Below are 115,343 nucleotides of genomic sequence, written 5' to 3'. Positions count from 1 at the left end.
ATTCACATTTCTGAAGCGAACTTGGAGTGGTGTTCCCTGTAAGCTCGGTTCATCCACCTCATAACTATGATTTTGAGAACTCATATACACCTTTTTCGTTTTCAAATCGACCACGGGCTGGTTCGCACCGCGATGTCCAAACAGCATTTTTTTTGTATTTCCCCCAAAGGCAAGGGCCGTTAATTGATGACCGAGGCAGATGCCCATCGTTGGGAAATTCGTAATGACCTTTTTTATATTACCTAAAAGATATTCCAGCTGTTTTGGATCCCCAGGCCCATTTGAAAGCAAAATACCATCGGGCTTCAATTCCTTGATTTGTTCAAATTCAGTATCGAATGGCACGACAGTGACCCGGCAGCCCTGCTCAACCAATGAATCCAATATGGATTTTTTATAACCAAAATCCATCATCACAACGTGTTTGGAACCTTCCCCGAAGCTTTCAATCTCTTTAGTGGAAACTGAGGCTACATGCGCTTCTAGACCATTCAGAGAGGCTTCGAACGTGAATGCAGTTTCTGCAGTGATGGCTGCCTGCATGGAGCCTTCCTGTCTTATATTCTTTACGACCGCTCTTGTATCCACATGACTCAATAGAGGAATATTCCATTTGTCTAAATATTCACCAAGGGAATATTTAGCTTGGTAATGAGAATGGCTCATTTTTCCTTCATATACAATAACACCGGCAACATGCGGCTTCTTACTTTCAAAATCATATTCATTAATTCCGTAATTTCCGATTAAAGGATATGTGAAAATGACAATTTGATCTTTATATGAAGGATCCGTCAATACTTCCTGATATCCTGTCATTCCTGTAAAAAAAACAATCTCTCCAGTGATTGCTTTTTCAGTCGATTTAGTCAGCAGTTCCCCTTCAAAAACGGAACCATTCTCTAAATGTAGATAGTTTTTCATGTTTTCACCTCTGTAGATGACGTATATTTATATATAGAATAGCATAATTATTCATTTTGTTCTATAAAAATTCAATAAATTTAGATTGTTTGTTTTATTGCCAATATTTTTTTAATTTTCCCAATCGCTGTATCGATGTCTGCTTCCGTAACTGTCAGGGGTGGGAGTAAACGAAGTACTTTAGGTCCTGCACTCAATACAAGCAACCCCTCTTCTTGAAGTTCCATTAAAAACCCTTGAACATCTTGTTTACATTCAATTCCGACCATCATCCCAAGCCCGCGAATCTCTTTCACTTCTTCCGTATCCTTCAGTGCGTTTGTCAATGCACTCTTAAGATATTCAGCCTTTTTCACAGTTTCTTTTAAAAACCCTGATTGGAAGATTTCATTTAAAACCGCTTCCGCAGCCGAGACACTAACCGGGTTACCGCCAAAAGTGGAACCATGACTTCCAGGGTTAAAGTACTCCGCTAGGTTGTCCTTTCCAATCATTGCCCCTATAGGCAGGCCATTTCCAAGCCCTTTTGCCGAAGTGATGATATCCGGTTGGAGATTAAAATGCTGGAATGCAAAAGGTTTCCCTGTCCGTCCTATCCCAGTCTGAATTTCATCAATGATAAGTAGGGCTCCATGTTTTTCGCATTGAGTTTGAATCGCGTCTAAATACGATTGCTGTACAACATGGATGCCACCCTCTCCTTGAACTATTTCAATCATGACAGCCGCCGTATTTTCATCTATGGCTACATTCACGGCATCATTGTCATTAAATGGAACATATTCAAATGAAGCTAGCATTGGTCCAAAACCAGTCTTGATTTTTTCCTGCCCTGTTGCTGCCATCGTTGCAAACGTACGCCCGTGGAAAGACTGTAGGCACGTGACAATTTTACTTTTCCCAGTAGCTTTACGCGCTAGTTTGATAGCTGCCTCATTCGCCTCGGCACCACTGTTAGCAAAAAACACCTGACTTAAACCGGAGGCATCCGCCAGCATTTTGGCTGTACGTTCCTGTATGGAACTTTGAAACATGTTCGATACATGCCAATATTTATTAAGCTGTTCCGTGACAGCCATTTTTACCTTCTGATGACAATGGCCAAGATTCAAAACCCCGATTCCTGATGTGAAATCCAGATACTCTTTACCTGTTGTACTCGTAATCTTCATTCCTATCGCTGAGTCTGGCTCAATGTTCCACCTTGCATATGTCGGAAATAAAGAACTCATTGAAATACCCCTTCTTCCTGCAAAAATTTTGTACCGATGAATTGTCCGCCTTCATAAAATGGATCTTTTCCACTCACGATCATCACTTCTTCAACACCTTTATTCAGCACGGACAACGCTGTAGTGACTTTTGGAATCATTCCTCCATGAATGCTTCCATCCATGATTAAATCCTTCGTTTCCGTTTCAGTCAATTTCTCAATGATCCGCTCATTCTTTAAGACCCCTTTAACATCGGTGACAAATAAACACATATCCGCCGATAGTGCCTTCGCCACGGAACCTGCAGCCATATCAGCATTCACATTTAATTTTGTACCTTCTTCGGTAGTGGCTATTGGCGTCAATACCGGACAATACCCTTTTTCAAATAGCATGCCAATTAACTCCGTATCGACTTGTTGTATCTCACCAACTGCCCCAAGTTTCTGTTCATCAATATACTCACCTATCAGGATTCCGCCGTCAGAACCATTTAAACCCACTGACTTAATGCCGTGTGCTTCCAATTTATGAACGAGACTGCGGTTCGATTTGCCTGCAAGCATAAGTTCCACGATTTCCATCACTTCAGTGGTCGTTTTTCTTAAACCATTTTCAAAGACTGGTTCAATTTCATATTTTTCAAGCATCGAATTGATATCAGGGCCGCCTCCATGAACAAAGACAATTTGGCAGCCGCCTTTTTGCAACTCTTTAACACTATTGAAAAATGACTCCGTTAACTCATTAATGATGCTGCCTCCGCACTTTATGACCAATATGTTCACTTTTCAACACCCCTTATGAACGATAGCTTCCGTTTATTTTCACATAATCATAAGTTAGATCGCAGCCCCATGCCGTCCCTGTTTCATTACCATCTTTCAAATAAACATGAATGATGATACTTTCATTTTCCAAGTATGCTTTGGCATCTTCCTCAGAAAACTGGATTGGCTCACCTTCTTTAAGAACGACGATATCTCCAAACATAATCGTTGTTTGATCCGGATGGAAACCAACTCCGCTTCTCCCCATCGCAGCAATGATTCGTCCCCAATTTGCATCCGCTCCAAAAGCTGCCGTTTTCACTAAATTTGATCCAACGATCGTCTTCGCCATCATCTGTGAATCTTGCTTCGTATGCATGCCATGAACATTCACTTCTATCAGTTTCGTTGCACCTTCTCCGTCTTTCGCGATTTGTTTGGCCAGATTTTCGGAAGTTTGTTTTAATAATTCCAAGAAGACAGACCATTCTGGATGGTTAGGTGTCAAAGGTTCATTGTTCGCTTCTCCATTCGCTAGCACTAACACCATATCATTCGTTGAACAATCACCATCAACCGTGATTTGATTGAATGTATCATTGGTTATCGAAGATAATGCTTGCTGTAAATCATTCGGTTCAATGACAGCATCCGTCGTAATGAAACCTAGCATGGTGGCCATGTTTGGATGAATCATCCCCGAACCCTTCGCAGCTCCGCCCATTTTCACGGTTTTACCGTCAATACTTGTTTCATAACCACAACTCTTCGTTACGATATCCGTTGTTAAAATGGAGGTACCAAAATCCTTTGCTGCTTCAGGTGTATTTTCCGGTTGCAATGACTCTATGCCTTTTTTAACTTTTTCCATTTCCATATATTCCCCGATGACTCCCGTTGATGCCACTGCAAATGAATGATCTTCCATGCCGAACTTTTGAGCGGCAAGTTTCCTCATTTCCTTGGCATCTTTTAAACCCTGCTCTCCTGTACAAGCATTCGCACAAGCACTATTCACTACAACTCCGTGAAGTTTTCCAGTAACGGCAATGCTATCCTTCGTTATATTGATAGGAGCGGCTTGAACTACATTTTGTGTATAAACCGCCGCGGCTGATGCTGGGACCTCCGTAAAAATAATACCAACATCTTTTTTGGAGTAGCGCAATCCTGCATGCACTCCTGATGCCTTAAACCCTTGAGGCATTAAAATATTTCCTTCTTGAACTTGTTTGATTTCTTCAACTGGCTGTAGTGTTTTCATATTTCCCTCCAAATTTTTTACGGATATAGTGGACTGTTCCATAGTCCTGCCGTTTCTTCTAAACCCATTAATATATTTGCATTTTGAATGGCCTGCCCTGCAGCACCCTTCACTAAATTATCAATAACGGAAACAACCGTTACCTTACCTGTTCTTTGATCATATGAGACACCAATATCGCAAAAGTTCGATCCATATACCTGTTTCGTGGATGGAAAGCGATCGAGCGGCTGCACCCGGACAAATGGATGGTTTTCGTATACTGTTTCGTATAAATCCTTTAATTCAGCATTTGAGGTTTCCCGATTTACCTTGATATACATCGTTGCCATGATTCCTCTAGTCATTGGAACTAGATGGGTATTGAAGGTAATCGGCTGTAAATCTGATGACCACCGTCCAAGCTGTTGTTCGATTTCCGGTATGTGCTGATGTTGATTCACCTTATAAATTTTAAAGTTCTCATTCATTTCACTAAAATGTGTTACGGCCGAAAGTGATTTACCCGCCCCGGAAACCCCGGATTTTGCATCGATGATCACCTCTGCGGATGCACCAGCCAATCCTTCAGTGAATAAAGGGGCAAGACCTAAAAGTGAAGCTGTTGGGTAGCACCCTGGATTTGCAACAATCTTTGCTTTCTTTATTGATTTTTCATTCCATTCAGTCAATCCATATACAGCTTTTTCAACAATATGCTGTGGTGCGGCTGGTTTTTTATACCAATGTTCGTATTCTCCTGGGGTTTGAAGCCTGAGATCTCCTGATAGGTCGATTACTTTAATATCAAGGTCTGAAAATTCCGAAATTAATTGTGAGGAAATCCCCGAAGGAGTTGCAAGAAATACAATATCAGAGTTTTTTGCAATCACTTCCGGATCAATTTCTTCTAATTTATCATTCATATGCATTAAATGTGCATTTTCTTCATATAAACTTCGACCGGATTGAGATGAAGTATGTAATGATTTTATTTTTAATTGCGGATGGTTATTCAATAATCTTATTAGTTCCACCCCTCCATAACCTGTTGCACCTACTATTGATACGTTCATTAAACCATCTCCTATAATTTTAAGTCCCTGTCATTCTTTGATTCTATTATTATAAGACTGAATAAAAATAAAATCAAATGTATTTTTATAAAATTTTAAACTTAGCATTTTATCGGGAAACTCCCACTAAAACTTCTATATTTATCCAAAAATGTTGACTACTAGTGATTTTTCCGTTTAAATCAAAGATAGTAATTGTGTAATAACGGTAACTGAAAGGTGGTCATATACATGAATGAATTTTCGTTTTCTAATCGGATGCATACACTTTTAGATAATAATCAGCACGTTAAACATATAGAAAAAGGGCGCTTCCTTTTTCAGGAGAGCACCCTAGCCAGTGATTTATATTACATTTTAAAAGGCAAAGTAGAAGTGAGCAAGGTTGTTCCGGACGGCCGGGAATTAACTATGCGCATTTGTTCGGAGAATGATTTGGTTGGGGAAACAGTCCTTTTTTCTCAGAATCCGAAATATATGATGAATGCAAAAATGTTGGAAGATGGAACTGTAGCGGTTATTTCCAAAGAATCATTAGAAGGGAAAATCGCTTCCGATAGCCATCTTGCTGTTGATATGATGACATGGCTATCCGCTCTAAACCGTAAAAATCATGCTAAATTCCGCGATATGTTCCTACACGGTAAGAAAGGTGCATTTTACTCCACTCTCATCCGTTTATCCAATAGCTATGGCACAGTAGTTGAAGACGGCAAAGTTATCAATCTTCCCTTTACAAACCAAGAACTCGCCAATTTTTGCGGCACATCTCGTGAGGTCGTCAATCGTTTGCTCGCTCATTTAAGGAAAAACAATATCGTCTCCATCAACAAGGGACACATCACGATTCTTGACGTTGACTATTTAAAACAGGAAATCGACTGTGAAAACTGTCCAATTGAAATCTGTACCATCGATTAAAAACTCCACAATAAAAGTGAGAATACATAATTCCATACTTATCTTAAAATGATCGGATTATTTTTCAGGCTCATTCATCCCTGGGACCATCGAATAATTTTCATGACTGATAAAATGCATAAAAAAAGTATAAAAGAAATCATTTCAACTATCTACAGGCGTCCACGGTCTATACAAATATGCATATTGAATTTTATTGAATCAAGGGATGGCGAAGTGCCATCCCTTGATTTTTTCATATTCCAGGAGTTTGAGAACTTATTGTTTGTCACCCGCCAATGAATGACATTTCGATTTTCCCCTGTTTTTTCACCGTTCCCGCTGCCCGCTCATCTGAATAACGGTCGTCCCTCTGGTTCCAAAGTGAAATGATGAAGTCAGTCAATTCTTCATCTGCCATGTCAGAACGGAGCAATGACTTCAAATCATGTCCCTTTCCATTAAATAGACATGTATATAAACTTCCGTTGGCAGAAAGACGTGCACGAGTACAGCTGGAACAAAAAGACTCGGATACGGATGTTATGAACCCCACTTCGGCAGTAGATCCTTTATACCTAAAGCGTTTTGCCACTTCTCCATAATAATCTTCTTCAACTGGTTCAAGATCGAATTCAGCCTGGAGTATCTCGAGCAACTCTTTTTTCGTAATGACATTCTTCAACTGCCAGCCATTTGTATGTCCGACATCCATGAATTCTATATAACGTAATGGAATGCCCTCTTCTTTACAAAAACGGGCCATCGGCAGGATTTGAGATTCATTGGCTTCTTTTTTCACTACCATATTCACTTTTACTCCAAGACCGGCTTCTCTTGCAGCAGCTATGCCTTCAAGAACCGGCTTTATCCCGATACCCCTGCCGTTCATTTTCTTAAAAAGTTCCTCATCGAGGCTGTCTAAACTGATATTCACCCTCTGTAAACCAGCTGCCTTTAAATTCGCGGCATGTTTTTTCAGAAACACACCGTTTGTGGTCAACCCAATATCTTCTATACCTTCAATTTTAATGAGCTCTGAAATCAGTGTTGTAAGTTCTTTCCGCAGTAGAGGCTCCCCGCCTGTCAATCTTAGTTTTTTAACGCCCAAGCTTGCAAATATTTTAGAAAGCCTTACGAGTTCCTCATAAGACAAGAGCTCACTTTTAGGCAAAAATTGAAATTTTTCATGAAAAATTTCAGCCGGCATGCAATATTGACAGCGAAAGTTACACCGGTCTATGACGGAAATTCTTAAATCCCTAAGTGGTCTGTGCAAGGAATCTTTAATATGACGGATCAATTAACCACTCCTATCCGAAAGTATTAGAAAAAACCAGTTCATAAACAGTGGCACCACATATTCGGGTCACAGTTTTTTGACTGGCTTTAAGTTCTATTACGTGGTAATTATTTAATTCCTAATGCTATTTTAGCATATCTGGACATTTTATCTTTCGACCATGGCGGACTCCAGACAATCTTCACATCTGTTTCCTTGACCTCTGGAATATCTTCCAGAACCAGTTTCACTTGATCGACAATCGTCCCAGCAAGTGGACATCCCATAGAGGTCAATGTCATTGATACTGTAGTCAGGCCTGCTTCATCCATATCCACATCATACACCAAACCTAAATTCACGATATCTATACCAAGCTCCGGGTCAATGACCTGCTCCAAAGCTCCTAAAATAATGTCTTTTGTATCTTGATCCACTTCAATCACTCCTTTTATGAGAAATCTCTCGTTTTAGATATAGTCGGTTTCATCATTATTTGTCCAATTTAGACTTTACACTATGTCCGTATTAGAATCATAACAGATTTCGAGTGAGTACTTAAGCTTTTTGCACAGTTGGCTGTAAATGTTTCTCGAACCAGTCTGCTGTCATAAGCACACCTTCTCTACTGACCTTATGACCAGCTTTAGGGTCCAGGATAAAATCAATTTTTTCATCTGCTTCATTATACCCTGCTTTTACTCCCTCATAAAAGCTGTATGCATGTTGATAAGGTACAACGGGATCTTTAGCACCATGCCAAAAAAGTAACGGGCGGTTAGAAAGCCTATCCTGGTTAAGACTCAAATCAAATGGCTTGAGCTGTTCAATCACCTTGGCTACTTCCTCATCAGTAGCAGGGAATTTCACTTTCCTTTTCTTAATCTCTTCCATTTGGAGTTCTGCATACGCGACATATGAAGGATTCCCCATTAAACTGACGCCGGCCGTTATCCAGTCATATGCTGCCAGGGCCCCGTTAGTCACAATTCCACCCATCGAGGTGCCCGCTACACCAATTCTGTCAGGATCGATTAATTTTCTGGACAAAAAATCCTCCTTCATAAATGATATATCCTTGATGGTCTGTAAAACCATTTCCCAAAAACGGGGCATCATTTGAGAATCACTTAAACCAGCTTCCCTTTCGCCATGATGAATCACATCGGGAAGTAGCACACGAAACCCCTTTTCAGCCATTAAATATGCATAGTGAAGATTGTGTTCTTTTGCACTTTGAAAACCATGTATAAAAATAATTAGCGGCAATTCCTGATGGTAAGTGGTCTGCTCACTTATGTGTAAAACAGGAATAGTTCCAATTTGTTCTTTTTCAATTATGATCAAGATAACCCCTCCGAATAGTTTGTTCCGGTTTTCACCTAAAGGTTTTTTTCAAATGCCCTCTCATAAGAACTTTGATTATGCTCCTATTTCCATTCCTTTAGATCTGTACTTCACTTTTACGTATTATCATCCAGCGTATAGTAATATCATACAGGAATGCATAAAGAATGAAAAAGATTTACATTTACTTTAAAATAGTCTTAACAATATTTGCATATAATGAAATCAAAAAGAACAGAAGGTGTACACATGGCTGAGAAACATTTAATCGTATTGGATCTTGATGGTACTTTACTTACCGATAAAAAAACAATTTCCCCAAGGACTAAAAAAACACTACTGAAACTAAAAGAAGATGGACACGAAGTTATGATTGCTACCGGGCGTCCCTTTCGCTCAAGTGAACTTTATTACCGGGAATTGGGGTTAACTACACCAATCGTTAATTTCAATGGCGCTTTCGTCCATCACCCATTACAGACAAGCTGGGGGGTATACCACTCTCCACTGGATATAAGTGTTGCGAAAGATATTGTTGAAGCATGTGATCAGTTTCAATATCACAACATCATCGCAGAGGTCCGGGATGAGGTTTATGTCCATTACCATGATGATAAATTGATGAACATGTTCAATGTAGGAAATCCGATCATGAAGACGGGTGACTTACGCAATTACCTTCAGGATTCCCCAACTTCTATGCTAATTCATACAGATAGTGAATATGTGGGACAGATTCGTCAGCATTTATCCGATGTCCATGCAGAATTGGTCGATCATCGACGCTGGGCAGAGCCTTTTCATATCATCGAAATCATTAAGAGCGGGCTAAGTAAAGCTGTGGGTCTACAACGGGTATCCAACTATTTGGAAATCCCCCAAAACAGGATTATCGCTTTCGGAGATGAAGATAATGATTTGGAAATGCTTGATTACGCGGGAACGGGCGTTGCTATGGGAAATGCCATCTCACCTGTAAAAACGGTGGCAAATACGACAACATTGACGAATGAAGAAGATGGTATTGCCGTCTTCCTCGAAGAAAAATTTAATATAAAATCCTGATACGTCAATTTTTACCTTCATAAAATCTCTCTTTGTAGCCAAACTAATATGGACAACAGCTTCCTTTCTGTTGTCAACAACGCTCAGAATCGGAGGAGATAAGCATGGGTAAAAGCAGTAAATCTAAACGATTTGTACAGCAGGGCAAAGATAGTGTTGCCAGGCATGCAGAAAAAATCCCTTATCACACTACGTTTGAAGAGGCTGAAAAAGACAGGTTGAGAATTATGTCTGAACAAAGCTATGGTGGCTTCTGATGGGAAACAAATTATTTCAAAAAGCTAGAGAATTTGTTGAAGAAGCTCTCCACTCTGAGCATGACGGTGACCAGCAAAAGACAGAGGATATCGCTAAAAATGCGCTTTCATCGGCTTTTGCCAACACGTCCGAGGCCGAAAAAGAACAACTGCGAGAATTACAAGAAGAGCTGGAAAACCACTCGAAATAAAGCGAAAGCCTCCAGGAAATCCTGGAGGCTTTCACTTTGTTGACTAGCTATTTCGTACCTTTCCGCCTTTTTCACCAATCTCTTTATAAAAACCTTTCCCATGCGTTTCGGAAGTTGCCTCTCCGCCTTTTTGTCCAATTTCTTGATAGAAATCCTTATCATGTTTTTCCGATGTCGCCTCTCCGCCCTTTTGTCCAATTTCCCGGTAAAAATCCTTGTCGTGATTTCTTGAAGTGGCTTCCCCGCCTTTACGTCCTGCTTCTTGTCTGCTCATTTTTTCGTCGTTAGCCATTTTCATCACTCCTCATAAGATTTTATATTGGCGCTACACTATAAGAATTAGCCGTTTTGTTCCAGCAATAAACTTAAAACGCCGAAATATCCCCATTTGTCATCGAAGTGTAATGGCCTTAATTTCCTGTTAATATCACTCCCTGCGAAAGGTACCGACAATCCCTGAAGTTTCTATGATGTTTGTGAACGCGTGCGGATCAACTTCTTTGATGATCCGTTCAAGGTCATACAATTCATACCTAGTAATGACAATCAACAACATTTCCTTATTTTCATTAGTAAACGCACCTTTTGCGGGTACCCTTGTAATTCCGCGAACTAACTTTGCATGGATTGCCTGTTTAAGTTCTTCGCTTTGCTTTGTAATGATCATGGCTGTAAGCTTCTCATGACGCGTATGTATTGCGTCCACAACACGTGTCGATGTGTATAGGGTAACAAGAGTATACAAAGCTTTTTCCGGTCCATATACTGCACCTGCCGTAACAATGATCACACCATTCAGCAGAAATAAATAAGTACCTACAGGTTTATCCTTCTTCTTTGATAGAAGCATGGCGATGATATCCATCCCACCAGTCGATGCACCATACTTCAAGGTGATCCCCACACCTACTGCCGCGATGACCCCGCCAAACACTGCATTCAATAATATGTCAGGTGACCAGCGCGTTATGGGGATGAATTCCATGAAAAGGGACATCAAGACAACGCTCAGAAAACTATAAAAGGTAAAGGACTTTCCGACTTTCCGCCAAGCAATGATCGTTACTGGAATGTTCAATAAAAGCAATAGAATACCTGTCGATACATTAAAAGGGGCAAAAGAACCTATCATCCTTGATAGAAGCTGTGCCACTCCTGTAAAGCCGCTTGCATAAACATTTGCCGGTATTAGAAAAAAGTTCATTGCAATTGCATTCAGCAACGCCCCGACCACAACTATGATAATTTTCTTAATTTCACCACTATACATCCTAAAAACCTCCATTTCACCCTTATCCTATTATCTTTTTACCGTTGATTATTTATTCTATTTACGTAGAGATTGAATTTTTACCGTTACGTGCTACACTAAAAAGAAGAGTGACTACTCATTTTCTAAAAATTGTAAAAAAGAAAGCAGGTGTATTATGGCTATCACAATTCTTGCAGATAGTGCGTGTGATTTGCCATTGTCTTTCTATAAGGAAAACAATGTATCATTGATCCCTTTACAAGTTCATCTTGATGGGAAAAATTATGAAGATTTACTTACCATTAATTCTCATGAAGTCTTTCAGGCGATGATTGACGGAAAATCTCCGAAAACATCGCAAACTTCTCCAGAATACCTCATAGATCTTTTCACACAGTTTGCCTTGGAGAAAAAACAAGGGATTTATATAGCCTTCTCCTCCGAGTTATCCGGAACGTATCAAACGGCAGTGATGATTCATAATCAGGTGAAAGAAGAGTACCCAGACCTTGACATTGAAATCGTCAATACGAAATGCGCTTCAATGGGTGTCGGTTTAATCGTAAAGAAAGCAGCAGAACTAGCAGCAAACGGTGCCTCTAAAGAAGAAATTCTTGCTGACATCGATTTTTACACTAAGCATATGGAGCATTTATTCACTGTAGATAATCTTGAATATTTAGCTCGTGGCGGCCGCATCTCCAAAACTTCTGCCCTTGTTGGCGGATTATTAAACATTAAACCGTTATTACATGTAGAAGATGGGAAGCTTGTGCCACTTGAAAAGATACGTGGTAAAAAGAAATTGATTAAACGTGTAATCGAATTAATGCATGAAAGAGGCAAAAATTTAACAACCCAAACGATTGCCATCAGTCATGGAGATGATGAAGAAACGGCATTGGAGTGGAAAGAAGCCATCCAAAATGAATTCGGGACAACGGATTTCATCATCCATACTATCGGCTCGGTCATCGGTGCACATGCCGGTCCTGGTACAATTGCCCTCTTCTTCCTAAACGATACCCCTGAGAAATCATAAACATACATACTCCCTTCCATAATTGTGAACAATACATATTGATCATGATTTTGGAAGGGAGTTTTTATTATGTCAAAAACAAAAGATAACAATAAAAGACCAAAAGATAACCAAGCGATAAATGCTGAAAAAAATATCGCTTATCAGGAAAACCTCGCTGCAGGTAAACACTCCTATTCGAAGAAAACGGATCATCAATGAAGCTTGGGGCTTGCCCCCTTGCTTGTTTAATAGGCAGTCCCCGATTTAACATAAGGCCTATATGGTTGTCTTCCTTTCACACTTTCTCTATAATAAAGGAAATAAAACCTGCTGGAGGTAAGTGATGGCAAAGGAAAATTCATTTGATATTGTATCCAAAGTAGACTTCTCAGAAGTAACGAATGCAGTTACGATGGCTATGAAGGAAATTCAGACCCGCTATGATTTTAAAGGGAGCATAAGCAGCATCACCATTGAAAAGGAAGACCTCATTTTAGTATCTGACGATGAATATAAGCTCGAGCAGTTGAAGGATGTTCTCATCAGCAAACTCATTAAACGGGACGTACCAATCAAGAATCTGGACTATGGTAAATTAGAAGGAGCTTCTGGCGGAACCGTCCGCCAACGGGCAAAGCTAATTCAAGGCATTGATAAAGAACAAGCAAAAAAAATAAATACCATCATTAAAAATAGTGGTCTTAAAGTGAAAAGCCAAATTCAAGATGATCAAATCCGTGTTACCGGAAAAAACCGCGATGATTTGCAAGGAATCATATCCGCAATCCGTGGCGCAGACCTTTCCATTGATGTACAATTCTTAAATTACCGCTAAGTAAGAAGGCCTCACCTGCTTTGGGTGGGCCTTTTTTATATGTAGTTGCAGCTACGGCATTACCTTCTTACCTCAAATGAATCTCCTTCATCGAACATGGTAAGACTATTCATGTTCCCTCAATTAATCATTCGAAATTTTCTCAAAGAAGGTTAATTTTCCCATGTTTTCATTTACCAAAAAGAAGGAATAGAAAAAGCGTAGATAATTAAACAGGAGGCGTTTTAATCTTGACTACTCAAAACCAAAACCAGAACAAACAAGGTTTTCCACCTCAACATCAACAGCATCAACCTGGAGTGGAAACAAAAATGGAACCGAACCCTGATTCAGTTAAAGCAACCTACAAAGGAAGTGGCAAACTAAAAGGTAAAACGGCAATCATAACAGGAGGAGATAGCGGAATCGGTAAATCGGTTGCGATTTATTACGCAAAAGAAGGAGCGAATGTGACAGTTGCTTACTTGGATGAACACGAGGATGCCAAAGCGACAAAAGAATTGATTGAAAAAGAAGGCCAGAAATGTTTACTCATTTCCGGGGATATCGGTAATGAAGCCTTCTGTCAGGATGTCGTCAAAAAAACGGTTGATGAATTCGGCGGGTTGGACATTCTAGTCAACAACGCCGGAGAACAGCATGTACAGACAAGTATCCTTGACATTTCAGCTGAACAATTGGAAAAAACGTTCCGCACGAATATTTTTTCGATGTTCCACTTAACCAAAGCTGCATTGAAGCACCTTAAAAAAGGAAGCAGCATCATTAATACAACCTCTATCACAGCCTATCAGGGCAACCCGAAACTAATCGATTACTCTTCAACAAAAGGAGCAATACTGGCATTTACGAGAGCTCTTTCAAACTCCATTTCAAAAGATGGAATCAGAGTGAACGGTGTTGCGCCAGGCCCAATCTGGACACCATTGATTCCTGCCTCATTCGGCGAAGAGGATGTTGCCAAATTCGGACAAAATACTCCAATGGGCCGCGCAGGGCAGCCAGAGGAATTAGCACCGGCCTATGTTTATTTGGCAAGTGATGATTCATCCTATGTCAGTGGACAAGTCATCCATGTAAATGGCGGTACCGTTGTAAACGGATAAAAATGAACGAAAAAAGCAGTGGATTTCGAATATTGAAATCCACTGCTTTTCTTTTTCTATTGACGGTTAACACGGAAATATAATAAGAAGTATGGTAAGGGGTGCAGGCCTCGAACGAATGATTCTCATTCAAAAGATTCAGACTACAATTCCAGCAAAAAATCATTACTTTTCATGCAATGCCCTTTCGATTAATAAGACATGGCCATCGACCCTTGCTTGATGGATCTGCAAGAATGTCTTTCCACGAAATGATGCGGAATGATTGACCCAGAAGGAGTATCCCCAGTTTGCAGCATCTGAATGATTCCCTTAGCGGCCTGATATCCTAAATCGAAGATATTAATATCAACTGAAGTCAGGGCAGGTAATGATAGTTCAGAGAAAAGAACATTATTGAAGCTGACGATGGACATTTCTTCGGGAGTGCGTACACCCATTTCGCGAAGAGAATGCACGATGCCAAGAGCCATAAGATCATCACTGACCACCAATGCGGTTGGTGGTTCATCGATGGTTAGTAATCTTTTCGCAGCTGCTTGTCCGCCTTCATGCAGAAGGTCTTCGTGCAAGATGTATTCACTTCTAGGAGCGATTCCTACCCTTTTTAATGCACGTTCGAATCCTAATAAGCGATCAAGTGTCATAACAAGGGTTACATCGCCGCCGATGAATCCAATCCTTTCGTGCCCTAGCTGAATGAGGTAATCCGTTGCTTGTTCGGCTGCCAGAACATTATCATTATCGACATATGTTATCTCCTCGATAAAATCATAGGGTTTTCCAATGATGACAAAAGGAAAATCCCTTGCTCTCAAATAGGTAAGAATTTGATCGTTCATCCTTGAATACATCAGGATTATGCCATCAACCATCCCCCCCTGCACCATATTGACGACCCCTTCGTAGATTTCATCTTCTGTTTTTCCCGTGCCCAGCAATAGTGAATAGTGGTTTTCCTGAGCCCCTTCACTAAGACCTTGGAGAATTGTAGGAAAAAAAGGATTTTGATAATAATCATTTGACGAACTTGGAAGAACCAAGCCAATGATCCTTGTTGACTGATTAGCAAGACTGCGTGCGATGAAATTCGGGTGGTAACCTAATTTTTCCATAGCCTTACGCACTCGTACCTTTGTTTTTTCACTTATCCGAGGATTATTTGCAATCACTCGAGAAACTGTCGAAGGAGCAACTTTCGCCAGCTGTGCCACATCTTTTATCGTGATGGCCATGCACTTCCCCTCTCCCTTCTTTAGCCTTTATTGACTTCATTCATAATAAAGTGAATACCAATAAACACTTCTCTAATAAATTTTATATTTATACATTTGTACGTATTCATAATACACTCAGTTCAATAGTTATATCCATACTTTTTTTAATGTTTGTTGAATTTTTCAGAAAATACATACTTTTCCGTTTTTTTGTCTCTTTTTTTTAAAATCAAAAAGAAGCTGATGTTGGATCAGCTTCTAAAAAAACGGAAGGTCTATTGGGAATAAAGAAGTCAGACGACTAACTACATAGGTTTTTCGCTAATTTCCAATCAAATCCATAGAAGTGGTTTACAGATCAATAACGATAAATCCTCGTTTCATATGGACGTAAATCAATAAGGGAGCCCTCAGGACACTCCTTATAATTCGCTAGCAAAAGTTCCATTCCCCCCCAATAGGAAAGGTCGATTTGGTGGTGATTCACACTAAAGTTACACACTACCATCACTGAATTTTCATTCATATTTCTTGTATAAATATAAAGTTCAGGGTGATCTTCCCATAATAATTCATATTCCCCATATACAAGGACCTGATGTTTTTTTCGAAGTTCAATCATCTTTTTATAAAAATGATAAATGGATGACGGGTCATTCTTCTGCTGTTCAACATTAATGGCCCGGTAATTGGAATTAACCTTCATCCAAGGCGTTCCGTTTGTGAATCCACTATTTTCCTTTTCATTCCATTGCATGGGTGTTCGTGAATTATCACGGCCGCTATGCCATATTATGTGCATAATCTCATCATGTGGACGACCTTTGGAAGTCTCAATCCGGTAAAAGTTTTTCATTCCAACATCATCATAATCATCAATTGAATCAAATTGGACATTCGTCATACCTATTTCCTGACCTTGATAAATAAAAGGTGTCCCTTGCATGAAAAAATATAAAGCCCCAATCATTTTTGCGCTTTCCAACCAATATTGATGATCATTTCCCCAGGTGGATACACTTCTCGGCTGGTCATGATTTTCAAAAAACAAAGCATTCCACCCTTTGTTTTTCAGTCCCTTTTGCCATTTGGTCATTGTGCGCTTTAACCCCTGAACATCAACATCGTGATTCTGTCCCCTATTCCAAAGCCCAAGATGTTCAAATTGAAATATCATATTGAACTTCCCATTCGTTTCCCCGACCCATTCTTCCGCCTGCTCAATCCGGACGCCATTGGCCTCACCGACCGTCATGATATCATACTTAGAGAAAGTCTCTTCTTTTAATTCCTGAAGGTAATCCAGAATCCCATCCTGATTGGTGTGCATTTCAAACGCAGGTACATACTGATGCCAATAAGGATTGGGCATATCCGGCAGGCCTTCACGCTTATGAATATGCGTGATCGCATCAATCCGGAAGCCATCGATTCCCTTATCGAGCCACCAATTGACCATTTCATATAATGCCTGTCGCACATCAGTATTTTTCCAGTTTAAGTCTGGCTGCTTTTCGGCAAATAAATGTAAATAGGATTGATTGGTCCTTTCATCGAATTTCCAGGCACTTCCGGAAAAGATACTTTCCCAATTATTAGGCTCACGACCGTCCTGCCCATCCCTCCATATATACCAATCCCGTTTCGGATTATCGCGGGACGAACGTGACTCGACGAACCAGGGGTGCTCATCACTTGTATGATTCAGAACAAGATCGAGTATCACCTTCATCCCACGTCCGTGAACATCCTTCAATAACAGATCAATATCTTCGATCGAACCGAATTCATCTGAAACTGCTTGATAATCACTAATGTCATAGCCATTATCAGCATTGGGTGACTTATAAAATGGACAAATCCAAATAACGTCTATCCCTAAATCCTGCAGATAGTCAAGCTTTGAAATCAATCCTTTTATATCCCCAACTCCATCACCATTACTATCCATGAAGCTGCGCGGGTATATTTGATAGCAAACCGCTTCTTTCCACCAGGTCTTATTCATGCTATAACCTCCCGATCCTGTTTTCCACAAAGCCTTAGGGACAATGTTTGGCGGCTACCGACAATCGAGAGGTATATGATTATTTTGGTTGGTTCCGTTTGGAACGCTTAATAACCAAAGCAATGAATATACCAAAAATAAGAAGAACCAATCCTATAACTAACAGGTAAGGAATATTAATAATCGACTTAGGTGACAGCGTGTAGACTTCTGTCGTCTCCCTGTCGATTACGATAGAGTAGCTGTTGTCCTTACTGCGGACCAGATCTCCATTCAGCATACCTCTCAACTCTTTATTCTTTTCAAGTTCTTTATCAGTAAGATTAATCGTTTGGGTTTCAGTCGTATTGTTCATCGTGACGACAATCGTTTCATCACCATAAACACGCTTGAATACCGAAGTTCCGCCTTTCTCATATAAAAGCTCCACATCCCCTTTTGTCAAAGCTGGGTACATGTCTCTAAGATCTGAGAGCTTTGTAATATATTCCACCAATTCCTGTTCTGTCTTAAAATTCATCAATTTATGATTATCCGGGGCAATGTCGCCATTTAATGCAATTTCCGATCCATAAAATACGATTGGCACTCCCGGCATCGTATAAAGATATGACAACGCCATCTTCCATCTGGAACCTGGGTTTTCATTATGATCGGCTGCATCCTTTGTAAAACGGGGCATACCTTGAGTGTCCATGAACAATGCCTGAGGAGTACTTCCTCCAAATTCATCTTCACTCTTCGTAAACGCTTTAAAAACTGGCTTCAATTCTTTATCGGGAGCAGCAAACGCTTTCCGTAACTCCACATTTTGTGGATAAGCCATAAATGCACCGATCCCTGTCTCCTTGTAGCTTGATATCAATTCGGCATCCCCTTGAACATCGCCTATTGTATAAAAATTTGATTTTTCAGATTTGACTGCATCCACGAATTCCTTCCAAAAATCTTTTGCTACGTATTGGACTTTATTTAAACGGTATCCATCAATATTCGTTTCAGTTATCCACCATTTGGCAGCATCAAGTATATATGCCCGGGTTTCCTCATTGTCTTGATTCAAATCCGGAAGTCCATCGACCCAGCCTGTTTCCAAATCCTTTTGATTAGCGTCCTTGGAAATCTTTTTTTCTTCATGGAACCAATTCTCTTTATCATGATCGTTCAGCCAAGATGAATTAGGTCCCACATTATTGGCTTGAAAATCAATGATCACTTTCATATCGCGATTATGTGCCTCTTTCACGAGTTTTTTAAATTCTTTAATCGTGCCATAGTGTTTATCTGTCTTATAAAAATCGGTCACCCAATCCCCATGATAGCCATTATCTTCATTTGCAAAAATCGGTGAAAGGATGATAGCGGTATAACCCATATCTTTTAAATAATCTAGTTTCTTCGTGACACCTTCAAAATCCCCACCATTAAACGCAGAAGGGTCATTCACATCCGCGTCTCCATTATTGTGTATATTGCCATCGAAAAATCGGTCGACCAATAATGAATATACGATTTCGTCCTTCCAAGTTCGTTGTTCTTTTTCAGCTGCTCCTACTGGAATGGCGTAAAAAAGAAGCAACGGAATTAAAGCGAGTGATAACACTCTTTTTCTCATATCCGCTCTCCTCCTAGCTATCTCTTTACGCCTTTAAGATTAGCCTTTTGCCCCCTTAAGGTCAAATCCAAATTATAAAAAACTTTACACTAAAGGGACAAATTGGAGATATCGGTGGCCGTTAATGAAATGGAAAAAACAAAACGCGATTAAAGATCTTTTTTTATCGTCTTCACCGCTTTATCCAATGCCCTTTTCGGGTTTGCTTTTTCAGTGGAGATCTCATCCATGGCAGAATTCATCGGTCCCCATACTTTATTCATTTCCGGAATATTCGGCACTGGTTCAGCGTATTGTAATTGTATGCTTAGGGCTTGTGCATTTTCATTTTCATTGAAGGCTGCATTGTGTTTGATTGATTTATTTGGAGGGATTTCCCCTGTTTTTTCATAGCGCTGCATAGCATGATCGTCGTTTGTCATATATTCCACTAACTTGGTGGACCAGTATGGGTGTTTTGTGAACGCTGTTACATGCCAGCCTTTGATTTCCAGTAACGTTTTCATCGGCTGACCATTAGATAATTCAGGCAGTGGGGCAATTCCTATATCCGTTCTCTCGGAAAACGAGTTACCGTCACTTAAGAAAGAAGCCAAATTCCCTTGACTAAACATCTTTTCGATCGCTGACTTGTCGCCTGTTGGAATCAAATCCGCTTGATACCATTTTTGGATGTACGTTGCCCCTTTTATTGCACTCTCATTATTTAAACCAATGTCCGAAGGGTCTAGATTTCCATTCTTATCTCTAAATATATAACCTCCCATTCCAGCCATGACTCCATAAGCATCATGAAAATCATTCCATTTGGCATAGTAACCATACATTTTTCCTTTTCTTAATTTCTTTGCCATTTCATAAAGATCATTCATAGTTTCAGGAGCTTTAGCCATTAACTTTTTATTGTAGATAAAAACGGATGTGTTTACGGATTTCGGCAATCCAAATACCTTATCTTGATACATTTCCCCCCTGATTGAGGATTCACTGAAGGCATTTAATACATCATCATTCACCTTCACTTCCTGAATCAGACCTTCTTTCACGATTTGCCCAACTTTTTCATGAGAAAAAGTTACGACATCCGGGGCCTTTCCGTTTCCGATTGGTCCATCCCGACGAAGTCGATCATACATCTCGTTAGCTAATTCTAACTCTTCATACTCGACTTTGATTCCATATTTTTTTTCAAATGATTCAATCACAGGTTTAAGGGCCTCTGCTTTACCTTTTTCCTCCCAAATGATTAATTTTTCCGGCTTCGCTTCATGGCTAGCTTCATTGTCGACTTTCTTATTTTCCTTTACGACTTTATTTTCCAAATCCGAACTGGATCCACAAGCACTTACAATAATAATCAGGAACATGGACATGAACAAATGAAAAATCAGCTTCTTCACTTTCATTCTCCTTTTTAAAATGTTTATTCTATCATGTCCAAAAGCAGTAAATTGTTTTCAATACTGTTTGTCAGTTCAGGAAAACAAATAAATCCGCATTCATGAAAGCGATACCAAAGCTATTGTTATCATTATATGAGCGCCTTTGGTTTTTACAACATTTTCCTCAACGTATTTATTTCCTTGTAGTGAGGAATACTTTTTGTTATTTTTTAGTTAATAGGTGCTTCCTTCAATAAGAATTGGGTATATAACCATATTGAAAAAAACAGTTAATCCAGGCTAATTTCAACTACATAGAGAACTCTCCCCAAAAAACAGCCTGAAGTTCCCTTTTTCAATTTCACTTCCCCAAAATACACTTATAGAATTGGAGTGGTTTTTAATGGAATTTTCATCCATACACCATAGACCTAATGACAATTACGCCTATACCATCAACAACGAAACCCTACATATCAGACTTCGCACGAAAAAACAAGATATCTCATCAGCCGGATTGATTTTTGGGGATCCATACATATCAGATAATGGACAATGGCAGTATGAGGAACAACCGATGAGTTTATCCGGCAGTGATATCCATTATGATTATTGGCATATTTATGTGAAGCCTCCCTACCGAAGAATTCGATATGGGTTCAAAGTCATTTCAGAAAATGAAAGTGCCATTTACACGGAAAAAGGCTTTTTTAAAGAACCTCCAAGAGATCCCGGGAGCTATTTCGCCATCCCTTATCTTCATCAAAACGAAGTATTCGGAGCACCCGAATGGGTCAAAGATACAATTTGGTATCAAATTTTTCCCGAACGATTTGCGAATGGGAACCCTGACAACGATCCAGAAGGTACAAAACCTTGGGGTAGTGAAGAACCGACCGTAGATAATTTTTTTGGCGGGGACTTCGAAGGAATCATTGAACATTTAGATTATTTAGAAGGGCTTGGCATTAACGGGATCTATTTTACGCCAATCTTCCATGCTTACTCTAACCACAAATACGATACGATTGATTATCGGGAAATTGATCCGCAATTCGGGTCAAAGGAAACATTGAAAGCACTAATAAATGAATGCCATAAACGGAATATCCGCGTCATGCTGGATGCCGTATTTAACCATAGCGGCTTCTATTTCCCCCCTTTTCAGGATTTACTCGAAAAAGGAGAGAATTCGAAATATAAGGATTGGTTCCATCCACACAGCTTTCCTCTAAAAGGAGGGGAAAGGCCAAATTATGAAACATTCGGTTTCTTTGAATCGATGCCAAAATTGAATACAGCAAATCCAGAGGTGAAGGAATATCTGCTCGAAGTCTCAGCCTATTGGATCAAGGAGTTCGATATAGATGCCTGGCGATTGGATGTGGCCAATGAAGTCGACCAACCATTCTGGCGTGAATTTAGAACGACGGTTAAAAACTTAAAGCCTGATCTTTATATTCTTGGTGAAATTTGGCATGATTCTATGACATGGCTTCGCGGCGATCAGTTTGATGCCGTCATGAATTATCCTTTTACCAACCAAGTATTTCGCCTGGTCGCTTCACAAACCATTAATGCCCGCACGTTTATCGAAGAAATGACAGCCATTTACCAAAGTTACCCGACTAATGTTTTTGACGTGACGTTCAACCTTCTCGGAAGCCATGATACCCCCCGGATTTTCACGGATTGTGGGGAAGATCTAGCTCGGGCCAAGCTCATCCATGCAATCCTCTTGACTTTCAATGGCAGTCCCTGTATTTACTATGGAGATGAAATCGGCTTGACCGGAGGCATGGATCCAGGGTGCCGAAAATGCATGGTCTGGGCTGAAGAAAAACAAAATACCGAGCTTTTCAATGAAATTAAAGCATTGATCACATTACGAAAAGAAGAACGATTACTTGCAAATGACGGCAAGTTCAAATTCCTTGATACAGCCGGAAACGAAAGTATCGTTGCCTACCAAAAATATAATGGAGAACGATCTGTCGTGATCCTGATTAATCCGACGGATGTCAAGCAATCCTTCACCCTCCCTTTTGACTTGAAAGGGCGTACACTGACGGATTTAAGAACAAAGGAAACAACGCAGGAAGGCCAATTTGAATTGGATGGCTACCAATATAAAATTATCGCATTCAATCATTGAGAAAAGGAAAACGGGGCAAAGATTTTATCCTGCCCCGTTTTTTTCAATCTATTATCTGGATATCATATTCTTTGAACCACACATGGGTTTGTGCCAAGTTAGCCAGTAACTGAGGACCCGACATCAATTGCCCGAACCACGGCACTTTAAAGGCGGCACCTTTGGAATCAACAATATCCGTTAGCTTCTGTTTATCGAAAAACTCATGCAGGACCGAATTTTTGTCCGTCAGTAAGTCTTTCAACCATCCCTGCACACGGTCTGTATATATAGGGTTATGAGTTTTGGGATATGGACTTTTTTTCCTATACAATACCTCATCCGGTAACAACCCCTCCAACGCTTTCCTCAGTATGCCCTTTTCACGATTGCCCTCCATTTTCATTTCCCAAGGTATGTTCCACGCATATTCCACAAGGCGATGATCGGCAAATGGCACACGGACCTCTAAACTGGCCCCCATACTCATCCGGTCCTTCCGGTCAAGAAGCGTAGTCATGAACCATAATAAATTCACGTAGAAAAGCTCCCGGCGTTTAGCTGCTACACCGTTTTCGCCTTCCAACTTAGGCGTTTCTGCGAGGGTTGTCAAATAGGCTTCCTGCGCGTATTCTTCCAACTTCAATTTCTCACGCCACCCAGATTTCAATAAAGATACCCGCTCCTGGGTCGATCTCATCCAAGGAAACCCAGCACGATTCAAATCATCTTCCCGATGAAACCATGGATAACCGCCGAAAATTTCGTCGGCACACTCACCGGATAGGCCCACGACAAAATCCTGCTTGATTTCCTTACAAAACCAAAGTAATGAAGAGTCGACATCCGCCATGCCGGGGAGGTCTCTGACAAGAACAGCTTCTGTTAAATAATCCGTTAATTGTTCTTGAGTGATAATTGATGAATGGTGTACCGTGTTAAAGGTATCCGACATCTTTTTAATCCAATGCCCATCAGAGTTAGGCTGAAAATCATTTGCCTTAAAATAACGCTCATTGTCTTCATAATCAATCGAATACGTATGAAGCCGCCCTTTCCCTTCTTTTTGATACGCGTTTGCAGCAATGGCCGTAATCGCGCTTGAGTCAAGCCCTCCTGACAAGAAGGTACAGAGAGGAACATCTGATACAAGTTGCCGCGTCACTGCATCTTCGACAAGGAAGCGTACCTTCTCGGCGGTTTCATCAAGGGTATCATGATGTTCTTCACTTTTTACATTCCAATATCTCCAGATTCGGAGGCCTTTCCTTGATAAGGTAAGTGCATGGGCTGGCCTTAATTCCTGGACATTATGAAATACACCTGAACCAGGCTTTCGGGATGGACCAACACCAAAAACTTCAGACAGCCCTTCACGATCAATCTCCGTTTTAACATCCGGATGGGCTAGAATCGACTTCAATTCCGATCCAAAAATGAACCCGCCGTCCCTTTCCGCGTAAAAGAATGGCTTTACGCCCATCCGATCCCTTCCAACGAATAATTTCTGCTCCTTTTCATCCCAAATCGCAAACGCAAAAATCCCATTTAACAGGTCTACGCATTTTTCTTTCCATTCTATATAAGAAGTTAGTAAAACTTCTGTATCAGAATGACCGTTAAAGGAATATCCTTTTAATAATAGCTGTTTACGAATATCCTCGGTGTTATATAGCTCTCCATTATAACAAAGTGTATATCTGCCGTTTTTGTGATTTTTCGTCATCGGCTGTTTTCCGCCTTCCGCATCGACAACCGTTAACCGTTTATGACCAAAGGCAACATGGGCTTCGCTCCAAACATTATCTTCGTCTGGACCCCGCTTTGCCAACGTTTTCGTCATGTTTTCTAGTGTTTTCGTTTCTGCCCGTAAATCTTTTTGAAAATGCACCCAGCCTGTTATCCCACACATTTTACACTTCATCCTTTCTATCGGGACTATTAAAAAAATTGGCTCCCTGTCTTAAAAAGATTTACCGTCCCTCATTTCTAATTCGAAGACCATTGCAAAAAAAAAGTTAAGTATTGATCAGTATCATTCCGTAAGAACCCCTGCCCATCAGCGCCCGACGTTGATAATGAATTGTTGAGCAAAGAATCCCGTGTTAAACATAGCCTATGCAAAGACGGAAAGATGGTTATTTGTCCATAATATTTTAAAATATACAGTTATATTTTCATTGTATTTTGACTAAAAAGTAGGTGAGGATTCCACTATTGGAGGTATATGTATGAGTCAGCAACAACGAACCAAGTTAATGAATAGACAAACGAGAGCTTTTACCGAAGGAACAGTGGAAAATATCAATCAACAATGGATTTTTTTCGATGATGAAACCGATGAGGCATGCTCCATTGAAGACCATGTTGATGGCATCATTGAAATTTATAGGGGTGGGCGCTGGCAGCAAGGAGTAGTAGAAGAAGAGGGAAAAATCCTGCTTCACCGGGAAATCACCTTCTTAAGGGAAAATGAGCCCATTCGGATCCGCAAAAAACTGCTCTACTCTTTTGAACGATTATTGGAAGAATTGAACGACGATTCCTTTTTCCAATTTGTAACGACCTTGAATTCGCTTGATTTTTCTATTTATGATTGTATATATAGCTATAACCAGCTCACTTTTTTAAGAGCCGTCCCCAATCAGTCCGGCGTGAACTTCTTCACCTTTGATAACGAGAACCAAATATGTCTCGTTCAGCACCATTTTTCTTATGGAAAAAAGGATCACGATCGTTTTGAATTCACCCTGAACACTGGAAAAAGGATCGTCATTGAAAAAGTGAATTCACAATAGCCTATTGAAAAAGCGGGTAAATGAGATATCCTCATTTACCCGCTTTTCATTTCTTTATTTAAAAATGTACAATCCCTGTGGCAGGGATAATCCTAAATAAAGGACGAATACAAACGCAACGATGAACAATATCCACATGGCACTTGTGCTTTTTCCTTTTTTCGTACGGACCAACACCATTTCCATCGCGGCAATCACGATGATACCAACAATCATTTTTACTGCGTAAGCACCAAAATCCGTAATCAGCATTCCGCCAGTAATGAAAATCAATAGATAGAATAAGCGCGTTATCATATGTAGTATTTTCGCTTTTGGATTTCCACTTTTAAGCATCGAATATGTGACAAAGAAAAGAATGATTCCGATAACCCAAACTGTAATATGCAAGTGTGTAGTCATTTATTTGCCCCCTCGTTCAGTTTCCCTCTCATCATATCATAGGCTTTTACAAAAAAACAAAACTAAGGTGTATCCTCTTAAGGTAAAATCAACAATTTAATGAACACCATTTACATTTCTTCTCAACTAGTCCTCACCTTCGCATATCTGGCTTTTTACCATATGTAACAAAACGCCATACATATTCAATCGGTCCGTATTTATATACGCTCAGCCACAATAAGGAAAGCAGAACTTGCAGGCAAAACAAAGCAATAAGGAATACAAACCCTGACGTGTAAGAGACTGATCCATATAATCCAAGTCCATATGAGTAAAAAATGGACGTACATATAATGGATTGGAATAAGTAATTACTCATCGACATCCTTCCAATACACGAAAGGGGTTGGAACAGACCGAAAGCTCCAGTCTTTTCAGTCAGAAGGGTAATGGCCGTAATATAAAACATCGTCAGTAATGGTCCGCCAAAATAATCCTGAACGAATATGGTGCCAAAATGGTAGACTGTCACATATGGAAGAATCTTGAACGACAAGCCAAATAGCAAGCTTACGATCATTACCGCTTTCATTTGACGCTTATACTGAATTGGATTTTGGAGAAATCCTTGCTTTGCAACGCCAGCCCCAATTAAAAAAAACGGAAAAATCGATAAAAAAAGGATGATGCCATTAAAGGGATTATTCACCATATACCAATCTATCGCTCTTTGATTCATTATTTCCGTAAATGTACCAGATTGATAAATTTCCAACGACTGTTTCATCATCTTCGAATCAGTCGTTATCGCCACCCCTTCGCTATCAAAAATGCCCATTATAAGAAATAGTGAACCCAATATTGCAAAAGGCAGGACATAACAAAATGAGCCTAGAAGAATTAAATTCCTACCCTTCATCTTATAAAACAACAAGAATGCAAACCCAAATATAGCATAATTAATAAGGATGTCCCCATGCCAGATGAAAAAAGCATGAATGCATCCAATTACCAGTAAAAAACTTAACCTTTTCGTAAACAGTAAAGGAAATGAAATGCCCTTTTCCTCACTCCTTACAGCTAATATGATGGCACCAAAACCGAACAGAAACGCAAATAACGGATAAAAACTGGCTTGTGCAACAACATCACTGACTCTGAACAAAACCCTGTCCCACCCTCCAGACCAGCGTTCTGCACCGTCTATATACAAGAGCGGAGAGTGGAAAGAAGGCATATTCACTAAAAAAATTCCTAAAATGGCTATTCCCCGTAAAACATCGATGCTTACAATCCGTTTACTTTCCTGCAACGGTGCCATCGTGACTTTCATCGGTTCACCTGCTTTCATCCATATTAACGCCGCATTTATACCCTCATGGCATCATCTTTAACCACTGAAGCCGCTTTTTGCTTTTTTATTAGTATGACAAACAAGCTGCCCAATAAGCAAAAGATTCCTGCAAGGAAGAACGCCCATGTATAGGAGTTGAATAGTTTAAAGGTAAGCCCTCCACCGTACGCCGCCACAGCTGCACCCGCCTGATGGGCCGCGAATATCCAACCGTATACAATCCCGCTTTTCTCCACACCAAAAACTTGCCTTGAAATGCTAATGGTTGGAGGCACAGTTGCTATCCAATCCAATCCGTAAAATACAGAGAAGATGATCAATAGGGTGATTGAGCCCTCATTTAGCGCAAAAGGAAGTAAAACGAGGGAAGCCCCTCTTAGTCCGTAATACCAAAACAACAACCAACGGTTATCAAACCGATCGGATAGCCACCCTGATACAGTCGTACCAATCAGATCAAAGATCCCCATGAAAGATAGCAGTGATGCTGCCGTTACAACAGGCAATCCAAAGCTAATGCAGTAAGAAATGAAATGGGTCCCGATCAACCCGCTCGTTGAAAGTCCGCATATAAAAAAGCTTCCTGCCAATAACCAGAATTCTTTTACTCTCACTGCTTCAATTAATGATTGAAAAGCCATGGTAATGGGGTTCTTCTTTTGGACTGTAACAGCCTCCTGACTTTCCTCTTCTAATCCATATGGAAGAGTGCCAACTTCTTTCGGATTATTTTTCATGAATAATAGGATGATGGCCAACATGATCAAGCTAAGGACCAAAATTAATCCAATCGCCCATCGCCACGAGTGATTCTCAATGATGATGGCTAAAACCGGAAGTAAAATGAGCTGACCTGTGGCCGTACTTGCCGTCAGTATCCCGACCGCCAGCCCCCTCCTCTTCTCGAACCAACGATTTGCCACATATGGGCTCAATACCGTTAAAAACACTCCAGAACCCAATCCAATGATAATTCCCCAAATTAGAATGAGCTGCCACTCATGCTCCATGAAAAAAGTGAGGAAAATCCCTGCCAATAAAGTTGACATGCCCAATACCATCATTTTCTTTAATCCAAGCACTTCAATTAGAGCTGCCATGAATGGACCGGATAATCCATAAAGAAAAAGGCTTATAGCGAAGGCTAAAGAAATGACGGACCGGTCCCACTCGAACTCATTTTCAAACGGTACGATGAATACTCCTGATGATGACCTAACGATCCCGGCTACAATGATCGAGAAAAATGTAATGATTAATATGACCCAGCTATAATGAAAACGTCTCAATGTCCTTCCCCACCATCCTAATATAAGAAAATATAAATTATAATAATTCAAAATATTTTATAATAGTAACACTTTATCGTTAAACAGGAAGCTTTTTATCGAAAGTATTTTCCTGTAATCATCAAAAAAAGTAAGAATGAATGATCATATCAGCTTCTTATTATTCAGTGATATTCATCACTGGTTATATGACAATATATGATAGGCAGATGAATCACATCAATCATGAGTCCACATACAATACATTAAAACTCCCTTTTGTAGGCCCACCGCCTGTTATCAAAGGGAAAAGCAGAATAAAAAAAGGGTGATTTACTTGCCGGCCATCGTAGGAATCGTTCAAGTCATTGCCGTCGGTAGCAGTGGAACTGTCCATATTGGTGACGTTTTTAAACTTAGTCCATATTCCACTTCTAAAACTTTTGCAGGTGCTGGATCGTTCAATACAGGTGAATCCATATCACTTTATAATGCCTATAGCACCACAAATACAAATGATACAGATGGTGTTGACCAGCCAATGGTCTTAAATCTCTAATGCTTTTCAGAAAGGAGTCAGCATGATCTTCAATATTCACCAGACCATACAAATCAATATGATAAAAATTGAAAGCATCGCCAATTCATCCGTTTTTCAAATAGGAAGTGCCGGAGTGATTAAACCATATTCCACATTAGCCAATACCGGTGGTTTCACTGAACCAGCACCTGCCATTGAAGCTGATGTGATCCCATCATCCAGTTTTGTCCCATTCACAGCTCGTAGTTCATAGGCATTCACCTACACCCAAACTTTTTCATATACTGTCATATATGAAATTATCTTATGGTGAAGGCGAGGTGTTGAGTCGTGAATCAGGATCTATATTCATATTCCATACAAATGCAGCATTTTCTAGAAGCCCAAGATAAGCGGATCATGAAACTTGAACACGAAATCAAACGCCTGACAGATGAACTTGCCGAGCTGAAAAATAAACCGCCAATCCACGTTGATAAAATTGAATATAAATTCGATCAATTAAAAGTCGAATCTCTTGATGGAACGTTGAATATCGGTTTAAATCCCAATGATTTAAATAACATTGATGAATTTGCCGTCAACAAACAACCCGTTCAACCTGCACCAAACCTATTTAAAGGACGGGAAATCGTCGTCCAGGAAATACACAACGATATTCTTTCAGACTTGGAAATTATGATCCATGATACCGAAACACAACTGAAAATATCATTGGAACCTTCTTATCACGACTTCATTAAACAGGACGTAGAACGCCAGCTTCATCAACGAATCATTTTGTATTTCGATACTCTTTCTGCCGCCGAACGTGTACCTCAGCAGCTTGATAACGTCAAGGAAAAGATCAAGGAACAGGTAAAATCCGATATTCAAGCTGCATTGATTCAATTCATTACTCATTCACAAGCCGAGACAGGAGGAAATCCAAATGGAGTTTAATGTAACCAATCACCAGCTTTGTGTAGGTGATATTCATATTACCGGTGTAGCGAGCTCTGCTTTATTTCTCATTGGTGATGTCCAAACGGTCCAACTATCATCTGCATTCGATACCCCGCCGGAATCCCTAATCATCGGGCCATTCGTACCCCTTACTCCAAAAGGATAAAGAAGAACATGTTCTCTAGAATATCAAAAGTAAAATCATTATTATCCGATACGGTCTCATTCAGCTCCACCCTGCAAATAGGGGATACTTCTTATATAGACGGAATTTCCCTTGCATTAGCCGTTCAGAAGAAAAGTGAAACATTCCATTCCGTGGACATTCAATTCGACGACTATGATATCTTTAAGAAACCATTTTATATTCCAAGATTGAATGAACCAGTTCTAACAAGTTTTTCAAATCCGAATCCCTTCATACGTGTCGGCAATATCAATATTATCGGGATATCATCCTCATCCGTGGTTGGTGTGGGAAACGTTGGGCATGCACGTATGGAATCAAGGGTGAAACATATTCGGGAGGTTCCTAAAAGAGACACCGATTGAGGATTCAACCAACAACGATTAATTTTAAAAGGAGGAGATCATATGCCAGCCATTATTGGCCCAATTCAAATATTTAATGTAGGAGAAGGAAACCTGTTATTCGGTGATTGCGCCGTCATTTCCCCTAAGTCTTCCTCCAAATCAGTCTCCGGTTCAGGTTCAGGGAACACAGCTGCGATCGTGTTTACAGCCAGCGGTCTGAATGGAAGCAATGTCATTGATGTCAATGGGGTCGATCAACCCATTGCAGGGAATAATTAAAACAAAGAAAAGGCCTCCCACTTCATCCCAGGGAGGCTTTTTTCTTTGTCCTATTTTACTAGCATGATAAATACTTGGGCAAAAAAAGTCTCTTACACTTCCAATAAATGCGATCCGTCAAAGAAAAATAAATAACGGCTGGTTACTTTCTTATTCAATATCCCTTCGACAGCCCTCGTATAAAGCTGGAGCTGCACCCGGTATCGATCGGCAAGAATCTCTTTAGCCCCATCATAACCGCTAGCAAAACGGCCGGTAATTGTATCCGTTTTATAATCCAGAAGCACAAGACCTTGTTCATCCTCAAAAATACAATCAATCACACCCTGGATAAGGATTTCCTCTTCGCCAGTTGTCCAATCGCTGTAAGCTTCGTTTGCTGGCAACGACATCGTAAATGGCACTTCACGGCGAATACTCAGGGCCTTTTGCATTCTTTGGCCGATTTCACTTTCAAAGAAATCGACGATCGTTTCCGGATTCACAGCTTCTTTCTGTTCCTCCGTCAACAACTCACGCTGAATCAAGTCAACCATCAACGTCTGAATCGATTGAATGGAAATAACTTTGGATAGATCGATATGCTGCATGACTAGATGTGTAATCGTACCCCTTTCAGCAGGAGTTAGTGATTTTTCTTGCATGAATGTTGGACGCTTCGTAATAGGACGCTTGAATTTACGTAACAACTCTGTGGAACTTTGCTCGTCCCTGAGTTCATATTGACGTTTTAGTTCAGAAACGGATTGCTTGGACCGATGCATGGACGCCTCATGTTCAGGATACTCCCATTCGAGCTGTTCTTTAATATCATCATAAAATTCGGAGACCATTTCGATCTTCTCTGATTTCTGGACATGCTCAAGTATTTGCTCCTGTAATTCTGTCTCTTCCACATCCAGAACGGCAAGCTCTTCACTTGGAATGACAGAAATGGACCAATTCGATGGATGCGACTCCATTTCCAAGCCAAGACCTGCAGCACCAAGAGAATCCCGATGACGTACAAGGGATGGACCAATCCAATCAAGATAGCTTTTTGCACCCGCCCGTACATAGTCCTTTAAAAGCCACTCTCCATGTGCCGCATTACTTGCCCAGTTCTGCTGCGTTTTTTCTGCATCATTGATGCTGGCGATTAAGTAAAGCTTTTCCTTAGCCCTTGTAAGCGCCACGTAGAGGACACGCATCTCTTCCGCGATTAGTTCAAGCTGCTTTTTTTTCTTAAAAGCCAATTGTGGGAGGGATGGATAGGTTATCCGTAATTCGGAATTCACGTACTTGGCAGCAAATCCATAATCCTTATCCAGTAAATATGGCTTTCGTAAATCCATCATATTGAATTGCTTGGAAAGACCGGCAATAAACACGATCGGGAACTCAAGGCCTTTTGATGAGTGAATCGTCATCAGGCGGACTACATCTTCCTGTTCCCCTAATGCCCGAGCTGCTCCTAAATCATCTCCACGTTCCTGCATCCTTTCTATGAAACGCAAGAAACGGAATAGACCTCGGAAGGAACTTGCTTCATATTGCCTTGCCCTGTCATACAACGCTCTTAAATTGGCCTGACGCTGTTTGCCCCCCGGCATCCCTCCTGCAAAATCATAGAACTGCGTTTCACGATATAGAAGCCAGATCAAATCGGATAATGCTTCCTGCCTGGCAAGCTTCCTCCACTTTACTAGTTTTTTATAAAAAGCCGACGCTTTTTCATAAAGCCCTGGATGTTCTTCCGAATCACTCTTTCTATAAAAATCAGCTAATGCTTCGTAATAGCTGCCTGTATGGAATAAACGCACCTGTGACATTTCTTCTTCATCCATCCCGACGATAGGTGAACGGAGAACGGATGCCAAAGGGATATCCTGTTGAGGATTATCAATCACCTTCAATAAGGAAATCATGATCGCCACTTCGGTTGCTTCAAAATACCCTGTCGACAAGTTGGCGTAGACTGGAATCCCCTGCTTTTTAAATTCCTCCATGATTTGCGGTGCCCATGGCATCGAACGAAGAAGAATGACCATATCACGATAAGTGGCAGATCGGTACTTTTGAGTTTTCATATCATATATTCGATGCTTTTCGCTTATAGCCTTTTTAATGAGCTTGGCCATCTGCCTAGCCTCGAGTTGCGCTTTTTCAAGTTCCTCGGCCTCAAACCCGCTATCCGCCCCTTCCGATTCCGAAGTTGCTTCAGGATCGGCTGTTCCATCAATTAAATGGAGCTCGATAGGGTTTGGTTCATCTTCGGGATATGGCGCACCTTTTTTCAATTGGGCGTCTTCATCATAATCAATCTCCCCGACTGTAATCCCCATCAACTGTTGAAACAAGAAATTCGTCCCATCGAGAACTTCCTTACGGCTCCGGAAATTCCGGTTTAAATCAATCTTTAGGCCGGATTCAATCCCATCACGGGTAAAGCGTGTGTACTTTCCAAGGAAGAGATTCGGTTCTGCAAGCCTGAATCGGTAAATGGACTGCTTGACATCGCCCACCATAAAAAGATTCCCACTATATTCGCCATCTGCCGTCACCAGTTTTAAAATGGATTCCTGAACCAGATTCGTATCCTGATACTCATCTACCAGGACCTCTTTGAATTGGTTTCTGTATTCGATAGCAGCAGCTGATGGTTTTCTTTCACCATCCAAGGTTTCCCCTGTCAAAATTTGAAGACAATAATGTTCCAAATCGGCGAAATCCACCAAGTTCTTTTCTGCTTTTGCAGCGAAGAAACGATGATCAAATTGTTTAACAAGCCTTACAAGTGTATCGACATACCCCTTGAGCTCCCTAATATCGCGCAGATAACTTTCCGGTTTACGAGAAAATAACTCTTCCTGCAGCGATTTAATGATTTTCTTTGCCTTATCACGATACTTCGTAGCCTCATCCGCTACTTCTTTAATGAAATCGGCACCAGTAAGGCGTTTCGCCGTTCCAAACTTCACGTTTTGGATTTCTTCATAAAGATCGTTCCAGGAGCGGTCTTTCACTTCCGACAGTTTGGCGACAAGGGCAAGATCAGCTAAATAGTTCTCTGCCCTTGGTGCCGGCCCCCCAGGGACTTTAGTCAAAGTCAGCGAGCGTTCCAATAAATCCCGGGCGGTGTCCAATTGTAAACCAATATCAAATTTCAATGAATCGATAAACGAAAGATCATCAATCCCATCATCATCCGCCAACTCATACATGCTGGCGGCACCATTGAGCCATTGATCCGGATCAGGGTTCGATTGCGAAAAATCATGCAGCGACCGAACAATATTCTGAAGTGCATCATCGTTTCGATCGCTTGTGAAAGCATCAACCAAATTAAAGAACTCTTCATTATCACTTTGACCATACTGTTCCTCAAAAAGTTCCTCCATTACTTCATCACGGAGCAACTGGACCTCTGTAGAATCTGCAATCCGAAAGCCTGGGTCGATTTCCGTCAAATAATAATACTTCCTGATCACCTCTAAACAAAAGGAATGAAGTGTGGATATTGAGGCGCGGTTAATCAGGCTCAACTGCTTGCGCAGATGCTGTGAATGCGGATTATCGCTAATCGCTTTTTCTAATGCCTCACTTATCCTATGGCGCATCTCGGCTGCCGAAGCATTGGTGAATGTAACGACAAGCAGTTCATCCACATCAATTGGCTCTTCTTCTGAAATGACTTTTTGAATGATCCGATTGACCAGCACCGCAGTTTTCCCGGAACCAGCCGCGGCAGCAACCAAAATGTCCTGATCTTTAGCCCATATCGCCTTCCATTGATCTTCCGTCCATGTCACGTCTCCTGGCAGAACAGGAATTTTCGTTTTACTCATCGCTCTCCCCCTCCCCTCTTAATAGATCAAGAACATCATTTTGCTTCTTCTGTGCCAAATTCCTAAATTGATTCTCCTCCAGTGACTGGTCGAATTGGCACACTGATTTAAAGGAACAAAAAGTACACGGCGTTCTTTCCTTTAATTTATACGGCGTTATGTTCACATCGCCATCGACCATTCGATCACCTGCCTCCTGATAAACCCGGCGAACGTGATGATTCAGTAGCGAAAATTCTTCCCTGCTGGCAACTTTGGAAGCCGCTAGAAGCGATCCATCCTTTTTAAAACCAGCTGGAATGATATCCGACTTACCCGAATTTTCAATATCAAGCGAGTTATCCATCATCTGGATGACATTTGAATGATCAAGTACAAGTCCATTCATTTTAAAACTCTTATAAATTTCTTCCTCAATTTTATCCAAACTGAGCATTCCCTTGGATTTGACAACAGGATTATGCACATGAAAATATAAAACACCGGCTGGAATGGCTTCTTTCCCTATTAGCGACTTGGAATGGGTAACGACGATATCAAGGTATGTCAACATTTGCAGCGCAAGTCCATAATACACTTCACTCATGTTCAGTTCCTTTTCACTCGACTTATAATCGAGCACGCGCAAATAGACACCCTCCCCTTCTTCCGCTTTATCCACACGGTCTATCCGTCCGATCAATTCCATCTTCGTACCATTTTTCAATGTGAACGAAAGTGGCGGCAGCTCTCCATTTTTTCCGAAACCGAGTTCTAACCCAACTGGAGCAAAACCGCTCACCTTTGCATGTTCACTCAATACGATTGATGCCCGGCCAATTACATGTTCCAATTTCCTGCGCAAATAGTGATGGCGGTTCGTACTTAATAAAATTTGATTTTGAAGTTTAGGAGCAAGTCTTTCCACGGCAACTCTAGCCAACTCCAAGCATTGTTCCTTTGTCAATGTAGACCAAGGAATATCATGTTCATTTAAATAGTCCGAAATCATTTTCAACGCTCCATGGAACATCTCACCAATATCCGGTGCATCCAATCGGAAAATTTGCCTTTCCCTCAATTTCAAACCATGAGCGGCATAATGGGAAAACGGGCAGCTATTGAACATTTCCATTCTCGAGACACTTGTAAGAATACTCTCGCCATATAATTGCTTACTTGTTTCTTCTGATAATTTCTTCGCTCTATTTTGGTAAAAAAGACTTGATAATACCTTAGTTGCAAAAGGACCGACCACTTCATCCCCTATAATGGCATTATATACATCCCACCATAGTGTATGGATTGGGTAGTTCCTTTTTTTCAGCTGCAATTGGGCAGCCAAATACGATAGGGCCACATCGTAATTGGCCGCGTATTTCACCTGTTCCTCAGCAGACAGATCAGATGGATCGTTCATATAATACACTTCGGAAACGTTAGGCAGTACATCCCTTACCCGTTTTAGGTAGGATGAAGGTAAAAGCGCCTTTCCCTCCTCATCGGCAAGCGGATATGATAAATAAAGCCTCTCAGCAGGTGTAGTAAAAGCTTTGTACGCCGTAAACTCCTCATCAAGGAGGCGCACCTTTGAACTTGGAGCAACATCAAGTCCACCGGCTAACAGCACTTCACGATCACTATCGGAAAAAATACCGTCAGATAAAGCTTTTCCTGGCAAGACCCCCTCATTCAAGCCGATAACAAAAGCTGTCTTCACATCATCAAGTCGGGATAAATCGAGATTAGCGACAAGGACTTGGTCAATTGCCGGCGGTACCAAAGAAAATTCAAGAGACTCCAAACCAGCTTCAATGATTACCGCAAACTGTTTCATGGAAAGCTCTTCTTCGCTTAGCAGTTCAACGAATTGGTCTAACAGATCGACAACCGCATTCCACGTTTGTTCGTGCTCTCTTGCCGAAACCAAATCACCTGCTTCTTCGGCCTCCTGCTTCAGCTTTTCCAATTTTTCCGGTACATGTAATTCTTCAAGATATAGATAAAGGGCTTCGCACAATTCCCTCCCATTATCAGCCTTTTTAACACGTTTTGATAGCTTCAAGATGGGCTCGGTAAATAATTGCTTCATCTCATTCAACTCTTGCTCAAGCTTCATTTCCTTATCGGTTTGGTTCCGTTCCTCCAGTTCCAGCCCTCGGAAGCGCCGGTACGTCCAACGATCTTTGGAAGTCCACCTGCTCCCTTTAATTCCACGGGCCAGCACATAGTTTTCGAGCTTATCCACTTGCTCCCGCATCCTATCGTGATTTTTTTGCAGCGGAAATAAAAGCTCCGTCTTGATTGCTCGAAATACCGGTTCATACCGCCAATAACCATTGATGATCTCCAAAGTGGAACGAATCAGTTCTATCAGAGGATGATTAAGCATGGTCCGTTTGGAATCGACGAACAAGGGAATTTTATAATCCCGAAAAACGGTTTGTAAAATATCAGCGTACGCTTCACCATTACGAACTAAAATCGCTATATCACGGAAACGGTGCTGCTTCTGCCTGACAAGTGTCAAGATATCCCGGGCAACGCCTTCAATTTCAGCTCTGCGATTAACTGCCTGGGCAATCGTTACATCAGGTGACTGCTCAAACGTCCGTGCAGGACGAATGGCAAAATAAGTTTCCAGATGATTCAGCCCCGGACTCGTTACAAACCTTTCCGTTCCTTTTAAAATGCGATCCTCTGAAATTGGGATATCATTTCTCAATCCAGCTTGATAAAGGTGATGATACAGGTTTCCCGTCTGCCTGAACAATTGCAAATCATCCGGGGCATATTGTCTGTAGGGCTGATCTAATGTCAGCGAAACCGTTACACTCTTGCACAGCTTCATCATTTCTTCCACAATCAATAATTCCTGTGGTGTCAAACTATAAAAACCATCGATATAAATATCGGCATTCCTTATATATGAAGACTCTGACATTTTTTCAATAAGTAATGTGAAATAGTCTTCAGAATCTAAATATTTGCCAACCATTTCATCCTCAAAAGCCTGATAGACCAATTCAAGGTCATGCAGTTTATCCTGAATTCCGCTGCCTGCCTCTGAAGTATCGGTCAAATAGTTTTGAATGTCATCCGGTTGGATGCAATACTGCTTGAACTCAGCCAGCATTAGTTCCATCTGTGCAATGAATCCCTGCTTATCAGCAGATCGACGAAACATCTTTAGCTCATCTTTTTTATCATCCATTATTTTCCTTATCAGCATATTGACGCCGACGCTGTCCAAATGTAGCCGGCTCATTCCCCCAGTTTCCTGAAGAACTCGCCAAGCCAGCCTGCTAAAACTGAAAACCTGCGTCCGGATCATTCCCGCAAGACCTGGTGTTTTAACTAATTTATATTCAGATAGAAACGTCATTTGATCAGGAACGAGGTAAATAATTGGATTGCCTTCGGGATCATCTGCCAATTTTGAACGAATTCCGTCCAATATATTCGAAGTTTTCCCTGCACCCGATCTTCCCAGTAAAAAACGGAGTGACATCTCTTTTCCCCCTTATACAACATAATATCTAGATCTATCATACCAGAAATACTTTCGTCTTTTTGACTAGGTTTCTGTTTCCAATTAAGATTTACTTTCTATTATTTTACCGTTTCCCATTAAAAAATACCAATCGTACGTTCGCTTTTTTTCCAAAAGAAAAAGCCCTCAAATTTTCCGGGCTTTTGCAATCATTCACCTGTAAATCTATAAGTGAATTCTTTGATTGGCCAATATCGAACATCGACTTTACCGACAACATTTCCAACTGGTATATAGCCAAAGTGACGGCTGTCCGCACTTTCAAGACGGTTATCACCCATGACAAAAAGCTTGCCCTCGGGGACGGTGGTCATGTCCGTCAATTCTTTTAATGTGAAGTCACCTGTAAAATTTTGCCCAGGGAAACCCTCCTTGACTTCTTCTAGATAAGGCTCTTCCACTTTCTCACCATTTACGTAAAGCCAATCATCCTTATAACGAATGCGGTCACCTGCAATCCCTATAACTCGTTTAACATAATCTTCATGTGAATTGGCATGAAAAACAATAATGTCAAAACGGTTGATATCTTGAATCTGGTAATTGATTTTATTCACAACAAGTTTATCGCCATCTTCAAGGGTCGGCTGCATCGATTTCCCTTCAACATCATAGCTTGAAAACAAAAATGTACGGATTAAGATGTAAATAACAAAAGCTATCATGGTGGCTTTTATCCAATCGGATAAAGAATTCTTGTTTGTTTTTCCCATCTCGTTCAACCCCTACTACATTTATATTCTAACTTATTGTCCTTCTTCTCTCTTCATGCTTTTATTTAACCGGAATTCCAGTCTTTTTCCCACATACCAGAGGATAAAAATGACAATCCCGATAATGATCGTACGCATGGGCTTATGTATTAAGGATACTAAATCATAGCCGACGAAGCTAATCGTAAAAATCATCACCGCTTTTCCACCTACAACTGCCAGTCCATATTGCAAGGGACTGACTTTTGAAAGACCTGCCACAATATTCACGATGGCCGATGGTGTAAAAGGGAAGCAGAGCAGGATGAACAAAGGTCCGAATCCATGGCTTTCCACCCAAACCATCAACCTCTGTACCTGCTTATGTTTTTGCAAAAATCGAAAAAACCTCATTTGACCATATTTTCTAATAACTAAAAAGATTAAAAAAGACCCCGCTACCGCTCCAATCCATGAAAATAAAAATCCCCACCAGAGACCAAAAGCCGTTGCATTAGCCAGTACGAACACCACTAAGGGTAAAAAGGGCAAAAATGCTTCCAGCATCGGCAGTAAGATTCCAGGAATTGGACCGAATGAGCGATATTGCTGAATAAGCGCTGATATATTATCAAGTGTAAACCACTCACGTATAGTCTCCAAGTCCATAATTATCTCCCTCGACATGCTGCCATCAAAGCAACATAAACTTATTAAAAAGCTGTTTATTTTAGATATAACACTTTCCCCTGAAATTGCAAGAATTATTATCCATACATCTTCATACTTTCCCTAACTCGGGAAAACATAATCTTAATAACAAATATTTCACTATTATCAAAACTTCTTGCATATCGATTGAAAATACATTAGGATAAAAAACAGAACAAACGTTCTTATTTTCACAAAATATACATATTCTTATTAAAAATGCGCTTTTTTAGAAAGGAGCGGTCAGATGACCCGCATTCCAGAAGGTGACCGAAATATGATTGAAAAAGCCATCTACCTCCCTATGGTGATTACAGTCTTAAACCGGGATCTCAAGGTCATCGAAATTAGTCCGTTTAAATTAAAAAGGCCCTATTCGGAACTAATTGAACATATTTTAAAAGCCGTTCAGGATGACCTTGCCGAGGTACGGAGATATTTGCGAAAGGAGAATATTAAGGTAAGTGAAATCCAACGCGATGAATCCTTCACGATGTATTGTTTTTTATATAAAGGATACGAGGAACATCACAATTATTTCAATCCCCGCCTCCGCAACAAAACCGAAGACTTGTTATGCTATTACTTTTTCGAAAGAAGTCACCGCTCAAGGGATAGGGGACCTGCCTAACATATACACGATGTTTATGGATGTTTGGAGCCTTTCTTTCGGGGGTGAGGTAACAGATGCCTAAGGATTTGTATGGAGGATGTAACCATTAGGTGTCTCTTTTTTTCCTGCTTCTTAAAGATAAGTGGATTCAATTTATCACGATCAAAATCGATAGGACTCACTTATCTCCATCCACACCTGTTTAATGGTTCAAATTCATGACCAATACTATATTAATAGTTCCATGGGTATACTGCCATGCAACATCACTTTTCTATCAAGGTATAACCTATGTAATCAAGAACAAACTGAATATCCTGAAACTAAATGCCGAATCAGTTCTATTGGCGACGCCTATACACACATACTAGAGGATATCAAAAAGGTTGGATAAAATATTAATCTTTTTAATTGCAGCACAGTAAATATTATAGAAACCATATATAGCAATGTATGATTGTATTACACGAACTTGTGTGATGTTTTGGCAACTTGCAGTTTCACCAAGTTAAAAGTGTTAATTCTTAGAATAGGATTTTGAATTTTCCCGAGAAGAAAAGGGATTGAAAATTCAAGGTGGGGACATGAAGGTTACCTTAAAATCGCTCTTCCCAAGGGAGTAAAAGCAGGAGTTATGCTGAAATCGATGGTGATAATAGCACATTTTCCAAAGAAAGCTATGAAAATCAAGAAATTATATGAAGATAGCCCTTCTTTAAAAAAGAAGGGCATTAATAAACTAGTTTGCTTGCATCTCTTACACTTACATTCCATTTAATCTCATTCTAACGTGGTATATACTTTGACATTCCCTCTGAAGCTTTGACTCCTTTTGCTTCGGTGAACAGATAAAATGATTTTCTTTTTGTTTCCTCTATCCTTTGGATCAGTTTCGTTTTTAAAAAGGATGTCCGGTGCAGCTGGTTTTCGAAAGAACTGCATGATACATCGATATCGATGGTTTGTTTATTACTGAATGTGACGGTTGTATGTCTGGAATCTTTGCGAACATATGATACTACATGCTCATGTGATAACCAGATGCATTGAGGACGCAACGGAGATGTAGTTGGAAAGAAGAAAATCGAACTGGTTGGATCAATCGCGATCGGTGCTTTATGTGTGATGTTTATGAGTTGTTTTGTTCCTTGTTTGCGGCCTTCATAACTTGATCCGAAGAACTCACAACTTTTCTTGATAATCTCCATAGGTTTAAACGGGGAAATGAACTCGTCCTCCATTTCAACGATACGGGCATATATTTTACTGCCATAATTGATTGGCGTAACCATTAGTGTGTAGGGCGTGATTTCATATTCCTCAATGATTCCCTGGCTGTTTTCCTTCAATTTTAATCCACCTCTTCCTCGTCATAGTAAAAAATAATAATTGTTATCACTGTTGTAGTTTACCAAAGCATATACCCTTACAAAAAAGGTGCAGGGAGTTAGTCAATATATGTTAAATTCCCCCCAATAATAGCACAACCAGTAAAGATAAAAAGGGAGTTCACAAAAAGTTAAAAATTCTTTTATAAAGTGGCCATTTCGTCATCTAAAAGACATATCCCCTATTAAAAATTGAATTTTTTAAATTTTCAGTTGATTTTATCTGTTCAAATCCATATACTAATAAAAAGGGTCAGGGGTGGTAACTTTGAAAAATGAAAAATCTTATTCAGAGTCAGTGAAGTCCTTATCAATGAGCCAAATGAAAAACGATGCCGTCGTTCAGGAAATGTTAATTGATATGATTATTCTGGAATCCGTCCTTACTACCAAAAAGAATATCCTTGAGAAACAAATTGATGAAGCCTTGGATACGAAAAACAAACCTTTATTCCTAAAGCTTAGTTCTGAAATGAACGTTTTACTAAAACAGTTTGGAAATTAAAATGGATGATTAAAAAACAGCCTAATGATCAGAAAAGCCTCCCATAACGTTGGGAGGCTTTTCTATTTATCATCACTCTTTATGAAACATACCCATGACCTCGGCTGTTTCGGTTATATTGACAAAAGCATTTGGATCCACTTCTTTTATCATCGTTTTTACATCGGTTAATTGGTAACGGGTAATGACTGTCATCATCACTTTACTCTTTTCTCCAGAGTATGCACCTTCTCCGTCCATGACAGTAATGCCCCGATAAAAGTTAGTCAGGAGCTTCGTTTTCATTTCGTCACTCTTCTTGGTAACGATCATTAATGTTAATTTAATGTGATTGGAATGAATCGTATCAATCACTTTTCCTGCTGCATATATGGAAATCAATGTATATAATGCCGCATCCCAACCAAAGATGAAACCTGAGATAACCACCACAACAGCATTCATCACCGATAGCAATGAACCAAGTGGGAAGTCGCTCTTCTTAGCCAAAAGCATGGCGATGATATCAAACCCGCCTGAAGAACCTGAAGCACGAAAGATGATGCCTATACCGAATCCGGAAATGATCCCGCCAAATAAAGAAGATAAAATCGGTTCAGTGGATATCCCATGCACTGGAATGAGATATAAACTGACCGATATTACGATAACTGATAATATCGTATAGGTGATGAAGCGTCTCCCCAATTTCAAGTATCCAAGAATTAACAATGGGAGGTTCAACAGAAAGTTCAATATCCCTGTGTTGACTGGGGTAATGATTCCCAACATAATCGCAATTCCACTGAGTCCGCTGCTTAAAATTAAATGAGGTATCAAAAATAAGTTGTAGGCAACGGCAATAAGCACTGAGCCTATAGTAATTAAAAATACATTAAACATTAACCGATCTCCTTAAAACAAACTGGGAATTTAATTTATTATAGTGGAGAACCAAAGATATATAAAATAATAGTTTTTTCTGAAAATACATATTCCTGTCCACTTTCTTCGATATAAAAATCAGAAAAAAGCCAGCTGTATACAGCTGGCTTTCAATCACCCTTTGTATCTGTATTTTCAATCGTGGAAATCCGCTCGAGCATGGTTGGATGTGAATATCGCAGCCATTTAACTAAGAATGGAGGATTCACCTGACTCAGTCCCGACCTGGTGAGTTCCTGGAATGTGGTGATTGCTGATTCTTTATCCCTGGTCATTTCAATGGCATAACGGTCTGCCCTTGTTTCTTCATATCTGGACACGTAATTGGATAGCGGACTCAAAGCAAACAGCAGCACAGCCGTTATTAAAAGAAATAATGGAAGTGAAGAGATACTGTCAACCGAACGCACCTTTAACAAATGGCCCCAGCGCCTAATGATATAATTCATGATTTTCGATGTCAGCCACAAACCGATTAGGGTCATCCCCAAATAACCTGCAATTCCTATATATATGTGTTTTTCTACATAATGAGCCATTTCATGTGCCATGATAAAAAGGATTTCATCTTCCTTCAGTTTGTTAAGGGTCGTATCCCAAAGGACTATTCTTGAGTTGGAACCTATCCCTGTCACATATGCATTCAAGGCATTTGTCTTTTCGGCCATGTTTACTTCATATACGTGTTCAGCCGGAATTTCAGCCTGTGAGGCCAATGCCAATATTTCTGTTTCCAGCTCTTTATTCTTGAGTGGATAGAATTCATTATACAGGGGATCAATCAATACAGGCTGAACAAACATCAAGAACAGAGTAAATGGAATGGACAACATCCAAGCATAGAGCCACCACTTCTTCACACTTTTCTTCATTAACCAATATAGAACGGAAACGATGATGAACATCATCCCAAAGTTCACCCAGAATTCGATGACTCCATCCTTCATCCACGAGGTGAAACTTTGTGTACTGATATGGTAACTTTTACTCATCCGATAACCAATGAATCTGATTGGGAATAGTGCCAGATAAGAAATCAAAGAAAGCCAGAATAAGTAAATGCCTGTTTGGATCACTTTCCGTCTCGTGATGGTCAAAGATGACTTTTCAAATGCTTTTGAAAACCCAAATAATAAAATGAAAAAGTACAGCAGCCATTCATATGGAGTAGAAACAAAAAAAATAAAATTCCTCAGCCCTGAATACTCTTCACTAAGCTTTAATTCCCTTGCATTCAGAAATGTTGCAGGATCCGCTGCAGTCCCCCGCAATGCTTGTGGAATGGAGGTATCTGCTCCATAAAAAATATACCAATACATCACCGCTGCATAAAGTATATATAGTACAATTGCTCTTCCAGCCCATTTTCTAACCATGATGCCCCTCCTTAAATGAACGCCCTCTTAATAGTTTAATCCAAAATGGACAGGTTAGAACCGCATTTACCTCCTATATTACTTTTTCCTAAAACGTTTACCTCCTTTCAACTATAAAATCAATAAAAAATCACGAACAAATAAAATGGAGTGTGGGGAGACATTTCGAGGTATGACTGAAGATACTAAAAGGTGGCAATTTCTTAATTTACTCTTTCGAAATCAGGGCAGGAGAATTTATCCATAAAATCACAAGTCATTTAAAAGAAGTGAAGAGGACTCTACTTGGATAGTCATCCCTTCATGCTGCTATTTTTGAAAACGATACAAAAGTGCCATAAGCTCGGGGCGATTACGAACATTGAGTTTTTTGTAAAGCCGGCTGACATAGTTTTTCACCGTTCCAATGGAAAGAAATAACCTTTTGGAAATTTGCTGATTCGTTTGTCCTTCGGTGAGAAGAATAAGCAGTTCATACTCCCTTTTAGAGAATGCCCCTAACTTTTCTATAACCTCATCCACGGGTACAGATGATTTTTCCTCATCGTCTTGTTGAAGCTTCTTCATAAGTAAAGATTTAAAAGAGGCAGGATAGACAATCTGCCCGTTGGCGCATTGATGGATTGCCATCACCAATTGTTTCATTCCACTGCTCTGTAGCACATAACCTGCCACACCATGACACATCGCTTCAATAAGGTAGTGATCCTCTGGACAGGCGGTAAAAATGACGACGGGGATGGTGGGATGTGTTTCCTTTAGGATCGGCATTACTACTTGTCCATGCTTCCCTGATGATTGGGCATCAAGAAGAATGACATCAGGCATGGCTGATGCGGTATTAACAAGGTTAAGTAATTCCATTTCCTTTTCAGTTGTTCTGATGACCACAATGTCTTCTTCTCTTTCGATGATTCCCTTAAGCCTCCCTTGACCACCATATATCATTAGCTTAATCGACTTCATAACTTCACCTGTTCTTTTCATTATTTGTTAATTATCCACAATTTTATAATTAGGTATCATGAAATAGTTCTATTGGTCTATATTTTACATCATTAGTTCTCTTGATAACAATATAAGTGAAATACATGCAAAATCAAAATTTAAACTGTAATAATATTTTGAAAAAAGAAGATTTCCTGACAATAAAAAAGCTATCAGCCTGTTTGCATTCAGGATGATAGCCTTTTTCTTTGTTCCTCATCAATGAGTTTATCCAGATTCATGATGCTTTCCTTTGCCCGTTGAATATCAATTTTGCGGTAATGGTGTTTTCCACCCTCTTCTTCATCTTTTTCGTCCGCCCATTTGACGACCTGCTGAAGAGGTGTACGAATAATATCATTTGAAGGTAAAAACGAATCGGTGTGAAATAAAATGGCGAGGGAAATAGTCTTTGCCTTTATCGGATTTTCTCCTAATCGGATTAACAGTTTATGTGCTCTTTCTGCACCTTTAATAGGATGGATATCATTTTGTTTGTATAGATCATAATCCCACTTTCCATTGCGATACCAGGTGAAATGACCCATATCATGCAATAGTCCAGCTTTGGCTGCAATATCTGGATCTATTTTATATTCGTTTGCTAGGTGAAACGAATGGTATGCTACCGCAATCGCGTGTGCCATACCTGAACGGTTCAAGTATTTTTGAGCAATGGGATGTGAAAAAATATCTAAAAGCTTTACATCTCTCATCTAACCCCTCCTTACAATTATGTGGAAATTTTTAATGACAATCATAACTCTTTTCGAAACAAGAATCAAGGCTTTATGCTTCCCTGATATATTTTATGCAGCGCGATACACTTTGGTTGTACAAAAAGGGGACCAATGCTCATTAATGGCAATTGTCCCCTTTTGATTAAAACTATTTAGTTTTGTATTACATGTTTTTTTAAAGAACGCCGTAAAATCTTACCCGTTGTGTTTTTTGGAAGTTCATCCAAAAACTCGATTTTTGCCGGTACCTTATATTTAGCCAAGTGCTCCAAGCAATAGGCAAGTAATTCTTCCTCGGTCAATTCATTGTTTTTCTTAACCACGAAGCAATGAACTACTTCTCCCTGATTTGGATCCGGCACACCTATAGCTGCCGCCTCAACTACTTCGGGATGGGCATACAGAATCTCCTCCACTTCACGTGGATAGACATTATAGCCACCAACAATGATTAGTTCCTTCTTACGGTCTACAATGAAAAAATATCCTTCATCATCCATCCGGGCTAAATCGCCTGTATATAACCAGCCATCTTTCAAGACAGCAGCCGTTTCTTCAGGCATTTTATAATACCCCTTCATTACATTCTGACCTCTGACAATCAATTCTCCTACCCCACTGATTGGCACTTCTTCACCAAGCTCGTTGACGACTTTGTTTTCCACCCTAAGGATGGATGTTCCGATGGATCCCGCCTTCCTTGGACGGTCCAAAGGATTGAAGCAGGTAACAGGGGATGCTTCGGATAAGCCGTACCCTTCCGACACCCTTACTTTAAATTTCCGCTCGAATGATTCAAGCAGTGATACTGGCAAGGCGGATCCACCTGAAATGCATATACGCAATGACTTCAAATCGTCTTCCTTCGCATCTGGATATTGGAAAAGAAAATTATACATCGTTGGCACTCCAGCAAAAACGGTCGCCTCATATTTTTTGATTTGCCTGAATATTTCTTTTGGACTGAATTGCGGGACAATTAAAAGCGTACCTCCGCTCAACAACGGGGCATTCACTACTACTGTTAAACTGAAAACATGGAACATTGGCAATGTCGTAATGACACGGTCACTTTCCGTGATTTTTAAATATTCACCAACATCATGTGCATTGGAGAATATATTCGTATGCGTGAGCATGGCCCCCTTTGGTTTTCCTGTTGTCCCGGAAGTATAGAGTATGATTGCCGTATCTTCAGGGTCCAGCTCTGGGCCTTTGAAGCCGGCATCTCCCTTTTCAACCATCTTTGTAAACGATTTCATTTTTGGGCAGATGCTCAATTTGCTACTATCACCATTATCCGGCTGCGTTTCACAAATTACATATGAATCTACACTTGAGAGGATCGGGTTCATTTTTTCTAATAAGGGTAAAAGCTTATCTAATGCCACGACGACCTTTACATCGCCGTTATTCAGGATGTATCCAATCTCATCAGGTGTGTAAATCGGATTTACGGGAATGACGGTCGCACCTGCTCGTAAAGCCCCATACAATGAAATGATGAAGTGTGGAGAATTGCCTAAAACCAGCGCAACATTATCACCTTTTGAAACACCAAGCTTATGTAGTTCGTCTGCAAACTTAGTAACGGCTTGATCCAATTCCCCATATGAAGTGGATTGATCCATAAAATAATAAGCTGGCTTATCGACCTTTCCTAAAGCCGTTTGATGAAGCTGTTCGGATAAATTCATCGTTCTCCCTCCCCTGCAATCAGCATGAATGAATCGCCATTCATTTTTAGAGTAAACTAAATACTTTTTTATTATATTAAAAGAAAATGATTACAGCAACAATTTTATCCATATTCAAGCAATAACTGTCATTGTTAGCCACAAAAAAAGCGCCCTAGTAAGTCAGGACGGCTTTTCAGGCTTAATAGATTAAAGCCAATATTTCTTCTTTCGTTACATTGCCAAAATAATGTCGAACATTTATCTCATCTAATACACTGCTGATAGCATCCTTTTCATAGCGCGTTCCAGTAAGCTTTTGTTCTATATCCGTTACTTCTCCAACCCCAAAGAAATCACCGTAGATTTTACAGTTCTCAATGACACCCCTACTCACTTCAAGACGGATATCAACAGACCCTACAGGGAACCTATGAGAATTTTGCAAGTTGAATTTAGGTGATTTTCCATAGTTCCACTCCCAGTTTTGATATCTTTCTTCCGAGATCTTGTGTATCTTCTCCCAATCTGCCTCGGTTAAAACATACTCTGTAACCTCACCGCTATCTTGGAAAATATTTTGCAGCAGGAATGAACGGAATTCTTCAACAGACATTGGTTCTTTTAAGAAATCGGCGATATTTCCGACGCGGCTCCTTATCGATTTAATCCCTTTGGACTCGATTTTATCTTTTTTCACTTTTAAAGCGGATACAATATGATCCATTTCTGATTGAAACAACAAAGTACCATGACTGAACATCCTGCCCTTCGTTGAAAACATCGCATTGCCAGAGATTTTCTTTCCTTCAGCAAGGATATCATTCCGTCCGCTTAATTCAGCTTGTATTCCGAGTTTCTCGAGTGTTTCCACGACAGGCTGGGTGAACTTCTTGAAATTATGGAAGCTATCTCCGTCATCTTTCGTAATGAAACTAAAATTGAGATTTCCCAAGTCATGATAAACCGCTCCGCCCCCTGAAAGACGGCGAACAACAGTAATGCCATTTCCCTCTACATAATCGGCATTGATTTCTTCAATAGTATTTTGATTCCTTCCTATGATGATTGAAGGGCGATTAATATAAAAAAGAAGATAGGTTTCGTCTATATTTAAATGTTTAAGCGCATATTCTTCTATGGCCAGATTTATTCTCGGGTCCGTTATTCCCTTATTATCAATAAAAAGCACAGTTGTTCCTCCTTCTAGACTTCATTCATACTTCATTTATAATTGGAATTCGAGATTGGTTTTCGCTATAGCTATCTCCCTTTTGAATACCTCGGATGCTTCTTTTTTCAGTTGATTATGATCTCCAAAATGCGGGAGATGAGTTAACAGCAAAAGCTGGACGTCTGCCTTTTCGGCTAGCATGCCCGCTTCTCTAGCCGTCATATGCCCCGCTTTTGAACCATCCATATCACTGTAAAAATTACTTTCACATAATAAAACATTGGCATCTTTAGCGAAATCCGCAAGCTCATCCATATAGGAGCTGTCACCTGTGTAAACAATCGAATGATTTTCTGCCTCAATCCTCATTGCATAACAAGGGACAGGATGTTTTGTTTTCATGAACGTAAATTTGCACGGTCCAATTGTTAACGGTTCATCAACAGAGTAGGCTATCCCCTTTGTCACGTCTTTATAAGTTAACTTTCTAAATTCAGCTTCATCTAAAGCATGCCCATAAATAGGAATGGTCCTTTTGTTGCTGCCCAATATCTGCTGTATGAGCGCAGCGTGTTGCAGGACACCGACATCCGCTACATGATCCGGATGATAGTGCGATAATACAACAGCACCAAGATCCTCCGGCTTCATATGATTTTGCAACTGTGATAGAACACCGCTGCCACAATCAAGCAGAATGCGAAAATCTTCATATTCAAGCAAATAACCAGAGCTTGCCTCATTTTTAGCTGGATATCCGCCCCAGCAGCCAATTACGGTGATTTTCATGCTTAGGCACTCCTTTTTTTCTCTCAATGACTTCCCCATTAATATAAACTATTCTTGCCCTTATTTCACCTTTTTTACTTATGTTATAAAACATTGGTTGACATGCACAATCTGTTATAATACAATAAAGCCATAGTAAAGAGAATAACAATAAAAATCAGGAGATGATGTTCATGATTCAAAGTAGTGTTGAGTTCTTTAAAAACCTGCCTCCTAAACAATGCACGGATTGCGGAAAAAAAATTGAAGAACAGCACGAATGTTATGGAAACCACTGTGATCATTGCCTTTCTGGAGAGTAATAATGATGTGTTTCACCATCTGCTTCCCAATTAGTGGATGATCCCATATAAAGTTCAGTTTCGCAGCTGAAAAATATCCCCAAATAGAAAGAAGAGATACCAATGTTCGGTATCTCTTCTTTCTATTTTTTCGCTTTTTGGCAAAAAAATAGAATTATCACGGAGCGGATAATCCTTTGAATAAATATATTTTGAATAGTTCAGCAATTTCCTCTTTCTCTAATGGGGCATGATTCCTCTCCCAATCATAAATAAGGGCAAGGTACATCTTTAGCATCAGGAAAGCAGTTATCTCTGGATCACAAGGCTGTATATAGCCCTTAAAAATCGCTATTTTAAGCTTTTCCTTAATGTAAGATACAATGGCTTCTTCCATTTCATTAACCATGTCCTGAACGGCCGGGGTACCAATTTCCCGCTCTTCCTGAAGAAGTTTTAAAGATAATTGATGCTCCTGCCTAAACTCCAGAATTCGATACACAGCCCGATGTAGATTTTCAAAAAAGTGGAGTTGATCATCCAAAGATTGTTCAGCCTCATATTTCATTTCCTCTATCAACCGCTGAACGATCTCTTTAAACAGCTCTTCTTTATTTTTATAAAAGGTATAAATGGTCCCTTTTCCAACATTGGCAATTTTAGCGACTTGATCCATCGTCGTTGCTTTGTATCCAAAAAGTGAAAACGACTTGGTCGCGGCTTCTAAAATTAATTTTTTACGATCAACAGACATTTCCCACCTCGATTCTGACCAGACGGACAAAACAGTCAATAAGTTCAATAATATCTTACCAAAAATATTCAGTCTTTTCAATCAAATATTTATCTCCTAGAGAAACAATGGCTATCCTCATTTCCGGACAGCCACTGAAGACAGATTATTTAATTTACGCAATCGTTTCCAAGCTTGCATTCCCATCCATACCAAAAGTTTAGTCCTGATTTAGAGCATGGTTCAACTTCATTTTAATATGTAGCCACTCGCAATCATGGATAATGGGAATATCCCCTATTAACTAATCATTTTTCCTGTAATCTGTTTAAGATGATTGTGGCCAATGAATCGATGAATGCCGGTTTAACATTAGGCATATCCGGCCGGTAGTAACCTGCACCAATCTCTTCCGTCACAACCTTACATTCATAATCGTTATCATAAAGAACTTCAAGATGCTCGGCAACGAATCCTACAGGGATGTAAATGAAAGCTTTATAACCTTTTTCTTGATGAAGATCTCTGGTTAAATCCTGCACATCCGGTCCTAGCCATGGTTCAGGTGTTTGTCCAGCGCTTTGCCAGCCTACTGCATAGTTGATGACCCCTGCTCCTTTTGCAATCATGTCCGCAGTTTCTTGCAATTGATTTGGATATGGATCCCCTAATTGCAATATCTTTTCAGGGAGACTATGTGCAGACACAATCAAAGCATAATTATCACGCTCATCCGAAGTCATTTTCCCTATTACTTCTTTTACTTGGTCCACCCAATATTGAATGAATTTCGGCTCGTCATACCAGCTCTCAACAGATGTGATGGTAAGGTCACCCAATTTAGCGGCTTCATCCTGAGCACGTCCATTATATGACTTCACACTGAATGTTGAGAAATGCGGCGCCAATACAATACTGACCGCTTCTTTGATACCGTCATCATGCATTTGTTTCACGGCGTCTTCAACAAAAGGTTCAATATGTTTCAGTCCTAAATAGGCCTTGAATTCGATATCTTCCTGAATGGAATTCAATTGCTTTTCAAGGGCCTCAGCTTGTCCTGCTGTTATTTTCGCGAGCGGGGACAATCCACCGATCGCTTCATATCTACCTTTTAGATCGGCAATCAATTCGTCACTGGGTCTTCTTCCATGGCGAATATGTGTATAATATCTTTCAATATCCTCTTCTGTGTATGGGGTACCATAAGCCATAACCAGAAGGCCCATTCTTTTTCTTGACATGAAACTACACCTCTTTTAAAAATTTCGTTCTTTTATTGTGCATCCATTTAAGGTCTTTTAGCAAACAGTTCGCTCATGCTAATTCTTTTTTGCTGAATATTCATGGATGAAAGTGGTCAATCTCTTCAGTGTATCCGGATTTACGGAAGGGAAAACCCCATGTCCAAGATTAAAGATGTAGCCATCCTGTTGCATGCCCTGATCAAGGATCTGTTTCGTCCGCTCTTCTATAACATCCCATGATGATAATAGCAGGGCCGGATCAAGGTTACCTTGAACGGTTTTTTGTATCCCCATCTGTCTAGCTTCAGTAATTGGAAGTCTCCAATCCAGCCCGACTACATCAATAGGGAGGTCATTCCATTCCATTGCCAAGTGACTTGCACCGACCCCAAACATGATTAGCGGTACATTTTCTTCACGTAATGAAGAAAAGATGCGATTCATGATTGGCTTGATGAATACACGGTAATCTTCAACGTTCAATGCACCCACCCATGAGTCAAAGATTTGGATGGCTTTGACGCCTGCTTTTATTTGTGACTTAACATAAATAATGATCATGTCCGCTAACTTATCCATTAAAGCAAACCAGGCCACTGGCTCTGAATACATGAAAGCTTTTGTCTTATTGTAGTTTTTGGAAGGGCCTCCTTCAATCATATATGAAGCAATCGTGAAAGGTGCACCAGAAAAACCAATCAAAGGAACGGACAATTGCTCTGTGGTCAATAGTTTAATCGTATCCAACACGTATGGAATGTCTTCCTCTGGATTCAATTCACCTAGTTTTTCAACGTCTTTCACCGATTGGATCGGATTGGATATGACTGGACCGATACCCGACTTAATCTCTACATCCACTCCAATGGCTGGTAGCGGTGTCATTATATCTTTATATAAAATCGCTGCATCTACATCATATTGCTCAACTGGCAATCTCGTCACATATGCGCATATTTCCGGCTGATGAGTTATTTCAAAAAGGGAGTACTTTTCTTTCAATTTACGATATTCCGGCTGTGAACGGCCAGCCTGGCGCATATACCAAACAGGTACATGATCCGATTTCTCTCCTCTAGCAGCTTTTAAAAATGTATCATTCGTAATTTCCTTAGACATTAATATCCACCTTTCAAGCAATCACGTTTCTATTTTTACTCATTACTTACATAGAATATCAGAAGGATGTTGAATTTGAAATTGAATCTCCTTAAACTATAGCTTTTTATATAATAGAAGTATAGCCAACCTATTTATTTGTCAGAAAATCGACGTTTTTGTACGGAATTCAATCAATTTCCAAGTCCATTTGTGCAAGGTACTGAGAATTATATTTGTGGAAATGGTAAAAGCGCTATTCATTGGGTAAAATGGGTATACAGATACTATATAAGAGTTGGAGGGGAATTTATGAATGTATTCATCACTTCAGGTACTTATGATTTTTTGAAATTAAAAAAAGATAAGCACCCGAATGAAAAAATATTACTTATGCAGAATGCTCAAAACACTGTACTTTTACATGAAACAACAGGTAAAACGCTCTTCAGCTCGCCACGTAAATATGAAGTAGTTGATGGGAAGGGATCTCTTCAAGATCATGGATATGTGGTCATGAACAATATCCCTGTCAGTGAGGAAGGACGGCCGGTATTTGAACATCGCTTTAAAAACAGGGCAGGGCTAATTGAAAATGAGCCCGGCTTCGTTGCCCTTCGTATCCTGAGGCCAATCAACTCTGAAACATATGTTATCTTAACGATTTGGGAAAAACAATCGGACTTTATGAACTGGAAGAAATCCAGTTCATTCCAGCAGGCGCATAGCAGTGACTCCAAACCTCCTGTTACGAATTCCAGCCAGAAGATGTTTTCAGGTGAAGCCTTCGTAACGCAGTATACATTGGTGAAAGATTCCGAGGAATAGACTATCGCTGCTTAATAAGAGGCCCATCCCCTTAAGGATGGGCCTCTTTGATTTAAGCTCTTCGAGAGTTTATTTTGGACTGCCAAAATGATATAGCTCTGTTATTATAACTATTAAACAATCCGACAAATTTCTTCATTATTTCCGGGGAAATGTAACAGGTATTTACAGATATTCCATCTGAGAGTCCTTTTTTTCAAATTACTCTCCGCCCTAGGAACTTATACAAATTAAACAAGGTTAAACTATATGCAGCTCCTAGTGCAAAACCTGCCAAGATATCAGATGGAAAATGAACTTTCATAGCGATCCTGCTGACCCCGATGAGCAGAACCAGACAAACGAAACCGATTCCAGCTGCCCATTTCAATGAGTCTCCTTTACCTTCTTTAATAATTAAATAAGCAACCATACTGAAGAAAATAAGGCCTACCATTGCGTGGCCACTTGGAAAACTGAAACCAGCGGTCTCCATCAAATGATTTTCAGGGCGCACTCTTTGAATATGATTTTTTATCCACCCGTTTAATACATCGCCCCCAGCGATTCCGATAGAGAAGACGGCCATGGTCCAATAATCCTTCTTTATTATCCACAAATATAGAACACATAGTAAGCTTCCAAAACCAATGGACATGGATTTCCCAAGATAGGTAATCAACTTGAAGAAAGTGAACCAAAAAGAATTTTCACTTAAGGAAATAAGTTCGGCAATATATGTATCAAACGCTAAAGTATTCTCACTCTGGACTTCATGCATCAAAAAAAAGAATAGCAACAAGCAAAGCAAAACCATAGCAATCCAGGAATATTTAATCATTGTATATCGCTCCTCGAGGTATTTAATTCACTTTGGATCATTCAAAATATGATATACTATTTACAATTAAACCAATCATTGGGAGGTGCAAAATGATACAGCGATTACATGATCTTCTAGATGGTTCCTATGAAGAAATGGTCTCCATCAGGCGTTATCTTCATCAACATCCTGAGCTTTCTTTTCAAGAAACCCAAACGGCAGCCTTCATCGCTGACTATTATGAAAAACTTGGAATCGAACACCGGACGAATGTAGGCGGTAATGGTGTTATTGCCAAAGTTACGGGCAGTAAGCCTGGTAAAACCGTAGCTTTGCGCGCTGATTTCGACGCCTTACCCATTCAAGATGAAAAAGAAGTTCCCTATAAATCTACCGTACCTGGGGTAATGCATGCGTGTGGACACGATGGCCATACAGCGACACTCCTTGTCCTTGCAAAAAACCTGAATGAACTGAAGAATGAGCTCGAAGGTGAATATATATTTATCCACCAGCATGCTGAAGAATATGCTCCAGGGGGAGCCAAACCGATGATTGAGGCTGGCTGCCTTGATGGGGTGGATGTAATTTTCGGCACCCATTTATGGGCTACGGCCCCTACCGGAACAGTCCAATACGCATATGGACCCCTTATGGCAGCTGCTGACCGTTTTGAAATCATCATTCAAGGGCAGGGCGGACATGGAGCACAGCCGCATAAAACCCGTGATGCCATCGTCGTCGGATCTCAGCTAGTCATGGCCCTACAGCAAATCGTAAGTCGCCGCCTTAACCCAATCGATTCCGCAGTCATTACCGTTGGTTCCTTTGTAGCGGATAATGCCTTTAACGTCATTGCAGATAAGGCTAAAATAATCGGGACCGTCCGCACTTTCAAGGAAGATGTCCGTTCATTCATAAGCGAAGAAATGGAGCGGGTTGTTAAAGGAACGTGCCTAGCTGCGGACTGTACGTATGATTATCAATATTTCCAAGGCTATCCTGCTGTTATCCCACATGATGAGGAAACGAAATTCCTTATCGAAAGCACTGAGGCAGTCAAAGAAGTTTTGATTACAGAGGAAATTGACCCGGATATGACAGGGGAGGATTTTTCTTATTATTTACAAAATGTGAAAGGTACATTCTTCTTTACAGGGGCCAGACCAAAAAATGAACATACCTATCCGCATCATCATCCTTTGTTTGACATCGATGAAAAAGCGATGCTCATTGCAGCCAAAATATTAGGTACGTCAGCTGTAACCTATCACAATAAGAAACGATCCTCACAAAAGGTGAATGAATCTTTATTGCGGTCATGATAAAGGGACGGGTTTTCCCCGTCCCTTACTCTTTTAGAAGTCTGATTCGGTAACAATTGACAGCCGTCTCCCCGAGCTGTTCCAGCAGATGATGGTTGGCATATGCACCGACAGCTGCCCCAAGCCCTGGGACTAGCTGGAACATTTTGATGACATCGATGTGATCGCGATATTCCTGCTGAAATTTTTGCCAGTCTATTTCCGGCCATTTCCCTGAATCCCATTCTTCTATTATTGGTAATGTTTCCATCTTTTTTTCCTCGCTTGAAAACGCCATCTGAAAGATATGGAGTATAAATAGGCGTTCCTCATACTTATTTGGATCGAAACCGTATATACGGGATATCTCAAATAATAACTTCATCTTAATGCTTAGAAGCAAAGGGAAATCAGCCATCCCGATTAAAAGCCCTGCCGCTCCAGTCCCTACACCTTCTATAACGGCCGTTTTTCGATATGCATTTACGGTTTCTGCAACCCATTCTTCTTTTTGTTGTAAGGATAGAAGCATGACATTTTTTTCTTTAGACATGTATTTCGAACCTGATAATACGGCCTCTATCATGCCTTTAATACTTTCAGTAATCATTTTGTGCACTTGGTCTGGAATATAGCTATTCACTTTGATTTGCACCTTTTTGGACATCCGCTCAAGCCTGCCGGATTTCTTGGCTATTTTCTTTTTCCAGGATACTAGTTCCGATAATGCCATTTGTTCATATTCGTCCATTTTCACACCTCCGTTACTTATGTATATAACCCTCTCAAGCCTTTTAGTTTCAATTTTCACTTCTTACAAAGAAAAAGCTGATTTTATGAAAAATCAGCCTCCAGCTTAAAAGTTTTTAATTTTCTTTGTTGCATAATTTTTAAAACCGAATAAGAAAACAAGACCCATCGCCAATGCAGCCAAAGCAGACATCCATTCTCCTTTCACTAGAAGGACCATGCAAAAGACGATGTCTTCAAATAATAGGAAATAAGAAATAAGCTTAATGACAGCAGACTCTCTCATTTTTGAAGGCAATGGATACAATGAGACCCACACTTTCCATTCATGAACCTTCCAAACCGGCAGCAGTTGCAGGGCTGTCATGAATAGAAACATAAAAATCACGATCAAATGCGCCCATAAGTTAGTGAATACAACTAAAATGACGGACCCAATGATAGTTAAACGAAAACAAAGTCCCACATAATCATTAGATCGCAACAAAGTACGGGCATATAGATAATTATAAGTTGATCTCTCACCATACGGGATAAATGATAAAAGCCAGTCCATCCACTTCCTTCTTGCTACCTTTCCTTTCAAATGGGGAACATCAGTAAACATGTTTGCAATTCGATAAAAGGAATTCATCCGTTTATTCTCCAATTCAACCAGCCGTTCCCACTTCAATACAAAATCTTTAGTTGCACTTCGGTAATACATGTAGAGCCCTATCAATAATAGGATGGTTATCAGAGCAAACAGTATATTCGCCCTTGAACAGATGAAATAGAGCATTACTCCATTAAGGATAAAACGGATGAGTGAGTCCCAATGGCTCACTGATGTATCCTGATATTTCAATACCTGCCATCGCATGGTTAAATTCAAAAATTTCATAACCAGCAATACAATAAGGATGGACCCAAAGTCTTTACCGCTTGCATCCGTAACTTTCGTATACATCGGTAAAAAAGCAATTAATACAACCAGCAGGATAAAGCCTTGCATAACCCAACTTAACAACAGTGAATTTTTGAAATAACTTTTCAATTTCGTTTCAAGCGGTAACAGGAATACGGTATCCGGTTCTTTCAAAAAAGTATTTATCGGGCTTCTGGTTACAATGATTGATAAAACAATGGCCATGATCCATTCAGCCGGAAAATCACTGTCTAACGTTTTCACCCAATCACTGTAATAGTAAGCCAAACCACCAAGAACCAACACCATGACGAAAACAAGATGTCCATTAAAAATATAGCGAAGATATTTTTGCGTTTCATTTATATAGCCTAAATATCTTTCCTTCCAGAGATTTTGACTATTCATGTCCAATTTCTTCTTTCGTCAATTGAATATATAAATCGTCAAGCGTTGCCCCCGGCATGGAAAATTGTTCCCGAAGCTGCTCCAGATTACCCTTTGCGCGGATTTCCCCATTATGCAGGATGATGAAAGAATCACAATACCGCTCGGCTGTTGCCAGTATGTGGGTGGACATTAAAATTCCCGCTCCACTCTCTTTCGTTTTCCTCATCAAATCAAGCAAAGATTGAATGCCTAATGGATCAAGACCTACGAAGGGTTCATCCACGATATATAAAGATGGCTGTACTAAAAAGGCGCACATAATCATGACCTTTTGTTTCATCCCTTTTGAAAAATGGGCCGGAAACCATTTAAGTCTTTTCTCCATATGGAATTCCTTTAACAGAAATTCCATTCTTTCTTTATATGTAGCTTCCGCCAAACCATGCGCCATGGCCGTCAGCTTTAAATGCTCCTCAAGTGTCAGCTCATCATATAAGATCGGCGTCTCTGGAACATAAGTGAATTGTTTACGGTATGTATCCGGGTCCTGTGCAAGTGTTTTACCATGAATCGAGACACTTCCGCTTTTTGGCTCCATGAGTCCGATGATATGTTTAATCGTCGTACTTTTCCCTGCCCCATTGAGCCCGATTAACCCCACTAGCTCATTTGGTTGAATGTCAAAACTTATTCCTTTTAAAACGGGCGTTTTCGTGTATCCGCCGACTAATTGATTAATTTCCAATAAGGACATTTTAACGACCCTTTCTATATAGAGGTTCTTGATTCCATTTTACCAAATTATCCTGCTTTTATATAGTCGGGTGTTCCGTGTTGAAATTTCCATAAATAACTAATTATATTTTTCCCGCTAAGTGGCCATCATAATTAAGGAAGAAGGGGTTAGTCATTACGAGTGATTCACATCATATTGTAAATGAGGTGTCAGTTAAAGACGTATTACACTGAAATACCCAAATGTTTTTTTACAAATGATTCACATCATGTTGTAAATGAGGTGTCAGTTAAAGACGTATTACACTGAAATGCCCAAATGTTTTCTTACAAATGATTCATATCATGTTGTAAATGAGGTGTCAGTTAAAGACGTATTACACTGAAATGCCCAAATGTTTTCTTACAAATGATTCACATCATATTGTAAATGAGGTGTCAGTTAAAGACGTATAACTGAATTAAACCATAAGCTTCATTTAAAAAAATCGTTTCGAGCAGGGAGATGGTTCTCTTGCACGTAAAAGCAGAAAAATCATTCAATAATTATCAATTATGCTTTGAAAGTTGATGAAACTTTAAAGATATAGGAGATGGTTGCTTTGAATGGAAAATCTCTAATCAGATAATAACCATATTTTACTTTAATGTAGATGAGGTGTTTGTCGCAGAGAATTTATGCTAAATACGAATTTTGAAGCTAAATCCCCCTTTTTCAAATGAGCAGGGTGCAACTTAATGTTGCATCCTGTTTTTATGATTTTTTCTTTTCTCAAGGATTCATGCTATGGTACGATTAACCAAATACATTAACTTTTAAAGGAGCGCTTTTAATGAGTGATTGCATTTTTTGCAAAATAATCGATGGGGAAATTCCAAGTACCAAAGTCTTCGAAAATGAACATGTACTGGCTTTTCTCGATATCAGTCAAGTAACAAAAGGCCATACACTGGTTATTCCTAAAGTACATAAAGAAAACCTCTATGAGTTAACACCTGAAATTGCCAAGGATCTATTTGAAGTGGTTCCGGAAATCGCCCGTGCGATGAAACAGGAATTCCAACCTGTAGGCCTGAATCTTTTAAATAATAATGGGGAAGCAGCAGGGCAGTCCGTTTTCCACTTTCATATGCATTTAATTCCGCGGTATGGTGAGGGTGACGGCTTTGGGGCTGTTTGGAAAACAAATGCCCGTGACTATACACCTGATGATCTGAAACAAATCGCTGATTCTATTGCACAGCATATTAAATGACTAAGAATAACTTAAAGGCATTCTTACCCCCTTTTTAAAAGATCGGCAAAATAACGTCTTCTAAAGTTTTGATCCAAAAACATTAATCCTGATTTGGTCCTCACTTCATTGTGCTGGACCTTTTTTAATTTGGCCATATATTCCAACAAGTTATCCACTTAAAATTCTAAATTTTCCTCCTATTGAATTTAGTTTTCTGGTAGGATATATAAATAGACTTTAACACATTGTCGTATAGGAGGAAGAAAATTGAAACGTGCACACAATTTTAACGCTGGGCCAGCCGCCCTTCCCTTAGAAGTTTTACAAAGAGCCCAAAACGAATGGTTGAATATTGAGGATTCCGGTATGTCCGTCATGGAATTAAGCCACCGAAGTGCTGAATTCGAAAAAATTCATAACCATGCCCTTCAATCATTAAGGGACCTTTTGGAAATTCCTGAAAATTATGAAGTTCTTCTACTGCAAGGAGGAGCAAGTCTTCAATTCTCCATGATTCCCATGAACATTTTGAATGATGGAAAAAGGGCAGATTATGTCCTTACTGGTTCTTGGTCGGAAAAAGCATTAAAAGAAGCAAAAAAGGTTGGTAAAACGGAAGTAGTCGCTTCATCCAAAGATGATAAATATACGTTCATACCTAAAGTTGAAGACATCCAAGTGAATGATGATGCTGCGTATCTTCATATCACAAGCAATAATACGATATACGGAACGCAATGGAAGGACTTCCCGAATACAGGCAACGTTCCTTTAGTAGCCGATATGTCAAGTGATATTCTTAGCAAAAAAATTGATGTTAGTAAATTCGGCATCATATATGCAGGTGCACAAAAGAATCTAGGTCCGTCGGGAATCACAGTCGTTATCATCCGTAAAGATTTAATAACGGATAATGAGAAAATCCCATCCATGATGAACTATTCTATCCATTCAAAAAACAACTCTTTATACAACACACCTCCGACATTGGCCATTTACTTATTGTCCCTTGTGTTGGACTGGGCAAAAGAGCAGGGCGGCGTAGATAAGATTGCTAAAAACAACGAAGAAAAAGCAAAAGTCATCTACGATGCCATCGACGGAAGCGGTGGATTTTATAAAGGCCATGCCCTACCAGACAGCCGTTCATTGATGAATGTAACGTTCACGCTTCCATCTGAAGAAGCTGAAGCTCAATTCCTTAAAGAAGTGAAGCAAGCCGGATTCATAGGACTGAACGGTCACCGTTCCATCGGAGGCTGCAGAGCATCCATTTATAATGCAGTCCCTCTATCCCATTGCCAGGACCTTGCCAATTTCATGAAAAAGTTCCAGGAATCTTATAAAGCGAAGGAAGCTCAAACTCTTTAATTTCAAACAAAAATACCTTCAAAAAAAATAGGTCTTATGATATACTATTTTAAACTTCTTGCAACAGGCAATAGTGCATTGTTGAAGAAAAGATGTTAGTTGAGATGAGAATAGGAGAGATGAGTAAATGAAAACGAAAACCCTTGTGTCGCTGTCCCTATTAATCGGGATTGGGGCTGCCCTGCATTTTATCGTTCCTGGATTCTTCCTTGGAATGAAACCGGATATGATGTTGTTAATGCTGTTTTTGGCGATTACACTTTTTCCCGCGAAGAAGAATGTATTCATTGTCGCCTTGGCTGCTGGAGCCATCTCTGCCATGACAACTACATTTCCTGGAGGACAAATCCCAAATATCATAGACAAATTGGTAACAGCCTTTCTGTTTTATCTTTTATTCATCAGTCTTAAGAAGTTTTCAACATCCGTTGTCACCGTTAGTATCTTGACTGCCGTAGGAACAATGATTTCCGGCGCTGTCTTCCTTGGTTCGGCTTATTATATCGTTTCCCTTCCAGGGCCTTTCGTTGCACTTTTCGGCGCTGTTGTACTTCCTGCCGTACTGCTAAATACAGTTGCGATGGTCATCATTTATCCAATTGTGAACGGCATCGTAAAAAAATCGAATATACCTGTTAATGCTTAAGCTAGCTTGAGCATCATATGTAAAAAAGCACCGGATTGCCCGGTGCTTTTTTTTCATTCTTATGGATCTGGGAGTCAGTCAGGATCATCCTATAAGGGTCAGTGAATCAATACCCACATAAACCAAATGAAAAGCAATAACACCCCGGGAAGACCCAAAACGTAAGCTCTGGCCTGGAGCGCCCTCTTAGGCGGATAGATGCTGGGTGTTTTCGCTTTCCTTAAAAAATACCCCATACCGCACAGGCATATCAGGCCTAATAAAAAAATGATTTTCATTATTAACCCACCAGTGCCATCCATGTTCCGACAGCTTGTTTTTACTATCTATATGCTGCCCTTCCCTTTATATGAAGCATTTTTAATAAAGCTTCAAGTTATTTTTAAATATTATATATTTACTATCTAAGTTTAAAAAAATATTTTTGTGATATAAAGATAAAATGGTCGATACTCTTCCATAAGGATGAAAATTATGGTATTTTGTTATCAATAGTATTTCTATCCCTATTTATCATAATTTCCAATTGATGCTTTTTTCAGCAGGGATTTAGACCATATAAAGCGAAAACAATACTATAAAATGAGGTGATCCTATTGAAAGCAAAATCATTACTAATTGGCTTTTTAACTGGAACAGTCGTAGCCGGTGCAGCAACCTTACTTTCTACACCAAGTTCAGGTAAAGACTTAAGGACTCGCATCAAAACAAATACGGAAGAAATTAAGAATACCATTGAAGAGTTAAAGGTAAAAATGCTAAATATTAAAGATGACACGATGGAAGCTACACAAATAAGCAAAGAAACGGTAAAGACTTTCATTTCGGATGTTCAGATCGTCATCGAGAACTGGAAGCAGGAAATCGAACCGAACAAGAACGAATTATTGAAGAACGTTCAAGAAATCGAAAATTCATTAAAAGAATTGGAAACAGCCATCCCTTCTCCTAAAAATTAAAGCTTGATATCGTAACACAAGCCAGATTCTCCATTTTTCCCAATTAATTACATGCTTTAATGGACAAAAATGGAGAATTAATTAAAAAAGCTAAAATTTTCTAAAAATTTTGCAAATATTTATCTTTATTAATTTTTATTTTATTGTCATAATAAATGTACAGAATCTTATAAGTAGGTGAGCCCATAAAATGCAGAATAAAAATTATTCTATGAAAGAAGCAATGATTTTTAGTCAACGAATTGCACAATTAAGCAAAGCATTATGGAAATCGATTGAAAAAGATTGGCAGCAATGGATTAAGCCTTATGATTTAAATATCAATGAGCACCATATTCTTTGGATTGCCTACCATCTTAATGGCTCTTCCATTTCAGACGTTGCAAAATTTGGGGTCATGCATGTTTCTACGGCATTTAACTTTTCAAAAAAATTAGAAGAACGCGGGTTTTTAACATTTTCAAAGAAAGAAAATGACAAAAGGAATACGTATATAGAAATCACCCCTGAAGGTGAAAGAATTCTTCTTGATTTAATGGAAACATACGACCCAAGTAAGAACTCTGCTTTCTCAGGTGCCCTTCCCCTTCGCGAGCTTTACGGTAAGTTTCCGGATATGATTGAAATGATGGCTGTCATCCGTAATATATACGGTGAAGATTTCATGCAAATCTTTGAACGGTCATTCGATAATATTGATCAGGAGTTTACTGATGTGGAGGGTAAAATTACAAAAAAAAAGATAGAGAAAGAAACTGAGCCAGTTTAATCTCACACTCTATCCATTTCCTTCATGAATGATACATATAAACCTTGTGATAGGCATGCATCAATGCATTCCTTTATGGTTATTTTTGGATTAACCTTTCTTTCAAATTGATTAAAAAGCGGTCGAAAGTTCATGTACCCTTCCGCTTTTTCTATTTCATAGCGTTTGCTCAAGATATCACATGTTTCCAATAATTCTTCCGCTTCCTTCTTCGTGAAATTTTTTTCCACAAAAAGAAAGTCCAACTTGGCTTCCGGATTGCGTATCAGGTTTAATAAAAGCCGCTGATGAAAACGGAGTATTTCTATTTCTTCATTCATATTTCTCATATATCATTAATCCCCAATCAATCATTCAAATTTAACTTAAAAGGTTTAAAACCATTGGAAATCCCTGCTAAAAAAATCCGCCTATTCTGTAGTTCGAAAACCCGGTCTTATGCACCTTAAGCCTTCTTCCGTCCTGAAGTGAATATTCTCTTATAACTAAATCCAATAATTCTATTGCTATTTCCCCCCATTCATCGTAATGTATGTATGTAAATTCAACAGTCTTTGGAGGGCTGATTTCGAAATGAATTCGTGGAAAACAATTGACCTGGCAAAACAATATGGGAATGGCCGCCTGATCCTTTTTTCAGTTTTTACAATATTGATGTCTTTTGTTCTGATCTATACAATATTAAGTTTCTTTACATCCCATATTGTTTTGTATGACGACCAAACAATGGTATTTTTTAGCCTTTTTCTTTTATTATATCCTGTTCACAAACTATTACACTATTTACCCTTACGATTATTATGTAAAAAAGTAAAAACTTCTTGGTCCTTGAAGTGGAACCTTATACTTACATGCAAAGTTAATGTGAATCATCCGATTCGAAAGCACCTATATCTCTTGACCCTTGTGTTACCTTTCTTCATTATGTCTGTTATTTTAATTGGTTGTGCCCTTAGTTTTCCACATTACATTCATTATTTCACTATTTTATTATCCCTGCATACCGGATTATGTGTATCGGATTTCATTTATATAAAAAACCTGGTTGGATCCCCAGGACATTCTTATATCGAAGAACATCGAGAAGGGTATGACATACTTATTCAAAAGTGATTTCATAACCATCCATAAAGATTCCTGATAAGATTTTTTGGTATCTTTTTTCATTATAATTTGGTATCGTATTTATACATGATGTTTTGCAAGGAGGGATTTAGGCTTTGATCTCGTTCTGGTTTATTATTTTTGCTATTTTGATCTTTTATAATATTAATAGAATGACAAACTCTTTATGTATTCAAAAGGAAATTGCTGAAGACCGGCAGCCTAAAGTATTCAGGACCATTAATGTATTAATTACGATTATGTTATTATCCTCCTATATTGAAATTTTGTATACGTAGAGATGAGCAACAAATGACGACAAATCATTTGTTACATACATTGGTGATATCCGGAGCATTATCCACATAAAGAAAAAGGGCGAAGCGGTCTGCTTCGCCTTTTGTTTATGAGTTTATAACCAAGAAGCTCCAATTATTATTAACAGGATGAAAAGAACGACAATTAGAGCAAAGCCTCCACCTATTCCTCCAGACATTGATCTTCCTCCTTTCCATTCTTAAGTACCAGCAATTTCATGCGCACTCTTATATCCGCCAAAAGGAATCCATTCCTTTCATAGCTTGATAAACATTTCAATCATTTTCTGTTGAGCGTCTACCCTATCCTATTCAACTCCACGGCAAAAGGAGTGGGCACTTTCACTATTAATTTTGCAATCGATTAGCAAAATGCTGATCCTACAATTATTAATAAAATGAATAACACCACTAACAAAGCGAAACCTCCATTAAATCCATTACTCATTCTGCTACCTCCTTTTGATGTCCTCGATGTATCATATGTAAACGTTTATTATCTGGGTAGGCGTACACCCATTTTTCAAAAATTCTTATTGATACATCAATATATTATTTTTTGTAAAGTAACCAGAATATGTTATAGTTAATTTTGTGGAATTACAAAGAATAGTAAATCAGAAACTTAAAACTAGGAGTTGTTTTTAATGAAGAAATGGGCATTATCGATTGCTGTTACTGCAGGGCTGATCGGACTTACAGCATGCAACAGCGACAAGGAAGCAGTCGTGGAAACTAAAGCGGGAGATATATCTAAAGAAGAGTTCTACAATGTCATGAAAGACCGTTATGGTGAAACCGTTCTTCAAGAACTTGTTTATGAAAAAGTTCTTTCCGAAAAATATACAGTATCGGATAAAGAAGTTAACGCTAAAGCGGACGAGCTTAAAGAACAAATGGGTGAAAATTTTGAAACGGCCCTAGCCTCTTCCGGATATAAGAGCGAAGATGATCTTAAACGTGCACTTAAAATCGGTATGCTTCAAGAAAAAGCAGCTGTTGCTGATATTACTGTAAAAGAAGCTGATGTGAAGAAAGCTTATGAAGACTATAAACCACAAATCAAAGCGAGACATATTCTTGTAAAAGACCAAAAAACGGCTGATGAAGTTAAAGCTAAATTGGACAAAGGCGAAGACTTCGCTAAACTTGCAAAAGAATATTCAACAGACACAGGAACAGCTGAAAAAGGCGGAGAGCTAGGCTGGTTCGGTCAAGGTGAAATGGTTCCTGCCTTTGAAGAACAAGCATACAAAATGAAGAAAGATGAAATCAGCAAACCGGTTAAATCCGATTATGGCTACCACATCATCCAACTTGAAGATATAAAAGAAAAAAAATCATACAAAGATATGAAAAAAGATCTTGAATATGATTTGAAAGTCGCTCAAATTGACCAAACTAAAGTTCAAGATATTTTGAATGCAGAAGTTAAAAAAGCGGACGTGAAGATTAAAGATAAAGATCTAAAAGATGCCATTACTTCTGGTGATGCAACTAAAGCAGAAAAATAATTCGATAGTAAAAAGCGACAGGACTTTGTCCTGTCGCTTTTTTTCATCATTCAGCTAAGCTCCCTGATTTATATCCTTCTTACGCCTCTCACGCTCTTCTTCCATACGTTCAATATACTTCTGACCTTCCTTCTCGATCCAAGCATCATCTATGAGACGTTCCTGCCTAGCTGTCCAAATTGACATGACTGCACTGACAATTATTCCAATAAACACGAACCAAATCCAAATTGGCATGTCCATTCCCTCCCAAAAAATCTACTATTCATTTACTAGAGAATATGCGAGAATAAAAAAAATATGCTTCTTTCCACGACGGGAAAGAAGCATATTTTTTTAAAATGTTGGTTTATAGAATGACCGGTTATCGAGTGCGAAGACTCTTTCCGTAAATTCACCCGGTTTCACCTTTTCCAAGGCCCGGTCCATCATATTTATCTTGGCATCCATGTTATCAATATAATGCAATACTTCAGCTTCCCTCACCATTGGCGGCTTGGGACTGCCCCATTCAGCTTTGCCATGATGGCTTAATATCAAGTGCTTAAGGATCATGATTTCTTCGGCTTCTATCCCCAATTCCTCTGCAGCTTTACCGACTTCATTTACCATGATGGTGATATGACCTAACAGGTTCCCTTCCACGGTATAAACAGTCGATACAGGTCCAGATAGCTCATGTACCTTCCCAAGGTCATGCAGAATGACCCCCGCATACAAAAGATCTCTATTGAGCGAAGGATAGAGGCTTGAAATGGCCTTAGCCAGCCCCAGCATCGATACCACGTGATAGGCGAGTCCCGACAAATACTCATGGTGGTTCTTGGTGGCAGCAGGAAACGTCAGGAATTCATTCTGATATTTCTTAATAAGGTGTCTAGTCACTCTTTGGATATTCGGATTCCTCATTTCAAAAATGAATTGAGTGATCGTTTCCATCATTTCTTCCTGACTTAAAGGTGCCGTTTGAATCAAATCCGCTTTTGTGACGCCATCAGCATCTGAAGTGATTCTAATATTACGGATTTTCAATTGGCTGCGCCCTCGATAATTTTGGACTTCCCCTTGAACTTTCACCGTGGCTTCAGAGCTGTAGGTCTTCTCATCTGCTTCGGAAACATCCCATAGCTTTGCCTCGATTTCCCCGGTTTTATCACACAAAATCAATGTTAAAAACGGCTTTCCATTACTTGCAACCGCTTTTGTACTCGTTTTAATATACATATATATATCTACTACTTCACCAATTCCGTAGTGAATGATCCCATTTCCCATGCGACTGCCTCCGTTCAATTAAATATCAACATTATAACATATCAACCCGGCCAGTGCGTTTAGTTTCGTTAATAAGTGATAGACAATTTGAAGGAAAAAAAGCCTGGGCGGCTGCCACTTTTTTCACACCACAAGAAAGCCAGCCTTGAACCCAAGCCTGGCTTTGTAATCGATATTATTCAACAGTTCTTGTTCGGACAATACGCGCATTTTCCCTGGCCCTCAATCCGGTAATATAAACAGCATGTCACCCGTTTATAAGGATTCATGGACTCTTCGACAGTTTTTTCCCCAATGAATCGTTTAAATGGTGAATGCTTTTCAATATTCAGCCATACTTCATCTTCAAGCAACTTTACAATGTCCGTTTCAACACGTGTCTTTATATCAGTCTGCTTCAGTAGCTCACTATACATCCATACCGTATAGCTCCAGATCGTTTCCCATAGTACAAGTTTTGATATTCTAGTCGTTTTAGAAAGCGGGTGAATCGCTTCCGCACCAAACCTGCTTAATATGGACTGGAGGGCAATAGAGCTTTCCTTTTCTTGAACATCGCTCCACTTGTTAGTTTTCAACAAAAAATGCGGCAGCCAATGTTCATCTTCGGGATCATCCAAAACGGCAATGTCCCCTAATGTGCCCTCCCAGATGAGCCGGTGTTTACTGACCATGTACAATTGTGCCGTAACAAAAAAAGCATATCGCCTGAACCACATTGAAATGGCTATTCTTGTCGTTTCCGCCCCTGTCCGTGCCTGGGCATACTGAATCAGCTCATCTAGATGATCAAAGGTCTTGGAAGCTTTGGCTTCATCTCGTAAGGATATGCGATATCCCTGCAGCTCTTTTTCGATAGTAGGTGTGAGGTTATGCATTGGCGAGCGCTTTTACCTGCCTGTGAGCGAAACGGCCTTTACCAAACGGGATGCACATCGGGCTGCCGAAAATCGGATCAAAGGAAATTTGACATTCCATGCCGAAGACATGCTTTACCAATCCAGGCGTGATGATATCCTCCGGCCGGCCTTGAGCGTGTATCGCTCCTTCTTTAAGTGCCACCAGATTATCCGCATAACGGCAAGCCAAATTCAAATCATGAAGCACCATCACGATCGTTCGGTTCTCCAACTCATTCAAGTCGAACAATAAATCCAAAATCTCGATTTGATGGGTCATATCGAGATATGTAGTCGGTTCATCCAACAAAATGATGTCCGTGTCTTGAGCCAGTGTCATCGCTATCCATGCACGCTGCTTCTGGCCTCCCGATAATTCATCGACTGCCCGATCCTTCAATTCGGACAGGTTCGTTGCTTCGATTGCCTTTTGAACTTTCTCTTCATCCACGGAACTCCACTGTTTCAACCAACTTTGGTAAGGATATCTTCCTTGCTTCACAAGTTGATAGACTGTAAGTCCTTCAGGAGCAATCGGCGATTGTGGAAGAATCGCCATCTTTCTTGCTACATCCTTCGATGACATGGTTGAAATCGCTTTGCCTTCAAGTAAAACTGAGCCGGATTGCGGTTTTAATAAGCGGGCAACCGACCTAAGCAATGTTGATTTCCCACATCCATTTGCACCGATGAATACGGTGATTTCCCCACGTGGTATTTCTATATTCATATCATTTATAATTAATTTATCACCATAACCGAGCGATAGAGACTGAGTGTTAATAGCTGGTCGCATTAATATACTCCCCTTATTAATCTAATAATACCAGTTTAATGAAAATGATTCTCACTGTCAATCTAAAAAAAGAGTATAAACCATAAACTCCGTGTCATCCTAGGTAAACATTCATGTGTAAAAAAGATTAGACCCTCATTTCAGATCATTCATTTTGCACAACTTCCAAATGGCCGTTTCATTCTTTCATGCTCCTACATAGAGACATTCTCCTGTCGGAACCACCGAACGGTTTCATTTAGCGAATAAAGAAAAGCCCTCCATTCGGAGAGCATTTTAACCGACCAACAGGCGATTTGTACAATGTGCAAGGGATTCATCTCTAATGAAGGTAAATAAATCCTGATCGATATAAGGGATTAATCCTTCGGCGATGTTCCAGGCATTGACTTCTATTTGATAAAGGATTTCTGATTTTCCCGTACTGTATAGCTCCTTACTCAGTACGGCAAGATCCGGGTCCAACGCATGACCCATTTCATGTGTGAGGATGATCCATGTATATTCCTCAAGCCTTTCAAGCGAGCCAAGAGAGCGTTCACACTGTATTTCGATATCTCTCTTATATAAAGTGATCGTATGTCCTTCGGCAGAATACTTTCCCCCCACACACCGTTTATCAGGGAACTCCTTTTCGATGATTAACATTAATGAAGAATCATGTTGGCTTACAAACTCAGCCATATTCACTGACTTCACTCTCTTTTATTTATAGTTTATTTCCCATTATATTTCGGGGATGATCAAATCATTCATATTTTGGCGCAACACGGAACTGGATAGACGAATTATTTGGTTTTCCCTAAAATGCTCCAATACATGCCGATGACAAGTAAAAAAGAAAATTTGTCGCTTTTCCGAAACTTTTTTCAATAACTCAAGCATCCGTTTTGTCCTTTCTGCATCAAAATTGACGAAACTATCATCAATGATGAGAGGGAATGAATCTTTTTCAAAAGTATGATCAGCAAGTGCGAGCCTTAGGGACACATAAATTTGCTCTGCTGTCCCGCGGCTGACCTCTTCAGCCCTAAAGTTCAAGCCGTCTCTACGCTGTACCCAAATCCCATCACCCGACTGATCAAGGATGATCTTTTGGTAGCACCCTTTCGTTAAAAAGGAAAAATGCCGCTCAGCATCAGCGATAACCTTCGGAAGTCGTTCCCTTTTATATCCGTCCAAGGTTTTATTCAATAAGCTTTTGGCTATTGCCAATTTCGCCCATTCCTTCGCTTCTTCGTTGAATGCCGCTTTTTCTTCATAAAAACGATGAAGTAAGTCGTCATAAATTCCTGAAGCTTCAAGCTGCTTTATCCTTTGCTTCGTTTCAGACTGTTTCTCTAATAAAAGTGATTTAGAATTTACGGAATCCTTCCGTTTCCTTTCTAAATGTTCAAATGTATATGTAGTGATTCCCTGCTTTAGGTAAGTTTGAATTTGCTCATGTTCCATTCTTGATTGCCCTATTTGAACATTGATCAAATCAAGTTGTTTTTGCAAAGAGACTTTCCTCTCGGACAAAACTGCGTTATGTCTGAACTCTTCCTCACCCTTTACCTTCGCTAACTCAAAAAGCTGCTCCATTTCTGCATCAAGATAGTCTTTTTCCATCGTCAACTGCTCGATTTCGTTTACCAAACGGTCCCGTTCCTTCATCCATTGTGTAAGTTGAACGGAGAACTCCACCGCTTTGTTCATTTCCCGTTTTAAAAGGGCTATTGCTTCCCTCCATGTGGATGGCTCAAAATCAAGGCTGTGGGCAAAATGAAATAAAGCCTTCACTTTACCTTCAAACTCTGCATGTAAAAATTGGTACTGCTTGATTGTTTCATATTTTCTTTCAACGGCTTCCTTCCATTTCTCCAGCAGTTCCAATACAGATTCAAGATTGATTTCCACTCCGGGATAAGACATGCCCCAACCGCTTAAGATGTTGCTCACCTCTTTATCAAGCCGATCCCTGCCAGCTTCCCAAGATGCGTATTCCTGGATGGTCGATTCGAATGCTTCCTCTCGTTCTTTGTATTTGAATCTCTCATTCTCAAGCTGCCTTTGAAGACGGTGGTCCAGCTCAAGCAACTGTCCCATCGACTCTTCTTCACTCTCTCTTTTTGCTTCACTCGCAATTACAGCCCTTTTCTTTTTTGCCTCATCCAATTGCTTACTATACCCGGACAATATATCATCACCTTTGAAGAAAGACTTGGAAACCGCAAACAGAACAGCCACTGCCAGAAGTATCATTCCCAATAGTATTTGTTCACTGAAATAGCTTTTGATCGCACCTAAACATAGTAATACGATAAAACCGCCATTCATGAAAAGTGAACGTTTTCGGTTATGCGCTTCCTTCTTTTTCTGTAATGACAATTGTTTTTCAAGTTCGAGTATTTGTTCATCAAGGATGATGCTTTTGGCTGCTTCAAGTTCGATGTTTTGTTGCTTGTTGAATAAAGATTCCAGCTTGCTTCTTTTTTCTTCTGGCATTATCTGGGCCTTAATCTCCTTCAAGCGGGCTTCCGTCGTTTCCAAGCTTCCCTTTTGCAGTCCATATTTCTCATCAAGCTGTTTTTTAACATTTTGGAGATGATGCTTTTCTCTCTCTGCCCTTTTGACCTTTTCCTTCATGAATGTACTGATATCGAGTTTTCTTATTTCATCATCAGATACATCCAAGAATAATTCCTGTTTCACCTTTTCGATATTCTTTTCTTCCATCAGCCTTTCATGTTTTGCTTTGCGCATATCCAGCTCAAGCTTCTCCAGCAGTGTTCCTTGATCGACCGCATGCTCAATTTGCTCTTTATGTTCCTTGATGAAATGATTGATTCCGATTTCGGCAAGATTCCCTTCAAGTTTGGCCATTTTCTCCGTCAATGCAGCTAAATGGGCTTTCATGGGCACTCCAACTGCCTGAAGCTGTTCAAGCCTTTTTAAACCATCAACAGGAAAACTTACATCCTTGATTTTACTTATTTCGGTTTCAAGTTCGTCCTTTTCTTCAACCAACGGTTTTATTCGTAAAAAAGTACTCATGGTAACAAGGTTTTCTTCAATTTCTTGAATATCTTCCGTGATGTCAGCGAGCTCCTCCTTCATTTTTGTCTCTTCCTGAAGTAATGCCGTATATGACTGCTGTTCTTCTTCTGATGCTTTTACCTTTTTCTGCAATTCCCTAAGTTCTTTTATCCTCACATTCAGTAGAGGTTTTTGGCCTGATGGCTTGAACCTTAAATCCAGCTCTTTTTGCAATTTCGTTTCGGCTTCAAGAAGTTTATCGTTCCCGATCAGCCCGGCTGAAAGCAGATATTTACTCATCGTTCCTTCACTTAGTGTATGTAACCCCTGCAAGCCTTGAAGATTGAAAGAAAAAATGGCTTGGTAATAGTTTTTATCAACGCCATGGAGAATATCATTCAGCTCGTCCTCGCCGCCAACCCTTCCATCTTCGAAAGTCACTTTTACATCCCCAGTCGCTTTCCCCTTCACTCGTTCAATAACGATTTCCCCATCCTTTTTTGTTATGAGACTAAGCCTTCCCCCATATTTGGCATGCATTTTAGGCTCATAACGCGGTTCGTTTTGAACCTTTGTCGGAAAACCAAATAGAATACTATGAATGAAGGACATGATGGTGGACTTGCCTGATTCATTTTCGCCAAAGAAAATCTGCAGCTGCCCCAATTCAGGAAAACGCTGATTTTCCAGTTTACCATAACCATAAACATGGAGGTCTTTAATAATCAAATCTCTTCCTCCTATCTGTACCTATTTATTCGGTTCAAACACATGCAAAAGCCAGCTTTCCGCTTCATCCAAAAGCTCCCTCTGCTCATCAAACTCTATGGCATCAAGATATCTTCTTGCACCTGGGAGATTATAAAGCGGGGCCAGAGCAGCCTCTGTATCATCAAATTCAGAAGCCAGCATGGATACCTCAGCCATAAATGGCGATAACCTTTCATTTGTCCTGATCATAGTCACGGACTGGATGACTTTGATTTTATAGACCCAGACAAACGATTCACCTTGCTCTTCTTCCTGTAAAATCCGGGTCAATTCCTCAAGATATTCCCCGTAAGCGTCGGCTGCTCCTCCAACATCCAACTTCACTTCCAAAAGATAGCTTCTTCCATCGAAACCCTTTTGCTCAATTACTTCCCTGCATTGCTTGAACAGGGCATCAAATCCTCCATCAGCTGATGGTTTAATCGTTACACTATCCCATATCACCTCAGAGGTTTCAATAAAGGAATGGCGCTTCGTGTCACCGTCGAGTTCGACCAGCAGGCAACCTTTTACGCCAGACTCCTTGCGGTTCCTGCCTTGTATATTTCCTGAGTAAATCACAAGCGGATCTTCTGAAACAACCTGATGCTTATGAATATGGCCTAATGCCCAGTAATCGAAATCTTTAGCCGCAAGTTCCTTCAGGGAAAAAGGGGAGTATGGGCTATGTTCGGAATTGCCTTCCAAATTCCCATGAAGCAGACCAATATGATAATCCGCCCCTTCAGCTTTTATGTAGGTTTCAATCATTCTCTCCCTTACATGACGGCGTGGATAACTGAAACCATAAAGGTGGACAGTCGTTCCATCCGTTTTTTCGAACAATTTCACTTCCGTTTGCCCAGAAAAAACGTAAACATTATCCGGTAGCTTTACAGTAATCCATGAGCCGCTGAGATGATCATGATTTCCATGAATGATATAGGCAGGGATTTGATGTTGCTCGAGTTTTTCCATTTCGGTTCGAAAACGGACTTGTGTCCGGAGACTCCGATTTTCCCCATCAAACAGATCCCCCGACAGGACGATAAAGTCAACTCGATGGTAAATTGCTTCATTAATGATTTTTTGGAAGGCTTTAAATGGGCTTTCCCTTAATTCCTTCAATATAGCTAATGGCAAATCCTTCAACCCTGAAAAGGGAGTATCCAAATGGAGATCCGCCGCATGAATGAACTTCACTTTACTCAAAAGTAACACCTCGATTTCTATCAACAATTCACTTTTAATTTTAACATGAACAGAACATACTTTCCCATATATTATTACTTTAATACATATCAAGGGACCAGATAATCCAGTATGGGCAAATTCAACCGAAAAAAGACCGAATGGCGTACACTTTGTGCTGTACACGGCATTCGGCCCCTTCCAATATTAGTTGAAAATATCCATACTTAAGTAGCGTTCACCGTTATCCGGCGCAATGCATAACACTCGCTTTCCACTTCCAAGACGACGGGCTTCCTGCAGGGCAGTCCAAACCGAGGCACCGCCTGAAGGCCCAATGAATATCCCTTCTTTCGAAGCCATATCCTTCATGGTAGAAATGGCGTCTTCATCAGCCGCTTGAACGATTTCATCAAATACGTTTGTATTTAAAATGCTTGGGATAAAACCAGGGCTCGTACCCACTAACTTATGAGGACCAGGCTTTCCGCCTGAAAGTACAGGAGAACCCTTAGGCTCGACAACGACAACCCTTAAATCAGGCAGCTGTTCTTTTAATGCTTCACCTGTACCAGTTATCGTTCCGCCCGTCCCTGCAGTTGCGACAAACACATCTAGCTTTCCATCCATCTGATCCATAATCTCGACGGCAGTCGTCACTCTGTGAATATCAGGGTTGGCTTTGTTTTCAAATTGCTGCGGAATAAAGCTATTAGGAATCTCTGCAGCGAGTTCCTCTGCTTTACGAATGGCTCCAGGCATCCGCTCCGATGCAGGGGTTAGCACAACTTCCGCTCCATATGCTTTTAGTATATTGATTCTTTCTTTTGACATATTATCTGGCATGACCATAATGGCCCGATACCCCTTTGCGGCAGCATTCATTGCAAGCCCTATACCTGTATTTCCAGAGGTTGGCTCTATGATAGTCGCCCCGGATTGAATGATTCCATCCAATTCAGCCTGCCTGATCAAGTTGAAGGCAGCCCGATCTTTTACGCTTCGGCTTGGATTGAAATATTCAAGCTTCACAAATACCTCCGCGTCATTCTTCCCCGTTAAATGATTAATTCTTACAACAGGTGTATCTCCTATCAATTCCGTAATATTATTCACGATCTTTACCGTCATTCAAAAAACTCCCTTCGTTCCTACACTTCCTGGATGCACTTTTACTCTAGTTTATTATATCATTTATGATTTTTCATTTTAAAGAGAGAATTCCTCTAGTATAAATAGGTTTTGTATTCATTCTTTCCAAACTTAAAGGAAAAAACTATGAAGTTTGTTCGGTATAGTCATTTTTCACCATTTTTCGAAATATTCAGCCACTTATCTATATTTCCAGTGTTACTACATTTCCCTCACATAACAATAGTCAAAATTGACAGATAATGATAAAATTTTTATAACAGTTCCTGTATTTAGAGAAAAGACAGTATATTATTGATGAGGGAGTTTTGGAAATGAGCAGAATATACAAATTAACCGTTTTTGAACCGTCAGGGGAAAAACTATTGGATGAATCATTTACAGCCGAGAATGATGAACAAGCAAAAGAATTAGGTCAAAATCTTTTGAATGAAAAAAACTACCAAGATTTAACCCATCGCTGTACATCTCCTGCAGGAGCGCTATTGCTTTTTCATCGCTGACCGAAGATGGAAGCGTAATCATTTTAAAGAAAGGCCGTCACAAAAACGTGACGGCCTACGGTTTTTTTATGGGTTGTACAATTTGGCCGTTGATTTCCGCTACAGGCACTCGCTTTCCGCGGGCGGTCCGGTGTGCTCCTCGGCTAACGCCTGCGGGGTCTCCCTTGGACGCGCTTTTCCCGCCGGAGTCTCGCACACCCGTTCCAATCAACTTTGTTATAACATTTAGCTAGAAACCATATCTGAGGAGTTGAAGGTGTTGCTTTGGGTCAGTTGGTTCGGGAACATCATTTGATGAATGATACGTTTTCCGAACCCCTTTTTTGCTACATACTGAGGTCATCACTAGGGAAATGACGGTCTTTCTCATTCATTTCCCGATGAAGTTCGGTTTTCTTTTTTCCATGAAAGCCTTTATTCCTTCTTGGTGATCCGCTGTTTGACGCATTTTCATTTGAGCAGCTTTTTCAATCTCAAGCATTTTAATTAATAATGGCCGATTTTTTTCACTAAGGATTTTTTTTGTTTTGATCATAGCTTGGACCGGGCTTTCCAGCCACGTTTGTACTTTTCTCTCTACCGTCTGTTCCAAAGTTCCGTCTGCCACTTCATGAACGAGACCCTTTTCTTTGGCTTCGAGCGCTGTAAGGACTTTACCTTCCCAGATTAACTCCTTTGCACCTACTTCACCAAGTCGACGCTCAAGGAAGAAGTGTCCCCCGCCATCAGGAATTAATCCAATTCCGATAAAATTCATCGCAACCTTACTTTCCGAATCTGCGATGAGATGATCAGTTGCAAGAGCTATACTCAGGCCAAGCCCCGCTGCTGCACCATGAATGGCGCTTATGGTCAATTTAGGCATGAAATAGAGAGTGGTAACCAATTCACTGATTCCATCCATCAGATCATCGAAAGCGTTTTCTTTTTCAGATGTGAGCATCATCTTAATATCTCCACCCGCGGAAAATGCCTTCCCGTTCCCTTTTAAAATGACTACGTCCACTTCTTCATTTTCACTTACTTCTTTAAGGGCAGAAGTTAAATCATGCAGCATTTGCGGATTTAGTGCATTCATGGCCTCTGGCCGGTTCATTGCAACAGTAGCCGTCCGTTCCGAATATGTGACTAATACAGTACCTGCAGATGATGTTGGTTCAATACTCAATTTATTTCCTCCTCTTACGCTCTATGAATGTATTATATATTTTTTCATTGTTTTCAGAATAGGGTGAAAAGTTATAATTAAATATATATACCCTATTATTTTTTGATATATTTATCCTGAAGCTGTTCTCGCAAAGCCCTTTTCAAGAACTTCCCAACACCCGTTTTCGGAATATCATCCAAAAAGGCCACTTCATCAGGCAGCCACCATTTCGCAAACTGTGGCTTTAAAAATTCGATGATGTCTTCTTGGGACACTTGCCCCTTATATGCTTCCTTCAAAACTACACAGGCAATCGGTCGTTCCTGCCATTTTTCATGAGGCACTGCAATGACTGCAGCTTCAAAGATACCTTCATGGGCCATTAATGCATTCTCTATATCTACGGAAGAAATCCACTCGCCGCCGCTTTTAATCAAGTCCTTAGTCCGGTCGACGATTTTCACGAATCCTTCCTCATCTATCGTGACAACATCCCCGGTATAAAGCCAGCCATCTTTAAATGTATCCTCGGACCGTTCATCTTTAAAATACTCATTCGCTATCCAAGGACCCCTTATAAGCAATTCGCCCATTTCTTTTCCATCAGGTTTTACTTCGCCATCCTGACCAATCACTTTAATCTCAATCATTGGCGAGACAAGGCCTTGCTTGGCCTTCAACTCATAAAGTTCTTCTTCGGGGAGGTCTTCCTGATAGCTTTTTGGTTTGGAAACAAAGACGAGCGGACTTGTTTCAGTCATTCCATAGGCATGCACTAAAGGTCACTATTACATAAAACAAACAGGAGATGGTAAACTGTATGAAAAGGCTACAAGACATACTAGGAGTGAAAGATACAATGACTAAGGATAATGACTGTAAAGATGTTGCTATCTATCTCAGGCTCTCAAGGGAAAAAAGCAATGTAGGAGAGAATGAGGACAGCCTTATTAACCATAGGGAAGAGCTTATCAGGTTAGCTGAGAAGAACATATATAATTATACCATATATGAGGAAATTGCTTCCAGTATGGATAAACAGAGAGAGCAGTACAATAAGATGCTCAGAAACCTCAGAGCAGGTCTACATTGTAAGGTACTTGTTATGGATGAGGACAGGCTAACTAGGTCACTTGAGGAAAAGCTGAGGCTTTATAGGGAGCTAGGCAGATTAGGAATCCTTGTACAGACTCCTAGAGAGATTATTGACCCAATGGACAGCAATCAAAAGATAATGACTGTTATGAAAGGTCTCTTTAGTGAAATGGAATATGAAAGCATCTCCAAAAGACAAATAGAGGTAAAGTTACAAATAGCAAAAAGAGGAGGATACTCAGGTAAAGTCCCTCTAGGATATGGAAAAGACAAAGCTACAAAAAAGCTCTACATTATAGAAATTGAGGCTAAGATTGTTACTGAGATATTTGACCTCTTTTTACAAGGATACTCTACTCAGAATATAGCTATACAGTTTAATAAGAAAGGATACAAAACAAAAGAGGGAAATATGTTTAGGAGTAATGCTATTCACAGGTTACTTAATCAGAGAGCTTACTTAGGGGAGACAACCTATACAAGTCATAAGTTAGGGGAAACTGTCCATATGAATGATACCCATGAGCCTATTGTCAGTTATGAGCTGTTTGCTCAAGCTCAAGACTTATTACAGGATAAAAATACAGGCTCTCATGTAAGGTACAGGGATGAGCTGAGGTCTCCTCTACAAAAGCTAGTAAGGTGTTCCTCCTGTGGCTCTATCCTCTATGTACAGCCTACATGGGGTAGAGATAAAGAGGGAAATAGGACAAAGCCTTATCTACATTTAAGAGGCTGTAAAAACTACAGAGGAGAGTTTCTAGATACTCCCTGTGGTACAAAAGGATATACCCTAAGAAAGATGATGCCTGATGTAATAGCAAAACTAAATCAGCATAAAGAGGAGCTAGAGCAGGACTTACAGGAGGCTATCAGCCTTAACTCCTCAGGATATAAGGAAAAGCTACAAAAGAGACAGACTGAGATTAGAGCAGATATTAAGAAAAAGCAAGTACAGGACAAAAGGCTGTTAGACCTGTACCTAGATGGAGACCTTTCTAAAGCTAAGTACAATGACAAAAAGAATGAGATAAGTGAGCAGGTCTCTACTCTGATGTTAGAGACTGAGGATATAGAAAGACAGGTACAGAATTTAGATACTAATGCTCATACAAAGAGGATACAGGAGCTAATACACTTAATAGACCAGTTTGAGGATATGGACATAGAGGCTCAGCATAGACTGCTAAAGACTTTACTAATCAGTATTGAAATGACCTACACTAAGGAAATGAAAAAGCCTATCTTTGTATACAATTGGAGGCTGTAACAAAAAAGAGGAGCTAGACTGTAATTAGTCTGCTCCTTTTTACATGGCTAATAATAGCTCTGCCATTCTTTTAGTGTTAGGCTTTCCTTTATGAATAATGAGGCAACCTGTCTCCAAGCTAGAGTATGCCTGAGTAACATTCCCCTTTTCAATCTGCTGTAAAAGTTGCTGATATGATACCTCACAAAATACATTTTTCTTTTTTGTGCTATTAGTACCTTTCTTAGTCACCCTCTGCCATCTCCCCATAAGTTATGAAACTACCTCTTGAAACTTCCTTACACTCTGTATTTAGCAGGGGGAGTAAAACTGTGACAGGCTGTGACAGAAAGGCATAAAAAAAGAGCAGGGATGTTACTCCCCACTCAGTAAGTTACTATTTAATTGTCCTCTTTAACTTGAAATTGCTCAGCCATCTCCTCATAAAACTCCTCTAAAATATCATCAAATAAGTCTACCTCTCCCTCTACAATTTTCCTCAAGTTATTAGCTGTTAAATCAAATAGCTGACAAAGCATCTCTGTATCTGTATCAAAAAGATAGTAACCTGCTAACAATGCTTTTACCTCAGGTGCTGATAATTCTAAAAATCTACTATGATAATACTCCATTTAGTCCTCATCCTATTCTGTTAGTTTCTCTACCTCTATTATTTAGCTGATACTATGTAAACTGTGACAAATAGGCATAAAAAAAGGAGGAGACAGCACTAAGCCATCTCCTAAGTTTTTACTATTTAAACTGCTTGAAAATACAAAGATACTCCAGAAATGTCATTAGCATTTACTGTATTTGTATTCATTATTTGGACTCCCACATATGGAGCTTTTACCCTTGTAGTAATTGCTGAGGGAATAGTAGTAAAATCAATATCCTCCCAAGCATCATTATTTACTGCATCAATGCTCCAAAACAATCTAACTTTGTAGCCATACATGCTCCCACCATTTAACAAATTAAGCTGAGTAAAGCCCTCAGACTCAATATAGTCATGCCATTGAGTTCCTGATGGAGCTAACTGTATCTCCTCTGCAATCCTCTCAGTCTTTGTTAATACAGCATCAATTGCCACTGATGTTCCATAAGAATCTGTAGTATCAATCTTTCTTTCATATCCCATCTTTTCCTCATCCTTTTCTTAGTTAGTTTTTTACAATAAAAAAAGCAATAGCTTTGCTACTGCCTACTTACTTGCTTTGTTTAGCTATCTTGTGCTTAGCCATCCTCTCAGCATCAGCCTTAGACAATCCCTCTCTAATCATCTGGTAGGGAGTCTTTCCTTTGTTCTTGCTTTTGTCTTTCTTAGAGCTATGATTAGCCTCTACCTGTTTCTTGTTCATGCCTTAACCTCCTTTCTGTTAGCAGTAAATTCCTCAAATACATCAGCCCATCTCTGACCTGTTACAATCATTCCTACAGTAGACCTTGCTACAGCATGCCTCTCAGCTATCTCTCCCTGAGTCAATCCTTTATTAAAGTAAAGGTCTAAAATCTGTCTTACAGCTCCTGCTGATAGTTTGCTACTGTGCTTAGGTCTTACATCATCTTTGTTAAGGCTCTTAAACATCACAAACAGCCCTGTATAGCTCTCTCCTTTAAGTACTCTAGATATTGAGCCTATAGGCAAGTTAAAAGCCTCTGACAGCTCATCTAAGCTCTTTTCAGACTGATAAAAGCCCTCTAACATCCCATAAGCCTCATAAGCTGTAATCTTAGCCTCTAGAGGTCTCTCAGTTAGCCCAATAACATAAGCATGTACTGTGTTATCTGACTGACTTAAATACTCAAGATTGCTCAGCCTGTTATCTGTCTTAACTCCTGAGATATGGTTAATAGTCATGCCCTTAGCCATCTGCTCAATGTACTCCTTAGCATCTGCTAACATCATTACAATATGGTGGACTGAGACTGAATACTGCTTACCCTCATCCTTTGCTCTCAAGCTGTATACAGGGTAGCCATCAGCATTGTACTGCTCTTTCCTGATGCCTTTCCCTGACTGCTTAGCTATCCTTATTTCTCCTGCCTCAAGATTGTAGCTACTGCCCTCAAGCTCCATATGCTTATTAACTAGCTCTACTCTTTTGTGTAACTGCTCTACATTTAATCTTTCCATTCTCAATTCCCCCATAGTGTTTTCGGTGTCACAGTAGCTCTAAATAAAAAAGCAGAAGCTGTTAGTTAGCTACTGCCCTCTTTCTATACTTTTTAAGGTAGTTGGATACTGTAGTACCTGATGCTCCAAACTGCTTAGCAATCTCTCCATAAGTTAAGCCCTGCTCCCTTAGCTGTACCCATTGAATAACTACAGCCTCTGCATACTGCTTTTTAGGTCTTCCTGCTTTAGACTTCCCTTTTAGAGCCTTCTCCTTAATCTTAGCTAGCTCATCCTTTAGAATACTGTGCCTCTCAGCCAGCTCCTCTGGTAGCTTTACAATCTGATAAGGCTTGTACTCAATCCTGCTAACCTTGTTACCTGTAAAGACTGGATTAGGATACAGAGTGATAAAGTCTCCTCTGTAGTTAATGCCCAATTTCTCAGGCATCTTGTAAGCCTCCAAAGCCTCATACATTAAATCATCTAAGTAGTCCTCATATCTCTTTTGTGCCTCTTTTTTATACTTCTTTACTGACATCCTCAATCTCTCCTTAGGTTCTCTTTAGGTATTAAAAAAGAGAGGCATTAGCCTCCCCTTATTGCTCTAGTGAAAATACTTTATTAGCAAAGCTCATCAATACTACTGCCCCAATAACTTGTAGTACAATCATTGTAGTAGACCTCCCTGATAGTTATTCTATTAATTCTCTTTGTTCTCTCTCAGGTCTGTCTCCTCAGTCCCTACCTGTTAACTACTTAGATAGCTATGTCTGATGCTCTAAGCTGTTGTACATATGCCCTAACTACATACTCAAAGCCATATAGCTGTGTTTCCTGCCCTCTTTGTCCTAAGTGGATGCCTCTGTACTGTCTGTTTTGGTCTGCCTGAGCTACAATCTTTGTATCCAGTAGAATCTGCTTTACTCCTGCAAAAGAGAAAGTTAAGCTGTTACCAAAGCCCTCCATAGTAGCCTTAGTCTCATTCAGCTCTGATAGGCTTGTATTAGCTACTAAGTGATTATCTAAGCCCCTAAACATCATGCAAGCTCCTTTATGGACTGCAAAGAATGTTACAATTACCTCCTCAAGCTCTGATTTCATTGCTTTTTCTTTGCCTGTATTAACAGCCTTTTGTAGCTCAAGCTCCTCTACTAGATTGTTAATCTCTTGTTTGGCTAGTCTAGCCTCTCCCATATCAGTAAAGGTATTAAGAGCCTCTGTCTTAGTCTCAATAACAGCCTCAAGCTGTTTTACTGCCTCTACTCCCTCAGTCACTGTCTCCTCAATGCTCTCTACAAACTCACTAACTGCCTGACTAGCTCCAATAACCTCATTAACCTTAACTTCCATACCTTTAATCATTTCTTGTTTATCCATCATAATCTCCCCTTATAGTGTGTTTTTTTAAAGTTTGTCTAGCATTCTTAACAATGATGCAAGGTCTCTCTCATAGCCTGTAAAGACTTCTAAAGCATCTTTATGCTGTGTAGCTCTCTCCTCAATTACATCAGGCTTAAACTCAGCAGGCTTAATAGCTCCCTTAGTCTTTGTAACCACTCTGTTTCTCTCAACTATCCTCTCAATCTCCTCTAAATCAGGTTTACCATCAATGCTATGAACATCTATAAGCAGTTTCCTATACTCATCATCTGTCATAGGCTTAGCAGGAGGCTTAGGCTTAATGTTCTTGCCCTCTGAGTATTCATGTACTGCTTTCCCACTAAGAGCCTGTCTTGTACCTTGCTCCAATCTGTCTAACCTTACAGCCTTACTAACTACCTCAGTATCAGGATGAGCTGTATTGTTGTACATAGAGCAGAAAAGCATACCAAAGTAAGCCATTTCTCTAACAAATGCCTCATCTGAAATATCAGCCTGTACAAAGTTGTTAGGATTGCTTGCACTTTTCTTGTCTCCTCTGAATAAGTAAGGACTCTCCTCAATCATTACTCCTAACTGCTTAGAATCAAAGTATTTACTGATAGAGCCTAGCTCCCCTTTGATAATCCATCTTAAAGACCTTTGCTTTGCTGTCTGAAGGTTCATAACATCCTCAGCAGTCAATCCAGTAAACTCAATGAATAGTTGTTTATCCCTTGCATTGCCTGTTATTGCTGACTTATAAAGAACATCTACAAACTTATCTAATTGCTCCTCTGTCAATGTTCTGGAGGATAGGCTACTGAGGTCTAAGGGCTTTTCTGTCTCAGCCTCAAGCCTCTCTATTTCTTCCTCATAGTCCTCTTTATTATCTGAAATGTATTTCCTCAAAGCCCTGTCTGAGATGCCTACTGACTCTGCATACTGCTTTTGAGTTACCTGTGCTGTAACTTTCAAATAAGCAAATGCTAAAGCATGGTCTAGATTAGTAGAAGGGGTATTGCTCTCTAGATATTCTGCAATCAATTTCTCTGTATCCATCCTCTTTTTCCTCCAATACTTTTGTAAAATTCCTTTTATGTCATGCTCTTTTTTATATAAAAAACCTAGGGTATAGGTAGAAGGGAAAGAGGCATTTACTGTATGGCAGGTAGCCTAGTAACCTCTATCCCTTTCTCATCTATATATCTTTCTGTCACACCCTAACTAAAGTATCAGATAAACTTTTTTTACTTTCTTTTATAAATAAGTGTGCAGCCAATCATGTAATTTTTTATTTTTTTATCAGAAAATGCAGATTCATACTTTATTCCATCCCTGAGAGCTAGATGTATAGGTGGCAGAGCTAACAATGCTCTCCATTACATCCTGAGGAGGAATTAAAATGAGTGTGCAAAACTTAATGAATGAGGCAGAACAAAGAATCAAAGCTAAAGAGGTATTTACTGTAGTAGATGCTAATGGAGAGATTAGAGATGATGTAAAAGTCATTACTCCTTTAATGCAGGAGCAAGCCCAAAAGAAAAAAGAGATGGTAACTTATAAAAACAAGTCAGAGAATCCTTTCATCTTTACTGAGATGGATGGGGTTAAGTTTGTAGAGCTAACTACTTTAGAAAATAAGCAGTTAGGATATTTCTTAGTAATGCAGACATACATTGACTATGACAATATGTTGAGGGCTAAGGGAGCAAAGTTACCCATGAAACCTGTAGAGCTTAGAAAGGCTTTTAAAATTACAGATACAAGGACTTTCAATAAGATAATGGCTGTGTTTGAGGAGCTTGGGCTTATTTATAAAAAAGAGGTTGAAATGTATGGTAAGTCATATGAGGCTATCTTTGTTAATGATAAGTATTGCTTTAAGAAGGGCTTACAGGGAGATAATAAGAATAGAAAGACTGTTACTGCTGTAAAGATTTTTATTGATACCTTGCAGGAAGTCTTTGAGCAAAAGAAAGTAACAGCAGGAGATGTAGGCATTATCTATAAGGCTATTCAGTACCTGCATTACAATTCTAATGTATTGGCTCAGAATCCATCAGAAATGGATGAGGCTTTTGTACAGCCATTAGATATGGAGGAGTTTGCTGATGCTCTAGGAATGAGCAGACAAGGCATTCATAAGAAACTTATTGCACTTAAATATCCATGTACTTACAGAGAGCAAGAGGTAGAGCTTAAAGTATTTGCAAGGGTACAAGTGGGAAAACATACTTTCTTAAAGTTAAATCCTTTTGTAGCATGGAGAAAGGCAGGAGAGCCACCTGTAGAGTCATATATTGAATTTATCATGGAGTATAATAAGAGAACTAAATAAGGATAACTGAGGCAGGGCTGATGCTCTGTCTCTTCTTTCTGTTTAGTAATCCAAGTAAATCCAAGATGACATGTAAACCAAATTACATGTTTTTGTCTGTTCATGTAAACCAAATTACATGTTTTAAGGGGGTTTCTCTCTTATCTTACATAGAATAAAGAGCAAAACCTGTAGTCCCTCCTTACAGTCAGTCCTACCTACAATAATTAGTAGACCTGAGTAATATCTTTCTTAGCTACAATAACCTGCCCTTTCCTCAGTTAGTAGAGCAGTTAAGGCAGTTAGGGCAGTAGGCTTAGCCCTTAATCCTGTCCTGTTGTATATGCTCTTAGTTAATCCAGTTAGTTCTTATTAAGTATGTTTTGAGGATGCCATAGGCAGACTCTAGCCTGATAAGGCTAATATGGCTGTAATTACTGTTAAGTGCTTTACATCAGACAGCTCAGATACATGTAAGTAGTGTAGAGGGTTAGTAGCCCTTTGCAGTTAGTATCTCTGATAGGATATTAATTCTCTTTGTATTGGAGCAGTCAGGAGCTGTAACAGGCTTTTGTCTCTCCTTTACTTCTCCTTTAGGTTCTATTGTTTTAGGTTGACAGCCATTACTTTTGTAAGGTTCTTTTTAAAACTTAATTTCCTTATGGTGTACCTCTTGTCCTTAACTGGATGAGAGGCTCTTTTTTTTGCCATTTTTTAAGTAGGGGGGTACTGTCTGTACAGTTGGGGATAACTTTAGGGAGCAGTTAGGGTACTGGTTAGGTAGGTTAGTATTAAAGCCAGGGTAACAGTAAGACTGTATAGGAATCTGTAGGATGCTGATAGGGAGCAGTTAGGTAGCAGTTAATGAGCAGTAGATTGTACAAGATAGGATAACAGTAAGGATAATTACAGATAGGTATTACAGATAGGGAATGAGGTAGTTATGCACAGGTAGAGAGCTGTTTAGGCTTATTCTGTAGGGTAAATGTACATATTCTGCTTAGAGGCTTAAAAGTCCAACAAATGAGCCTAGTCCCTGCCCATCCTTTTTGTAAATACTTTAGCAGGATACAGTGTTAAAGAGTCTGCAAGCCTTGTCCTGTCTACATTTAAGGGGTATCCTCTGCCCTTGCCTCCTATGTACCTGAGAGGACTGTAAAGGAGCTGTAAGAGCCTCCCTGAGACCTGTACAATATGGGCAGATATTAAGCCTTTTGCTACCCTCCCTCCTGCTGTATGCACTGTTTAGGAAGGAAATGAGGCAGGTACCTACTTATAAGGCTGTTTGACAAGCTAATAAAGATATGCTTATCCCTGCTGTAGTTTATGCAAGATTGTACCCTTTCACAAACTTTCTAGAGCAGTTAATGAGGCTGAAAACCCCTCTACAATAGGCTTTGCATAGAATCATGTATAACTAATAATTATTGGTACATTGTGAAATGCTGTTATATCAGTGTTTATGCAAGTTATCAACTTCCAATAACTGTGATTATGTAAACTAACTTTGTATATACAATTCATTAACCTGCATATAGAGGGGTAGCTCTTGCAGTATGGGTAGTTACTGTAGCAGGTGGGGTATCAGACATAGGAGCAGGGCTACTATCTATACTGAGGTGGGCAGTAGCTAGGAGGCAGGGCTAACAGCAGGGAGCATCTACACAGGGCTAGGAGGTACAAGCAGGATGCTACACTGTCCTACTACATTGTCCTACCCATAGCCATAAGCCTAGCCTTACAGTAGTAGAGCTACAGCCTGAGCCAAGCCTTAACTATACCCTGAGTCATACAGCTACATAGATTGTACAAAGATACTGCTAAGCATTGTACTGCTACTGAATGTACTGATAAGCTAAGCCCTCAGTATAGCCTAGATTGCACAGTAGTCATAGCCTTAGACTTGTTAGTATTCATTGAGAGTATGACAGCTTACAAAGGAAGCATGAAAGCCTCAGCACTATTGACAGACTAAGACAAGTATGTATTGTAATGCTAACACTGTCCTAAGCTGATGCTAAGCAGTTGCAAAGCTGATACATAGTTAGTCCATACTGTCAATCAATCATAATACCTAGTAATTGTCAATGAAAACTTTAAGGAAATTTCACATGGGATACCATGGGGTTTGGGGTCAGACCTCCCTGCAAGAAGGCTACATAACATAGCTATTCCTATTTTTACAGGATGAGGGTAAGTAGCTAAGCTGTAAGCCTCTGTACAGCCCATACAAAGCCTTTTACTGTCTATAGTCATCCCAATACAGATAACAAAAACTCCTGAGCCTTACTACATCCCTATCAGTACCTTATCTATACTATTCCTTATCTGCCTATATGCTTTACCCAAGGTTCTAGACAGGTAGGTGGTACTCAGGAAAAGAGGCTATTTTAAAAATGGCAAAGTCTTATAAAATTTCTGTATCCTATTTTGTAGAATATCAGGAGGAAGATACAAAAAAAGAGAGCCTCATCAGCTCCCCTTTTACCAATGGTCATAATCAACTACAAGAAATGTCTCTAATTTTTCTAAGGTTGCTTTAAAAAACTCAAATCCCTCCTCTGACCATTCCCTATAATCTGTTGAACTAATCAACTCAAACATCTCATAGAAGTCAATTATTTCATTAGCATACCTATTCTCCATGTAAGCAATCTCATATTTAAACTTATCATAGTGGTCTGAAACAAAGTTATAACTGTCCTTAATATAATGACTCCTGAAAGTATGAATAAATTCATCATAGGTAAAATTTTTAATCATCTCTATTGGAAAATACTTCTCAGTTTTCTCCTTAAAGCCATCATAATTGTGACCAACCTCTTTTTTTATAAATCTGATTATTATTGTCATTGTCTTATCAAATTGTTCTTGCTTTTGCTCCTCTTGAGCCTCATTCTGAGCTTTAATCTCCATTCTAGTAGCTACAATACTGACAGCTCCACCTATAACAGCACCAATTAACCCCCAAAATGCATCTGCTTTTACAATTTCCATAATATCCAATCTCTATCACCCTACCAAAATATAACTTATTGACAGAAAATTTACAATAAAAAAAGAGAGGATTATACTCCCTCCCTAAACAGATTAGTACCCAAAGTTATTAGGATTAAACTAGCTCTCCATTTATATTTATTTTTTGCTGTCTCTCCAGTCTAATGTAGTCAATAGCTTATCTTTAGTTAATTGGATTACTTTTTTATCTTTTAATATCTTCTGAGTTTCCTCAGTGTACATTTCAATAATGTCAATGGCAATAAACACTTGTTTTGACATTGAGTTGTATAATTTGATAATTTGTTCAACAGCTTCTTTTTCAATATTCTTGAATAGGAAAGAGTCATGCATAATAAAAGGCATTTTAGTTAGTGTTAAAATAGCTAAGTCAAAAATTATTAAGTTGGTATATGCTTTCCCAGTACCTGTATTATCAAAAAACTCATATTCATATTTACTATAAGTTAAATTTAGTTCAGGTGCAGTTCTTTTGTCCTCATGAATTAAATCATTAATCTCTTTCAATTTAGTATTTATAACTTTGTTAATTTCTTTAACTATTTTTTCTTTTAACTCTTCAAGTTCACTCTTTTTGGTTTCAACATTCCCTTTGATTCCTGATAACTTTTTGTAATACTGATTTTCTAGTTGGAGGTTCTTTAGCCTTGATGACAATTCAATTAAGCTATCAATAAATACATTAATTTCTTCATCAGGATTTAATAACTGCTCTTGCTTTGTAATAGTTATATTTATTTCTTTCTCTAACTCATCTATTTTGTTTGCTAACTCTTTTTTTGCATTCTCTAACTCTTCAGTAAGAATAGAACTAATACCCTGGTGAAATGATTCTATATTCTGCAATTTTTCTAGATTTACATTTGGGAAAAATTCTAGGAGGGACTCAAACCCAGCATTTGCTGTTCTTTTTATAGTTCTTGTTGTCCTATTTAACCTAGAGATATAATATTCTCTTTCCTCTATGAGTTTTTTCTTTTCTTTTCTAATGTTAATCATTTCATCAGATACAATTTCTTTAATATCACCTGATGGACTATATACATTTTTCCCCAATCTCTCTATTTCTTTTAGAAGAGACTCAATATCTTTTTCATTTTTGGTAAACTCTTTTTTAGTAATCTTAGGAATGAATTTATGTTTTCCTGCACTGTTTAGGACCTTTTTTTGCTCTTCTAGGTTTTTTAACTCCTTATCATGCAGTTCAATAACATCATATTTGTTAAAAAGCTTAATCAAGTTTGTTACAGTTTGAATAAACTTTTCTTGTGGAAAGCTATGTAGGGGTTTTTTAACATTATAGTTTTCCTTCCCCCAAACTCTAGAGAAAGTACTAACTGCTGCTCTAAAGGTTAATTGGTCTGATTCTAGTCCATAGTGGAGCTTTAGTTCCTTTGTATAATCATTTATTGTAATTTCTTGTAGATTTTCATATTCTTTGTTGCTCCTATACACTATATCTGGTCTTTCTGTACCTCTAACAAAATGATATTCTTTGTTGTTGAATTTAAAAGTGGCTCCAAAATAATGATGTCCTAAGTTTGTTACAACATCACTATTATGAGAAGTATATGTATTTCCCCCAAAGATAAAATCCAAAATCATTAGTAAAGTTGATTTACCAATAGAGTTAGAGCCTTTATTATCACCTAATATTACATTTAAGCCCTCATGAAACTCTATAGTCTCCTCTGAAAATATTGCACTCTTAATCCTTATTAACATATGTAACTACTCCTTTATCAAAATCTACTTTAATTGCATCAAGTAGAAATAAAGCATCAAGTGCATAAATAAACTCATCTATTTCATCAAAGTAATCTTGTGTAGTAAAGAACAATTCCTTTACTGTCATTTCTTCCTTTGATAAACATTTAAGGATAATTGGCATTTTCCCAATAATTGACTCACTAAAACTAATTACCTTGTTAGGCACTATCATGAAAACACCTCACAATTTTGTACAAAAAAAGAAATAATAATTCCACAAGCACCCAAATTACTGTTGCCAGTCTTTTTTGAGAGCCACTCAGTAAGTTGCCCATAAATCACTTCTTGAGATGACTCAATTCTGCTTAGACTGATATAAAATGCACTTACTTGTGAGGCAATTGCATTAAATGACCTAGGGTATTGGCTATCTAGTTGAGCAAATTGCTCTTTAATATAATAATAGTATTCAGTTATTTCATTTCTTATCCTCATTTTTGTTATTCTTGCCAATGTCTCATTTGCTTTTTCTTCCAACTTTAGAGCATGCATTTCTAATGGTTTAAGTTCAGCCTCATTAAATTCCTCTACAAGCATTGTAATGACATCTTTTATTTCTGATTCAATTTGATAATCAACATATTTTGCTCTTGTCTCACTCTTAGACAATATGTTTTTCTTGATGCTTAATAACAACCTATACTCCCCAACTGTTCTAGGAGTATCAAATTTTGTATGGCAATCAGTACATAATGCAATATAATTTGTTAGGTTATTTACATCCTCATGTATTTTTTCCTCATTCTTTAATAATTCTTTTTCATCTTTTGAGGGATTAAGTGGATATATATGTGCACCTTCAAATAATTTATGTTTTTTTCCACCTTTTTCATACATAAGAGGTTTTGTGCATAAAGGACACATATTTTCAACTTCTGCTAGTAGTATTGCATTCTCATTTGGAGTAAGCTTCTTTCTATCAGGCATATAAATCATCACACCACCTTTATAACTACAGTACAATCTATAAATTATTCTACAAAAATTAACCAAATCCTCTTTTTTCCAACAGTATTATACAATAAATAAAGAGCTAGGCTGTCATACCTGCTCCTTAATCTTTCTATATTATGTAGCCTTACTTATCCCTGTAATATCAGTAATCCCCTTAACAGTATACTGTCTTGTATTGTACAGCTCAATTGCATAAGTTACTTTGTTCTTAACCTGCTCATTCTGTAGTCCTCCTACAACTGTCTCAAAAGTATAATCAAAATAACAACCCTTTTTTAATGAAGAAACAACAAAAAATCTCTAAGCATTAGCTCACAGACTTGAATACTAATCTTATTTATTTTTGGATTAACTTTTATTGCTTTCCAAAGCTCATTTAATATCTTGCCAATTGGGGCTATTTTGCTGTATACTTTTTTCTGTAATAAGAAACATATGTATGAAGGAATGGAATCCCATACTTTTGTTCAAACGTTTTAATCATGCTTTTTGGAGCAGCCGACCCTCCGCATAAAACAGCGCGAATGCTGCTCGTATCATAGCTGCCTTCTTCCAGCTCCTTCAATAATCCCAGCCAAATCGTCGGGACTCCTGCTGCAATTGTGACCTTCTCCGTTTCAATAAGCTCGGCCAAAATTTTCGGGGTGAAATAGGGTCCCGGCAAAACCATTTTAGTTCCAAACCAAACGCTGGCAAAAGGCATGCCCCAAGCATTTACATGGAACATTGGCACGACTGGAAGTGCCACATCCCGTTCGCTTACTGCCGTAGAATCGGCAAGCCCCAGTGCAATCGCATGCAGCAAAATCCCGCGGTGTGAGTAAACCACACCTTTTGGATTGCCGGTCGTGGCGGAAGTATAACATATGCCAGCTGGAGCATTTTCATCTAATTCTTGGATGAATGGCTGTTTTGGATTCCCTTCCGCTAATAATTTTTCATAATGATAAATAGGTGAAAGGGACGTTTCAGGCAGCTCCTCTTTATCCGTCATTATAATATATCCTTCCACCGTCGTTAACTCATCTTTAATCGATTCCAGCAGGGGGATGACATCGGGATCTATCAGTAATAATCGATCTTCCGCACTATTGACGATATAAGAGACATGTTGTGGGGACAGACGCATATTAATCGTATGTAGGACAGCACCATGACAAGGAATCGCAAAATAGGCTTCTAAATGCCGATGATGGTTCCAGGCAAGTGTTCCAATACGGTCACCTGTTTTAATACCGAATTTTTCAAGATTGCTTGTTAGCCTTCTTGTACGCTCAGCAATCTCGGCATATGTAAAAGTGTGAATACCACCATCCGTACGCGAAACTACCTCTTTCTTCGGAAAATATTTTTCAGCTCTCTCAATGATTTGAGTCATGATCAATGGAGTATCCATCATTACAATCTCCCCCTTATAATGAAAACGTCTTCATTATATATTCGACCAGAAAAAAAATAATCCTTTTTCCCTAGGAACGTTTTACAATTATTTTGAATCCAGCTTTATATTATAGATATTTTCACATAAGAAAGGGGAGCTCAATCAAACTTTCTTGCATCCGACAGTTAAATGAAGATTAACAAGACCATTCTTTTTAAACGTGCAATTTTTTATGTTTCTTTCTAGAAAAAAGAGGTAATAGTAAAGATACAATAATATTTAGAGGGAGCTCATGTATGGTAAACCAGATAAACGATGAACTAGAGGCTTATTGTTCGAGTGAATATTCAAAGCTATCACGGGTGATCGTCTGCGAACCTCGTTATATGGAGATTCGCGATATCATTAACGAAACACAAAAAGAGTTTAAGGAAGAGAACATCGATCAAGCACTTGCCTTGGAGCAACACGCCCGCTTTACAAAAGCACTTGAACATGAAGGCATTGAAGTCATTAAACTACCGCCTCAATCTACATATCCAGAACAAGTCTTTACTAGAGATATCGGTTTCACTCTTGGCAATACCGTATATGTCGCTGAGATGGCTACAGATATCCGGCAGGGTGAAGAACTTATATTGAAATCTTGGCTCGAAACGAATGATATCCCATTTTTCAACCTCCAAAAAAATCATATAGAGGGCGGGGATGTCATCATTGATGGTAAAACCATCTATATCGGAATCAGTAATAGAACGGATGAACCATCCATCAAGCATCTCCAAACGTTATTACCTGAATACGATATCATTGCGGTTCCTTTCATTGAAAAATTCCTTCATTTAGACTGCGTTTTCAATGTTATATCGCCAACAGAAGCGCTTATTTTTCCAGAGTCCTTTACAAAAAAAGAGTTGGATTTATTATCTTCTCGTTATGAGGTCATTGAAGTGACTAAAGAAGAACAATTCACATTAGGAACCAACGTGCTTTCCATTGGAAATAAAAAATTATTCAGTCTCCCATGTAATGAACAAGTAAATCGCCAACTTCGTGAACGTGGATATGAAATCATTGAAGTCGATATAAGCGAAATCATCAAGTCCGGAGGCTCGTTCCGTTGTTGCACCATGCCTTTATTGAGGACAAAGACTAAAACGACTGGACTAGCCTAGAGCTGAAGGGAAGATTTCACCGGACTGCTGTATGAAAGTCCGGTTTCTTTCTCCTTTTTTAAATAAGGTGTTATCAAACTTTCATATAGATTTTTTTATGGGAAATCACACATCTTTGGAACAGGAAGGATTAAGGGTTTAGTTCTTTTTTTAATGCCTCGATACCATCCATTACACTTTTTACATTTTCAACATCATTCAATCTGTTTCTTGCATGCAGCAAAACCGGTCTAACTGATTCCACCGAACGTCCAAACTCGTACATCCATTCATATCGAGGAACCATCCAAATATGAAAATGGTGGGTAGTATCCTCATTGTAAAAATAATAAACATGTTTTATCCCCAATATTTCCCTTTGAGCTTTTCTAATCTTGGATAATAAGTTTATGTAATCAATCTTTTCTGGTTCATTTAGTTCATCAAAGCACTTAATATGTCGTTTAGATGCTAAAATAACTAAACCTACAATGGGATATGCGACGTCTTGGTGAGCATGAAAATATTCAGATTCGACTATTACACCACCCTCGACTTCTACTTCCCCACTTGTCAAAGCACAGCTTAAACATTCAACTTCCACCGTTTTTCCATTAGATAAAGTAATTTCCCTCATAAGTCCCCCTAAAGATTACACCTTAAAAAGCCGGCTACGTTAAATAACTCTAACTCTGTTGATATTCGGGCACATGAGAGTTCTAAATACAATAAAAAGATGCTTGTCTGGAATTTTGAAAGTACGGATCTTCTCCTTTTCATTAATGCAGCAGTCTTAATAAAGTTTCAGAATCCTTTCTGTTTAACTGTACATACCGGTTATGTTCATCGCGCGTCAATTCAACCAAATGATTATCGGGATTAACCCAAACATAATAAACGGCTATTTTACCTTCATTTTTATCATCATTAAAATAAAAGATGAAATCCGCCTTGGGACGGCCCTTCTCCCACTTGAATTCGGTCCAATCAGCCTTCTCTATTATTTCTTTTGTTTTTTCTGTTCTTTCAACTTCTATCTTTTCTTTATATGCTTCGAATATATAGGTTTTACCTATATATTTTTGAATGGAGATATGTTCTTGCTTAGTTGAACAACCTGCAGTTAACGATATTGATAATAGGAAAAGTGCTAGTAGAAATGATTTCCTTTTCAATACATGTCATCTCCTTATACCTGGATGGATTAATTATCCAATTTATTTCATTATACTAGTCAACTTAAATGAGTAATAGGATTGTTTATTTATTATTAAGAAAATCGCAAAATCGTTTTAGCAACAAAAAAAACCCTCAAGCCTTTGACTTGAAAGTCCATGATTCCATATCCCTTGTGCATTCAGCCTGGATTCAACTAAACCAAACTGAAAATAGTTTCTCATTGATACCCAAATTGTACATATAATAGATTCCGAAAACCATGCTTATCACACCTGTCAACCGGATAAGTGAACGATTCACTTTTTTAGAAAAAGTACTTGTGACAAAGGGGATGCTTAAAATCGTCGTGAACAGAAGCATGCCTATGCATGTACCAACACCAAATATGATAATGTAGATCGCGCCCTGCCACGCTGCATCTATCGTACCCATTGTAAGAAGGACCATTGCGGCACTGCCGGCAAGTCCGTGGACAATTCCTACAAACATGGATTTCAGATAGGTAGCCCGCCCTGTATGATCATGTTGCGTATTATTCCAAGAAAAAATCGTCGTGACACCTAAATATACCAACATGATTCCCACAAGAAATTCCAATGACATTGCCCAGGCTTGCGGAATTTCATTTTTCAAAAGGATCAGGATGACACCGAACACCAATAAAGTAAGTGTGTGGCCAATTCCCCAAAATACGCCCGCAAGTGATGATTTCCATATTTTCTTGCTTTGGCTCGCAATTGTAGAAACGGCAATGATATGATCGGGTTCAAGGGCATGCTTGATCCCTAATACAAATCCAAACGCTAAAACCAACAATATATTCATTTCCATGAACCCCCTCTTTTCTAATATTTACGATAAAAAATGGCATCCTCGCGCAGGACCCTCCTTCGGAAGAGTTCCTCACAAACAGAAAATACTTTTTCAATCTGCTGGGTTTGATTGGCCAATACCCGCAGCATCAAACCGCGTATTGGCAGCCGGGAATAACCTATTCTAACATTGCATCTTAACGGGGAAAGCATTTCATCGAGTTCGGCCATGATTTCCCCATCCACCCCTTCATGTATCAATAATAATGAGCCGAAATGGCTATATCCCTCCAATAGTAGAACAGAGTCCATCTCGTCGGAAGGATTCAGAAGCAAGTTGTCCATGATCAGTCTTTTCCCATCAAGGAACACGTTCATTTTGGAGCGGATCCAATCATATGTAAATTCTGTCTTACTCTTTGACCAGCCCGGTGTAAAAATATCCGTCAGCAGCACCCCTGCTCCGCTGTCCATATGTATCGTCGTATCCTGAATATATCGAGCTGACTCATAAGCAATTATGGGGTCCTGCACATAGGTTAAGAAACTCCCCTTTTTTAATACCATATCGGTTTCCTGCCTTGCCGGCTCGCCCATCGTTTTGTATACCTTTGTCGCCGACTGTGTTGTCAAGGTCATTGTAGATCCTTCTTCCAAACAAAAAAGCTGATGGTACTTGTCACCACCGACATATCCGCCCCCAACATGAATGAGAAAATAAGTGGGTGCAAGTTCATCAAGAAACACTGGACGGGACAACTTGAATGCCCCGTCGGAATAACTATCCTTCACTATTGTACGTTCATTTTTCAGTATCGCCCTTAAGCGGATGCTGCCTGTCCAACTCACTGCTGAAGACCTACAAAAAACGCCTCTGACTTTATCCAGTTCACGACATCAATCAATCCCTTTTCGTCTTTTAAATTAGTAAAAAAGAAAGGTTTGTCCCCTCTTGTCCTTAATGTATCCCGTTTCATCACTTCCAGGCTTGCTCCTACATAAGGGGCCAAGTCCGTCTTATTAATGATGAATAAATCCGATTTAATCATTCCCTGGCCACCTTTTCGGGGGATTTTCTCCCCTTGTGCAACATCAATGATATAGATTGAAAAGTCAACGAGTTCAGGACTGAAGGTGGCAGCCAAATTATCACCGCCGCTTTCCACAAAAATCAAATCCAGTTCCGGATGGAGTTCCATCAATTCATCAATGGCCGCAAAATTCATCGAAGCGTCCTCACGTATCGCTGTATGCGGACAGCCGCCGGTTTCCACACCAATAATCCGATTTTCAGGAAGTACACCATTTTTCATTAAAAACAACGCATCTTCCTTTGTATATATATCATTCGTTACGACTGCCATGCTGAAGTCATTTTTCATTACCCGCGTCAACTTCTCGACAAGCATCGTTTTTCCAGCACCAACCGGTCCGCCTACACCAATTTTCACAACTTGTTTCATCTATAAACGATTTACCTCCATAGGAAGCAAACCTTTCACCTCTTTTCTAGTTAACTCATAAATAGTCTTACATGTAATTGTTCATGCCTCATTTGCGCGATTTCCAACCCCGGCAATGTCCTCCCGAGTTCATCCTCCGGAAGTCCTTTAATAAATCCTACGGCAGTCTGGATTTCCTCATGCGTCCATAACAACAAGGATTGTCCCGCTGTCTGACCCAAAGGGATTCCCCTTACTGCATTTTGGATTAGTGAGGAAACGGCTGCATACAAGCAGGCATGAATGGCCATTTCCACAGAAAGATTCAGTTCGGTACAAACAAGCGCAAATACAATGGCCGGATGTCCATAGCATTGTTTTCCATGGATTTTCTTCAAGTATGCCGATAATTCTTCAGATGGATATAAATTCGAGCATAGTTTAGCCATCTGCTGCCCAATTCTTTTGGAAGCTTCTCTGGATTCCCGGGCGGAACATGCAGCATAAAGCAACTCATCCAAATCCCATACGCTTTCAGCCCTATGACTTTTTATGAATTCATAAGCAAGTCGACAGCCCAGTCCATCTGTATAGGTTAATGATTTTGAAATGTATACCTTCAAAAACTCCTTTAATGAAGCTGCATCATGAATCTTCCCCTCTTGAATGTAAGTTTCCATCCCGAATGAATGGGAGAACGACCCAGATGGAAAATTGGAATCACAAAGCTGGATCAACGGAAACAAACGTTCAATCATGTGAATGGCCGATATGGCGGAATGCCTGCTTCACCTTTCTCTTTTCACGGCGAAACGGTATTTCCAGTTCCATCAAAAGCTCTTCAACTAAATAATCATATTGAACAAGCATTTCATCACCATCGAATTGGGCTGGTAAGTGGCGATTTCCCAATTGATGCGCTATATCACCCATCTGCCCTAGAGTCGTAGGCGAGATCGTTAAAATATCGTCATCTAGCGTTTGGATCACAATCATATTTTTATCATCCATATAAAGGATGTCTCCATCCATCAAACCCTTATTTTCTTTAAGGCGTATCCCAATTTCATTGCCATGATCCGTTTTAACCCTTAGAATCCGTTTTCTTAATGCATCGCTTTCCAGATAAACCTTTTCCATATGTTTTGCCTTTTTTTCAACAAACTCTATATTCCCCAAAATCTCTTCAACTATCATGCTATCACCTCAGAATAAAAAGTATCGTTGCGCCATAGGCAGGATATCCGCAGGCTCACACGTAATTAAATCCCCATCCACCGTCACTTCATATGTTTGCGGATCAACTTCTATGACGGGGGTCTCCCCGTTTAACTTCATATCTTTTTTTGTAAGATTGCGAATATTCGAGACAGTCTTCACTATTTTTTTCAAACCCAGGTCTTCATGAATTCCCGCTTCATATGACGCTTTTGATAGGAACGTAATCGACGTACTCGTAACTGCCTTTCCAAAACTTGCAAACATCGGGCGGTATAACACGGGTTGAGGCGTCGGAATCGAAGCATTTGGATCCCCCATCATACTGTGCGCGATCATGCCCCCTTTTAGGATCATGTCCGGTTTAACCCCGAAAAAGGCAGGATCCCATAGCACCAGATCTGCGAATTTCCCTTCTTCCACAGATCCGACGACTTCAGAAATCCCATGTGTAATTGCAGGATTTATCGTATATTTGGCAATATAACGCTTAACGCGGAAATTGTCCCCTTCCCCTGCCTCCTCCATCATTTTCCCACGCTGCTTTTTCATCTTATCGGCTGTCTGCCATGTTCGCAGTATGACTTCCCCTACACGCCCCATCGCTTGGGAATCAGAGCTGATCATGCTGAAGACACCCAGGTCATGCAGAATGTCTTCAGCGGCAATCGTCTCTTTTCTTATCCGGGAATCGGCAAAAGCGATATCTTCCGGAACGGATGGATCCAAATGATGGCATACCATCAGCATATCCAAATGCTCTTCCAACGTATTGATGGTGTATGGACGGGTTGGGTTCGTCGAGGACGGGAGTATATTCGGATAGCTAGCCGCCTTGATGATATCAGGGGCATGCCCCCCGCCCGCTCCCTCAGTATGATAGGTATGAATGACACGGCCGTCGATCGCTCTGATCGTATCCTCGACGAAACCACCTTCATTAAGCGTGTCTGAATGAATCGCCACTTGAACATCGTATTCCTCAGCCACCATTAAACTTGTATCGATCGCTGCAGCCGTCGTGCCCCAATCTTCATGTAACTTCAGCCCGATCGCACCAGCCTCTATCTGCTCAGCAAGCGGTTCTTTTGCCGAGGAATTGCCTTTGCCTAAAAAACCGAGGTTCATGGGGAAATGATCTGCAGCCTCGAGCATTTTATGTATATTCCAAGCACCCGGTGTACACGTCGTGGCGTTCGTTCCCGTTGCAGGTCCGGTTCCCCCGCCGATCATCGTCGTGATTCCGCTTGACAGCGCAGTCTCGATTTGCTGCGGGGCAATGAAATGGATGTGGGCATCAATACCTCCAGCGGTGACGATCTTTCCTTCAGCTGCAATTATTTCGGTAGCGGCCCCTATCACCATTGTCACCCCATCCATCAATAGGGGGTTTCCCGCTTTTCCGATCGCTGCGATATTTCCATCCTTCACGCCAATATCCGCTTTATAAATGCCGGTATAATCGATGATGATCGCGTTTGTGAATACAAGATCCATCACCTCATCTCTTGAAGCGGTCGGATGTTGGCCCATACCATCACGGATCACCTTACCCCCGCCAAACTTCACTTCATCTCCGTACTTGGTAAAATCCTTTTCCACTTCTATGAAAAGCTCGGTATCTGCCAATCTAATTAAATCTCCTGTTGTCGGACCAAACATGTCGGCATATTGCTTACGTGACATTTCATGACTCATATTTTCACTCCCTATCAAGCGGACCATTCGTTTTATTGCTTAATCCATAAACTTCCCTCATCCCACTGAATGGAACCAGTTCGATTTCCTTGGCATCCCCCGGCTCAAAACGGACGGCTGTACCAGCAGGAATGTTCAACCTTTTCCCAAAAGCATCCTCACGAGTAAATTCCAAACCGAGGTTCACTTCATAAAAGTGAAAATGTGAGCCAACCTGTATCGGACGGTCTCCCCTGTTGATAACGGTTATGACCGTTGAAATCTTACCTTCGTTACATACGATTGGTTCTTTTTTCAAAATATATTCACCTGGTATCATGGCCTCGCCCCCCCCCTCACTGAATCGGATCGTGAACAGTCACAAGCTTTGTACCGTCCGGAAACGTCGCCTCGACTTGAATATCATGGATAATCTCAGGGATACCTTCCATTACATCTTCACTTGAAAGAATCGTCCTTCCAAATTGCATCAATTCCGAAACTGATTTACCATCCCTTGCCCCTTCCACAATTTCATAGGTAATCAAGGCAATGGATTCCGGATAGTTTAATTTCAAGCCGCGATCTTTTCGCCTTCTTGCCAAATCTGCCGCCACTACAATCATTAACTTTTCCTGTTCCCTTGCTGTTAAACGCATGCCCTCTCTCCTTTTAACAATCTAAACCACCTAATATTCCAGGTACCCCCCACTAAGTCCAGATGCATCTCACACAGATTTAATTACGGTTATTATAATTCGCCTCTATATGCTCATTATATTTACATAACTACGTAAGATTACATAACATCACTTTAATTATAATGAATTATCTGACAATTACAACCCTTAAAATAAACTTAATTGTCCCTCTTTTGAAAAGGCTTAAATTTGATAATATTGAAACGCCCTTGCTATAATTCCAGGAGATACTTTTTTTAAATAATAGATTGAAAGGGGAATGTATAATGAATTATGTAAAAAATCAGCTGACAGTCATGCGCCGAAGTCTTTTAAGAGAAATCGAGGGAGTCAATCCTGAGTTTATGGATGTGCAGCCTGAAGGTTTTAATAATACGATCCACTGGCATCTTGGACATGTTCTGACTGCAGCGGAAAAATTTTTATTGAACTCCAACAGTAATTTGCCTGCTAATTACAGCCAGCTATTCGGATATGGTTCAAAACCAGCCAAATGGACCGGGGATGTACCTTCCGTAGAAGTATTAAAGCAACAGTTGCAAGAACAGCTTGTTCGACTTCTTGAAATTCCAGAAGAGAGCTTGACGGAAAAAGTAGCACAACCTTTCCAAGGAATGGAAACAGTGGGGGAATTCATTAATTTCGCAGTCCTGCACGAAACGAATCATATTGGACAAATTCACGCAATGAAACTTTTCATTCAATCTACTAACTGATAAAGCCACAAGCTGCCGCTCATTTTGCATCCTAAATGAGTGGCAGTTTTTTATTAATAAGGACCGGATTTAAAAGGAGAAGTTACTGATGTGAATTCCTCATAGAAGTGCTTTTCACATTTAGAGGCAACTTATTCGAATGGATGGCACCTTGCTTTTACCGGGGAAAGTTCTAACTTGACCATCCTCAAATTCACCAGTCAAATACACTGTTTTATTCCCTCCAGGCACTAGCCATGTGAGATTGTGCGTTCACACAAAAGTTTCATGCTTTTTCACGTGTATTTGGAGCGTTTATTCGTGAGTTTCATGCTTTTACTCGTGAATTCGGAGCGATTACTCGTGAGTTTCATGCTTTTACTCGTGAATTTGGAGCGTTTACTCGTGAATTTCATGCTTTTACTCGTGAATTTGGAGCGTTTACTCGTGAGTTTCATGCTTTTACTCGTGAATTTGGAGCGTTTACTCGTGAGTTTCATGCTTTTACTCGTGAGTTTGGAGCGTTTACTCGTGAGTTCCATGCTTTTACTCGTGAATTCGGAGCAAATACTCGTGAATTTGTGCTTTACCCATGAGTTTTGAGCATTCCCTATGTGCTCCGCCCCATAAACTAACAGGAGCCCCCGCTTCTAAAGCGAGGGCTTTCTTTTGTTCCTTCTCCAAGAAAACGAACCTTCAAGTCATCTGGTCATGGTTATCCATGTAGTCGCTATACGCTTTTTCGGCAGCGGCTTCGGAAGTGAACAAAGCATCATCATCTTCAATCGTATGGAATGTATCGTTCAGGAACAACGCGACTGCATTGGGATTTTTGGGATGTGGGACAATCTCCGCGGCCCTTATATTCGAAACGGTTGGAACATGTGGGTTGTTATAAATCACAAACACCTCGTCACCGACTTGTACCTCTTTTGCATTGATTACACCCATTTGGAATTCTTCCTTTCCTTTACTAAATTTTCTTTAGTTTATGGAAAGGTGGTTAGAATTATTTATGGAAAATTACTAGTCCAAGGGAATCGGAATTATGCAAAAGAGACTCCTTCTATATGAAGGAGTCTCATCATTCACTTAAGCATATTCATCTTCTGCAAAAAATCGATAGGATGCTGTTTCCGGAAAAATTCCCTCAGCATGTAAGCAACACCATCTTGATCATTGGAGCGCGTCACCCATTTTGCCACTCGCCTTACTTCTTCATCCGCGTTCCCCATGGCCACACCGAGACCAGAACCAGCTATCATTTCCATATCATCCAATCCATCTCCAATCGAGACGATCTCCGTTCTTTTCACCTCTAAGTGGTCGGCTAAATACAATACACCACTCCATTTTGAAACTCCCTTTGGAACAACTGTCATCTTATGGCCTGGATGTAAGATCGCGTCTACCTCCGGGAACATTTCCTTTATTAACTTCGACATATCATTTTGGTCACTTTGTTCTGAAAATATTATATCTATTTTCGTCGGTGCCATCGGTTGGTCAATAAGCTCTTCACTGATATCATCCACATAATTTTGAGCATAAATATTTTGATCATTCAAATACATCACCGTTTTGCCAAGTAAATTCTCCGGAAGGTTCACTCGATTGCCAAGCGAGTATTTTTCATGAATGAGCAAAATTTGGCACGTTGTCTTTTCTAGCATTTGCACGAGCTCCGCAGTCAGTTCTTCTGATATTCTTTTTACCATTATGGGTTTTTCAATGGAAGCTCCGACAAATGCTCCTTGCTGGGCGACGATCATTGGATTTATTTTTAAGGCTTTGGCCACTTTTTTTGCGGAGTGATAGTTCCTTGACGTCACAAGTGCAACATGGACACCTTTTTGGTGCACATAATCGATTGCTTCTTTAGTCGATTTATTTAATCGGCCATTCGACTGGAGCAATGTCCCGTCGATATTGACCGCAAGTAGACGATATACCATGCTGATCTCCCCCATCTGTAATATCCTCTTTAAAATTTATGACTAAAATTTAGAGAGTAGAACAAATAGTAGTTCACGACCCTTGCATACGATGCTTTTCGGACAGAAAAAAACTCCCAACCATATAGAGGCAGGGAGTCTTCAACAGCTTATTGCTGTTGCTCAGGCAAGCCGTATAAATCTTCAAGCGGCTTCATGATAATTTTATTAAGATCTGCGATGACCATACTCATCCGTTGTTCAGCTTCCATCAATTGTGAAATGGTTGGGTTTTGTTGGACAAGCTGTACCGTCTTTTGTGCTTGCTCAACCTCTTCAGGTGCAATCTCCTGTCCCATCATTTGCTTTTGCTGCAATGCCATCTGCAGATTACGGAAGTTTTCAAACATTCCTTTTGTTGCTTCATCAGAATTGACAAGATCATATAAACGATTCAAGTCAGCATATTCATTACTTGCCCGAATCGCCTTTTCCATTTCATACGCTGCATCATATACGTTACTCATTTATTTCCCCTCCCGGTAATCATTGTATTCCTACACCTTTTCCACTATAACAAATCCGATTGCGAATTACACGTCATCCTAATAAAACAGTTGAAATAATCCGATATTCCCACCAAGCAACGCCCCTAGGTATGGAATTTTCGACAATTCGTTTAAAGAACGACTCCTTGTAATCTCCGTTTTGCTTGTAGAAGAATGCTTCAATCCTAATTACTCAAGCACTTGAGCTGTACTTTTTTCCATGGACAACGCTTTCTTTACTTCTGCCTGAACGAAAATTTTCATATTCTGTATAGAGCATCATTTACGACTTTATGTTGAATGACCTCTTTGCGTGATTAAATGATCAACGACCAACTTGCCTAACCGATTATGCTACCTTATTCTGTTACTTGCTCATCAGCCCTGGTGTTAACGGCACTGCTTCCCAAAAATATAGATGGATTGCTAGCTCAAATCAGCATCTGCAAGGCAATATATGAAGCCTCCCATTAAGCTAACATCCATAAACGGGATCTTTATTCAAAACTCATCCATGAACTTTTTCATTTTATCGCTTGAAATAAAGGGCTTAATGACACCTTCTAATTAAAAAAACATAGAATGTGATATCCACTTTTGCCCATCATTTTATTATTAAAGGACTTCAAACTTAGTGCAAACGGGGAATTAATATGAACCTTAACCATCAGAAAGTTTTCATAACGGTAAATCCTGCGGTGACTAGAAAGAAGGCGCTACTGTTTATCGAAGAAAAACTATTTGAGGAATGGGGCCTTCAATTTGGAGAACCCGTTACGATCCAGGCTGGATGCCGTTCCGTTCCTGTTCTTGTCCAACCATTCCCTTCATCCCAGCCGACACTGAAACTTTCTTATGATATGAATCAAATGTTGTCCCTGCCTGCTTTTTCGGATCCAATCTCCGTCTCATTTCATGCGGAAAGAAGGTCAATTACAATTGGTCCTTTCTTGGCGACACTTATGAACCAGCCCGCCTTGCAAGACGGGACATTAGGCGAGATGGAGAAATTTTATCAGGAAATGAATTCGTACTGTATTCAACAGGGGATCCCCTTCTATTTAGTTAAATTACAGCCTCTTGAAGAAGGAGTAGTAGAGGGATATTTGTCAGAGCAAAATGGTTGGCAACCGCTAACACTTCCCATTCCAGATGTACTTTATAATCGGATACATTCACGCAAACTTGAAGTATCACATTCATTCGAGCTGTTTAAAACTGAACTCGAGGCACGGTCGATACCAATGTTCAACGGAAGGTTCCTTTCCAAATATGATGTACATGAACTGCTGCTATTAGAAAATGCGTTGCTCCCCAATTTGCCTGATACGATTCTTTTTAACGAGAAGGAACCCTTCTTGACATTTATAGAAAAGCATTCGGTCATCTATTTCAAACCGGCGTCAGGCAGTCAAGGCAGGAATATATACAGATTAACGCAAGTTTCTGGAAAATGGAAAATCGAACACTCTGGAAATATAGAGGATGTGCATTTTGCAGACACGGATGAAAAGTTGTTTACAACCTTAAAAATTTTTTCCAGAAAACAAGCCTACATCCTTCAAAAAGGGATTTCCCTATTCGAAACAGATCAAAGAAAGGTTGATTTCCGCATACTCCTCCATCAGAATGATGAATTTCAATGGAAAGTTTCATCGATGGTTGCCCGGATTGGAGATCCTGGTACCATCGTTTCCAATCTAGCACAAGGGGGTTTAATGAAAAACGGCTCGGATTTTCTAAAGGAAGTTTTTGACCATCAGGAAGCTATCCGTATGTATCAAAAGCTGATAAAGTTGGCTAAAAACACTGCCCAGGCTTTGGTTGAAAACCATGACGATCTATTCGGGGAGTTAGGGATTGATTTAGCTCTAGATTCCGACACCCACCCATGGATCATCGAAGTGAATTCGAAACCATCGAAAAAATTTCAAGGCAACTATGAAACTTTTCGTCCATCAGTAAAATCCATCATAGACTTCATGCTTACCCTTAACCGCGAAAACCATCCATAAAGGAGTTGCTAGCACGTGTTAATTGGATTAATGGTCACGTCGGATACACATGAAAATAACTACTTCACCGAAATAGCCAAAACGGCTAAATCCTTCAATATGAAAGTTTGTAAATTCACACCGGAAAATATTGATATGGAATTAAAGAAAGTGCGTGGCGAGCGTTTTGATGCTGAGAATGAAACGTGGATTCCTACATCTTTTGATTTACCCGATTTTGTATATGACCGCTGTTTCCATGGATTATCGCGCGAGACAACCGAAACGCGGGATAAAATCGATTGGTTAAAAGATCATTCTAATTTCTTGGGGCTCGGCCTTCCTGGAAAGTGGGAAGTTTACCAAATCCTAAAAAAACATCCCCTGCTACAAGCATTTTTTCCAGAGACCTTTCAAGTAACGACATCTGAAGATATTATCGGTCATTTGGAACGCTTGGATAAAGTCATTATCAAACCTGAATTCGGTGCGGGCGGTACAGGAATCTATCTACTTACAAAAACCGAAGAAGGCACTTTGGTATCCATGACGAAGAAAGGCACCAAATACGACCGCCCATTCACCTCTACATCTCAGCTGAACAAATGGCTTCAGCATTTATTAAATCGATACCGTTACCTTTGCCAGCCATATTTGGAACTTCGCAATCAAAAAAACGAACCATTCGATTTGCGGATTTTACTTCAAAAAAACGAAAAAAATCAATGGATGGAACGGGGCCGCGGCATTCGCACGGGACAAAAAGATAGTATAACTTCAAATTTGGCCACTGGCGGGGAAGCCATTTCATTGGATATTTTCAACAAAAATAATCCGGAAGCCATTACGATTGCTGTCGAACAAAAGATCCAGCATATCCTTCGTACACTGCCTGCAGAAACCGAAGCTGTCTCTAAAAGACTATTCGAGTTGGGAATTGATCTAGGCATCGATAAAAAAGGGCAAATATGGATAATGGACATTAACTCGAAACCTGGCAGGAAAATCATTCAGATACTACAGCCGGAGACCATGAAAGATATTCATCGCGCACCTTTACAATATAGCCAGTACTTAGCCGAACATCTTCAGAAAGCAGGTGAATAAAAAGTGAGAAAGACTTATCCTGCAGAAATTGCCGCTAGCCCTGGAAATGTCCTCTTCTACCCTTCAGAACTTGGAGATTTGGCAGAGATTGAATTAATCTATTTCGGACAACATTCATGTCCTGCCACAGTGAAACAAAACCCGGCCATCAATCAATCAATCGTCCTATCGGAAAGTCTCGCGGAATCGCTTAAATTCGATCACACCGATATTCCTCTTCATTTATTCATTTACGGCAAAAGCATCCATATCGGACCGCTGGTCGGAATTTTTTCTTCAGGCTTCACCGGCCTGTCCAACAAACCGCTAGGGGAAAGATCGGATTTTTTCTCAAAGCTCCTTTCCCTGAGCAAAACAACTGGCTGTATCCCCTTTGTTTTCGGAGAGAATGTAATCAATTGGGATGAGGAGACAATCAAGGGATATGTGTTTGAGAACGATAACTGGCAAATTGATGAATTCCCTTTTCCAAATGTCATTTATGACCGTCTTCCCAATCGTTTAACGGAGAACCGGGACGGACCTAAAGAAGTGAAGCAAAAATTCCAAAAAGAATATACCATTCCATGGTACAATCCAGGTTTTTTCAATAAATGGGATGTAAATGAAAGGTTATGTGCGGATGATCGGGCCCTGCCTTATTTACCGGAAACATATCCATTTCAATCCATATCTGTGATAGAAACCCTTCTTTCCCACTACCGCCAAGTTTATATAAAGCCCATTCATGGCAGCTTGGGTCTAGGCATTCACCAAATTCTTTACGATAAGCATGATGATGTTTATTATTGCCGCTATACAAATGAAGCAAAGGAAAATAAATTGCAAAAGTTTTCCACACTTGAATCCATCGTTAAACATATCTTTCATGACCGACCGCTTGAAAATCTTATCGTGCAGCAGGGCATTCCGTTAATACGATCCGAAAAGCGCCCAGTGGATTTCCGCGTTCATACGAACAAGGACAGTAATGGAATATGGCAGGTAACCGCCATCGCCGCTAAAATAGCCGGTACCGGCAGCGTCACGACCCATATTAAAAGCGGCGGGGTCATCAAAACGATTGCTGAACTTTTCGGAGATGACGCTGAAGCAAAAGAAGTCGAGAGAAAGCTCTCGGAAGCCGCACTTGTTTTAAGTGACAGTATTGAAAAGCACATGGACGGAATCATCGCAGAAATTGGATTTGATTTTGGATTGGATAAAAAGGGGCAGGTTTGGATGTTTGAAGCAAATTCGAAACCGGGACGTTCCATATTCTCGCATCCAAAACTCAAGGATTTTGAATTGTTAACACGAAAGCTAAGCCTGGATTACGCCATTTATCTTACGGAACAGACGATTACAAATGCCATCAGTGTGCAGCGATGAATATTTTTTACGATATCCCCTCTGAATCTTGGTACCACACCCAAGAGAATGTAGAACTATTCGCCGGCGCTGCCGCAGAAGAAATCGGCTATAAAAAGGACCATTTGAATCAAACACTATTTCCAATCACGGTATTTCCCGTTGCCAGGATGCTCGTCGTTGGAATATTGACTTCTTTCAATCCCAAAAGGGAATCAGGTTTAGGAGGAAACTTGACCCTTTTTCGGGATTTATCGTTATATTTATTGAAACACGGAATTTTGACCTATGCATTCACAGGAAATGCCCTTCATTCGGAGCCATTGAGAGGATATGTCTTTTCCTCCGAAACAAACAAGTGGATCGAGTGCAAGATGCCGCTCCCTGACATTATCTATAACCGGATCCCATCGAGGCGCTATGAGTCATCCGGTGAATTCGAACGAATCATCAACCACATCAAAGAGCACCGAATGTTTCTATTCAACCCCTGTTTTTTAGATAAATATGTAATGTTTGAAGCATTAAGAGAAGATGAATTCCTTTCCAATCACCTTCCGCCCACGACAGTGCTGCGAAACGGCGAATGCCTCAATGCTTTCCTGGATACCCACAAGCATATATACCTAAAACCTTGCAAAGGAAGCCAAGGGAAGGGCATTTATACCATCATCAAAAATCCTGATGGTACACTTTTGTTCAATAGCTTAAAACATGGTGAATCCTTTCCGGATTTCACTTCATTCTGGGAAACTCAAAAAAGGGATTTATTAAAAAGAAGCTACCTTGCTCAACGGGCGATCATACCAAAAAAACTTCTTGGTCATCGTTACGATTACCGGATTCTCGTCCATTATGAAAAGGGATTTTATAAAGTGACTGGCAAAGCTGTAAGGATGTCACAAACACAGGAAATCACTACCCACACTCCGAGAGGGGGTAAGCTTTTCCCCTATCAAAGCCTGCAATCAAGAAGTTTGGATTTAAACTTGGCGAATATTGCTCAAAAATGCGGAGAGATTCTTTCAAAAAAAATCGGATTTCTTGGAGAGTTTTCCATGGATATAGGCGAAGATGAATCAGGCTTACTCTTCATATACGAAGTGAACTCAAAGCCCATGCAATTCGATGAAGAGGAAATTGAAGCCAACCGGCTTTTACATTTAAAAAATCTTTTCATTGAATTAACTTTTTCCAACCTGACAATAAAATAACACCTCCAGCTGTCGTTTTCCATTATAATTAAATGAGAGACAGCATATATGGAGGTAATACATATGATCACTCATTTTCAATGGGCACCACTGCATAAGAATCTCCCAGGATGGAAAATTTCCTTTTACTTCAACAAGCAGGCAGTCCAAGCTTTGTATCATAAAGATGGATCCATCGAGTGGACAGTAAACAAGCCTTCCGAAACAGATGAAACCAAACTCAAAAGCATGATCCATGACTTAATGGTCTTCCATGTATATGAATGAACCCACCCTTTTACATTCATGAAATCCCTAAACAGAATAAAAAAACCTCCTTTGCCTAAACTAATGAAAAGGCTAGGAGGGATTTATTGTGGATAAAGAAAAAATGACATTTTTGAAGGATACCGAATATGAAGGCAAGAACTCCGCTTTCTTAGACATCGACCGTTACATCAATGAAGGACTGGCTGGTGGAAATGTTTATTCAGCTGCTGACCTTCAAAATATTGAAGAAGCACATGATTTTCATGATGAAACCGATCCCAATGTCAACAACTAACGATGGTGGGTTCTCTTTTGGAGAGCCCACTCCTTTATCTTCATCTCCATATCGAGAAAATCTGCTTGCACTGCATTCCCCCTTCATAAAGTCCTTCTTTTATAAATCATTCAAATTCTTGAATGACAAATAGAAAACATGCAGTCAGACAATTAAACGGATTTCATTCAAATTATCCCATTCTCCCTCGCACTCAAAACATTTTCGTTTAATATCGATGTAATGATATGCTCTGAATCCCATTCATGATCAGATATCTCGATAAGGGGATAGCGATTAGGTAAAACGACTTGCTGTATTTCATGAACGGTCAGTCCTTGATCATGTAAACGCAAAATTTCACCACGTAGGTCTTCCAAATAATCAAGTTTTTTTCGAAACATTTCCTTTCCATCGGGAACATGCCCCGCATGACAGCAAAAAACATCCTTAAAGTCATATTGGAGTAATCTTTTTATGGAATCGATGATGACCGGGACTGACTCTTCCCTTAGGACAAGCTTTGTTTTTGGTGTTACGAAAAGATCTCCTGAAAAGAGCATGCCATTACTGTGATTCAAAAACACCATATGGTCTTTCGCATGACCAGGAGTAAAAATCGGCTCCCACGTTTGGGTACGGGAATGAATGGTCTTCCCTAGCGGCTCAGCTTTAAAGGCATCTCTCTTCCCCCAAAATTTTTTGCGATATTCAGGATATTCAGCATCCCTCGCACAAACATCGACCGACATCGGATGAATGAATATCGGGACCTGCTTATGTTCCTTTATCCAGGCTGCTCCCCCCGTATGGTCCTCATGATAATGTGTAAGGGCCACTAAATCGAAATCGGCAGTCTCATAGAATGGAATAAGTTCCTCCAACAAAATCTGTGCGCCCGTATCAATCAATAGACCATCCGTTACAAAGACATAGACACTCATCCCCGATTTGACCCCACTTGGAGTCCCGTGCACACAAACCACATCATTTACCGTCTTGATCTCTATCATGCATTGCCTCCCCATCATTGTAAAAAATAGTTTATCTTTTTCACATTATTACAATAAATGTATTATCTCTTTACACTTTTGACAAGGAAATAATGGAATTATCCACCTGGAAGTAAAGACATGAAAATGGCATCGTAACCATTTAGACAGGCAAAAAAATTATTCTAAAATTACAGAATCGATTGACAATGGAACAATTAACAAATAATATAGATTATATTAAAAAACTTGAAATATTCCAAAATAATAATTTACTTATCAAGAGTGACGGAGGGATCAGGCCCTGTGATGTCCGGCAACCGCCCCAATTGGGAACGGTGCCACTTCCTGCAGAATGATTGCATTCTGAAAGATAAGACGAGATATAATTTCGCTGCCTCTTTCTGAATGATGGAGACAGTTTTTTTATGTTTAAGGGGGAAGGTTCATGATTGAAATCCGTTCGGTCCGAAAGGAATACATCTCGAAAAAAAACCGAGTTATCGGAGTGGATAACGTATCTTTGACCATTCAAAAAGGGGAAGTGTACGGAATTGTCGGCTACAGTGGAGCCGGAAAAAGCTCATTACTCCGCTGCTTGAATTTGCTTGAACGTCCGACAGGAGGAAATATCATCATTGACGGGATTGACTTAACAACTTTATCAAGCAAAGAGCTCCGTAAACAACGTCAAAAAATCGGAATGATATTTCAACACTTTTCTTTGGTCAGTTCCAAAACCGTTTTTGAAAATGTTGCTTTCGCCTTGAAGGCCGCGCACCAATCGAAGGCTGCCATCAGGTCACGTGTATTGGAACTATTGGAGATCGTAGGGCTCAGTGATAAAAAAGATGCCTATCCGGCCCAGCTTAGCGGTGGCCAGAAGCAACGGGTAGGCATCGCACGCGCCTTAGCAAATGACCCTACTGTACTATTATGTGATGAAGCGACTTCAGCCCTAGATCCTACAACGACTAAAGCGATTTTACAGTTATTAAAAAAGATAAGTCGGGAGCTTGGGATCACCATCGTGCTGATTACACATGAAATGGAAGTGGTCAAAGAACTATGTCACCGAGTAGCCGTCATGCAGGATGGCCGAGTAATAGAAGAGGGTTCCGTTTATGAGATCTTTTCACAGCCTAAAAAGGAGTTAACGAAGCAATTCATTAGCAGTGTACTGGATTTCGAACTTCCCACACATTTGGTTGAAGAGAGTAAAGGGACGATCATCAAAATTCAATTCGAAGGGCAAACAGCCGGTGAATCGATTCTTTCGGATACTCTCCAATCCCATTCAGTAAAGGGTAATATCTTGCACGGTAAAATTGAGTATATTCAGGATATCCCATTTGGGATCTTGATCATTGAATTAATTGGTGAAGCCGAACAAATTCATTCGGCATTGGAATATATAAAGAGTCGTTCCAGCTCTGTGGAGGTGTTAAAACATGTCACTGATTGAATCCATCGTCAATATTTTACCGGATCTTAATAAAGCCTTTATTGAAACGATTTATATGGTCGGGATTTCCCTTGCGATAGCCCTTCTTATCGGTTTACCACTTGGCGTGTTACTGTTTACGACGACCAGGAATTTATTTTTTGAAAATAGCGTCGTGAATCGATCTCTCGGTTTTGCAGTCAATATAGTCCGTTCCATCCCTTTCATCATTCTCTTGGTGGCTCTCCTTCCTTTAACGAATCTGCTAACTGGATCAACGATAGGGCCAAAAGCGGCTTCTGTTTCCCTATCCGTATCCGCGATACCTTTTTTTGCAAGGATCGTTGAATCGGCATTGCGTGAAATAGACAAAGGAGTGATCGAAGCTGCCATTGCCGTGGGTGCCACTCCATGGATGATCATTAAGGATGTACTTCTTCCAGAGGCAAGACCGGGAATCATTCAAGGGCTTACATTAACGACCATTTCACTTATCGGTTACTCAGCAATGGCAGGGACAATCGGCGGAGGGGGAATTGGGGACCTGGCCATCCGGTACGGGTATTACCGTTATGACAACACGGTCATGATCACGACGATCGTCGTGTTGATCTGCCTTGTACAAATCATTCAAATGGTCGGTGACAAAGTTTCATACTTAGTGAACAAACGATAGAATCACTCATTTTTCCAATGATTCAATACATTTCAGGAGGAATTTCATATGAAGAAAATAGCTTCATTATTATCAGTCTGTGCACTCGCTCTTGGCTTGGCAGCTTGCGGAAGCGATGATGCATCACCAAAAACGGAAGACAAAAAAGAATTGAAGATTGGGGCGACTACCGGGCCCTACGCCGACATGGTTAAAGAAGCCATCAAACCAGGTTTGGAAGATCTCGGGTACAAAATAGAAATCGTTGAATTCACCGACTATATCCAGCCGAATAAATCGCTTGGCAACAACTCGATCGATGCCAACCTATTCCAGCATAAAGTGTATATGGATAACTTCGCTAAAGAAAATGATTTAAAGCTTTCTGACCTTATCATAGTTCCTACAGCACCAATGGGTATATACTCTAACAAATATAAATCACTGAAAGAAATTAAAGACGGTGCATCCCTGGCAGTGCCTAATGATCCAGTAAACCTTGCACGTGCATTAAAAGTACTGGTTGATGAAAAGCTGATTGAAGTCGATCCAAATGTCGATCCTTTAAAAATATCTGAAAAAGATGTAACGAAAAATCCAAAAAACATCCAATTCAAACCATTGGAATCCGCTCAATTGCCACGGGCAACAGACAGTGTTGACCTATCTGCGGTACCAGGCAACTTCGCTCTTGCAGCGAAAATGGAACTCCAGGATGCCCTTGTTTTAGAAAATATGCCGGATATGTATCGAAACGTTGTCGCAGTGAATACAAAGGATGTTGACGCTCAATTTGCCAAGGATATAAAATCCGTAGTAGAATCCGACGAATTTGAAAAAGTGATCGATAGCAAATTTGCCGGCTTCGGAAAACCAAATTGGATGAAGTGATCGACCAACCACAATAATCGAGGCCTGTTTCCCTTTTCTGGGAACAGGCCTAAACATTAAGGAGAATAAATATGAATTCCCTACTGGAAGTCCGCAGCGGCCCCGCCTATTATGCCTGCAGGGCAAATGTTCTTGACACGCTGGACGCAAAACTGAGTAAAGGGAACATAGGCAAAGTACTCATTATTCATGGAGAAAAATCATGGAAGGCTGCTCAACCCTTTTTTCCTTCATTAAAAAATATTGAAACCACATTCTTCACATACAGCGGGGAATGCAGTGACTCAGAAATTGAACGCGTCCAGAAGGCCGCTCTTGAATTAGGTGTGGATGCATTAATCGGCATCGGCGGCGGTAAGCTGCTCGACCTCACCAAATCGGCTGGAAACTCGATTCATAAGGATATCATCCTCATTCCAACTCTGGCTTCCACCTGTGCTGCATGGACACCTCTAAGTGTCATATATGATAATGATGGTTCATATGTTCGTTATGACATTCATGAAAGAAGCGCATGGATGTTACTTATCGAGCCAGAAATACTATTGGATTCCCCCATTGCCTATTTACGGGCTGGAATCGGTGATACATTGGCGAAATGGTATGAAGGCAATGCACTCGTGGAAAGACTAGCAACCAAGTCCGTCTGTATTGAATTGGCGCACATAGCCGCAAGGCAATGCCAGGAAATTTTATTGACACATGGCGAGGAAGCCCTAGAAGATTTAAAAAAGGGTAAATGGACAGATGCACTAAAGCATGTGATTGAAACGAATATCGTCACAAGCGGTCTAGTTGGTGGCTTTGGTGACCAGTACCTGCGCATTGCAGGTGCCCACTCCATTCATAATGGAATGACTTCCATCACGCAAACACATCATTTGCTTCACGGGGAAAAAGTGGCATATGGCATTTTAGTCCAGCTATTGTTAGAAGGGAAAT

Annotated in this window: 119 protein-coding genes, 3 pseudogenes and 1 riboswitch (2 of these 123 running past the window's edge); of the genes and pseudogenes, 45 read left to right on the top strand and 77 right to left on the bottom strand. The window is 39.8% G+C overall.

From position 1 onward, the window contains the following. The 5 genes from LQ203_RS12685 to argC form a co-directional block, all read right to left on the bottom strand. Positions 1 to 924: the 5' portion of a carbamoyl phosphate synthase small subunit gene (locus LQ203_RS12685; protein WP_230158714.1), read on the bottom strand. Its footprint begins 159 nt before the window's first position; 924 of the gene's 1,083 nt are visible here — the first part of the coding sequence; its start codon is at positions 922 to 924; its stop codon lies beyond the left edge, outside the window. An 80-nt stretch (positions 925 to 1,004) separates the two neighbouring features. Then, positions 1,005 to 2,156 (bottom strand): acetylornithine transaminase, encoded by a 1,152-nt coding sequence (locus LQ203_RS12680; protein WP_230158713.1) that lies wholly within the window; start codon positions 2,154 to 2,156, stop codon positions 1,005 to 1,007. Next, complete coding sequence (gene argB, locus LQ203_RS12675; protein ID WP_230158712.1) at positions 2,153 to 2,926, bottom strand: acetylglutamate kinase; 774 nt, start codon at positions 2,924 to 2,926, stop codon at positions 2,153 to 2,155. The genes LQ203_RS12680 and argB overlap by 4 nt, the downstream gene beginning before the upstream one ends. Before the next feature lie 13 nt (positions 2,927 to 2,939). Then, the gene (gene argJ, locus LQ203_RS12670) at positions 2,940 to 4,172 is read right to left on the bottom strand and encodes a bifunctional ornithine acetyltransferase/N-acetylglutamate synthase (protein WP_230158711.1); all 1,233 of its coding nucleotides are present in this window, start codon (positions 4,170 to 4,172) and stop codon (positions 2,940 to 2,942) included. A gap of 17 nt (positions 4,173 to 4,189) precedes the next feature. Next, positions 4,190 to 5,227 (bottom strand): N-acetyl-gamma-glutamyl-phosphate reductase, encoded by a 1,038-nt coding sequence (argC, locus tag LQ203_RS12665; RefSeq protein WP_230158710.1) that lies wholly within the window; start codon positions 5,225 to 5,227, stop codon positions 4,190 to 4,192. Positions 5,228 to 5,458: 231 nt separating this feature from the next. Here argC and LQ203_RS12660 point away from each other — a divergent pair, with 231 nt between their 5' ends. Beyond that, positions 5,459 to 6,148, top strand: coding sequence for a Crp/Fnr family transcriptional regulator (locus LQ203_RS12660; RefSeq protein WP_230158708.1), 690 nt, complete (start codon positions 5,459 to 5,461; stop codon positions 6,146 to 6,148). 268 nt (positions 6,149 to 6,416) lie between these two features. Here the strand turns inward: LQ203_RS12660 and moaA are convergent, their stop codons facing one another. The 3 genes from moaA to LQ203_RS12645 form a co-directional block, all read right to left on the bottom strand. Continuing rightward, complete coding sequence (moaA, locus tag LQ203_RS12655; RefSeq protein WP_290370577.1) at positions 6,417 to 7,430, bottom strand: GTP 3',8-cyclase MoaA; 1,014 nt, start codon at positions 7,428 to 7,430, stop codon at positions 6,417 to 6,419. Positions 7,431 to 7,537: 107 nt separating this feature from the next. Further along, entirely contained in the window at positions 7,538 to 7,846 is a 309-nt protein-coding gene (locus LQ203_RS12650; protein ID WP_230158706.1) for a metal-sulfur cluster assembly factor, read from the bottom strand. 121 nt (positions 7,847 to 7,967) lie between these two features. After that, positions 7,968 to 8,756 carry a prolyl oligopeptidase family serine peptidase gene (locus LQ203_RS12645; RefSeq protein ID WP_230158705.1) on the bottom strand — a complete coding sequence of 263 codons (789 nt, stop codon included), beginning with the start codon at positions 8,754 to 8,756 and terminating at the stop codon, positions 7,968 to 7,970. Between the two features lie 249 nt (positions 8,757 to 9,005). On the opposite strand from LQ203_RS12645, the gene LQ203_RS12640 reads away from it, so the two are divergent. From LQ203_RS12640 to LQ203_RS12630, 3 genes are all read left to right on the top strand, one after another. Continuing rightward, positions 9,006 to 9,821: a Cof-type HAD-IIB family hydrolase gene (locus LQ203_RS12640; RefSeq protein WP_230158704.1), complete on the top strand. Its 816-nt coding sequence runs from the start codon at positions 9,006 to 9,008 to the stop codon at positions 9,819 to 9,821. Between the two features lie 104 nt (positions 9,822 to 9,925). Next, a complete protein-coding gene (locus tag LQ203_RS12635) occupies positions 9,926 to 10,078 on the top strand; it encodes a hypothetical protein (RefSeq protein ID WP_202315534.1) in 153 nt (50 codons plus the stop codon). Next, a complete protein-coding gene (locus LQ203_RS12630) occupies positions 10,078 to 10,269 on the top strand; it encodes a DUF3813 domain-containing protein (protein WP_230158703.1) in 192 nt (63 codons plus the stop codon). The genes LQ203_RS12635 and LQ203_RS12630 overlap by 1 nt, the downstream gene beginning before the upstream one ends. A gap of 58 nt (positions 10,270 to 10,327) precedes the next feature. Here LQ203_RS12630 and LQ203_RS12625 read toward each other — a convergent pair. Further along, positions 10,328 to 10,561, bottom strand: a pseudogene (locus LQ203_RS12625) (general stress protein); the annotation flags it as partial. Between the two features lie 135 nt (positions 10,562 to 10,696). Then, on the bottom strand, positions 10,697 to 11,539 hold the full coding sequence (locus tag LQ203_RS12620; protein WP_230158702.1) for a YitT family protein: 843 nt from the start codon (positions 11,537 to 11,539) through the stop codon (positions 10,697 to 10,699). Between the two features lie 157 nt (positions 11,540 to 11,696). On the opposite strand from LQ203_RS12620, the gene LQ203_RS12615 reads away from it, so the two are divergent. The 4 genes from LQ203_RS12615 to LQ203_RS12600 all read left to right on the top strand — a co-directional run bounded on the left by LQ203_RS12615 (position 11,697) and on the right by LQ203_RS12600 (position 14,486). Then, complete coding sequence (locus tag LQ203_RS12615; protein WP_230158701.1) at positions 11,697 to 12,563, top strand: DegV family protein; 867 nt, start codon at positions 11,697 to 11,699, stop codon at positions 12,561 to 12,563. A 69-nt stretch (positions 12,564 to 12,632) separates the two neighbouring features. Next, a complete protein-coding gene (locus tag LQ203_RS12610) occupies positions 12,633 to 12,764 on the top strand; it encodes a DUF3941 domain-containing protein (protein ID WP_230158700.1) in 132 nt (43 codons plus the stop codon). 124 nt (positions 12,765 to 12,888) lie between these two features. Further along, the gene (locus LQ203_RS12605; RefSeq protein ID WP_230158699.1) at positions 12,889 to 13,380 is read left to right on the top strand and encodes a YajQ family cyclic di-GMP-binding protein; all 492 of its coding nucleotides are present in this window, start codon (positions 12,889 to 12,891) and stop codon (positions 13,378 to 13,380) included. Between the two features lie 230 nt (positions 13,381 to 13,610). Then, positions 13,611 to 14,486: an SDR family oxidoreductase gene (locus LQ203_RS12600; protein ID WP_230158697.1), complete on the top strand. Its 876-nt coding sequence runs from the start codon at positions 13,611 to 13,613 to the stop codon at positions 14,484 to 14,486. Positions 14,487 to 14,677: 191 nt separating this feature from the next. On the opposite strand, the gene LQ203_RS12595 is transcribed toward LQ203_RS12600, so the two are convergent. The 4 genes from LQ203_RS12595 to LQ203_RS12580 form a co-directional block, all read right to left on the bottom strand. Next, complete coding sequence (locus tag LQ203_RS12595; RefSeq protein WP_230158695.1) at positions 14,678 to 15,721, bottom strand: LacI family DNA-binding transcriptional regulator; 1,044 nt, start codon at positions 15,719 to 15,721, stop codon at positions 14,678 to 14,680. A gap of 340 nt (positions 15,722 to 16,061) precedes the next feature. Beyond that, positions 16,062 to 17,711 carry an alpha-glucosidase gene (locus LQ203_RS12590; protein WP_230158693.1) on the bottom strand — a complete coding sequence of 550 codons (1,650 nt, stop codon included), beginning with the start codon at positions 17,709 to 17,711 and terminating at the stop codon, positions 16,062 to 16,064. A gap of 79 nt (positions 17,712 to 17,790) precedes the next feature. Beyond that, positions 17,791 to 19,326, bottom strand: a complete 1,536-nt coding sequence (locus tag LQ203_RS12585; protein WP_230158691.1) for an alpha-amylase family glycosyl hydrolase — start codon at positions 19,324 to 19,326, stop codon at positions 17,791 to 17,793. 149 nt (positions 19,327 to 19,475) lie between these two features. Further along, positions 19,476 to 20,726 carry an extracellular solute-binding protein gene (locus LQ203_RS12580; protein WP_230158689.1) on the bottom strand — a complete coding sequence of 417 codons (1,251 nt, stop codon included), beginning with the start codon at positions 20,724 to 20,726 and terminating at the stop codon, positions 19,476 to 19,478. A gap of 385 nt (positions 20,727 to 21,111) precedes the next feature. Between LQ203_RS12580 and LQ203_RS12575 the strand changes: the two genes are divergently transcribed. After that, positions 21,112 to 22,863, top strand: coding sequence for a glycoside hydrolase family 13 protein (locus LQ203_RS12575; protein WP_230158687.1), 1,752 nt, complete (start codon positions 21,112 to 21,114; stop codon positions 22,861 to 22,863). A gap of 43 nt (positions 22,864 to 22,906) precedes the next feature. Here the strand turns inward: LQ203_RS12575 and asnB are convergent, their stop codons facing one another. Continuing rightward, a complete protein-coding gene (gene asnB / locus LQ203_RS12570; RefSeq protein ID WP_230158685.1) occupies positions 22,907 to 24,754 on the bottom strand; it encodes an asparagine synthase (glutamine-hydrolyzing) in 1,848 nt (615 codons plus the stop codon). A 319-nt stretch (positions 24,755 to 25,073) separates the two neighbouring features. On the opposite strand from asnB, the gene LQ203_RS12565 reads away from it, so the two are divergent. After that, entirely contained in the window at positions 25,074 to 25,640 is a 567-nt protein-coding gene (locus LQ203_RS12565) for a DUF2777 domain-containing protein (RefSeq protein ID WP_230158683.1), read from the top strand. 54 nt (positions 25,641 to 25,694) lie between these two features. On the opposite strand, the gene LQ203_RS12560 is transcribed toward LQ203_RS12565, so the two are convergent. The 3 genes from LQ203_RS12560 to LQ203_RS12550 form a co-directional block, all read right to left on the bottom strand. Beyond that, the gene (locus LQ203_RS12560) at positions 25,695 to 26,042 is read right to left on the bottom strand and encodes a YisL family protein (protein ID WP_230158681.1); all 348 of its coding nucleotides are present in this window, start codon (positions 26,040 to 26,042) and stop codon (positions 25,695 to 25,697) included. A gap of 133 nt (positions 26,043 to 26,175) precedes the next feature. Continuing rightward, on the bottom strand, positions 26,176 to 27,357 hold the full coding sequence (locus LQ203_RS12555) for a DUF418 domain-containing protein (RefSeq protein ID WP_230158678.1): 1,182 nt from the start codon (positions 27,355 to 27,357) through the stop codon (positions 26,176 to 26,178). A 35-nt stretch (positions 27,358 to 27,392) separates the two neighbouring features. Beyond that, positions 27,393 to 28,667: an MFS transporter gene (locus tag LQ203_RS12550; protein WP_230158676.1), complete on the bottom strand. Its 1,275-nt coding sequence runs from the start codon at positions 28,665 to 28,667 to the stop codon at positions 27,393 to 27,395. Positions 28,668 to 28,983: 316 nt separating this feature from the next. Here LQ203_RS12550 and LQ203_RS12545 point away from each other — a divergent pair, with 316 nt between their 5' ends. From LQ203_RS12545 to LQ203_RS12520, 6 genes are all read left to right on the top strand, one after another. Continuing rightward, the gene (locus LQ203_RS12545) at positions 28,984 to 29,205 is read left to right on the top strand and encodes a spore germination protein (protein WP_230158674.1); all 222 of its coding nucleotides are present in this window, start codon (positions 28,984 to 28,986) and stop codon (positions 29,203 to 29,205) included. Between the two features lie 22 nt (positions 29,206 to 29,227). After that, positions 29,228 to 29,440, top strand: coding sequence for a spore germination protein GerPB (locus LQ203_RS12540; RefSeq protein ID WP_230158672.1), 213 nt, complete (start codon positions 29,228 to 29,230; stop codon positions 29,438 to 29,440). Positions 29,441 to 29,517: 77 nt separating this feature from the next. Further along, positions 29,518 to 30,129, top strand: a complete 612-nt coding sequence (gene gerPC / locus LQ203_RS12535) for a spore germination protein GerPC (protein WP_230158670.1) — start codon at positions 29,518 to 29,520, stop codon at positions 30,127 to 30,129. Further along, on the top strand, positions 30,119 to 30,298 hold the full coding sequence (locus LQ203_RS12530) for a spore gernimation protein GerPD (protein ID WP_230158668.1): 180 nt from the start codon (positions 30,119 to 30,121) through the stop codon (positions 30,296 to 30,298). Before gerPC ends, LQ203_RS12530 begins: the two co-directional genes overlap by 11 nt. 8 nt (positions 30,299 to 30,306) lie before the next feature. Continuing rightward, positions 30,307 to 30,684 carry a spore germination protein GerPE gene (locus tag LQ203_RS12525; protein ID WP_230158666.1) on the top strand — a complete coding sequence of 126 codons (378 nt, stop codon included), beginning with the start codon at positions 30,307 to 30,309 and terminating at the stop codon, positions 30,682 to 30,684. 42 nt (positions 30,685 to 30,726) lie between these two features. Then, positions 30,727 to 30,945: a spore germination protein gene (locus LQ203_RS12520; RefSeq protein ID WP_230158658.1), complete on the top strand. Its 219-nt coding sequence runs from the start codon at positions 30,727 to 30,729 to the stop codon at positions 30,943 to 30,945. A 92-nt stretch (positions 30,946 to 31,037) separates the two neighbouring features. Here the strand turns inward: LQ203_RS12520 and addA are convergent, their stop codons facing one another. From addA to LQ203_RS12500, 4 genes are all read right to left on the bottom strand, one after another. After that, positions 31,038 to 34,772, bottom strand: a complete 3,735-nt coding sequence (gene addA / locus LQ203_RS12515; RefSeq protein WP_230158650.1) for a helicase-exonuclease AddAB subunit AddA — start codon at positions 34,770 to 34,772, stop codon at positions 31,038 to 31,040. Then, complete coding sequence (gene addB, locus LQ203_RS12510) at positions 34,765 to 38,262, bottom strand: helicase-exonuclease AddAB subunit AddB (protein WP_230158648.1); 3,498 nt, start codon at positions 38,260 to 38,262, stop codon at positions 34,765 to 34,767. Before addB ends, addA begins: the two co-directional genes overlap by 8 nt. A gap of 191 nt (positions 38,263 to 38,453) precedes the next feature. Beyond that, entirely contained in the window at positions 38,454 to 39,017 is a 564-nt protein-coding gene (gene lepB, locus LQ203_RS12505; RefSeq protein WP_230158646.1) for a signal peptidase I, read from the bottom strand. Between the two features lie 33 nt (positions 39,018 to 39,050). Next, positions 39,051 to 39,665 (bottom strand): TVP38/TMEM64 family protein, encoded by a 615-nt coding sequence (locus tag LQ203_RS12500; protein WP_230158644.1) that lies wholly within the window; start codon positions 39,663 to 39,665, stop codon positions 39,051 to 39,053. A gap of 289 nt (positions 39,666 to 39,954) precedes the next feature. Between LQ203_RS12500 and LQ203_RS12495 the strand changes: the two genes are divergently transcribed. Continuing rightward, complete coding sequence (locus LQ203_RS12495) at positions 39,955 to 40,338, top strand: hypothetical protein (protein WP_230158642.1); 384 nt, start codon at positions 39,955 to 39,957, stop codon at positions 40,336 to 40,338. A gap of 767 nt (positions 40,339 to 41,105) precedes the next feature. On the opposite strand, the gene LQ203_RS12490 is transcribed toward LQ203_RS12495, so the two are convergent. Next, entirely contained in the window at positions 41,106 to 41,669 is a 564-nt protein-coding gene (locus LQ203_RS12490) for a competence protein ComK (RefSeq protein ID WP_230158640.1), read from the bottom strand. Between the two features lie 307 nt (positions 41,670 to 41,976). Here LQ203_RS12490 and LQ203_RS12485 point away from each other — a divergent pair, with 307 nt between their 5' ends. Further along, positions 41,977 to 42,213, top strand: a complete 237-nt coding sequence (locus LQ203_RS12485; RefSeq protein ID WP_230158637.1) for an IDEAL domain-containing protein — start codon at positions 41,977 to 41,979, stop codon at positions 42,211 to 42,213. 72 nt (positions 42,214 to 42,285) lie between these two features. Here LQ203_RS12485 and LQ203_RS12480 read toward each other — a convergent pair whose 3' ends face one another. The 7 genes from LQ203_RS12480 to LQ203_RS12450 all read right to left on the bottom strand — a co-directional run bounded on the left by LQ203_RS12480 (position 42,286) and on the right by LQ203_RS12450 (position 49,879). Next, positions 42,286 to 43,095 carry a YitT family protein gene (locus LQ203_RS12480; protein ID WP_230158634.1) on the bottom strand — a complete coding sequence of 270 codons (810 nt, stop codon included), beginning with the start codon at positions 43,093 to 43,095 and terminating at the stop codon, positions 42,286 to 42,288. Between the two features lie 152 nt (positions 43,096 to 43,247). Further along, positions 43,248 to 44,513 (bottom strand): M48 family metallopeptidase, encoded by a 1,266-nt coding sequence (locus LQ203_RS12475; protein ID WP_230158626.1) that lies wholly within the window; start codon positions 44,511 to 44,513, stop codon positions 43,248 to 43,250. A 309-nt stretch (positions 44,514 to 44,822) separates the two neighbouring features. Beyond that, a complete protein-coding gene (locus LQ203_RS12470) occupies positions 44,823 to 45,500 on the bottom strand; it encodes a response regulator transcription factor (RefSeq protein WP_230158624.1) in 678 nt (225 codons plus the stop codon). A gap of 188 nt (positions 45,501 to 45,688) precedes the next feature. After that, the gene (locus LQ203_RS12465) at positions 45,689 to 46,216 is read right to left on the bottom strand and encodes an HD domain-containing protein (RefSeq protein WP_230158623.1); all 528 of its coding nucleotides are present in this window, start codon (positions 46,214 to 46,216) and stop codon (positions 45,689 to 45,691) included. Positions 46,217 to 46,392: 176 nt separating this feature from the next. Then, positions 46,393 to 47,937 (bottom strand): fatty acid--CoA ligase family protein, encoded by a 1,545-nt coding sequence (locus tag LQ203_RS12460; RefSeq protein ID WP_230158621.1) that lies wholly within the window; start codon positions 47,935 to 47,937, stop codon positions 46,393 to 46,395. A gap of 181 nt (positions 47,938 to 48,118) precedes the next feature. Further along, complete coding sequence (locus LQ203_RS12455) at positions 48,119 to 49,108, bottom strand: lipoate--protein ligase (RefSeq protein ID WP_230158619.1); 990 nt, start codon at positions 49,106 to 49,108, stop codon at positions 48,119 to 48,121. Positions 49,109 to 49,144: 36 nt separating this feature from the next. After that, on the bottom strand, positions 49,145 to 49,879 hold the full coding sequence (locus tag LQ203_RS12450; RefSeq protein ID WP_230158611.1) for an MBL fold metallo-hydrolase: 735 nt from the start codon (positions 49,877 to 49,879) through the stop codon (positions 49,145 to 49,147). Between the two features lie 173 nt (positions 49,880 to 50,052). Between LQ203_RS12450 and yhfH the strand changes: the two genes are divergently transcribed. Further along, entirely contained in the window at positions 50,053 to 50,181 is a 129-nt protein-coding gene (yhfH, locus tag LQ203_RS12445) for a protein YhfH (protein ID WP_230158609.1), read from the top strand. A 157-nt stretch (positions 50,182 to 50,338) separates the two neighbouring features. Here the strand turns inward: yhfH and LQ203_RS12440 are convergent, their stop codons facing one another. From LQ203_RS12440 to hemE, 3 genes are all read right to left on the bottom strand, one after another. Continuing rightward, the gene (locus LQ203_RS12440) at positions 50,339 to 50,914 is read right to left on the bottom strand and encodes a TetR/AcrR family transcriptional regulator (RefSeq protein WP_230158742.1); all 576 of its coding nucleotides are present in this window, start codon (positions 50,912 to 50,914) and stop codon (positions 50,339 to 50,341) included. Positions 50,915 to 51,201: 287 nt separating this feature from the next. Next, a complete protein-coding gene (hemH, locus tag LQ203_RS12435; RefSeq protein WP_230158607.1) occupies positions 51,202 to 52,137 on the bottom strand; it encodes a ferrochelatase in 936 nt (311 codons plus the stop codon). Between the two features lie 78 nt (positions 52,138 to 52,215). Next, positions 52,216 to 53,259 carry a uroporphyrinogen decarboxylase gene (gene hemE, locus LQ203_RS12430; protein WP_230158606.1) on the bottom strand — a complete coding sequence of 348 codons (1,044 nt, stop codon included), beginning with the start codon at positions 53,257 to 53,259 and terminating at the stop codon, positions 52,216 to 52,218. Positions 53,260 to 53,550: 291 nt separating this feature from the next. Here hemE and LQ203_RS12425 point away from each other — a divergent pair, with 291 nt between their 5' ends. Further along, positions 53,551 to 54,066, top strand: a complete 516-nt coding sequence (locus LQ203_RS12425; protein ID WP_230158603.1) for an antibiotic biosynthesis monooxygenase — start codon at positions 53,551 to 53,553, stop codon at positions 54,064 to 54,066. Positions 54,067 to 54,262: 196 nt separating this feature from the next. Here LQ203_RS12425 and LQ203_RS12420 read toward each other — a convergent pair whose 3' ends face one another. Next, positions 54,263 to 54,886: a phosphatase PAP2 family protein gene (locus tag LQ203_RS12420; RefSeq protein WP_230158601.1), complete on the bottom strand. Its 624-nt coding sequence runs from the start codon at positions 54,884 to 54,886 to the stop codon at positions 54,263 to 54,265. A 92-nt stretch (positions 54,887 to 54,978) separates the two neighbouring features. On the opposite strand from LQ203_RS12420, the gene LQ203_RS12415 reads away from it, so the two are divergent. Beyond that, the gene (locus LQ203_RS12415) at positions 54,979 to 56,193 is read left to right on the top strand and encodes a M20 family metallopeptidase (RefSeq protein ID WP_230158600.1); all 1,215 of its coding nucleotides are present in this window, start codon (positions 54,979 to 54,981) and stop codon (positions 56,191 to 56,193) included. A 25-nt stretch (positions 56,194 to 56,218) separates the two neighbouring features. Here LQ203_RS12415 and LQ203_RS12410 read toward each other — a convergent pair whose 3' ends face one another. The 3 genes from LQ203_RS12410 to LQ203_RS12400 form a co-directional block, all read right to left on the bottom strand. Beyond that, positions 56,219 to 56,923, bottom strand: a complete 705-nt coding sequence (locus LQ203_RS12410; RefSeq protein WP_230158598.1) for an EcsC family protein — start codon at positions 56,921 to 56,923, stop codon at positions 56,219 to 56,221. A gap of 105 nt (positions 56,924 to 57,028) precedes the next feature. Continuing rightward, positions 57,029 to 58,237 (bottom strand): ABC transporter permease, encoded by a 1,209-nt coding sequence (locus LQ203_RS12405; protein WP_230158596.1) that lies wholly within the window; start codon positions 58,235 to 58,237, stop codon positions 57,029 to 57,031. Next, on the bottom strand, positions 58,230 to 58,973 hold the full coding sequence (locus LQ203_RS12400; protein ID WP_230158594.1) for an ABC transporter ATP-binding protein: 744 nt from the start codon (positions 58,971 to 58,973) through the stop codon (positions 58,230 to 58,232). Before LQ203_RS12400 ends, LQ203_RS12405 begins: the two co-directional genes overlap by 8 nt. An 814-nt stretch (positions 58,974 to 59,787) precedes the next feature. Here LQ203_RS12400 and LQ203_RS12395 point away from each other — a divergent pair. The 5 genes from LQ203_RS12395 (at position 59,788) to LQ203_RS12375 (ending at position 63,937) form a co-directional block, all read left to right on the top strand. After that, positions 59,788 to 60,210 carry an HIT family protein gene (locus LQ203_RS12395; RefSeq protein WP_230158592.1) on the top strand — a complete coding sequence of 141 codons (423 nt, stop codon included), beginning with the start codon at positions 59,788 to 59,790 and terminating at the stop codon, positions 60,208 to 60,210. A gap of 249 nt (positions 60,211 to 60,459) precedes the next feature. Continuing rightward, complete coding sequence (serC, locus tag LQ203_RS12390) at positions 60,460 to 61,563, top strand: 3-phosphoserine/phosphohydroxythreonine transaminase (RefSeq protein ID WP_230158585.1); 1,104 nt, start codon at positions 60,460 to 60,462, stop codon at positions 61,561 to 61,563. Between the two features lie 127 nt (positions 61,564 to 61,690). Continuing rightward, entirely contained in the window at positions 61,691 to 62,209 is a 519-nt protein-coding gene (locus LQ203_RS12385; protein ID WP_230158583.1) for a tryptophan transporter, read from the top strand. A gap of 596 nt (positions 62,210 to 62,805) precedes the next feature. Further along, positions 62,806 to 63,168 carry a YtxH domain-containing protein gene (locus tag LQ203_RS12380; protein ID WP_230158575.1) on the top strand — a complete coding sequence of 121 codons (363 nt, stop codon included), beginning with the start codon at positions 62,806 to 62,808 and terminating at the stop codon, positions 63,166 to 63,168. Positions 63,169 to 63,358: 190 nt separating this feature from the next. Then, complete coding sequence (locus tag LQ203_RS12375) at positions 63,359 to 63,937, top strand: HTH-type transcriptional regulator Hpr (protein WP_230158572.1); 579 nt, start codon at positions 63,359 to 63,361, stop codon at positions 63,935 to 63,937. Positions 63,938 to 63,939: 2 nt separating this feature from the next. Here LQ203_RS12375 and LQ203_RS12370 read toward each other — a convergent pair whose 3' ends face one another. Continuing rightward, complete coding sequence (locus LQ203_RS12370) at positions 63,940 to 64,266, bottom strand: DUF1878 family protein (RefSeq protein ID WP_230158570.1); 327 nt, start codon at positions 64,264 to 64,266, stop codon at positions 63,940 to 63,942. Positions 64,267 to 64,465: 199 nt separating this feature from the next. Between LQ203_RS12370 and LQ203_RS27665 the strand changes: the two genes are divergently transcribed. Both LQ203_RS27665 and LQ203_RS12365 read left to right on the top strand, forming a co-directional pair. Then, positions 64,466 to 65,050, top strand: a complete 585-nt coding sequence (locus tag LQ203_RS27665) for a DUF3267 domain-containing protein (RefSeq protein WP_356714382.1) — start codon at positions 64,466 to 64,468, stop codon at positions 65,048 to 65,050. A 107-nt stretch (positions 65,051 to 65,157) separates the two neighbouring features. After that, on the top strand, positions 65,158 to 65,340 hold the full coding sequence (locus tag LQ203_RS12365; RefSeq protein ID WP_134782895.1) for a hypothetical protein: 183 nt from the start codon (positions 65,158 to 65,160) through the stop codon (positions 65,338 to 65,340). 113 nt (positions 65,341 to 65,453) lie between these two features. Here the strand turns inward: LQ203_RS12365 and LQ203_RS12360 are convergent, their stop codons facing one another. Further along, a complete protein-coding gene (locus tag LQ203_RS12360) occupies positions 65,454 to 65,537 on the bottom strand; it encodes a YjcZ family sporulation protein (RefSeq protein ID WP_061462016.1) in 84 nt (27 codons plus the stop codon). Positions 65,538 to 65,722: 185 nt separating this feature from the next. Next, complete coding sequence (locus tag LQ203_RS12355) at positions 65,723 to 65,806, bottom strand: YjcZ family sporulation protein (RefSeq protein ID WP_230158741.1); 84 nt, start codon at positions 65,804 to 65,806, stop codon at positions 65,723 to 65,725. 199 nt (positions 65,807 to 66,005) lie between these two features. Here LQ203_RS12355 and LQ203_RS12350 point away from each other — a divergent pair, with 199 nt between their 5' ends. Beyond that, a complete protein-coding gene (locus tag LQ203_RS12350) occupies positions 66,006 to 66,872 on the top strand; it encodes a peptidylprolyl isomerase (protein ID WP_230158563.1) in 867 nt (288 codons plus the stop codon). A gap of 54 nt (positions 66,873 to 66,926) precedes the next feature. Here LQ203_RS12350 and LQ203_RS12345 read toward each other — a convergent pair whose 3' ends face one another. From LQ203_RS12345 to cysK, 8 genes are all read right to left on the bottom strand, one after another. Beyond that, positions 66,927 to 67,115, bottom strand: a complete 189-nt coding sequence (locus LQ203_RS12345; protein ID WP_048677962.1) for a sporulation YhaL family protein — start codon at positions 67,113 to 67,115, stop codon at positions 66,927 to 66,929. A 93-nt stretch (positions 67,116 to 67,208) separates the two neighbouring features. Then, positions 67,209 to 68,147 carry a 3'-5' exoribonuclease YhaM gene (yhaM, locus tag LQ203_RS12340; RefSeq protein WP_230158554.1) on the bottom strand — a complete coding sequence of 313 codons (939 nt, stop codon included), beginning with the start codon at positions 68,145 to 68,147 and terminating at the stop codon, positions 67,209 to 67,211. Positions 68,148 to 68,326: 179 nt separating this feature from the next. Next, the gene (locus tag LQ203_RS12335) at positions 68,327 to 69,025 is read right to left on the bottom strand and encodes a (2Fe-2S)-binding protein (protein ID WP_230158552.1); all 699 of its coding nucleotides are present in this window, start codon (positions 69,023 to 69,025) and stop codon (positions 68,327 to 68,329) included. Continuing rightward, positions 69,018 to 69,842 (bottom strand): ABC transporter ATP-binding protein, encoded by an 825-nt coding sequence (locus LQ203_RS12330; protein ID WP_230158550.1) that lies wholly within the window; start codon positions 69,840 to 69,842, stop codon positions 69,018 to 69,020. Before LQ203_RS12330 ends, LQ203_RS12335 begins: the two co-directional genes overlap by 8 nt. A gap of 276 nt (positions 69,843 to 70,118) precedes the next feature. Continuing rightward, positions 70,119 to 70,526, bottom strand: coding sequence for a hypothetical protein (locus LQ203_RS12325; RefSeq protein ID WP_230158549.1), 408 nt, complete (start codon positions 70,524 to 70,526; stop codon positions 70,119 to 70,121). Between the two features lie 42 nt (positions 70,527 to 70,568). Beyond that, positions 70,569 to 73,589 carry an AAA family ATPase gene (locus LQ203_RS12320; protein WP_230158547.1) on the bottom strand — a complete coding sequence of 1,007 codons (3,021 nt, stop codon included), beginning with the start codon at positions 73,587 to 73,589 and terminating at the stop codon, positions 70,569 to 70,571. A 21-nt stretch (positions 73,590 to 73,610) separates the two neighbouring features. Continuing rightward, complete coding sequence (locus LQ203_RS12315; RefSeq protein ID WP_230158545.1) at positions 73,611 to 74,987, bottom strand: DNA repair exonuclease; 1,377 nt, start codon at positions 74,985 to 74,987, stop codon at positions 73,611 to 73,613. A gap of 21 nt (positions 74,988 to 75,008) precedes the next feature. Then, the gene (gene cysK, locus LQ203_RS12310) at positions 75,009 to 75,932 is read right to left on the bottom strand and encodes a cysteine synthase A (RefSeq protein ID WP_230158537.1); all 924 of its coding nucleotides are present in this window, start codon (positions 75,930 to 75,932) and stop codon (positions 75,009 to 75,011) included. 335 nt (positions 75,933 to 76,267) lie between these two features. Here cysK and LQ203_RS12305 point away from each other — a divergent pair, with 335 nt between their 5' ends. Beyond that, on the top strand, positions 76,268 to 76,456 hold the full coding sequence (locus tag LQ203_RS12305; protein WP_230158535.1) for a YhzD family protein: 189 nt from the start codon (positions 76,268 to 76,270) through the stop codon (positions 76,454 to 76,456). A gap of 370 nt (positions 76,457 to 76,826) precedes the next feature. Here the strand turns inward: LQ203_RS12305 and LQ203_RS12300 are convergent, their stop codons facing one another. Both LQ203_RS12300 and LQ203_RS12295 read right to left on the bottom strand, forming a co-directional pair. Next, positions 76,827 to 77,624, bottom strand: a complete 798-nt coding sequence (locus tag LQ203_RS12300) for an enoyl-CoA hydratase (protein ID WP_230158533.1) — start codon at positions 77,622 to 77,624, stop codon at positions 76,827 to 76,829. 95 nt (positions 77,625 to 77,719) lie between these two features. Next, positions 77,720 to 78,388 (bottom strand): annotated as a pseudogene (locus LQ203_RS12295) (AMP-binding protein); the annotation flags it as partial. A gap of 38 nt (positions 78,389 to 78,426) precedes the next feature. Here LQ203_RS12295 and LQ203_RS12290 point away from each other — a divergent pair. Beyond that, the gene (locus LQ203_RS12290) at positions 78,427 to 79,971 is read left to right on the top strand and encodes a recombinase family protein (RefSeq protein ID WP_230158531.1); all 1,545 of its coding nucleotides are present in this window, start codon (positions 78,427 to 78,429) and stop codon (positions 79,969 to 79,971) included. 39 nt (positions 79,972 to 80,010) lie between these two features. Here LQ203_RS12290 and LQ203_RS12285 read toward each other — a convergent pair whose 3' ends face one another. The 8 genes from LQ203_RS12285 to LQ203_RS12250 all read right to left on the bottom strand — a co-directional run bounded on the left by LQ203_RS12285 (position 80,011) and on the right by LQ203_RS12250 (position 84,490). After that, positions 80,011 to 80,202 carry a hypothetical protein gene (locus LQ203_RS12285; RefSeq protein ID WP_230158529.1) on the bottom strand — a complete coding sequence of 64 codons (192 nt, stop codon included), beginning with the start codon at positions 80,200 to 80,202 and terminating at the stop codon, positions 80,011 to 80,013. Positions 80,203 to 80,351: 149 nt separating this feature from the next. Then, positions 80,352 to 80,582 (bottom strand): hypothetical protein, encoded by a 231-nt coding sequence (locus LQ203_RS12280; RefSeq protein ID WP_230158528.1) that lies wholly within the window; start codon positions 80,580 to 80,582, stop codon positions 80,352 to 80,354. Between the two features lie 125 nt (positions 80,583 to 80,707). Further along, positions 80,708 to 81,091 carry a hypothetical protein gene (locus LQ203_RS12275; protein ID WP_230158526.1) on the bottom strand — a complete coding sequence of 128 codons (384 nt, stop codon included), beginning with the start codon at positions 81,089 to 81,091 and terminating at the stop codon, positions 80,708 to 80,710. A gap of 67 nt (positions 81,092 to 81,158) precedes the next feature. Then, positions 81,159 to 81,311, bottom strand: coding sequence for a hypothetical protein (locus LQ203_RS12270; protein ID WP_230158524.1), 153 nt, complete (start codon positions 81,309 to 81,311; stop codon positions 81,159 to 81,161). Next, positions 81,308 to 82,087, bottom strand: a complete 780-nt coding sequence (locus LQ203_RS12265) for an HNH endonuclease (RefSeq protein ID WP_230158516.1) — start codon at positions 82,085 to 82,087, stop codon at positions 81,308 to 81,310. The genes LQ203_RS12270 and LQ203_RS12265 overlap by 4 nt, the downstream gene beginning before the upstream one ends. Before the next feature lie 61 nt (positions 82,088 to 82,148). Further along, a complete protein-coding gene (locus LQ203_RS12260) occupies positions 82,149 to 82,607 on the bottom strand; it encodes a helix-turn-helix domain-containing protein (protein ID WP_230158514.1) in 459 nt (152 codons plus the stop codon). A gap of 218 nt (positions 82,608 to 82,825) precedes the next feature. Further along, positions 82,826 to 83,446, bottom strand: coding sequence for a hypothetical protein (locus LQ203_RS12255; RefSeq protein ID WP_230158512.1), 621 nt, complete (start codon positions 83,444 to 83,446; stop codon positions 82,826 to 82,828). A 27-nt stretch (positions 83,447 to 83,473) separates the two neighbouring features. Then, positions 83,474 to 84,490 (bottom strand): hypothetical protein, encoded by a 1,017-nt coding sequence (locus LQ203_RS12250; RefSeq protein ID WP_230158510.1) that lies wholly within the window; start codon positions 84,488 to 84,490, stop codon positions 83,474 to 83,476. Between the two features lie 343 nt (positions 84,491 to 84,833). Between LQ203_RS12250 and LQ203_RS12245 the strand changes: the two genes are divergently transcribed. Further along, a complete protein-coding gene (locus LQ203_RS12245; protein ID WP_230158508.1) occupies positions 84,834 to 85,769 on the top strand; it encodes a hypothetical protein in 936 nt (311 codons plus the stop codon). A 2,463-nt stretch (positions 85,770 to 88,232) separates the two neighbouring features. On the opposite strand, the gene LQ203_RS12240 is transcribed toward LQ203_RS12245, so the two are convergent. From LQ203_RS12240 to LQ203_RS12220, 5 genes and pseudogenes are all read right to left on the bottom strand, one after another. Further along, the gene (locus LQ203_RS12240) at positions 88,233 to 88,754 is read right to left on the bottom strand and encodes a hypothetical protein (RefSeq protein ID WP_230158506.1); all 522 of its coding nucleotides are present in this window, start codon (positions 88,752 to 88,754) and stop codon (positions 88,233 to 88,235) included. A 129-nt stretch (positions 88,755 to 88,883) separates the two neighbouring features. Then, positions 88,884 to 90,491: a DUF2326 domain-containing protein gene (locus LQ203_RS12235; RefSeq protein ID WP_230158503.1), complete on the bottom strand. Its 1,608-nt coding sequence runs from the start codon at positions 90,489 to 90,491 to the stop codon at positions 88,884 to 88,886. Further along, positions 90,475 to 90,708, bottom strand: a complete 234-nt coding sequence (locus tag LQ203_RS12230; protein ID WP_230158501.1) for an ABC-three component system middle component 7 — start codon at positions 90,706 to 90,708, stop codon at positions 90,475 to 90,477. The genes LQ203_RS12235 and LQ203_RS12230 overlap by 17 nt, the downstream gene beginning before the upstream one ends. After that, a complete protein-coding gene (locus tag LQ203_RS12225; RefSeq protein ID WP_230158499.1) occupies positions 90,705 to 91,463 on the bottom strand; it encodes an ABC-three component system protein in 759 nt (252 codons plus the stop codon). Before LQ203_RS12225 ends, LQ203_RS12230 begins: the two co-directional genes overlap by 4 nt. A 460-nt stretch (positions 91,464 to 91,923) precedes the next feature. After that, positions 91,924 to 92,889 (bottom strand): annotated as a pseudogene (locus LQ203_RS12220) (AMP-binding protein); the annotation flags it as partial. 278 nt (positions 92,890 to 93,167) lie between these two features. Here LQ203_RS12220 and LQ203_RS12215 point away from each other — a divergent pair. After that, complete coding sequence (locus tag LQ203_RS12215; RefSeq protein WP_230158497.1) at positions 93,168 to 94,046, top strand: dimethylarginine dimethylaminohydrolase family protein; 879 nt, start codon at positions 93,168 to 93,170, stop codon at positions 94,044 to 94,046. 130 nt (positions 94,047 to 94,176) lie between these two features. Here LQ203_RS12215 and LQ203_RS12210 read toward each other — a convergent pair whose 3' ends face one another. The 10 genes from LQ203_RS12210 to LQ203_RS12165 form a co-directional block, all read right to left on the bottom strand. Then, positions 94,177 to 94,662: a diadenosine tetraphosphate hydrolase gene (locus LQ203_RS12210; protein WP_230158489.1), complete on the bottom strand. Its 486-nt coding sequence runs from the start codon at positions 94,660 to 94,662 to the stop codon at positions 94,177 to 94,179. Positions 94,663 to 94,804: 142 nt separating this feature from the next. After that, positions 94,805 to 95,200, bottom strand: coding sequence for a hypothetical protein (locus LQ203_RS12205; RefSeq protein ID WP_230158487.1), 396 nt, complete (start codon positions 95,198 to 95,200; stop codon positions 94,805 to 94,807). Positions 95,201 to 95,393: 193 nt separating this feature from the next. Continuing rightward, entirely contained in the window at positions 95,394 to 96,035 is a 642-nt protein-coding gene (locus LQ203_RS12200) for a sulfite exporter TauE/SafE family protein (RefSeq protein WP_230158485.1), read from the bottom strand. Positions 96,036 to 96,049: 14 nt separating this feature from the next. Beyond that, positions 96,050 to 96,865 (bottom strand): urease accessory protein UreD, encoded by an 816-nt coding sequence (locus LQ203_RS12195; protein WP_230158476.1) that lies wholly within the window; start codon positions 96,863 to 96,865, stop codon positions 96,050 to 96,052. Then, the gene (ureG, locus tag LQ203_RS12190) at positions 96,862 to 97,479 is read right to left on the bottom strand and encodes an urease accessory protein UreG (protein ID WP_230158474.1); all 618 of its coding nucleotides are present in this window, start codon (positions 97,477 to 97,479) and stop codon (positions 96,862 to 96,864) included. Before ureG ends, LQ203_RS12195 begins: the two co-directional genes overlap by 4 nt. A 50-nt stretch (positions 97,480 to 97,529) precedes the next feature. Next, positions 97,530 to 98,216 (bottom strand): urease accessory protein UreF, encoded by a 687-nt coding sequence (locus LQ203_RS12185; RefSeq protein WP_230158472.1) that lies wholly within the window; start codon positions 98,214 to 98,216, stop codon positions 97,530 to 97,532. Continuing rightward, positions 98,209 to 98,655: an urease accessory protein UreE gene (gene ureE, locus LQ203_RS12180; protein ID WP_230158470.1), complete on the bottom strand. Its 447-nt coding sequence runs from the start codon at positions 98,653 to 98,655 to the stop codon at positions 98,209 to 98,211. The genes LQ203_RS12185 and ureE overlap by 8 nt, the downstream gene beginning before the upstream one ends. A 9-nt stretch (positions 98,656 to 98,664) precedes the next feature. Then, a complete protein-coding gene (gene ureC / locus LQ203_RS12175) occupies positions 98,665 to 100,374 on the bottom strand; it encodes an urease subunit alpha (RefSeq protein WP_230158468.1) in 1,710 nt (569 codons plus the stop codon). A gap of 4 nt (positions 100,375 to 100,378) precedes the next feature. Beyond that, a complete protein-coding gene (locus LQ203_RS12170; protein WP_230158465.1) occupies positions 100,379 to 100,693 on the bottom strand; it encodes an urease subunit beta in 315 nt (104 codons plus the stop codon). Positions 100,694 to 100,709: 16 nt separating this feature from the next. Next, complete coding sequence (locus tag LQ203_RS12165; protein WP_230158458.1) at positions 100,710 to 101,012, bottom strand: urease subunit gamma; 303 nt, start codon at positions 101,010 to 101,012, stop codon at positions 100,710 to 100,712. Between the two features lie 308 nt (positions 101,013 to 101,320). Here LQ203_RS12165 and LQ203_RS12160 point away from each other — a divergent pair, with 308 nt between their 5' ends. Then, complete coding sequence (locus LQ203_RS12160) at positions 101,321 to 101,770, top strand: DinB family protein (RefSeq protein ID WP_230158455.1); 450 nt, start codon at positions 101,321 to 101,323, stop codon at positions 101,768 to 101,770. A gap of 300 nt (positions 101,771 to 102,070) precedes the next feature. Next, positions 102,071 to 102,352, top strand: a complete 282-nt coding sequence (locus LQ203_RS12155) for a hypothetical protein (RefSeq protein ID WP_230158453.1) — start codon at positions 102,071 to 102,073, stop codon at positions 102,350 to 102,352. Between the two features lie 93 nt (positions 102,353 to 102,445). Here the strand turns inward: LQ203_RS12155 and LQ203_RS12150 are convergent, their stop codons facing one another. The 3 genes from LQ203_RS12150 to LQ203_RS12140 all read right to left on the bottom strand — a co-directional run bounded on the left by LQ203_RS12150 (position 102,446) and on the right by LQ203_RS12140 (position 104,210). After that, positions 102,446 to 102,700 carry a transcriptional regulator SplA domain-containing protein gene (locus LQ203_RS12150; protein WP_230158451.1) on the bottom strand — a complete coding sequence of 85 codons (255 nt, stop codon included), beginning with the start codon at positions 102,698 to 102,700 and terminating at the stop codon, positions 102,446 to 102,448. A 137-nt stretch (positions 102,701 to 102,837) separates the two neighbouring features. Beyond that, a complete protein-coding gene (locus LQ203_RS12145) occupies positions 102,838 to 103,704 on the bottom strand; it encodes a Cof-type HAD-IIB family hydrolase (protein ID WP_230158449.1) in 867 nt (288 codons plus the stop codon). Between the two features lie 149 nt (positions 103,705 to 103,853). Then, the gene (locus LQ203_RS12140) at positions 103,854 to 104,210 is read right to left on the bottom strand and encodes a YlbF family regulator (RefSeq protein ID WP_230158447.1); all 357 of its coding nucleotides are present in this window, start codon (positions 104,208 to 104,210) and stop codon (positions 103,854 to 103,856) included. A gap of 674 nt (positions 104,211 to 104,884) precedes the next feature. Here LQ203_RS12140 and LQ203_RS12135 point away from each other — a divergent pair. The 6 genes from LQ203_RS12135 to LQ203_RS12110 all read left to right on the top strand — a co-directional run bounded on the left by LQ203_RS12135 (position 104,885) and on the right by LQ203_RS12110 (position 110,440). Next, positions 104,885 to 106,246, top strand: coding sequence for a YheC/YheD family protein (locus tag LQ203_RS12135; RefSeq protein WP_230158445.1), 1,362 nt, complete (start codon positions 104,885 to 104,887; stop codon positions 106,244 to 106,246). A gap of 15 nt (positions 106,247 to 106,261) precedes the next feature. Next, positions 106,262 to 107,332, top strand: coding sequence for a YheC/YheD family protein (locus tag LQ203_RS12130; RefSeq protein WP_230158443.1), 1,071 nt, complete (start codon positions 106,262 to 106,264; stop codon positions 107,330 to 107,332). 3 nt (positions 107,333 to 107,335) lie between these two features. After that, positions 107,336 to 108,703 carry a YheC/YheD family protein gene (locus LQ203_RS12125; protein ID WP_230158441.1) on the top strand — a complete coding sequence of 456 codons (1,368 nt, stop codon included), beginning with the start codon at positions 107,336 to 107,338 and terminating at the stop codon, positions 108,701 to 108,703. Next, positions 108,700 to 109,896: a YheC/YheD family protein gene (locus LQ203_RS12120; protein ID WP_230158439.1), complete on the top strand. Its 1,197-nt coding sequence runs from the start codon at positions 108,700 to 108,702 to the stop codon at positions 109,894 to 109,896. Before LQ203_RS12125 ends, LQ203_RS12120 begins: the two co-directional genes overlap by 4 nt. A gap of 63 nt (positions 109,897 to 109,959) precedes the next feature. After that, positions 109,960 to 110,163 (top strand): YheE family protein, encoded by a 204-nt coding sequence (locus LQ203_RS12115; protein WP_230158437.1) that lies wholly within the window; start codon positions 109,960 to 109,962, stop codon positions 110,161 to 110,163. Positions 110,164 to 110,251: 88 nt separating this feature from the next. Next, positions 110,252 to 110,440, top strand: a complete 189-nt coding sequence (locus tag LQ203_RS12110) for a hypothetical protein (protein ID WP_356714367.1) — start codon at positions 110,252 to 110,254, stop codon at positions 110,438 to 110,440. Between the two features lie 167 nt (positions 110,441 to 110,607). Here LQ203_RS12110 and LQ203_RS12105 read toward each other — a convergent pair whose 3' ends face one another. Then, the gene (locus tag LQ203_RS12105; RefSeq protein WP_230158433.1) at positions 110,608 to 111,432 is read right to left on the bottom strand and encodes an MBL fold metallo-hydrolase; all 825 of its coding nucleotides are present in this window, start codon (positions 111,430 to 111,432) and stop codon (positions 110,608 to 110,610) included. A 252-nt stretch (positions 111,433 to 111,684) separates the two neighbouring features. Further along, positions 111,685 to 111,791: riboswitch (SAM riboswitch) on the top strand. A 68-nt stretch (positions 111,792 to 111,859) separates the two neighbouring features. Here LQ203_RS12105 and LQ203_RS12100 point away from each other — a divergent pair. The 4 genes from LQ203_RS12100 to LQ203_RS12085 form a co-directional block, all read left to right on the top strand. Continuing rightward, positions 111,860 to 112,876 (top strand): methionine ABC transporter ATP-binding protein, encoded by a 1,017-nt coding sequence (locus tag LQ203_RS12100; RefSeq protein ID WP_230158430.1) that lies wholly within the window; start codon positions 111,860 to 111,862, stop codon positions 112,874 to 112,876. Continuing rightward, positions 112,863 to 113,531: a methionine ABC transporter permease gene (locus tag LQ203_RS12095; protein ID WP_230158428.1), complete on the top strand. Its 669-nt coding sequence runs from the start codon at positions 112,863 to 112,865 to the stop codon at positions 113,529 to 113,531. Before LQ203_RS12100 ends, LQ203_RS12095 begins: the two co-directional genes overlap by 14 nt. Before the next feature lie 48 nt (positions 113,532 to 113,579). Continuing rightward, positions 113,580 to 114,401 carry a MetQ/NlpA family ABC transporter substrate-binding protein gene (locus tag LQ203_RS12090; protein ID WP_230158426.1) on the top strand — a complete coding sequence of 274 codons (822 nt, stop codon included), beginning with the start codon at positions 113,580 to 113,582 and terminating at the stop codon, positions 114,399 to 114,401. A gap of 71 nt (positions 114,402 to 114,472) precedes the next feature. After that, positions 114,473 to 115,343, top strand: partial view of an iron-containing alcohol dehydrogenase family protein gene (locus LQ203_RS12085; protein WP_230158424.1) — the 5' portion only. Its footprint extends 236 nt past the window's final position; the window shows 871 of its 1,107 coding nt (coding positions 1–871); it begins with the start codon at positions 114,473 to 114,475; the stop codon falls past the right edge of the window.

It is taken from the genome of Peribacillus sp. Bi96, assembly GCF_918698115.1.
In the GTDB taxonomy this organism is placed as follows: Bacteria; Bacillota; Bacilli; order Bacillales; family DSM-1321; genus Peribacillus.
This window is presented reverse-complemented; position numbering and strand designations above follow the sequence as displayed.

What these genes read in the sequence shown, in the direction of transcription:
- LQ203_RS12090 (WP_230158426.1), top strand. Translation starts at nt 113,580, where the DNA reads ATGAAGAAAATAGCTTCATTATTATCAGTCTGTGCACTCGCTCTTGGC.
- hemH (WP_230158607.1), bottom strand. Translation starts at nt 52,137, where the DNA reads ATGTCAAGAAAAAGAATGGGCCTTCTGGTTATGGCTTATGGTACCCCA.
- LQ203_RS12305 (WP_230158535.1), top strand. Translation starts at nt 76,268, where the DNA reads ATGAGCAGAATATACAAATTAACCGTTTTTGAACCGTCAGGGGAAAAA.
- LQ203_RS12560 (WP_230158681.1), bottom strand. Translation starts at nt 26,042, where the DNA reads ATGACTACACACTTGCATATTACAGTTTGGGTTATCGGAATCATTCTT.
- LQ203_RS12350 (WP_230158563.1), top strand. Translation starts at nt 66,006, where the DNA reads ATGAAGAAATGGGCATTATCGATTGCTGTTACTGCAGGGCTGATCGGA.
- LQ203_RS12095 (WP_230158428.1), top strand. Translation starts at nt 112,863, where the DNA reads ATGTCACTGATTGAATCCATCGTCAATATTTTACCGGATCTTAATAAA.
- LQ203_RS12120 (WP_230158439.1), top strand. Translation starts at nt 108,700, where the DNA reads ATGAATATTTTTTACGATATCCCCTCTGAATCTTGGTACCACACCCAA.
- LQ203_RS12640 (WP_230158704.1), top strand. Translation starts at nt 9,006, where the DNA reads ATGGCTGAGAAACATTTAATCGTATTGGATCTTGATGGTACTTTACTT.
- LQ203_RS12135 (WP_230158445.1), top strand. Translation starts at nt 104,885, where the DNA reads ATGAACCTTAACCATCAGAAAGTTTTCATAACGGTAAATCCTGCGGTG.
- yhaM (WP_230158554.1), bottom strand. Translation starts at nt 68,147, where the DNA reads ATGGGAAATGGGATCATTCACTACGGAATTGGTGAAGTAGTAGATATA.
- asnB (WP_230158685.1), bottom strand. Translation starts at nt 24,754, where the DNA reads ATGTGTGGGATAACAGGCTGGGTGCATTTTCAAAAAGATTTACGGGCA.
- LQ203_RS12620 (WP_230158702.1), bottom strand. Translation starts at nt 11,539, where the DNA reads ATGTATAGTGGTGAAATTAAGAAAATTATCATAGTTGTGGTCGGGGCG.
- LQ203_RS12495 (WP_230158642.1), top strand. Translation starts at nt 39,955, where the DNA reads ATGACCCGCATTCCAGAAGGTGACCGAAATATGATTGAAAAAGCCATC.
- LQ203_RS12105 (WP_230158433.1), bottom strand. Translation starts at nt 111,432, where the DNA reads ATGATAGAGATCAAGACGGTAAATGATGTGGTTTGTGTGCACGGGACT.
- LQ203_RS12530 (WP_230158668.1), top strand. Translation starts at nt 30,119, where the DNA reads ATGGAGTTTAATGTAACCAATCACCAGCTTTGTGTAGGTGATATTCAT.
- ureG (WP_230158474.1), bottom strand. Translation starts at nt 97,479, where the DNA reads ATGAAACAAGTTGTGAAAATTGGTGTAGGCGGACCGGTTGGTGCTGGA.
- LQ203_RS12610 (WP_230158700.1), top strand. Translation starts at nt 12,633, where the DNA reads ATGTCAAAAACAAAAGATAACAATAAAAGACCAAAAGATAACCAAGCG.
- LQ203_RS12635 (WP_202315534.1), top strand. Translation starts at nt 9,926, where the DNA reads ATGGGTAAAAGCAGTAAATCTAAACGATTTGTACAGCAGGGCAAAGAT.
- yhfH (WP_230158609.1), top strand. Translation starts at nt 50,053, where the DNA reads ATGATTCAAAGTAGTGTTGAGTTCTTTAAAAACCTGCCTCCTAAACAA.
- LQ203_RS12115 (WP_230158437.1), top strand. Translation starts at nt 109,960, where the DNA reads ATGATCACTCATTTTCAATGGGCACCACTGCATAAGAATCTCCCAGGA.
- LQ203_RS12250 (WP_230158510.1), bottom strand. Translation starts at nt 84,490, where the DNA reads ATGGATACAGAGAAATTGATTGCAGAATATCTAGAGAGCAATACCCCT.
- LQ203_RS12520 (WP_230158658.1), top strand. Translation starts at nt 30,727, where the DNA reads ATGCCAGCCATTATTGGCCCAATTCAAATATTTAATGTAGGAGAAGGA.
- LQ203_RS12265 (WP_230158516.1), bottom strand. Translation starts at nt 82,087, where the DNA reads ATGGAAAGATTAAATGTAGAGCAGTTACACAAAAGAGTAGAGCTAGTT.
- LQ203_RS12140 (WP_230158447.1), bottom strand. Translation starts at nt 104,210, where the DNA reads ATGAGTAACGTATATGATGCAGCGTATGAAATGGAAAAGGCGATTCGG.
- LQ203_RS12525 (WP_230158666.1), top strand. Translation starts at nt 30,307, where the DNA reads ATGTTCTCTAGAATATCAAAAGTAAAATCATTATTATCCGATACGGTC.
- LQ203_RS12405 (WP_230158596.1), bottom strand. Translation starts at nt 58,237, where the DNA reads ATGAATAGTCAAAATCTCTGGAAGGAAAGATATTTAGGCTATATAAAT.
- LQ203_RS12575 (WP_230158687.1), top strand. Translation starts at nt 21,112, where the DNA reads ATGGAATTTTCATCCATACACCATAGACCTAATGACAATTACGCCTAT.
- LQ203_RS12415 (WP_230158600.1), top strand. Translation starts at nt 54,979, where the DNA reads ATGATACAGCGATTACATGATCTTCTAGATGGTTCCTATGAAGAAATG.
- LQ203_RS12200 (WP_230158485.1), bottom strand. Translation starts at nt 96,035, where the DNA reads ATGGAAATGAATATATTGTTGGTTTTAGCGTTTGGATTTGTATTAGGG.
- LQ203_RS12255 (WP_230158512.1), bottom strand. Translation starts at nt 83,446, where the DNA reads ATGGATAAACAAGAAATGATTAAAGGTATGGAAGTTAAGGTTAATGAG.
- LQ203_RS12540 (WP_230158672.1), top strand. Translation starts at nt 29,228, where the DNA reads ATGATCTTCAATATTCACCAGACCATACAAATCAATATGATAAAAATT.
- LQ203_RS12630 (WP_230158703.1), top strand. Translation starts at nt 10,078, where the DNA reads ATGGGAAACAAATTATTTCAAAAAGCTAGAGAATTTGTTGAAGAAGCT.
- LQ203_RS12170 (WP_230158465.1), bottom strand. Translation starts at nt 100,693, where the DNA reads ATGATACCAGGTGAATATATTTTGAAAAAAGAACCAATCGTATGTAAC.
- LQ203_RS12565 (WP_230158683.1), top strand. Translation starts at nt 25,074, where the DNA reads ATGAGTCAGCAACAACGAACCAAGTTAATGAATAGACAAACGAGAGCT.
- LQ203_RS12260 (WP_230158514.1), bottom strand. Translation starts at nt 82,607, where the DNA reads ATGTCAGTAAAGAAGTATAAAAAAGAGGCACAAAAGAGATATGAGGAC.
- LQ203_RS12325 (WP_230158549.1), bottom strand. Translation starts at nt 70,526, where the DNA reads ATGGCTGAGTTTGTAAGCCAACATGATTCTTCATTAATGTTAATCATC.
- LQ203_RS12450 (WP_230158611.1), bottom strand. Translation starts at nt 49,879, where the DNA reads ATGAAAATCACCGTAATTGGCTGCTGGGGCGGATATCCAGCTAAAAAT.
- LQ203_RS12440 (WP_230158742.1), bottom strand. Translation starts at nt 50,914, where the DNA reads ATGTCTGTTGATCGTAAAAAATTAATTTTAGAAGCCGCGACCAAGTCG.
- LQ203_RS12660 (WP_230158708.1), top strand. Translation starts at nt 5,459, where the DNA reads ATGAATGAATTTTCGTTTTCTAATCGGATGCATACACTTTTAGATAAT.
- LQ203_RS12395 (WP_230158592.1), top strand. Translation starts at nt 59,788, where the DNA reads ATGAGTGATTGCATTTTTTGCAAAATAATCGATGGGGAAATTCCAAGT.
- LQ203_RS12385 (WP_230158583.1), top strand. Translation starts at nt 61,691, where the DNA reads ATGAAAACGAAAACCCTTGTGTCGCTGTCCCTATTAATCGGGATTGGG.
- LQ203_RS12420 (WP_230158601.1), bottom strand. Translation starts at nt 54,886, where the DNA reads ATGATTAAATATTCCTGGATTGCTATGGTTTTGCTTTGCTTGTTGCTA.
- LQ203_RS12245 (WP_230158508.1), top strand. Translation starts at nt 84,834, where the DNA reads ATGAGTGTGCAAAACTTAATGAATGAGGCAGAACAAAGAATCAAAGCT.
- LQ203_RS12500 (WP_230158644.1), bottom strand. Translation starts at nt 39,665, where the DNA reads ATGGACTTGGAGACTATACGTGAGTGGTTTACACTTGATAATATATCA.
- LQ203_RS12360 (WP_061462016.1), bottom strand. Translation starts at nt 65,537, where the DNA reads ATGTCTGGAGGAATAGGTGGAGGCTTTGCTCTAATTGTCGTTCTTTTC.
- LQ203_RS12345 (WP_048677962.1), bottom strand. Translation starts at nt 67,115, where the DNA reads ATGGACATGCCAATTTGGATTTGGTTCGTGTTTATTGGAATAATTGTC.
- LQ203_RS12275 (WP_230158526.1), bottom strand. Translation starts at nt 81,091, where the DNA reads ATGGGATATGAAAGAAAGATTGATACTACAGATTCTTATGGAACATCA.
- LQ203_RS12480 (WP_230158634.1), bottom strand. Translation starts at nt 43,095, where the DNA reads ATGTTTAATGTATTTTTAATTACTATAGGCTCAGTGCTTATTGCCGTT.
- LQ203_RS12230 (WP_230158501.1), bottom strand. Translation starts at nt 90,708, where the DNA reads ATGATAGTGCCTAACAAGGTAATTAGTTTTAGTGAGTCAATTATTGGG.
- LQ203_RS12270 (WP_230158524.1), bottom strand. Translation starts at nt 81,311, where the DNA reads ATGAACAAGAAACAGGTAGAGGCTAATCATAGCTCTAAGAAAGACAAA.
- LQ203_RS27665 (WP_356714382.1), top strand. Translation starts at nt 64,466, where the DNA reads ATGTATGTATGTAAATTCAACAGTCTTTGGAGGGCTGATTTCGAAATG.
- LQ203_RS12470 (WP_230158624.1), bottom strand. Translation starts at nt 45,500, where the DNA reads ATGAAAAGAACAGGTGAAGTTATGAAGTCGATTAAGCTAATGATATAT.
- LQ203_RS12150 (WP_230158451.1), bottom strand. Translation starts at nt 102,700, where the DNA reads ATGGGTGTAATCAATGCAAAAGAGGTACAAGTCGGTGACGAGGTGTTT.
- LQ203_RS12400 (WP_230158594.1), bottom strand. Translation starts at nt 58,973, where the DNA reads ATGTCCTTATTGGAAATTAATCAATTAGTCGGCGGATACACGAAAACG.
- LQ203_RS12160 (WP_230158455.1), top strand. Translation starts at nt 101,321, where the DNA reads ATGAATTATGTAAAAAATCAGCTGACAGTCATGCGCCGAAGTCTTTTA.
- LQ203_RS12375 (WP_230158572.1), top strand. Translation starts at nt 63,359, where the DNA reads ATGCAGAATAAAAATTATTCTATGAAAGAAGCAATGATTTTTAGTCAA.
- argC (WP_230158710.1), bottom strand. Translation starts at nt 5,227, where the DNA reads ATGAACGTATCAATAGTAGGTGCAACAGGTTATGGAGGGGTGGAACTA.
- LQ203_RS12225 (WP_230158499.1), bottom strand. Translation starts at nt 91,463, where the DNA reads ATGCCTGATAGAAAGAAGCTTACTCCAAATGAGAATGCAATACTACTA.
- LQ203_RS12465 (WP_230158623.1), bottom strand. Translation starts at nt 46,216, where the DNA reads ATGAGAGATGTAAAGCTTTTAGATATTTTTTCACATCCCATTGCTCAA.
- LQ203_RS12330 (WP_230158550.1), bottom strand. Translation starts at nt 69,842, where the DNA reads ATGCGACCAGCTATTAACACTCAGTCTCTATCGCTCGGTTATGGTGAT.
- LQ203_RS12290 (WP_230158531.1), top strand. Translation starts at nt 78,427, where the DNA reads ATGAAAAGGCTACAAGACATACTAGGAGTGAAAGATACAATGACTAAG.
- LQ203_RS12210 (WP_230158489.1), bottom strand. Translation starts at nt 94,662, where the DNA reads ATGAGGGAAATTACTTTATCTAATGGAAAAACGGTGGAAGTTGAATGT.
- LQ203_RS12410 (WP_230158598.1), bottom strand. Translation starts at nt 56,923, where the DNA reads ATGGACGAATATGAACAAATGGCATTATCGGAACTAGTATCCTGGAAA.
- LQ203_RS12280 (WP_230158528.1), bottom strand. Translation starts at nt 80,582, where the DNA reads ATGGAGTATTATCATAGTAGATTTTTAGAATTATCAGCACCTGAGGTA.
- LQ203_RS12100 (WP_230158430.1), top strand. Translation starts at nt 111,860, where the DNA reads ATGATTGAAATCCGTTCGGTCCGAAAGGAATACATCTCGAAAAAAAAC.
- LQ203_RS12425 (WP_230158603.1), top strand. Translation starts at nt 53,551, where the DNA reads ATGAATGTATTCATCACTTCAGGTACTTATGATTTTTTGAAATTAAAA.
- LQ203_RS12590 (WP_230158693.1), bottom strand. Translation starts at nt 17,711, where the DNA reads ATGAATAAGACCTGGTGGAAAGAAGCGGTTTGCTATCAAATATACCCG.
- lepB (WP_230158646.1), bottom strand. Translation starts at nt 39,017, where the DNA reads ATGGGAAAAACAAACAAGAATTCTTTATCCGATTGGATAAAAGCCACC.
- LQ203_RS12370 (WP_230158570.1), bottom strand. Translation starts at nt 64,266, where the DNA reads ATGAGAAATATGAATGAAGAAATAGAAATACTCCGTTTTCATCAGCGG.
- LQ203_RS12585 (WP_230158691.1), bottom strand. Translation starts at nt 19,326, where the DNA reads ATGAGAAAAAGAGTGTTATCACTCGCTTTAATTCCGTTGCTTCTTTTT.
- LQ203_RS12460 (WP_230158621.1), bottom strand. Translation starts at nt 47,937, where the DNA reads ATGAATTTATCCGAACAGCTTCATCAAACGGCTTTAGGAAAGGTCGAT.
- LQ203_RS12605 (WP_230158699.1), top strand. Translation starts at nt 12,889, where the DNA reads ATGGCAAAGGAAAATTCATTTGATATTGTATCCAAAGTAGACTTCTCA.
- LQ203_RS12475 (WP_230158626.1), bottom strand. Translation starts at nt 44,513, where the DNA reads ATGGTTAGAAAATGGGCTGGAAGAGCAATTGTACTATATATACTTTAT.
- addB (WP_230158648.1), bottom strand. Translation starts at nt 38,262, where the DNA reads ATGTCACTCCGTTTTTTACTGGGAAGATCGGGTGCAGGGAAAACTTCG.
- LQ203_RS12680 (WP_230158713.1), bottom strand. Translation starts at nt 2,156, where the DNA reads ATGAGTTCTTTATTTCCGACATATGCAAGGTGGAACATTGAGCCAGAC.
- cysK (WP_230158537.1), bottom strand. Translation starts at nt 75,932, where the DNA reads ATGACGGTAAAGATCGTGAATAATATTACGGAATTGATAGGAGATACA.
- LQ203_RS12355 (WP_230158741.1), bottom strand. Translation starts at nt 65,806, where the DNA reads ATGAGTAATGGATTTAATGGAGGTTTCGCTTTGTTAGTGGTGTTATTC.
- ureE (WP_230158470.1), bottom strand. Translation starts at nt 98,655, where the DNA reads ATGATAGTTGAAGAGATTTTGGGGAATATAGAGTTTGTTGAAAAAAAG.
- LQ203_RS12615 (WP_230158701.1), top strand. Translation starts at nt 11,697, where the DNA reads ATGGCTATCACAATTCTTGCAGATAGTGCGTGTGATTTGCCATTGTCT.
- LQ203_RS12235 (WP_230158503.1), bottom strand. Translation starts at nt 90,491, where the DNA reads ATGTTAATAAGGATTAAGAGTGCAATATTTTCAGAGGAGACTATAGAG.
- LQ203_RS12145 (WP_230158449.1), bottom strand. Translation starts at nt 103,704, where the DNA reads ATGGTATATCGTCTACTTGCGGTCAATATCGACGGGACATTGCTCCAG.
- LQ203_RS12185 (WP_230158472.1), bottom strand. Translation starts at nt 98,216, where the DNA reads ATGATTGAACGTTTGTTTCCGTTGATCCAGCTTTGTGATTCCAATTTT.
- LQ203_RS12595 (WP_230158695.1), bottom strand. Translation starts at nt 15,721, where the DNA reads ATGGCCATCACGATAAAAGATGTGGCACAGCTGGCGAAAGTTGCTCCT.
- LQ203_RS12215 (WP_230158497.1), top strand. Translation starts at nt 93,168, where the DNA reads ATGGTAAACCAGATAAACGATGAACTAGAGGCTTATTGTTCGAGTGAA.
- LQ203_RS12165 (WP_230158458.1), bottom strand. Translation starts at nt 101,012, where the DNA reads ATGCGTTTAACAGCAAGGGAACAGGAAAAGTTAATGATTGTAGTGGCG.
- addA (WP_230158650.1), bottom strand. Translation starts at nt 34,772, where the DNA reads ATGAGTAAAACGAAAATTCCTGTTCTGCCAGGAGACGTGACATGGACG.
- argJ (WP_230158711.1), bottom strand. Translation starts at nt 4,172, where the DNA reads ATGAAAACACTACAGCCAGTTGAAGAAATCAAACAAGTTCAAGAAGGA.
- hemE (WP_230158606.1), bottom strand. Translation starts at nt 53,259, where the DNA reads ATGTCTAAGGAAATTACGAATGATACATTTTTAAAAGCTGCTAGAGGA.
- LQ203_RS12555 (WP_230158678.1), bottom strand. Translation starts at nt 27,357, where the DNA reads ATGAAAGTCACGATGGCACCGTTGCAGGAAAGTAAACGGATTGTAAGC.
- LQ203_RS12335 (WP_230158552.1), bottom strand. Translation starts at nt 69,025, where the DNA reads ATGCATAACCTCACACCTACTATCGAAAAAGAGCTGCAGGGATATCGC.
- ureC (WP_230158468.1), bottom strand. Translation starts at nt 100,374, where the DNA reads ATGAGTCATGAAATGTCACGTAAGCAATATGCCGACATGTTTGGTCCG.